Annotated in this window: 110 protein-coding genes and 1 pseudogene (2 of these 111 running past the window's edge); 66 read left to right on the forward strand and 45 right to left on the reverse strand. The window is 68.8% G+C overall.

From position 1 onward, the window contains the following. Both RHCRD62_RS23195 and RHCRD62_RS23200 read right to left on the reverse strand, forming a co-directional pair. A protein-coding gene (locus tag RHCRD62_RS23195) for an NADase-type glycan-binding domain-containing protein (RefSeq protein ID WP_050067116.1) crosses the window boundary here: on the reverse strand, positions 1-346 show its 5' portion. Its footprint begins 431 nt before the window's first position; only the first 346 of its 777 coding nucleotides appear in the window; the start codon lies at positions 344-346; its stop codon lies off the left edge, out of view. Next, positions 343-867: a DUF5336 domain-containing protein gene (locus RHCRD62_RS23200; RefSeq protein WP_050067117.1), complete on the reverse strand. Its 525-nt coding sequence runs from the start codon at positions 865-867 to the stop codon at positions 343-345. Before RHCRD62_RS23200 ends, RHCRD62_RS23195 begins: the two co-directional genes overlap by 4 nt. 443 nt (positions 868-1,310) lie before the next feature. Between RHCRD62_RS23200 and rpsP the strand changes: the two genes are divergently transcribed. From rpsP to trmD, 4 genes are read left to right on the forward strand one after another with little or no spacing between them, the layout of a single operon-like run. Then, a complete protein-coding gene (gene rpsP / locus RHCRD62_RS23205) occupies positions 1,311-1,778 on the forward strand; it encodes a 30S ribosomal protein S16 (RefSeq protein WP_050067118.1) in 468 nt (155 codons plus the stop codon). Next, on the forward strand, positions 1,775-2,017 hold the full coding sequence (locus RHCRD62_RS23210; RefSeq protein WP_050067119.1) for an RNA-binding protein: 243 nt from the start codon (positions 1,775-1,777) through the stop codon (positions 2,015-2,017). Before rpsP ends, RHCRD62_RS23210 begins: the two co-directional genes overlap by 4 nt. 4 nt (positions 2,018-2,021) lie before the next feature. Further along, on the forward strand, positions 2,022-2,549 hold the full coding sequence (gene rimM / locus RHCRD62_RS23215) for a ribosome maturation factor RimM (protein WP_050067120.1): 528 nt from the start codon (positions 2,022-2,024) through the stop codon (positions 2,547-2,549). Between the two features lie 2 nt (positions 2,550-2,551). Further along, a complete protein-coding gene (gene trmD, locus RHCRD62_RS23220; RefSeq protein ID WP_050067121.1) occupies positions 2,552-3,241 on the forward strand; it encodes a tRNA (guanosine(37)-N1)-methyltransferase TrmD in 690 nt (229 codons plus the stop codon). A 7-nt stretch (positions 3,242-3,248) separates the two neighbouring features. Here trmD and RHCRD62_RS23225 read toward each other — a convergent pair whose 3' ends face one another. Continuing rightward, positions 3,249-4,334, reverse strand: coding sequence for a serine hydrolase (locus RHCRD62_RS23225; protein ID WP_050067122.1), 1,086 nt, complete (start codon positions 4,332-4,334; stop codon positions 3,249-3,251). Between the two features lie 35 nt (positions 4,335-4,369). On the opposite strand from RHCRD62_RS23225, the gene RHCRD62_RS23230 reads away from it, so the two are divergent. The 7 genes from RHCRD62_RS23230 to RHCRD62_RS23260 all read left to right on the forward strand — a co-directional run bounded on the left by RHCRD62_RS23230 (position 4,370) and on the right by RHCRD62_RS23260 (position 11,117). Then, on the forward strand, positions 4,370-6,757 hold the full coding sequence (locus RHCRD62_RS23230) for a Tex family protein (RefSeq protein ID WP_050067123.1): 2,388 nt from the start codon (positions 4,370-4,372) through the stop codon (positions 6,755-6,757). Between the two features lie 86 nt (positions 6,758-6,843). After that, the gene (locus RHCRD62_RS23235; RefSeq protein WP_050067244.1) at positions 6,844-7,767 is read left to right on the forward strand and encodes a formylglycine-generating enzyme family protein; all 924 of its coding nucleotides are present in this window, start codon (positions 6,844-6,846) and stop codon (positions 7,765-7,767) included. Beyond that, positions 7,767-8,600, forward strand: coding sequence for a hypothetical protein (locus RHCRD62_RS23240; protein WP_050067124.1), 834 nt, complete (start codon positions 7,767-7,769; stop codon positions 8,598-8,600). Before RHCRD62_RS23235 ends, RHCRD62_RS23240 begins: the two co-directional genes overlap by 1 nt. A 153-nt stretch (positions 8,601-8,753) precedes the next feature. Next, the gene (rplS, locus tag RHCRD62_RS23245; protein WP_050067125.1) at positions 8,754-9,095 is read left to right on the forward strand and encodes a 50S ribosomal protein L19; all 342 of its coding nucleotides are present in this window, start codon (positions 8,754-8,756) and stop codon (positions 9,093-9,095) included. 107 nt (positions 9,096-9,202) lie between these two features. Next, on the forward strand, positions 9,203-9,988 hold the full coding sequence (lepB, locus tag RHCRD62_RS23250) for a signal peptidase I (protein ID WP_050067126.1): 786 nt from the start codon (positions 9,203-9,205) through the stop codon (positions 9,986-9,988). Between the two features lie 48 nt (positions 9,989-10,036). Then, positions 10,037-10,729: a ribonuclease HII gene (locus tag RHCRD62_RS23255; protein ID WP_050067127.1), complete on the forward strand. Its 693-nt coding sequence runs from the start codon at positions 10,037-10,039 to the stop codon at positions 10,727-10,729. A gap of 64 nt (positions 10,730-10,793) precedes the next feature. After that, positions 10,794-11,117: a DUF2469 domain-containing protein gene (locus RHCRD62_RS23260; RefSeq protein ID WP_007536792.1), complete on the forward strand. Its 324-nt coding sequence runs from the start codon at positions 10,794-10,796 to the stop codon at positions 11,115-11,117. A 9-nt stretch (positions 11,118-11,126) separates the two neighbouring features. Here the strand turns inward: RHCRD62_RS23260 and RHCRD62_RS23265 are convergent, their stop codons facing one another. The 4 genes from RHCRD62_RS23265 to RHCRD62_RS23280 are packed head-to-tail and all read right to left on the reverse strand — an operon-like array spanning position 11,127 to position 14,310. Then, on the reverse strand, positions 11,127-11,639 hold the full coding sequence (locus tag RHCRD62_RS23265) for a TIGR04338 family metallohydrolase (protein WP_050067128.1): 513 nt from the start codon (positions 11,637-11,639) through the stop codon (positions 11,127-11,129). Then, entirely contained in the window at positions 11,636-12,385 is a 750-nt protein-coding gene (locus RHCRD62_RS23270) for a DUF2786 domain-containing protein (RefSeq protein WP_050067129.1), read from the reverse strand. Before RHCRD62_RS23270 ends, RHCRD62_RS23265 begins: the two co-directional genes overlap by 4 nt. Positions 12,386-12,433: 48 nt before the next feature. Beyond that, positions 12,434-13,072: a LuxR C-terminal-related transcriptional regulator gene (locus RHCRD62_RS23275; RefSeq protein ID WP_050067130.1), complete on the reverse strand. Its 639-nt coding sequence runs from the start codon at positions 13,070-13,072 to the stop codon at positions 12,434-12,436. Beyond that, positions 13,063-14,310 carry a sensor histidine kinase gene (locus RHCRD62_RS23280; protein WP_050067245.1) on the reverse strand — a complete coding sequence of 416 codons (1,248 nt, stop codon included), beginning with the start codon at positions 14,308-14,310 and terminating at the stop codon, positions 13,063-13,065. Before RHCRD62_RS23280 ends, RHCRD62_RS23275 begins: the two co-directional genes overlap by 10 nt. Positions 14,311-14,421: 111 nt before the next feature. On the opposite strand from RHCRD62_RS23280, the gene RHCRD62_RS23285 reads away from it, so the two are divergent. The 6 genes from RHCRD62_RS23285 to RHCRD62_RS23310 all read left to right on the forward strand — a co-directional run bounded on the left by RHCRD62_RS23285 (position 14,422) and on the right by RHCRD62_RS23310 (position 21,323). Beyond that, the gene (locus RHCRD62_RS23285) at positions 14,422-15,186 is read left to right on the forward strand and encodes an ABC transporter ATP-binding protein (RefSeq protein WP_050067131.1); all 765 of its coding nucleotides are present in this window, start codon (positions 14,422-14,424) and stop codon (positions 15,184-15,186) included. A gap of 2 nt (positions 15,187-15,188) precedes the next feature. Next, a complete protein-coding gene (locus tag RHCRD62_RS23290) occupies positions 15,189-17,657 on the forward strand; it encodes an ABC transporter permease (protein WP_050067132.1) in 2,469 nt (822 codons plus the stop codon). Between the two features lie 115 nt (positions 17,658-17,772). Next, entirely contained in the window at positions 17,773-18,129 is a 357-nt protein-coding gene (locus tag RHCRD62_RS23295) for a YraN family protein (RefSeq protein WP_050067133.1), read from the forward strand. Further along, positions 18,129-19,637: a YifB family Mg chelatase-like AAA ATPase gene (locus RHCRD62_RS23300; RefSeq protein ID WP_050067134.1), complete on the forward strand. Its 1,509-nt coding sequence runs from the start codon at positions 18,129-18,131 to the stop codon at positions 19,635-19,637. The genes RHCRD62_RS23295 and RHCRD62_RS23300 overlap by 1 nt, the downstream gene beginning before the upstream one ends. Then, positions 19,634-20,752: a DNA-processing protein DprA gene (dprA, locus tag RHCRD62_RS23305; RefSeq protein ID WP_050067246.1), complete on the forward strand. Its 1,119-nt coding sequence runs from the start codon at positions 19,634-19,636 to the stop codon at positions 20,750-20,752. Before RHCRD62_RS23300 ends, dprA begins: the two co-directional genes overlap by 4 nt. 43 nt (positions 20,753-20,795) lie before the next feature. After that, positions 20,796-21,323 carry an EVE domain-containing protein gene (locus RHCRD62_RS23310; RefSeq protein WP_050067135.1) on the forward strand — a complete coding sequence of 176 codons (528 nt, stop codon included), beginning with the start codon at positions 20,796-20,798 and terminating at the stop codon, positions 21,321-21,323. Here the strand turns inward: RHCRD62_RS23310 and RHCRD62_RS23315 are convergent. Then, positions 21,320-21,898, reverse strand: a complete 579-nt coding sequence (locus RHCRD62_RS23315; RefSeq protein ID WP_050067136.1) for a hypothetical protein — start codon at positions 21,896-21,898, stop codon at positions 21,320-21,322. The two genes, RHCRD62_RS23310 and RHCRD62_RS23315, sit on opposite strands and share 4 nt — an antisense overlap. 181 nt (positions 21,899-22,079) lie before the next feature. Between RHCRD62_RS23315 and RHCRD62_RS23320 the strand changes: the two genes are divergently transcribed. After that, positions 22,080-22,856, forward strand: a complete 777-nt coding sequence (locus RHCRD62_RS23320) for a siderophore-interacting protein (RefSeq protein ID WP_050067137.1) — start codon at positions 22,080-22,082, stop codon at positions 22,854-22,856. 5 nt (positions 22,857-22,861) lie between these two features. On the opposite strand, the gene RHCRD62_RS23325 is transcribed toward RHCRD62_RS23320, so the two are convergent. Then, positions 22,862-24,085 carry a multidrug effflux MFS transporter gene (locus tag RHCRD62_RS23325; protein ID WP_050067138.1) on the reverse strand — a complete coding sequence of 408 codons (1,224 nt, stop codon included), beginning with the start codon at positions 24,083-24,085 and terminating at the stop codon, positions 22,862-22,864. 85 nt (positions 24,086-24,170) lie between these two features. Here RHCRD62_RS23325 and RHCRD62_RS23330 point away from each other — a divergent pair, with 85 nt between their 5' ends. After that, positions 24,171-25,130, forward strand: coding sequence for a tyrosine recombinase XerC (locus tag RHCRD62_RS23330; RefSeq protein WP_050067139.1), 960 nt, complete (start codon positions 24,171-24,173; stop codon positions 25,128-25,130). A 10-nt stretch (positions 25,131-25,140) separates the two neighbouring features. Here the strand turns inward: RHCRD62_RS23330 and RHCRD62_RS23335 are convergent, their stop codons facing one another. Further along, positions 25,141-25,623, reverse strand: a complete 483-nt coding sequence (locus tag RHCRD62_RS23335; protein WP_050067140.1) for a M23 family metallopeptidase — start codon at positions 25,621-25,623, stop codon at positions 25,141-25,143. Positions 25,624-25,909: 286 nt separating this feature from the next. Here RHCRD62_RS23335 and rpsB point away from each other — a divergent pair, with 286 nt between their 5' ends. Together rpsB and tsf are read left to right on the forward strand one after the other, a co-directional pair. Then, on the forward strand, positions 25,910-26,749 hold the full coding sequence (rpsB, locus tag RHCRD62_RS23340; protein ID WP_050067141.1) for a 30S ribosomal protein S2: 840 nt from the start codon (positions 25,910-25,912) through the stop codon (positions 26,747-26,749). A 92-nt stretch (positions 26,750-26,841) separates the two neighbouring features. After that, complete coding sequence (gene tsf / locus RHCRD62_RS23345; RefSeq protein ID WP_050067142.1) at positions 26,842-27,666, forward strand: translation elongation factor Ts; 825 nt, start codon at positions 26,842-26,844, stop codon at positions 27,664-27,666. 71 nt (positions 27,667-27,737) lie between these two features. On the opposite strand, the gene RHCRD62_RS23350 is transcribed toward tsf, so the two are convergent. After that, positions 27,738-28,529, reverse strand: coding sequence for an SDR family oxidoreductase (locus RHCRD62_RS23350; protein ID WP_050067143.1), 792 nt, complete (start codon positions 28,527-28,529; stop codon positions 27,738-27,740). A 173-nt stretch (positions 28,530-28,702) separates the two neighbouring features. On the opposite strand from RHCRD62_RS23350, the gene pyrH reads away from it, so the two are divergent. From pyrH to RHCRD62_RS23370, 4 genes are all read left to right on the forward strand, one after another. After that, on the forward strand, positions 28,703-29,461 hold the full coding sequence (gene pyrH, locus RHCRD62_RS23355) for a UMP kinase (protein ID WP_050067144.1): 759 nt from the start codon (positions 28,703-28,705) through the stop codon (positions 29,459-29,461). A gap of 63 nt (positions 29,462-29,524) precedes the next feature. Beyond that, positions 29,525-30,082: a ribosome recycling factor gene (gene frr / locus RHCRD62_RS23360; RefSeq protein WP_050067145.1), complete on the forward strand. Its 558-nt coding sequence runs from the start codon at positions 29,525-29,527 to the stop codon at positions 30,080-30,082. Between the two features lie 3 nt (positions 30,083-30,085). After that, complete coding sequence (locus RHCRD62_RS23365; protein WP_050067146.1) at positions 30,086-30,991, forward strand: phosphatidate cytidylyltransferase; 906 nt, start codon at positions 30,086-30,088, stop codon at positions 30,989-30,991. Then, a complete protein-coding gene (locus RHCRD62_RS23370; RefSeq protein ID WP_050067147.1) occupies positions 30,988-31,713 on the forward strand; it encodes a class I SAM-dependent methyltransferase in 726 nt (241 codons plus the stop codon). The genes RHCRD62_RS23365 and RHCRD62_RS23370 overlap by 4 nt, the downstream gene beginning before the upstream one ends. A gap of 15 nt (positions 31,714-31,728) precedes the next feature. Here the strand turns inward: RHCRD62_RS23370 and RHCRD62_RS23375 are convergent, their stop codons facing one another. Beyond that, positions 31,729-32,127, reverse strand: coding sequence for a lipopolysaccharide assembly protein LapA domain-containing protein (locus RHCRD62_RS23375; RefSeq protein ID WP_050067148.1), 399 nt, complete (start codon positions 32,125-32,127; stop codon positions 31,729-31,731). A 121-nt stretch (positions 32,128-32,248) separates the two neighbouring features. Here RHCRD62_RS23375 and rlmN point away from each other — a divergent pair, with 121 nt between their 5' ends. Next, positions 32,249-33,358 (forward strand): dual-specificity RNA methyltransferase RlmN, encoded by a 1,110-nt coding sequence (rlmN, locus tag RHCRD62_RS23380; RefSeq protein WP_050067149.1) that lies wholly within the window; start codon positions 32,249-32,251, stop codon positions 33,356-33,358. Positions 33,359-33,444: 86 nt separating this feature from the next. Here rlmN and RHCRD62_RS23385 read toward each other — a convergent pair whose 3' ends face one another. After that, complete coding sequence (locus RHCRD62_RS23385) at positions 33,445-33,735, reverse strand: DUF2631 domain-containing protein (protein ID WP_050067150.1); 291 nt, start codon at positions 33,733-33,735, stop codon at positions 33,445-33,447. 60 nt (positions 33,736-33,795) lie between these two features. Between RHCRD62_RS23385 and RHCRD62_RS23390 the strand changes: the two genes are divergently transcribed. The 7 genes from RHCRD62_RS23390 (at position 33,796) to RHCRD62_RS23420 (ending at position 41,448) form a co-directional block, all read left to right on the forward strand. Then, positions 33,796-34,311, forward strand: coding sequence for an SRPBCC family protein (locus tag RHCRD62_RS23390; protein ID WP_050067151.1), 516 nt, complete (start codon positions 33,796-33,798; stop codon positions 34,309-34,311). 95 nt (positions 34,312-34,406) lie between these two features. After that, positions 34,407-35,540 carry a 1-deoxy-D-xylulose-5-phosphate reductoisomerase gene (gene dxr, locus RHCRD62_RS23395; RefSeq protein WP_050067152.1) on the forward strand — a complete coding sequence of 378 codons (1,134 nt, stop codon included), beginning with the start codon at positions 34,407-34,409 and terminating at the stop codon, positions 35,538-35,540. Positions 35,541-35,546: 6 nt separating this feature from the next. Then, positions 35,547-36,752 (forward strand): M50 family metallopeptidase, encoded by a 1,206-nt coding sequence (locus RHCRD62_RS23400; RefSeq protein ID WP_050067153.1) that lies wholly within the window; start codon positions 35,547-35,549, stop codon positions 36,750-36,752. 50 nt (positions 36,753-36,802) lie between these two features. Beyond that, positions 36,803-37,957 (forward strand): flavodoxin-dependent (E)-4-hydroxy-3-methylbut-2-enyl-diphosphate synthase, encoded by a 1,155-nt coding sequence (gene ispG, locus RHCRD62_RS23405; protein ID WP_050067154.1) that lies wholly within the window; start codon positions 36,803-36,805, stop codon positions 37,955-37,957. 103 nt (positions 37,958-38,060) lie between these two features. Continuing rightward, complete coding sequence (locus RHCRD62_RS23410) at positions 38,061-38,897, forward strand: GNAT family N-acetyltransferase (protein ID WP_050067155.1); 837 nt, start codon at positions 38,061-38,063, stop codon at positions 38,895-38,897. 55 nt (positions 38,898-38,952) lie between these two features. Beyond that, a complete protein-coding gene (locus RHCRD62_RS23415) occupies positions 38,953-40,761 on the forward strand; it encodes a penicillin-binding transpeptidase domain-containing protein (protein ID WP_050067156.1) in 1,809 nt (602 codons plus the stop codon). 39 nt (positions 40,762-40,800) lie between these two features. Further along, a complete protein-coding gene (locus RHCRD62_RS23420) occupies positions 40,801-41,448 on the forward strand; it encodes a dihydrofolate reductase family protein (protein WP_050067157.1) in 648 nt (215 codons plus the stop codon). A gap of 4 nt (positions 41,449-41,452) precedes the next feature. On the opposite strand, the gene RHCRD62_RS23425 is transcribed toward RHCRD62_RS23420, so the two are convergent. Genes RHCRD62_RS23425 through RHCRD62_RS23435 form a run of 3 tightly spaced genes read right to left on the reverse strand, consistent with a single transcriptional unit; the run spans position 41,453 to position 44,613 of the window. Then, positions 41,453-42,232: a nuclear transport factor 2 family protein gene (locus RHCRD62_RS23425; RefSeq protein ID WP_050067158.1), complete on the reverse strand. Its 780-nt coding sequence runs from the start codon at positions 42,230-42,232 to the stop codon at positions 41,453-41,455. 41 nt (positions 42,233-42,273) lie between these two features. After that, positions 42,274-43,713, reverse strand: coding sequence for an APC family permease (locus RHCRD62_RS23430; RefSeq protein ID WP_157051041.1), 1,440 nt, complete (start codon positions 43,711-43,713; stop codon positions 42,274-42,276). 30 nt (positions 43,714-43,743) lie between these two features. Further along, entirely contained in the window at positions 43,744-44,613 is an 870-nt protein-coding gene (locus RHCRD62_RS23435; RefSeq protein ID WP_050067160.1) for a LuxR C-terminal-related transcriptional regulator, read from the reverse strand. A gap of 107 nt (positions 44,614-44,720) precedes the next feature. Between RHCRD62_RS23435 and RHCRD62_RS23440 the strand changes: the two genes are divergently transcribed. Further along, positions 44,721-46,349, forward strand: coding sequence for an AMP-binding protein (locus tag RHCRD62_RS23440; RefSeq protein ID WP_050067161.1), 1,629 nt, complete (start codon positions 44,721-44,723; stop codon positions 46,347-46,349). 49 nt (positions 46,350-46,398) lie between these two features. Here RHCRD62_RS23440 and RHCRD62_RS23445 read toward each other — a convergent pair whose 3' ends face one another. Together RHCRD62_RS23445 and RHCRD62_RS23450 are read right to left on the reverse strand one after the other, a co-directional pair. Further along, positions 46,399-47,223: a dienelactone hydrolase family protein gene (locus tag RHCRD62_RS23445; RefSeq protein WP_050067162.1), complete on the reverse strand. Its 825-nt coding sequence runs from the start codon at positions 47,221-47,223 to the stop codon at positions 46,399-46,401. A 127-nt stretch (positions 47,224-47,350) separates the two neighbouring features. Beyond that, complete coding sequence (locus RHCRD62_RS23450; RefSeq protein ID WP_050067247.1) at positions 47,351-48,325, reverse strand: GlxA family transcriptional regulator; 975 nt, start codon at positions 48,323-48,325, stop codon at positions 47,351-47,353. A 166-nt stretch (positions 48,326-48,491) separates the two neighbouring features. Here RHCRD62_RS23450 and RHCRD62_RS23455 point away from each other — a divergent pair, with 166 nt between their 5' ends. Beyond that, on the forward strand, positions 48,492-48,680 hold the full coding sequence (locus RHCRD62_RS23455) for a ChaB family protein (protein ID WP_050067163.1): 189 nt from the start codon (positions 48,492-48,494) through the stop codon (positions 48,678-48,680). Between the two features lie 23 nt (positions 48,681-48,703). Here RHCRD62_RS23455 and RHCRD62_RS23460 read toward each other — a convergent pair whose 3' ends face one another. Beyond that, entirely contained in the window at positions 48,704-49,048 is a 345-nt protein-coding gene (locus RHCRD62_RS23460; RefSeq protein WP_050067164.1) for a rhodanese-like domain-containing protein, read from the reverse strand. A gap of 62 nt (positions 49,049-49,110) precedes the next feature. On the opposite strand from RHCRD62_RS23460, the gene RHCRD62_RS23465 reads away from it, so the two are divergent. Continuing rightward, positions 49,111-49,560 (forward strand): MarR family winged helix-turn-helix transcriptional regulator, encoded by a 450-nt coding sequence (locus tag RHCRD62_RS23465; RefSeq protein WP_050067165.1) that lies wholly within the window; start codon positions 49,111-49,113, stop codon positions 49,558-49,560. 9 nt (positions 49,561-49,569) lie between these two features. Here RHCRD62_RS23465 and RHCRD62_RS23470 read toward each other — a convergent pair whose 3' ends face one another. Continuing rightward, a complete protein-coding gene (locus RHCRD62_RS23470; protein WP_050067166.1) occupies positions 49,570-49,989 on the reverse strand; it encodes a hypothetical protein in 420 nt (139 codons plus the stop codon). Positions 49,990-50,042: 53 nt separating this feature from the next. After that, positions 50,043-50,504, reverse strand: a complete 462-nt coding sequence (locus RHCRD62_RS23475) for a MarR family winged helix-turn-helix transcriptional regulator (RefSeq protein ID WP_367379657.1) — start codon at positions 50,502-50,504, stop codon at positions 50,043-50,045. 187 nt (positions 50,505-50,691) lie between these two features. Between RHCRD62_RS23475 and RHCRD62_RS23480 the strand changes: the two genes are divergently transcribed. From RHCRD62_RS23480 to RHCRD62_RS23490, 3 genes are read left to right on the forward strand one after another with little or no spacing between them, the layout of a single operon-like run. After that, positions 50,692-52,137, forward strand: a complete 1,446-nt coding sequence (locus RHCRD62_RS23480) for an MFS transporter (RefSeq protein WP_050067167.1) — start codon at positions 50,692-50,694, stop codon at positions 52,135-52,137. 46 nt (positions 52,138-52,183) lie between these two features. After that, positions 52,184-53,041 (forward strand): type I methionyl aminopeptidase, encoded by an 858-nt coding sequence (gene map / locus RHCRD62_RS23485; RefSeq protein WP_050067249.1) that lies wholly within the window; start codon positions 52,184-52,186, stop codon positions 53,039-53,041. Further along, the gene (locus RHCRD62_RS23490) at positions 53,038-54,573 is read left to right on the forward strand and encodes a cobyric acid synthase (protein ID WP_050067168.1); all 1,536 of its coding nucleotides are present in this window, start codon (positions 53,038-53,040) and stop codon (positions 54,571-54,573) included. Before map ends, RHCRD62_RS23490 begins: the two co-directional genes overlap by 4 nt. 13 nt (positions 54,574-54,586) lie before the next feature. Here RHCRD62_RS23490 and RHCRD62_RS23495 read toward each other — a convergent pair whose 3' ends face one another. From RHCRD62_RS23495 to RHCRD62_RS23505, 3 genes are read right to left on the reverse strand one after another with little or no spacing between them, the layout of a single operon-like run. Next, positions 54,587-55,324, reverse strand: coding sequence for a hypothetical protein (locus RHCRD62_RS23495; protein ID WP_050067169.1), 738 nt, complete (start codon positions 55,322-55,324; stop codon positions 54,587-54,589). Beyond that, positions 55,321-56,289 (reverse strand): ABC transporter ATP-binding protein, encoded by a 969-nt coding sequence (locus RHCRD62_RS23500; RefSeq protein ID WP_050067170.1) that lies wholly within the window; start codon positions 56,287-56,289, stop codon positions 55,321-55,323. Before RHCRD62_RS23500 ends, RHCRD62_RS23495 begins: the two co-directional genes overlap by 4 nt. Continuing rightward, entirely contained in the window at positions 56,286-56,663 is a 378-nt protein-coding gene (locus RHCRD62_RS23505) for a GntR family transcriptional regulator (protein ID WP_050067171.1), read from the reverse strand. The genes RHCRD62_RS23500 and RHCRD62_RS23505 overlap by 4 nt, the downstream gene beginning before the upstream one ends. A 126-nt stretch (positions 56,664-56,789) precedes the next feature. Here RHCRD62_RS23505 and RHCRD62_RS23510 point away from each other — a divergent pair, with 126 nt between their 5' ends. From RHCRD62_RS23510 to RHCRD62_RS23520, 3 genes are all read left to right on the forward strand, one after another. Beyond that, positions 56,790-57,335, forward strand: coding sequence for a hypothetical protein (locus RHCRD62_RS23510; protein WP_050067172.1), 546 nt, complete (start codon positions 56,790-56,792; stop codon positions 57,333-57,335). 128 nt (positions 57,336-57,463) lie between these two features. Then, on the forward strand, positions 57,464-58,945 hold the full coding sequence (locus RHCRD62_RS23515) for a SulP family inorganic anion transporter (protein ID WP_050067173.1): 1,482 nt from the start codon (positions 57,464-57,466) through the stop codon (positions 58,943-58,945). A 54-nt stretch (positions 58,946-58,999) separates the two neighbouring features. Further along, entirely contained in the window at positions 59,000-60,028 is a 1,029-nt protein-coding gene (locus RHCRD62_RS23520; protein ID WP_050067174.1) for an isopenicillin N synthase family dioxygenase, read from the forward strand. A gap of 13 nt (positions 60,029-60,041) precedes the next feature. Here RHCRD62_RS23520 and RHCRD62_RS23525 read toward each other — a convergent pair whose 3' ends face one another. Beyond that, positions 60,042-60,737 carry an SDR family oxidoreductase gene (locus tag RHCRD62_RS23525; protein WP_050067175.1) on the reverse strand — a complete coding sequence of 232 codons (696 nt, stop codon included), beginning with the start codon at positions 60,735-60,737 and terminating at the stop codon, positions 60,042-60,044. A gap of 44 nt (positions 60,738-60,781) precedes the next feature. After that, entirely contained in the window at positions 60,782-61,966 is a 1,185-nt protein-coding gene (locus tag RHCRD62_RS23530) for a thiolase family protein (protein WP_050067176.1), read from the reverse strand. A gap of 131 nt (positions 61,967-62,097) precedes the next feature. Here RHCRD62_RS23530 and RHCRD62_RS23535 point away from each other — a divergent pair, with 131 nt between their 5' ends. After that, on the forward strand, positions 62,098-62,568 hold the full coding sequence (locus RHCRD62_RS23535) for a winged helix-turn-helix transcriptional regulator (protein WP_050067250.1): 471 nt from the start codon (positions 62,098-62,100) through the stop codon (positions 62,566-62,568). A gap of 173 nt (positions 62,569-62,741) precedes the next feature. Here the strand turns inward: RHCRD62_RS23535 and mtr are convergent, their stop codons facing one another. Next, positions 62,742-64,130, reverse strand: a complete 1,389-nt coding sequence (gene mtr, locus RHCRD62_RS23540; RefSeq protein ID WP_050067177.1) for a mycothione reductase — start codon at positions 64,128-64,130, stop codon at positions 62,742-62,744. Next, positions 64,127-65,134 carry an alpha/beta hydrolase gene (locus RHCRD62_RS23545; RefSeq protein ID WP_050067178.1) on the reverse strand — a complete coding sequence of 336 codons (1,008 nt, stop codon included), beginning with the start codon at positions 65,132-65,134 and terminating at the stop codon, positions 64,127-64,129. The genes mtr and RHCRD62_RS23545 overlap by 4 nt, the downstream gene beginning before the upstream one ends. 121 nt (positions 65,135-65,255) lie before the next feature. On the opposite strand from RHCRD62_RS23545, the gene mqo reads away from it, so the two are divergent. From mqo to RHCRD62_RS23580, 7 genes are all read left to right on the forward strand, one after another. Further along, positions 65,256-66,794 carry a malate dehydrogenase (quinone) gene (gene mqo, locus RHCRD62_RS23550; protein ID WP_050067179.1) on the forward strand — a complete coding sequence of 513 codons (1,539 nt, stop codon included), beginning with the start codon at positions 65,256-65,258 and terminating at the stop codon, positions 66,792-66,794. A 238-nt stretch (positions 66,795-67,032) separates the two neighbouring features. Next, the gene (locus RHCRD62_RS23555) at positions 67,033-68,952 is read left to right on the forward strand and encodes a magnesium chelatase subunit D family protein (RefSeq protein ID WP_050067180.1); all 1,920 of its coding nucleotides are present in this window, start codon (positions 67,033-67,035) and stop codon (positions 68,950-68,952) included. A gap of 45 nt (positions 68,953-68,997) precedes the next feature. Then, positions 68,998-69,612: a cob(I)yrinic acid a,c-diamide adenosyltransferase gene (gene cobO, locus RHCRD62_RS23560; RefSeq protein WP_050067181.1), complete on the forward strand. Its 615-nt coding sequence runs from the start codon at positions 68,998-69,000 to the stop codon at positions 69,610-69,612. Then, positions 69,606-71,003 (forward strand): cobyrinic acid a,c-diamide synthase CobB, encoded by a 1,398-nt coding sequence (locus RHCRD62_RS23565; RefSeq protein WP_253277452.1) that lies wholly within the window; start codon positions 69,606-69,608, stop codon positions 71,001-71,003. The genes cobO and RHCRD62_RS23565 overlap by 7 nt, the downstream gene beginning before the upstream one ends. Continuing rightward, positions 70,996-71,358 (forward strand): cobalamin biosynthesis protein, encoded by a 363-nt coding sequence (locus tag RHCRD62_RS23570; RefSeq protein WP_050067182.1) that lies wholly within the window; start codon positions 70,996-70,998, stop codon positions 71,356-71,358. The genes RHCRD62_RS23565 and RHCRD62_RS23570 overlap by 8 nt, the downstream gene beginning before the upstream one ends. 28 nt (positions 71,359-71,386) lie before the next feature. After that, complete coding sequence (gene cobA, locus RHCRD62_RS23575) at positions 71,387-72,601, forward strand: uroporphyrinogen-III C-methyltransferase (RefSeq protein WP_050067183.1); 1,215 nt, start codon at positions 71,387-71,389, stop codon at positions 72,599-72,601. An 86-nt stretch (positions 72,602-72,687) separates the two neighbouring features. Further along, positions 72,688-74,094: an MFS transporter gene (locus RHCRD62_RS23580; RefSeq protein WP_253277462.1), complete on the forward strand. Its 1,407-nt coding sequence runs from the start codon at positions 72,688-72,690 to the stop codon at positions 74,092-74,094. Here RHCRD62_RS23580 and RHCRD62_RS23585 read toward each other — a convergent pair. Continuing rightward, entirely contained in the window at positions 74,091-74,918 is an 828-nt protein-coding gene (locus tag RHCRD62_RS23585; RefSeq protein WP_050067185.1) for an alpha/beta fold hydrolase, read from the reverse strand. The genes RHCRD62_RS23580 and RHCRD62_RS23585 overlap by 4 nt on opposite strands. Positions 74,919-75,047: 129 nt before the next feature. Here RHCRD62_RS23585 and RHCRD62_RS23590 point away from each other — a divergent pair, with 129 nt between their 5' ends. The 5 genes and pseudogenes from RHCRD62_RS23590 (at position 75,048) to RHCRD62_RS26540 (ending at position 81,143) form a co-directional block, all read left to right on the forward strand. Beyond that, positions 75,048-76,442, forward strand: coding sequence for a 3' terminal RNA ribose 2'-O-methyltransferase Hen1 (locus tag RHCRD62_RS23590; RefSeq protein WP_050067186.1), 1,395 nt, complete (start codon positions 75,048-75,050; stop codon positions 76,440-76,442). Next, the gene (locus tag RHCRD62_RS23595) at positions 76,443-78,980 is read left to right on the forward strand and encodes a polynucleotide kinase-phosphatase (RefSeq protein ID WP_050067187.1); all 2,538 of its coding nucleotides are present in this window, start codon (positions 76,443-76,445) and stop codon (positions 78,978-78,980) included. 161 nt (positions 78,981-79,141) lie between these two features. Further along, positions 79,142-79,489 (forward strand): hypothetical protein, encoded by a 348-nt coding sequence (locus RHCRD62_RS23600; protein WP_050067188.1) that lies wholly within the window; start codon positions 79,142-79,144, stop codon positions 79,487-79,489. 319 nt (positions 79,490-79,808) lie between these two features. Next, a pseudogene (locus RHCRD62_RS26660) lies at positions 79,809-80,081 on the forward strand (Dabb family protein); the annotation flags it as partial. A 111-nt stretch (positions 80,082-80,192) separates the two neighbouring features. After that, positions 80,193-81,143: an alpha/beta hydrolase gene (locus RHCRD62_RS26540; RefSeq protein ID WP_050067252.1), complete on the forward strand. Its 951-nt coding sequence runs from the start codon at positions 80,193-80,195 to the stop codon at positions 81,141-81,143. An 85-nt stretch (positions 81,144-81,228) separates the two neighbouring features. On the opposite strand, the gene RHCRD62_RS23610 is transcribed toward RHCRD62_RS26540, so the two are convergent. After that, positions 81,229-81,819 (reverse strand): helix-turn-helix domain-containing protein, encoded by a 591-nt coding sequence (locus RHCRD62_RS23610; protein WP_050067189.1) that lies wholly within the window; start codon positions 81,817-81,819, stop codon positions 81,229-81,231. Positions 81,820-81,947: 128 nt separating this feature from the next. On the opposite strand from RHCRD62_RS23610, the gene RHCRD62_RS23615 reads away from it, so the two are divergent. Continuing rightward, positions 81,948-82,754: a class I SAM-dependent methyltransferase gene (locus tag RHCRD62_RS23615; RefSeq protein WP_253277453.1), complete on the forward strand. Its 807-nt coding sequence runs from the start codon at positions 81,948-81,950 to the stop codon at positions 82,752-82,754. Positions 82,755-82,778: 24 nt separating this feature from the next. On the opposite strand, the gene RHCRD62_RS23620 is transcribed toward RHCRD62_RS23615, so the two are convergent. The 3 genes from RHCRD62_RS23620 to RHCRD62_RS23630 all read right to left on the reverse strand — a co-directional run bounded on the left by RHCRD62_RS23620 (position 82,779) and on the right by RHCRD62_RS23630 (position 86,908). Beyond that, a complete protein-coding gene (locus tag RHCRD62_RS23620; RefSeq protein ID WP_050067191.1) occupies positions 82,779-84,629 on the reverse strand; it encodes a neocarzinostatin apoprotein domain-containing protein in 1,851 nt (616 codons plus the stop codon). A gap of 96 nt (positions 84,630-84,725) precedes the next feature. Next, on the reverse strand, positions 84,726-85,466 hold the full coding sequence (gene yaaA / locus RHCRD62_RS23625; RefSeq protein ID WP_050067192.1) for a peroxide stress protein YaaA: 741 nt from the start codon (positions 85,464-85,466) through the stop codon (positions 84,726-84,728). 113 nt (positions 85,467-85,579) lie between these two features. Beyond that, entirely contained in the window at positions 85,580-86,908 is a 1,329-nt protein-coding gene (locus RHCRD62_RS23630; RefSeq protein ID WP_172671125.1) for a lipase family protein, read from the reverse strand. A 190-nt stretch (positions 86,909-87,098) separates the two neighbouring features. Between RHCRD62_RS23630 and RHCRD62_RS23635 the strand changes: the two genes are divergently transcribed. After that, positions 87,099-88,844 (forward strand): proline--tRNA ligase, encoded by a 1,746-nt coding sequence (locus tag RHCRD62_RS23635; RefSeq protein ID WP_050067193.1) that lies wholly within the window; start codon positions 87,099-87,101, stop codon positions 88,842-88,844. Between the two features lie 126 nt (positions 88,845-88,970). Here the strand turns inward: RHCRD62_RS23635 and RHCRD62_RS23640 are convergent, their stop codons facing one another. The 6 genes from RHCRD62_RS23640 to RHCRD62_RS23665 form a co-directional block, all read right to left on the reverse strand. Continuing rightward, entirely contained in the window at positions 88,971-89,807 is an 837-nt protein-coding gene (locus RHCRD62_RS23640; protein WP_050067194.1) for an SDR family oxidoreductase, read from the reverse strand. Next, entirely contained in the window at positions 89,804-91,423 is a 1,620-nt protein-coding gene (locus tag RHCRD62_RS23645) for an AMP-binding protein (protein ID WP_050067195.1), read from the reverse strand. Before RHCRD62_RS23645 ends, RHCRD62_RS23640 begins: the two co-directional genes overlap by 4 nt. Before the next feature lie 8 nt (positions 91,424-91,431). Further along, positions 91,432-93,036, reverse strand: coding sequence for a succinic semialdehyde dehydrogenase (locus RHCRD62_RS23650; RefSeq protein WP_050067196.1), 1,605 nt, complete (start codon positions 93,034-93,036; stop codon positions 91,432-91,434). Positions 93,037-93,184: 148 nt separating this feature from the next. Further along, a complete protein-coding gene (locus RHCRD62_RS23655; protein ID WP_253277454.1) occupies positions 93,185-93,781 on the reverse strand; it encodes a TetR/AcrR family transcriptional regulator in 597 nt (198 codons plus the stop codon). Positions 93,782-93,824: 43 nt separating this feature from the next. Continuing rightward, positions 93,825-95,195, reverse strand: coding sequence for a cytochrome P450 (locus tag RHCRD62_RS23660; RefSeq protein WP_050067198.1), 1,371 nt, complete (start codon positions 95,193-95,195; stop codon positions 93,825-93,827). Positions 95,196-95,246: 51 nt separating this feature from the next. Further along, entirely contained in the window at positions 95,247-96,203 is a 957-nt protein-coding gene (locus RHCRD62_RS23665) for an oxygenase MpaB family protein (RefSeq protein WP_050067199.1), read from the reverse strand. 214 nt (positions 96,204-96,417) lie between these two features. Between RHCRD62_RS23665 and RHCRD62_RS23670 the strand changes: the two genes are divergently transcribed. Continuing rightward, entirely contained in the window at positions 96,418-98,193 is a 1,776-nt protein-coding gene (locus tag RHCRD62_RS23670; RefSeq protein ID WP_050067200.1) for an acyl-CoA dehydrogenase family protein, read from the forward strand. Positions 98,194-98,321: 128 nt separating this feature from the next. On the opposite strand, the gene RHCRD62_RS23675 is transcribed toward RHCRD62_RS23670, so the two are convergent. Beyond that, positions 98,322-99,569 carry an amidohydrolase gene (locus RHCRD62_RS23675; RefSeq protein WP_050067201.1) on the reverse strand — a complete coding sequence of 416 codons (1,248 nt, stop codon included), beginning with the start codon at positions 99,567-99,569 and terminating at the stop codon, positions 98,322-98,324. A gap of 298 nt (positions 99,570-99,867) precedes the next feature. Between RHCRD62_RS23675 and RHCRD62_RS23680 the strand changes: the two genes are divergently transcribed. Together RHCRD62_RS23680 and RHCRD62_RS23685 are read left to right on the forward strand one after the other, a co-directional pair. Next, on the forward strand, positions 99,868-100,728 hold the full coding sequence (locus RHCRD62_RS23680; RefSeq protein ID WP_050067202.1) for an LLM class F420-dependent oxidoreductase: 861 nt from the start codon (positions 99,868-99,870) through the stop codon (positions 100,726-100,728). Between the two features lie 4 nt (positions 100,729-100,732). After that, a complete protein-coding gene (locus tag RHCRD62_RS23685; RefSeq protein WP_253277455.1) occupies positions 100,733-101,755 on the forward strand; it encodes an LLM class flavin-dependent oxidoreductase in 1,023 nt (340 codons plus the stop codon). 58 nt (positions 101,756-101,813) lie between these two features. Here RHCRD62_RS23685 and RHCRD62_RS23690 read toward each other — a convergent pair whose 3' ends face one another. From RHCRD62_RS23690 to RHCRD62_RS23710, 5 genes are all read right to left on the reverse strand, one after another. Then, positions 101,814-103,283 carry an FAD-dependent oxidoreductase gene (locus tag RHCRD62_RS23690; RefSeq protein WP_050067203.1) on the reverse strand — a complete coding sequence of 490 codons (1,470 nt, stop codon included), beginning with the start codon at positions 103,281-103,283 and terminating at the stop codon, positions 101,814-101,816. Between the two features lie 150 nt (positions 103,284-103,433). Next, on the reverse strand, positions 103,434-103,868 hold the full coding sequence (locus RHCRD62_RS23695; RefSeq protein ID WP_050067204.1) for a carboxymuconolactone decarboxylase family protein: 435 nt from the start codon (positions 103,866-103,868) through the stop codon (positions 103,434-103,436). Beyond that, positions 103,865-104,785, reverse strand: coding sequence for an NAD(P)-dependent oxidoreductase (locus RHCRD62_RS23700; RefSeq protein ID WP_084734450.1), 921 nt, complete (start codon positions 104,783-104,785; stop codon positions 103,865-103,867). Before RHCRD62_RS23700 ends, RHCRD62_RS23695 begins: the two co-directional genes overlap by 4 nt. Continuing rightward, complete coding sequence (locus RHCRD62_RS23705; RefSeq protein WP_050067205.1) at positions 104,782-105,531, reverse strand: SDR family oxidoreductase; 750 nt, start codon at positions 105,529-105,531, stop codon at positions 104,782-104,784. Before RHCRD62_RS23705 ends, RHCRD62_RS23700 begins: the two co-directional genes overlap by 4 nt. A gap of 76 nt (positions 105,532-105,607) precedes the next feature. Continuing rightward, positions 105,608-107,128 (reverse strand): aldehyde dehydrogenase, encoded by a 1,521-nt coding sequence (locus RHCRD62_RS23710; protein ID WP_050067206.1) that lies wholly within the window; start codon positions 107,126-107,128, stop codon positions 105,608-105,610. Between the two features lie 367 nt (positions 107,129-107,495). Here RHCRD62_RS23710 and RHCRD62_RS23715 point away from each other — a divergent pair, with 367 nt between their 5' ends. The 6 genes in view from RHCRD62_RS23715 to RHCRD62_RS23740 are tightly spaced (at most 52 nt apart) and all read left to right on the forward strand, a layout consistent with a single transcriptional unit that may run on beyond the window. After that, positions 107,496-108,089 carry a TetR/AcrR family transcriptional regulator gene (locus RHCRD62_RS23715; protein WP_050067207.1) on the forward strand — a complete coding sequence of 198 codons (594 nt, stop codon included), beginning with the start codon at positions 107,496-107,498 and terminating at the stop codon, positions 108,087-108,089. Positions 108,090-108,093: 4 nt separating this feature from the next. After that, the gene (locus tag RHCRD62_RS23720; RefSeq protein ID WP_050067208.1) at positions 108,094-109,335 is read left to right on the forward strand and encodes a cytochrome P450; all 1,242 of its coding nucleotides are present in this window, start codon (positions 108,094-108,096) and stop codon (positions 109,333-109,335) included. Then, the gene (locus RHCRD62_RS23725; protein WP_050067209.1) at positions 109,335-110,141 is read left to right on the forward strand and encodes an SDR family oxidoreductase; all 807 of its coding nucleotides are present in this window, start codon (positions 109,335-109,337) and stop codon (positions 110,139-110,141) included. Before RHCRD62_RS23720 ends, RHCRD62_RS23725 begins: the two co-directional genes overlap by 1 nt. A gap of 6 nt (positions 110,142-110,147) precedes the next feature. Next, complete coding sequence (locus RHCRD62_RS23730) at positions 110,148-111,566, forward strand: cytochrome P450 (protein ID WP_050067210.1); 1,419 nt, start codon at positions 110,148-110,150, stop codon at positions 111,564-111,566. Continuing rightward, entirely contained in the window at positions 111,563-111,763 is a 201-nt protein-coding gene (locus RHCRD62_RS23735) for a ferredoxin (protein WP_171018572.1), read from the forward strand. Before RHCRD62_RS23730 ends, RHCRD62_RS23735 begins: the two co-directional genes overlap by 4 nt. A 52-nt stretch (positions 111,764-111,815) precedes the next feature. Further along, a protein-coding gene (locus RHCRD62_RS23740; RefSeq protein WP_050067211.1) for a Cif family virulence factor crosses the window boundary here: on the forward strand, positions 111,816-112,305 show its 5' portion. Its footprint extends 62 nt past the window's final position; 490 of the gene's 552 nt are visible here — the first part of the coding sequence; it begins with the start codon at positions 111,816-111,818; its stop codon lies off the right edge, out of view.

Here is a 112,305-nt window from a genome sequence, read left to right on the forward strand (position 1 = left end):
GGCTGCGTCCGGTGGAGTCGATCGCGGGCGGGACCGGTGTGCAGGTCGGCAGCACGGCGGTGGGGGTGACGGCGACGGTTTCGCCGGTCGCGCCCATGTCACCTCCGAGGTCGCCGCTTCCGGCGCCACCCCCGAACTCCCCGCCGTCTTCCTCGGTCGCGGGTGCCGCGCTCCCCGCGACCGAGGAGTCATCGCTGAGCGCCCGGTTGAGCAGGTAGCCGCCGCCCGCGAGCACGACGAGGACGGCCGCGATCGAGGTGAGCACGACGAGCCAGCCGCGTCCCGACAGGGGAGCCTGAGGAGGCTCGGCCGGATCGGTGGGCGAGGGCGGGGTGTTGACGGTCATGCGGTCTCCGCCTTCGTCGGCTGGTCGGTCGGCGCCGGTTCCGGCGGGAGAAACGGCTCGTGAACCGGTTCCGGGGTGCGGCGCGCCTGCACGAGTCCGATGTCGTAGGCGAGGGCCGCGAACGCGACGACGGCCTGCGCCGTGGCCAGCGCCAGGAGCGTGATGCCCGCCCACCCGAGGCCGACGACCACGGATTCGGCCTCGTCCGCTGCACTGCCGATCAGGTCCGCAGGCGTGTCGACGCTGCTGACGACGATCAGCAGGAAGACGGCGAGCAGTACTCCCATGGTGGCGGCGGCGGTCGCGATCGTGTGCAGGACGGGCGTGGCTCCGCGGAGACGGGAGAGGCGGGGGAGGGTCGACAGCCCGGCTACCAGCCCGGCGAACAGCAGCGCCGCGACGACGGTCATCCCTTGCGGCAGGGCGTAGCCGCTGACGCTGACGACTCCTGCGGACGTGTGTGCCGTCAGGTAGGGGCCGAGCCCGACGAACAGCGCGGCCAGCCCTAGCAGCAGGACCACGACGGCCAGCGCGATTCCTCGGCCCCGCTCGGGTGCGGGGGGGACCGTCGGCGAAGCTGGGGAACGGCACGGGTGTTGTCGCCGGTGGCGGGGGCGGTGTCGATGTCGGTACTGGTTGCGATGGCGGTGTCGAGGACGACAACGTCGAACCCCCTTTGAGTCGTCGAGCTTGTGTCGTCGAGCCTGAGTCGTCGAGCCGCGGTCGACCGGATTCTAGGCAGTCCGAGGACGTGCCGGTGCGCTATCGGGGTGCGGGCGAGTCGTGCGGCGGGCCGGCCGGGGCGATTGGCTCCCGAAGGTCCCCGTCTGGCAGAATGGACCGCTGTTCGCCCGTCTCCGGTTCCGTACCGCGCGGCGGTCACGACATCCCCTTCAACGCAAAACCGGGTGCGCACGCCTTGCGCATCGCTGAATTGCGCCGTGACCATACGAAAGGCTCCACCATGGCTGTCAAGATCAAGCTCACCCGCCTCGGCAAGATCCGCAACCCCCAGTACCGCATCATCGTCGCGGACTCTCGCACCCGTCGTGACGGCCGTGCGATCGAGACCATCGGCAAGTACCACCCGAAGGAAGAGCCGTCGCTGATCGAGATCGACTCGGAGCGCGCGCAGTACTGGCTGGGTGTCGGCGCCAAGCCCACCGAGCCGGTCGAGGCTCTGCTGAAGATCACCGGTGACTGGCAGAAGTTCAAGGGCCTGCCGGGCGCCGAGGGCACCCTCAAGACCAAGGAAGCGAAGCCGTCGAAGCTGGAGCTGTTCCAGGCTGCGCTCGCCGCCGCTGAGAACGAGCCGGTCGCCGAGGCCATCACCCCGAAGAAGAAGGCCGCCAAGAAGGACGCCGACGAGGCTTCCGAGGCGCCTGCCGCCGAGGCCGAGGCCGCTGCGGATTCCGAGGCTGCTGACAAGTGAGTGCCGTTGTCGCCGACGCCGTCGAACACCTCGTTCGCGGCATCGTCGCCAATCCCGACGACGTCCGGGTCGAACTGATCACCGGCCGTCGCGGGCGCACCGTCGAGGTGCACGTCAATCCTGACGACCTCGGCAAGGTGATCGGCCGTGGTGGCCGCACCGCAACTGCTCTGCGGACCCTCGTCGCCGGCATCGGCGGCAAGGGCATCCGCGTCGACGTGATCGACACCGATCAGTAATTCGGTGGAACTCGTTGTCGGCCGTGTGGCCAAGTCGCACGGCATCAGGGGCGAACTCGCCGTCGAGATCCGCACCGACACCCCGGAGCTCCGCTTCGCCGTCGGTGCGGTTCTGCGCGGCCGTAAGCCTCGTGATCGGAAACTGACCGATTACACGGTGGAAGCCGCCCGGGAGCACTCCGGGCGGCTTCTGCTGCGTCTGAAAGGCGTCGACGACCGCACCGCGGCCGACGCGATGCGCGGCATGCTCTTCGTGGTCGACAGCGCGGACCTGCCGCCGTCCGATGATCCGGACGCCTACTACGACCACGAACTCGAGGGCCTGCAGGTGCGGCTCGCGGACGGCACCGTCGTCGGCACCGTGAACGAGGTGCTGCACTCCGCGGCCGGGGAACTGCTCTCGGTGCGCCCCGAAGGCGCGGAGAAGGGCGAGATCCTCATTCCGTTCGTGACGGCGATCGTCCCGGTCGTCGCGGTTGCCGACGGATATGTCGAGATCGATCCGCCCGAAGGATTGCTGGACCCGGAGTAGCCGTGCGCCTCGACGTCATCACCATCTTCCCCGAGTATCTCGAACCGTTGCGAACTGCGTTGCTGGGCAAGGCAATCGACAAGGGTCTCGTGTTCGTCGGCGTGCACAACCTGCGGGACTGGACGCACGACGTGCACAAGGCCGTCGACGACTCCCCGTACGGCGGTGGTCCCGGCATGGTCATGAAGCCGACGATCTGGGGTGACGCACTCGATGCGGTCTGCCCCGACGACGCGCTCCTCGTCGTTCCCACCCCCGCCGGAGTTCCCTTCACGCAGGCGACAGCTCAGCGGTGGTCACGGGAGAAGCACCTGGTCTTCGCGTGCGGCCGCTACGAGGGCATCGACCAGCGGGTGTTCGACGACGCCGCCCGCCGCGTGCGGGTCGAGGAGGTGAGCATCGGCGACTACGTCCTCATCGGGGGCGAGGCAGCGGTGCTCGTCATGGCGGAGGCCGTGGTGCGCCTGATGCCGGGAGTTCTCGGCAATCAGCAGTCTCACGAGGAGGATTCGTTCTCGGACGGGCTACTCGAAGGCCCGAGTTACACACGGCCCGTCTCCTGGCGCGGACTCGACGTTCCCGAGGTTCTGCTGTCGGGTAACCACGCGAGAATCGAGCAGTGGCGGCGTGAGCAGTCGCTGGAGCGGACCGCGCAGCGTCGACCCGATCTGCTGCCCGACGACCAGTCCTGACCGTGCGTCAGCCGATTCGTCCCTCCGGGAACAGGATTCGCACGACGTCGGTGATCGTCTCCCGCGCGTGCGCGGCGCTGGCGTCCTCGACGGCCGCGTCGAGCGAGGTGTCGGGAAGTGCAGAGACCACCTGATTCAGGCCGTCGCTGCCGGTGCCGTAGTCGACGTCCTCGTGGGACACCACGACCAGGACGTACCGTGACTGCGGACCGATCACGGCGGTGGACAGGTGTACCCACCGGCCCGCGGTGCAGCACATCCAACCCTGTTTGACCGCCACGTCCCCCGACTCGTAGACGAGCGCATCGGGGATGCCGAAGCGCTGGTCGTAGCCGTCGGCGGCGGTGGGGGTGGCGGCGCGCAGATGCGAGAGGACCGTCTCGGACGCCTCGTTGCTCAGGCCGCCGGTGCCGTCCAGGAGTCCCGCGTAGTACTCGACCAGGTCGTCGGGGGTGGTCATGGTGTTCCACCAGTTTCCGTCCCACGGCGCGGTGGTGGCATGCAGTCCGTAGCGCGCGACGACGGCGTCGACGATCGCATCCCCGCCGTAGGCGAACCACAGCGCGTTCGCGGCGGCGTCGTCGGAACGTTCGAGCATCCGGGCGATCAGTTCGAGGTCGTCGGCGGACGGTGTCGGATTCTCGTGGAGGACCGCATCTGCGATGAAGAGCTTTGCCACGGATGCCGTTTCGACGGCGGTGCTGCCGTCGGCGACGACGTGGTCGCCGGTGGAGCGGTCGAGTAGTGACACGGCGACGTCGGCTCCGCGCCCCGCCGCAGCTGCGCGTGCGGCGGCGACCCGGTCGGTCATGTCGGAGGGCAGCGGGCCCGATGGCGCGACTGCACGTGTCCAGCCTCCGGGTATCGGCGGCAGCTGTCCGGCGGACGGGACCACGGATACCGGGATCGGCGGTACCGCATGCCTGGTCGGCAGATCGGACCATTGCTCGGACCGGTAGCTGTCGGTGTCGTCGACGGAGACGTCGTCGGCCGAAACCGCATCGCCGGATCGCGTCGGGAGAGCACAGCCGAGCGCTGCGATCGTCGTCCCGATCGCGACGGCCAACGCCGCAACGCACCGACGCCTGTTCACCCTGCCGCCCTCGTGTCCGTTCTCTTCTACCCGAAATGCTAGCTGTAGGGTCGATCGCCGTGACCTCTGCCCTGAAATCCGTGAACCAGCGCATCGCCGAGGAACTCGACGTCCGGGAGGAGCAGGTCCGCGCCGCGGTCGACCTCCTCGACGGCGGTGCGACGGTCCCGTTCATCGCCCGGTACCGCAAGGAGGTGACCGGCGGCCTCGACGACGTGCAGCTGCGGCAGCTGGACGAACGCCTGCGCTACCTGCGTGAACTCGACGAGCGGCGTGCCGCGATCATCGAGTCGATCCGCTCGCAGGACAAGCTGACCGACGAGCTCGAGGACCAGTTGATCCTCGCCGAGACCAAGGCCCGCCTCGAGGACATCTACCTGCCCTTCAAGCCGAAGCGACGCACCAAGGCCCAGATCGCGCGCGAGGACGGCCATCAGCCCGTCGCCGACACCCTCCTCACCGATCCGTCCGTCGATCCCGCGCAGTACACCGCCGAACAGCTCGACGGTGCCCGCGCGATCCTGGTCGAGCAGTTCGCCGAGGACGCCGACCTCGTCGGGGAACTGCGCGACACCATGTGGCGGCGTGGACAGGTCAGCTCCTCGGTCCGCAAGGGCAAGGAGACCGAGGGCGCGAAGTTCGCCGACTACTTCGAGTTCTCCGAGCCGTTCGAGAAGCTGCCGTCACACCGGATCCTCGCGCTGATGCGCGGTGAGAAGGAGGAGGTGCTCTCGCTGAGCCTCGACGCGGACACCGAGCCGCAGGAGCCGGGGGTGCCCACCGTGTACGAGGGGCGCATCGCCGCCCGCTTCGGTGTCGCCGACCGCGGCCGCCCCGCGGACCGCTGGCTGCTCGACACGGTCCGCTGGGCGTGGAAGACGAAGCTGTCCATCAGCCTCGGGATCGACACCCGGATGCGGTTGCGTCAGTCCGCGGAACGGGACGCCGTCGACGTGTTCGCCATGAACCTCAAGGACCTCCTCCTCGCGGCGCCCGCCGGTACCCGCACCACGATGGGCCTAGACCCCGGGTTCCGCACCGGCACCAAGGTCGCCGTCGTCGACGCGACCGGCAAGGTCCTCGACCACGCCACCATCTACCCGCATCAGCCGGCGAACAAGTGGGACCAGTCCCTCGCCACCCTCGCCGGGCTCGCCGCGAAGCATCGCGTCGACCTGATCGCCATCGGCAACGGCACCGCGTCCCGCGAAACCGACGCGCTCGCCGCCGACCTGATCGCGAAGTTCCCGGACGCGAAGCTGACGAAGGTCATGGTGTCCGAGGCCGGCGCATCGGTGTACTCGGCATCGGCCTACGCGTCGCAGGAGCTGCCCGACCTCGACGTCTCGATCCGCGGCGCCGTCTCCATCGCTCGCCGACTGCAGGATCCGCTCGCCGAGCTGGTGAAGATCGACCCGAAGTCCATCGGCGTCGGCCAGTACCAGCACGATGTCTCCGAGTCCCTGCTCGCGCGGTCCCTCGACGCGGTCGTCGAGGATGCGGTGAACGCCGTCGGTGTCGACGTCAACACCGCGTCGGTGCCGCTGCTGTCGCGGGTGTCGGGCATCGCGGGCTCGCTGGCCGAGTCGATCGTCGCGCACCGCGACGCCAACGGCCCGTTCCGCACCCGCGCCGCACTCAAGGACGTGGCCCGGCTCGGTCCGAAGGCGTTCGAGCAGTGCGCCGGCTTCCTCAAGATCACCGACGGCGACGACCCGCTCGACTCGTCGGCGGTGCACCCCGAGGCGTACCCGGTGGTGCGGCGGATCGTCGACGCGCAGGGTTCGACAGTGAAGGAGATCATCGGCAACACCACGATGCTGCGGTCTCTGCGCCCCCAGCAGTTCGCCGACGACCGGTTCGGTGTCCCGACCGTCACCGACATCATCGCCGAGCTCGAGAAGCCGGGCCGCGACCCGCGTCCGGAGTTCAAGACCGCCACATTCGCGGCGGGCGTGGAGAAGGTCGCCGACCTCCAACCGGGCATGGTTCTCGAGGGCGTCGTCACCAACGTCGCGGCATTCGGTGCCTTCGTCGACGTCGGCGTGCACCAGGACGGTCTCGTCCACGTCTCCGCGATGTCGCACAGCTTCGTCCGTGATCCCCGCGAGGTCGTCAAGTCCGGCGACGTCGTGAAGGTCAAGGTCATGGAGGTCGACACCGCGAGGCAGCGCGTCGGACTGAGCCTGCGACTCGACGACGAGCCCGGTGCTCCGAAGCAGTCGGGGCCGCGCGGCGCTGAGCGCCAGGGCGGTGACCGTCAGGGCGGCGGCAACCGTGGCGGCGGCAACCGTGGCGGCGGAGGTAACCGTGGCGGCGGCGGTGAGCGTCAGTCCGGCGGTAGGCAGCAGGGCGGCCGCGCCGAGCGGCCCGCGTCGGGTTCGATGGCCGACGCACTCCGCAAGGCGGGCTTCGGCAGCTGACCAACACGCGCAGGGCGCCGCCGTGAGAAACGCGGCGCCCTGCGTGGGATGCTGGGCCGGTGGCAAACGCGGTCGATCCGAAGAACATGTCGTGGATCCCCGGTGGCACCTTCTGGATGGGCTCGGACGACTTCTACCCCGAGGAACGTCCGGTGCACCAGGTGCACGTCGACGGCTTCTGGATGGACACCCATCCGGTGACGGTGGCGGAGTTCCGACGGTTCGTGAAGGACACCGGACACGTCACCGTCGCGGAGACCGCACCCGATCCGGCCGACTATCCCGACGCCCATCCCGCCGACCTGGTCCCGGGTTCGCTGGTGTTCACGCCGCCTCCGGGACCGGTTCCGCTGGACGACTTCCGGCGCTGGTGGTCGTGGGTACCGGGTGCGAACTGGCGGCACCCGGAGGGGCCGAGCAGCAATGTCGGTGGGCGCGAACGGCATCCGGTCACGCACGTCGCGTATGGGGACGCCCTCGCATATGCGCAGTGGGCGGGCAAGGAGTTGCCCACCGAGGCCGAGTGGGAGTTCGCGGCCCGTGGGGGTCTCGACCGCGTTACGTACGTGTGGGGTGACGAGTTCGCGCCGGGCGGTCGGCACCAGGCCAACACCTGGCAGGGCGAGTTCCCGTGGCAGAACCTCACCGAGGACGGGTTTCCCGGGACGTCGCCGGTCGGGTCGTTCCGGCCGAACGGCTACGGACTGCTCGACATGGCGGGCAACGTGTGGCAGTGGACCACGGACTTCCACAGCGCCGACCACAGTGCGTCGGGGCGGAACGTGGCCCCCGCGAGTCCGTGCTGCATTCCCCGTAACCCCAGGGTCGAGGCGGCGGTCCGGCGCGACGGGGAGACGTACCCGCGGCGGGTGATCAAGGGCGGCTCGCACCTGTGCGCACCGAACTACTGCCTGCGGTACCGGCCGTCGGCGCGGCAGGGTGACACCGAGGAGACCGCGACCTGCCACATCGGGTTCCGCTGCATTACCAGGGCGTCGGGACCACGCTGATGCGGCACTGGTTCGAGCACCAGATCGTGGAGACCGGGCGGCTGCCGCTGCTGTTCTTCCTGCTCGGATTCATCGGCGGATTCGTCTTCATCCGGCTGAGCGTGCGGATGATCCGTGCGCAGGTGAAATGGTGGCCCGGCAACATCACGCCCGGCGGACAGCACGTGCACCACGTGGTCTTCGGCGTCGTCGCGATGCTCGTGTCCGGCGTCGCGCTGATCGCAATCTACGAGGACGGCACCCAGGTGTCGGGAGCCGTGTTGGCCGCGCTGTTCGGGATAGGTGCCGCGCTCGTGCTCGACGAGTTCGCCCTGATCTTCTACCTCAAGGACGTGTACTGGTCCGAGCAAGGCCGCGCGTCCGTCGATGCGGTGTTCGCCGCGGTCGCCGTCACCGGGTTGCTGCTGCTCGGCGCGCGGCCGGATTCGATCGTCAATCCCTCCGACTTCCGGGACAACCCGAACCCGTGGGTGCGGCTGGCACTGGTCGTGTCGGCGCTGATCAGCCTCGCGATCGCCGGCGTGGTGATCGCGAAGGGGAAGATCTGGACTGCACTGTTCGGCCTGTTCATCTCGCCGATGCTCCTCGTCGGGGCCATCCGGTTGAGCAGGCCCGGGGCGCCCTGGGCGCGCTGGCGTTACCAGGACAAGCCGAAGAGGATGGCCCGTGCGGTGGAGCGGGAGAAGCGCTATCGAAGGCCGCTGATCAGGGCGAAGATCTACGTCCAGGACCTCGTCGCGGGCAAGCCCAGCGTCGAGCACGCGGTGACGGCGACCGAGGCCGAACTGGAACGCACCGTGCGGCCCGCGCCCGCGCCGACCCACCACGGGTGACCCGCCCGATTTCCCGTCGTACCTGCTGTCTGGCACAATTGTGGGGTTGCCTGCACAGGCGCACCCCTTAATCGGAGTACGAACCAGCCGAGTGCCGTGAGAACGGTGCCGCTCGGGTCCTCTGCTCATGCGAAGAAACGCAAGGATGAATCAATGAACACACTGGACTTCCTGGACGCCCAGTCTCTCCGTAACGACATCCCGGACTTCCGCCCCGGCGACACCGTCAACGTGCACGTCAAGGTCATCGAGGGCTCCAAGGAGCGCGTGCAGGTCTTCAAGGGCGTCGTGATCCGGCGCCAGGGCGGCGGCATCCGCGAGACCTTCACGGTCCGCAAGGTGTCCTTCGGCGTCGGCGTCGAGCGCACCTTCCCGGTGCACAGCCCCAACATCGCCCAGCTCGAGGTGCTGACCCGCGGTGACGTGCGTCGCGCCAAGCTGTACTACCTGCGCGACCTCCGTGGCAAGGCCGCGAAGATCAAGGAAAAGCGCTGAGCTTTCGGCTCACCTGTGCGCTGAGCTTTCAGCCCGTGTCGCACTGAGCTTTCGCGTAAGTCGGATTAGCCCGGCCCAGAATTTCTGGGCCGGGCTAACCTGTTTCGGTGGCAGATACCCCGCAGGAATCGACGGCGCCCAACTTTGGCGCGAACGGCCCCGACAGTGCGTCGGAGAGGCCGAAGAAGAAGTCCCGCTCCTTCTGGCGGGAGCTCCCCATTCTGATCGGTGTGGCGCTGCTGTTGAGCTTCGTGCTGCAGACGTTCATCGCTCGGGTGTATCTGATCCCGTCGGAGTCGATGGAGCCGACACTGCACGGATGCGCCGGTTGCACGGGCGACCGGATCCTGGTGGAGAAGATCGGCTACCACTTCGGTGATCCGGAACCGGGTGACGTGGTGGTGTTCAAGGGCCCGGATTCGTGGAACGCCCAGTGGACCTCGACCCGGTCGTCGAATGTCGTGGTTCGCGGGATCCAGGAGGTCGGTTCTCTGGTCGGCCTGGTGCCGCCGGACGAGAACGATCTCGTCAAGCGGGTCATCGCGACGGGCGGCCAGACCGTCGAGTGCTGTGACGACCAGGGGCGGGTTCTGGTGGACGGCAAGCCTCTCGACGAGCCGTACGTGGTGACCGACTTCCCGTTCGTCCCCGGGCGCCAGACGTGCGATACCCCCGTCCGGTCGGGCCGCTGCTTCGGCCCGTACACCGTTCCCGAAGGCAATCTGTGGGTGATGGGTGACAATCGGAGCAATTCGGCCGATTCCCGGTACCACGTCGCCGACGAGTTGGGTGGAACGGTGCCGATCGACAATGTGATCGGCAAGGCCGTCGCCATCGTGTTGCCGCCGTCGCGGTGGGGGATGATCGACTCGCCCAATCCGCAGTCCAACTGACCGGCCGCAATACTGGAGAAGTGACGCAAGCGAAGTGAATCGACCGACGTGACCAGGTGGCCGCCCCGCACCGTGATCCGCAGAGCCTCCGGTCTGCGGACGATGGAATCCGCCCTCATCCGCACGGGACTCGGTCCCGTCGCCGGAGTCGACGAGGCGGGTCGCGGTGCGTGCGCGGGCCCACTGGTCGTCGCCGCGTGCGTGCTCGGGCCGAAGCCGCATCGAGCGCTCGAAGGTCTGGACGACTCGAAGAAGCTGACCGAGCGGACGCGTGAGGAACTGTTCCCGGTGATCCAGCGGCTCGCGGCAGCCTGGTGCATCATCGAGATCCCCGCAGCCGAGGTCGACTCGCTCGGCGTGCACGTCGCGAACATCGAGGGCATGCGACGGGCGGTGGCGGGGCTGCACCTGTCGCCGGGTTACGTTCTGACGGACGGGTTCCGGGTGCCGGGTCTCGCCGCGCCGTCGCTGCCGGTGATCGGCGGAGACGCGTCCGCGGCGTGTATCGCCGCGGCGAGTGTGCTGGCAAAGGTCTCCCGCGACCGGACGATGGTCGCGATGGACGATGCCATCCCCGGATACGGGTTCGCCGGCCACAAGGGCTACAGCACCGCAGCGCACACCGAGGCCCTCGGGCTGCTCGGTCCGAGCCACGAACACCGCATGTCGTACGCGAACGTACGGTCCGCGATGGGTGGTGCGGCGGGTGCGATGTACACCGCGGCGGTCGGTGCGGGATGATGGGACGTCGACACCCGACACCGGGTTTCCCGGGCAGGCGATACGCAGGAGGACGACCCAACCGATGAGTGCCGAAGATCTCGAGAAGTACGAAACGGAGATGGAGCTCTCGCTCTACCGTGAGTACAAGGACATCGTCGGCCAGTTCGCGTACGTCGTGGAAACCGAGCGCCGCTTCTACCTCGCGAACTCCGTCGAACTGGTCCCACACAACGCGGACGGAGAGATCTACTTCGAGGTGCGCATGGCCGACGCGTGGGTGTGGGACATGTACCGGCCCGCGCGGTTCGTCAAGCACGTCCGGGTGATCACGTTCAAGGACGTGAACATCGAGGAACTCGAGAAGTCCGATCTGCGTCTGCCCGAGAACGGCCCGTTCGGGGGCTGATCCAGGGCCCTAGGCCAGCCGGACGCCGCCGTCGACGAAGGTCGTGCGCAGTAGGAACGCCGCCTCGTCGCCGACGACTCCCTCGACCAGTGCGAGGTAGCGGTCCACGAACTCCGGTCCGTGTGGGGCCACGTCGGATCCGTCCGGTTCGAGGTGGTGCGCGAGTTCGTGCAGGATCACCAGTTCGCGCAGCGCCCAGCGGGTACCTGCGCCCGACGTCGGGACGGCGAGGGTGGCGGTGTCGGGTTCGTAGTGCGCCGCGGTGGTCCCGGCGCGGTAGCGGACGGTGATCGGTGTCGCGGAGCGAGCCCAGCTGGCTCGCACCCAGTTCAGGGCGAGGACGCGGTCGCAGTAGTTCTGCACCGAGTCGACCGACGCGAATCGGCGTTCGACCGGCAGCGTGAGCCGGGAGCCGAACAGTTCGACCTGGCGGCCGGTGCCGGCGTCGGCGCGGTCGAAGACGCGTCGCACCAGCGCCTCCGCGTCGTACACCAGGGACCGCTGGGTGTCGCGGACCGTCACGCGAGCCGCTTCCTGGCCCCGGGAAGTTCGGTCGATCTGCCGATCCGGGCGTCGCGTCCCGCTCGGTCGCCTGCCCGCCGCGCCTTGTCGGACCGTGCGACACCGGACTGCGGGCCCCGCCACGTACCCCGCGCCTGCGACGTCTGCGAGTAGAAGTCGCGGAGCTCGATCTGCTTGTCACGCAACACGAGTGCCGTTCCGGTTGCCTCGTCCGGGTCGGCGCCGACCGCGGTCGCCTCGACGTCGCGTTTCGTCTCCGCGAGCCGCTGCCCGATCCGCGCAGCGAACGCCAGCTGGAAGTTGAGCCGAGCGGTGACCCCAGCGACGGGACGATGCGCGCCGGAGCGTAGATAGGCGTCCGAGGCCCGCACCATCTGCATCAGCAGCGACGAGTACAGCGCCTCGCAGGTGTCGAGGTCGGAGTCGAACCCGTACGCGAACACGCGGGTCGAATTGCTCGCGACGTCGCATTTCACGTCGTTGGCAGCGGCAATCGCGACGAACAACTGCACAAACGTGCGCAGCCCCTTGCGACCGGGTTCGCCGATCGCGATGGCCCGCTGCACCGGCGTCTGACGACGTTCCCGCGTCGCGGTGTGGGCGCGAGCCACCGCCAGATCGATCGCGGTGACGGTGGCGAGGCGCTGCGCGGCCTCCATGAACGCCTCGGCCTCGTGCGGGTTGTCCGTCGACTCGGCCTGACGGAGCAGCCCACCGATCCGGACCAGCATCTTCTCCGAACTCACCCGGCCCAGGGTAGCGGCTCCCACCGACCGCCCACGGCTCGCTTGTCGTCAGGCGCGAAGGTAGGCGAGCACCGCGAGCACCCGCCGGTGACCCGCATCCGACGCAGACAGCCCCAGCTTGGCGAAAATGTTGCCGATGTGCTTGCTCACCGCGGTGTCACTGACCACCAGCCGCGCGGCGATCGACGCGTTGTCCAGGCCTTCTGCCATCAGACCCAGGACCTCGGACTCGCGTGGAGTGAGGGACCGGATCGGGTCGTCGGCGCGGCGCCGGCTCATCAGCTGCGAGATCACCTCGGGGTCCATCACCGTCCCGCCTTCGGCGACGCGGCGCAGCGCGTCGGTGAACTCGGCCACCCGGCCGACGCGTTCCTTGAGGAGATACCCGAGACCGCTCGCGCCGTCGGCGAGCAGTCCGCTGGCGTAGCGGTCCTCGACGTACGCCGAGAGCACCAGAACCGGGAATCCCGGACGGCGCCGCCGCGCCTCGGCCGCCGCCTGCAGTCCCTCGTTGGTGAACGTCGGTGGCATCCGGACGTCGAGCACCGCCGCGTCCACCGAGTCGAGAACATCGAGGAACGAGTCGGGATTGTCCACCGCGGCAACGACGTCGAACCCTTCGCTGCGCAGCAACAGGGCCAGGCCCTCCCGCAGCAGTGCATCGTCCTCCGCGATCGCTATCCGCACGGCAACTCCACTCTCAACGTCGTCGGTCCACCGACCGGGCTGTTCAGGTTCACAGTTCCTTCGAAGGCCCGGGCCCGTCGCCGGATGCCGACAAGTCCGCCGCCGTCCCGTTCCCGCGCGCCGCCGTCGCCGTCGTCGACGACCTCGATCGTGAGGACCTGCCCGGCGCCCGCCACCGCGGTGCGTGCGGTGACCGCGACTCGCGCCGCGCCACTGTGCTTGACCACGTTGGTCAGCGCCTCCGCGACCACGAAGTATGCCGCGGACTCCACTGCTGCCGGCACGCGCGCGAGCCCGTCGGCGTCGAGTACGCATGGCACCGCGCACCGTCCGGCCAGCGCCGACAGCGCGCCGTCGAGGCCCAGTTCGTCGAGGATCGGCGGATAGATGTCGTGCACCACGGTCCGCAGGCTGGCGAGGGCATCGGCGGCGGCCTCCTGCGCCCGCGCCAACTGCGGCAACGCCTGATCGGGGTTCGTGGTGAGGGAACGTTCGGCGAGCCCGAGCATCATCACCACGCCGACGAGCCGGTTCTGGGCGCCGTCGTGCAGATCCCGTTCGATGCGCCGCAGTTCTGCGGCGTGGGCGTCGAGCGCGGCGGCGCGGCTCTCGGTCAGCGCGCTCACCCGCGCCGCCAACTCCGCTTCCCGGGCGGGTGCCAGGAGCCTGCGGGCGAGCCCGGCCACGCCGCGAGCCATCGCCGGGACCAGCCACAGTGCCAGCGTCGCATAGAGCGCGGCGACCACCGGCATCGCCGCGGCGGTCCACCAGGAGGTCACCGGGAACGGGTTGCTCACCGGTTCGCCGGGCGGCATTGCGGACCAATAGGCCGGGACGAGCAGCGAATTCACCACCGCGAGTGGCAGACCCACCGCCAGGACGCCCGCGATGGGTGCGAGGAGCGCGTGCAGCAGCACCCACCAGGCGTCCCGCCGGGTCGACGATGCAGTCAGCAGCCGCCGCGCGTCGGTGAACGTCGGGTCCGCCGGGATCATCGGATAGCTCTGGGACACCGACTCACCGAGGAACCGGCCGGTGCGGGTCCTCGCCAGCCCCGCCCACCATCGCAGCATCCGCACCGCAAGGGGTGCGACCAGCCATCCCGGACCGATCACGATGAACACGACCAGCAGCACGCCGACGGGCAGCAGCGCCAGGGAGACGAATCCGGCCACCCCTTCGACGACCAGGAAAAGGGTCGCCCGCCACCACCTGCGCAGGATCCCGATCGTCGACATGGATCCCAGCATGCCGTATCGGACCGGGTCGGTCGGTACAGCCAGCTACACCATCGATCGGGTACCTCGGTGGATCGGAATCGCGTATCGGCGTCAATAGCGTTGGCAGCCATGCAGACATCAGCAGTGACCGAAGTCCGGGTCCCGCCCGGTACCGCACTCCGGCTCGACTCGGTGACCAAGACGTACGGCTCCGGCGCGGCGGCCGTCACCGCCCTGCGCGGTGTGAACCTGCACCTGACGCGGGGCTCCTTCACCGCGGTGATGGGGCCGTCCGGCTCCGGGAAGAGCACCTTCCTGCACTGCGCGGCAGGCCTCGACCGCCCCACGAGCGGGTCGGTGTGGCTCGGAGGCACCGACATCTCCCGGCTGAAGCCGAAGGCGCTCACGCGGTTCCGCCGCGACCACGTCGGCTTCGTCTTCCAGGCTTACAACCTGCTCCCCGCACTGACCGTCGAGCAGAACGTCACCCTGCCGCTGCTGCTCGCCGGCCGGTCCGCCGACCCCGCCTGGTTGGCCTTCGTGGTGGATGCCGTCGGCCTGACCGACCTCCGCGGGCGCAGGCCCGCGGAGATGTCCGGCGGCCAGCAGCAGCGGGTCGCGATCGCCCGCGCCCTCGTCACCCGGCCCGACGCGGTCTTCGCGGACGAACCGACCGGAGCCCTCGACTCGAGGACCGGCCGCCAGGTGCTCGACCTGCTGCGAAGGACCGCAACGGACCTCGACCAGACCGTGGTCATGGTCACCCACGATCCGGTCGCCGCCGCGCACGCCGACCGGGTGGTGTTCCTTGCGGACGGTGCCTTCGTCGGTCACCTGGACCGGCCGACGCCGCAGCAGGTCGCCGACCACATGACGCACCTCGGGGAGTGGTGACGATGAGGGCACTCGCCCGGGCCGGTGTTCGCGAGCACCGCGGTGGCTTCGTCGGCATGTTCGTCGCGGTCCTCTGCGCCGCGATGCTCGTCACCGGACTGGGGGTGCTGATCGAGTCCGGCATCCGCGGCGGCGTGCCGCCGCAGCGCTACACCGGCGCCGATGTGGTCGTCGGCGCACCACAGAGCCTCGACATCCGGGAGGACATCGATCCTGCGTTGCCCGAACGGGTGACTCTGCCCGCCGGTGTCGTCGACGAACTCGCCGCGCTGCCCGGTGTCGGGCGGACGGTGCCCGACACGACCGTCCCGCTCTCGTGGGCGGGACGTCCGGTGCAGGCGCACGGCTGGTCCGCCGCGGCGATCACCCCGTACGACATCCGTCAGGGCCGGCCGCCCGAGAGCCCCGACGAGGTGGTCGTCGACGACCACCAGCCCGCCGGCGTCGGGGACCGGATCCCACTGGCGCACGGCGGCATCGGCGGCGACTACACCGTCGTCGGCGTCGCCTCCGCGCACAGCGGCGACACCCCGGATCGCGCGGCGCACGTCTTCGTCACCGACGCGCGCGCCGCGGAGCTGTCCGCGCACCCGGGCACCGTCGACGCGGTCGCCGTCACCGCCGCGGAAGGCACCTCGGTCGGCGATCTGGTCGACGAGATCCACCGGGCCGCGCCCGAACTCGACGTCCGCACCGGCGCCGCCCGCGGTGACGTGGAGTTCCTCGACTCCGGGGCCGCGCGCAGCGAACTCGTCATGATCGGAACCTCCTTCGCGGGCACCGCCGTGATGATCGCGATGTTCGTCGTGGCCACCACCCTTTCGCTGATGATCGCCGGGCGCCGACGCGAATTCGCACTGCTGCGCGGAATCGGCGCGACCTCCCGGCAGATCCACCGGCTCGTCGGCCACGAGGTACTGCTGGTCGGCGCTGTCGCGGCCGCCCTGGGCACGGTGCCCGGGTACCTGCTCGCCGGGCTGCTGCGGTCCCGGTTCGCCGCCGTCGGGATGCTGCCCACCGACTTCGGCCTGGCGTACAGCCCGCTTCCTGCGGTCGCCGCGATCGTCCTGAGCGTGCTGACCGCCCGCGTCGCGGCCGCCGTCGCCGCGCGCCGTCCCGCCCGGCTCGATCCGGTGGACTCGCTGCGGGAGGCGGCGGCCACCCCCGCCACGCTCGGTCGCGGTCGGGTGATCACCGGGCTCGTCCTCGGCGCTCTCGGCCTCGGCACGTCGATGCTGCCGGCGGTCGTACCCGGCCCGGCGGCCGTCGCGGGCGCCGCGAGTTCGGCTGTGCTGCTGATGGTCGCCGTCGGACTGCTGGGGCCGCGACTGGTCGCGGTCGCGGTGACCGTGATCGGCAGACCGTTGCGCTGGTCGGGTCGGCCCGCGCTGTTCCTCGCGGCCGCGAACACCGACAGCAACGCCCGCAGGCTGGCATCGGCGATCACCCCGCTGGCACTCGCGATCGGACTGGGGTGCGTTCAGGTGTTCGCGCAGACCACGGTCGCGGCCGAGGCGACACACCAGTCGCGGGAGGGCGTCACCGCCGACTTCCTCGTCACCGCACCCGGATCGGGCCTCTCACCCGATGTCGGTGCCGCGGTCGCGGGGTTGCCCGGCGTGGCCGCCGCGACCCCGATCACCCGCAGCCAGGTGTTGATCCCCCACGGGACCGGTGACGGCGCGACCACCGAGCGATACGCGCTGCAAGGCGTCGACCCCGCCACGACCGCGGAGACCATGGACCTGACCGTGATCGACGGCAGCCTCGATGGGCTCGCCGCCCCGGACACCGTGGCACTGAGCACCGATGCCGCCCAGACGATCGGGGCCCGCGTCAGCGAGACCGTCGACCTGCACCTCGGAGACGGCACTCCGGTCGCCGCGACGGTGGTCGCGACCTACGGTCGCGGGCTCGGATTCGGCGACGTCACGATGGCCAATGCCGTCGTCCGGGCTCACACCACGTCCGGGCTAGACGACTCGATCCTCGTTCGCACGGAACCCGGCAGGCAGTCCGAGGTCCGGCAGGAGCTGACCGCGGCCGGCCTCGACGCCGCTGATCGCGCCGCACTCGGCGCCGCCGGTGAGGAGCAGCGGGACGCGCAATCATGGACCAGCCTGATCGCGCTCGCCGTTCTCCTCGGCTACCTCGCGGTCGCCGTCGTGAACACCCTCGTGATGTCGACCGTCGAGCGGGGACGCGAATTCACCCTGCTGCGACTGGTCGGATCGAGCGGGCGGCAGGTGCGGGCGATGATGCGCGCCGAATCGGTGATCGTCGTCCTGATCGCGTCGGTGGTCGGCACCCTCATCGCGCTGCCACCGCTGGTCGGGGTGAGCATGGGGATCTCCGGGCAACCCGTGCCGGCGATCTCCCCGAGCGTGTACGGCGCGTTCATCGCGGCGACGGCCGTCCTCGGTGTCCTCGCCATCACCATTCCTACCCGAGTCGCGGTGAGACGGGCTTGACTGTGACCCGTGGAGTCAAGGCACTTGTCCACAGCCCGGAATTCATCCACAGGACCCGGTGAAAACCCTGGTACGCCAGACGGTTCCGATGTCATCGGGGTGCAGAGTCGGGGGTATGGCGCGAAATCTGGAGTTGGGGGCGCTCGGCGAGGACTTGGCCGTCGAGCATCTGGTGGCACGGGGTCTGGTGGTGCTGGCGCGCAACTGGCGGTGCCGGTACGGGGAGGTGGACGTGATCGCCCAGGTGGGCGATGCGGTCGTGTTCGTGGAGGTCAAGACCCGCAGCGGTCGCGGCTACGGCACCCCGGCCGAGGCGGTGACGCACGCCAAGCAGGTCCGGATCCGGCGGTTGGCGGCGTTGTGGCTGCGGGAGCAGGAGCGTCGGTGGCCGCGGGTGCGGTTCGACGTGGTGTCGGTGGTGCTGGCACCGGGGTGCCAGCCGGAGTTGACGCATCTCGAGGCGGTGTTCTGATGGCGCTGGGGCGGGCGTACTCGGTCGCGGTGCGGGGTGTCGAGGGGGAGCTCGTCGAGATCGAGGCCGATCTGGGTCGCGGGTTGCCGGGGGTGCATCTGGTCGGGTTGCCGGACAGTGCGCTCAAGGAGTCCCGGGATCGGGTGCGGGCGGCGGTGACGAACACCGGCGAGAAGTGGCCGGATTCGCGGATCACGCTGGCGTTGTCACCTGCGACGCTGCCGAAGGGTGGCAGTGCCTACGACTTGGCGTTGTCGTGTGCGGTGTTGGCGGCGGCCGGTGTCGTTCCGGTCGGCGATCTGGACAAGAGCGTGCTGCTGGGTGAGTTGGCGCTCGACGGCCGGTTGCGGACCGTGCGGGGCATCCTGCCTGCCGTGCTCGCCGCGAAGCACGCGGGGTGGACGACGGTGGTGGTGCCGCACGTCGCTCTCGCGGAGGCGGGACTCGTCGAGGGCATGGACGTGCTCGGTGCGCGGGATTTGCGTGAGGTGGTCGAGTGGCTGCGCGGGGAGTTGGTGCTGTCCCGTCCGGTCGTGGTGGATCGGGACGGTGCGCGTGCGGTGCCGGACCTGAGTGAGGTCGCCGGCCAGGACGAGGCGCGGCTCGCGTTGGAGGTCGCGGCGGCCGGGGCCCATCACCTGATGTTGACGGGGCCGCCGGGGATCGGGAAGACGATGCTGGCGCAACGGCTTCCGGGGATCCTGCCCGCGCTGGGCGAAGAGGAGTCCCTGGAGGTGACGGCGATCCATTCGGTCGCCGGGTTGCTGACCGCCGATCAGCCGCTGATCACGGAGCCGCCGTTCGTCGCGCCACACCACACCTGCTCGATCAGCGCGCTCGTCGGAGGTGGGTCGGGAATGGCGCGTCCCGGGGCGGTGAGCCGGGCCCACCGTGGTGTCCTGTTCCTGGACGAGTGCGCCGAGTTGGGCGTCAAGTCGTTGGAGGCGTTGCGAACCCCGCTCGAGGACGGTGAGGTACGGATTGCGCGGCGTGACGGCATCGCGCGGTATCCGGCGCGATTCCAGCTGATCCTCGCCGCCAATCCGTGCCCGTGCGCGCCGCCGCGGTCCGAGGACTGTGTCTGTGCGCCCGCCGCGCGCCGCCGTTACCTCGGCAAGCTGTCAGGTCCGTTGATGGACCGCGTCGACCTCCGCGTGCAGATGTTCGCGGTGTCCGCGGGCGCCCTCAACGGGGACGCGGCGGAGAGCACCGCCGCGGTGCGGGCACGCGTCGAAGCTGCCAGAGCCGTCGCCGTCGACCGCTGGTCCGAATTCGGGTGGCGAACCAACGCCGAGGTGCCGGGCCCGGCTCTGCGGCAACGATTCCGACTCGGACGCGGTGCCCTCGCCGGGATGGAACGGGCCTTGCGGGCCGGGGAGATCACCGCACGCGGGGCGGATCGTGCACTCCGCGTCGCGTGGACGCTCGCCGATCTCGCCGGGCTTCCCGCGCCAGGGGAGGATCAGGTCGGCCTCGCTCTCGGCTTCCGGGACCGGTGGGGCGCATGAGCGCGCGGATGCTGGCCTGGGCGTACCTGTCGGAGGTGGCGCTCGGGCCGTGCGCGCCGCTGATCGAGCTCGTCGCGGCGGTCGGACCGGAGGAGGCTGCCCGCGCGGTCCGGGAGGCAGAGTTGCCAGAGGTACTGCGCACTCGTACCGAAGCGCGACGGAATCTCGACACCGCGGAACGGGACCTGGAGCGGCTCGAGCGGCTCGGCGGGCGGCTCCTCACTCCCGACGACGACGCGTGGCCGGCGTGGAAACTGTTGGCGTTCGAGGGCATCGACGCGCGCCGCGACCGGGAGGCGGCGGTCCCGCTGGCACTGTGGACGCTCGGCAGCGCGTCGGCGGCCGAGCTGACCGACCGCGCCGTCGCCGTCGTCGGCACCCGCGCCGCGAGCGGTTACGGCGAGCACGTGACGTCGCGGTTCGTCGACGACCTGTGCGGGGCCGGATGGACGGTCGTCTCGGGTGCGGCATACGGCATCGACGGGGTTGCACATCGGGCGGCGTTGGCCGCGGGCATGCCCACCGTCGCGGTGCTCGCCTGCGGTGTGGATCGTGCATATCCGGCGGGGCATGCCAGGATGCTCCGCGAGATCGCCGAGAACGGCCTGGTGGTGAGCGAGTATCCCCTCGGGGTGACTCCCGCGCGACACCGGTTCCTGGCCCGGAATCGGCTGGTCGCGGGACTGTCCGACGCGGTTCTGGTCGTGGAGGCGGGGGCGCGCAGTGGAGCGAGGAACACGGCCGCGTGGGGGGCGCGGCTGGGTAGGCCGGTGCTCGCGGTGCCGGGGCCGGTCACGTCCGCGGCGTCGGTCGGGTGTCATCGCATGATCCGGGACGGTGACGCGCAATTGGTGGCGCGGGCCGCGGACGTGATCGCAGCGGCGGGTCCGATCACGTTGGGGGAGAACGAGTCCGGCCCGAAACGGCGGCTCGACGCGCTGTCCGTCACGGAGTCACGGGTCTACGAGGCGCTACCCGCGATCGGGGCGATCGGTGTTCGGGAGTTGTCGGAGCAGTCCGGGCAGACGATGGCCGCTGTGCGCGGCGCCCTGCCGATCCTCGAATTGGACGGGCTCGTCGGTCAGGACGAGACGGGGTGGTTTCGGTGTGGCTGAGGCCGCTCGACAGAAGTGTCCGCACGTAGATCAGGAGGGGACAATGGGACTTTCACGCAGCGATGTCGGGTGCTGGATCGTCAAGTGCAATCCGTCGGTGTGGGACTACTTCGGCGCTCGCGCGGAAACCGGATCGGATCCCCAGGTGCGCGAGAGCACCTGGAGCATGAGCCGAAGCTCGGCGCGTCCGGCTCTGGTCCGGAAGGGCGACCGAATAGCGCTGTGGGTGACCGGACCGAAGAGCCCGGGCATCTACGAAGTCGGGACGGTCACCAGCGACGGGGTGCTCGATTGGCCTGACGGGTTCGACACCGAGCACGCGGTGGATCGGGAGAAGATGTCGGCGCCCTGCCTCGGCGTCGAGTTCACGGCGGTGCGGTTGACCCCGACGACGTATGTTCCGCGGGCGGAGGTCACGGCAGCACCCGAACTGCTGCGGTGCGAGCAGATTCGGGCGCCGCGGATGCCGAATCCCGGCTATCTCACCCACGACGAGACGGCGGCGCTGACCGAGTTGGTCGCGGCGCGGGTCGGCGCCGCCGAACTCGCGCGGGTGGGGTGGGATGGCTAGGCGAACTGCGGGCAGACGTTCTCGAGGGCGGCGGAGTACAGCTGCTTCGCGTCGGCGGAGTCGTCGCCGCGGGTCATCATCTCCACGTAGCCCGGCCAGTCCGACCACGCACCGGTCGACTCGGCCGACGGCCGCAGCTGCTCGAACGTGTAGCAGAACGTCTGCCCGGCCGAGGCGATCGCTGCCCGCTGCCCACGGACGCTCGGGACGTCGACACCGTCCGGGGTCGTGGCGGCGTCCCACCGCGCCTGGCCGCAGACCGCTGCCGCGAATGCGGCATCGCCGCCTTCGGGGGTGGCGGTGAATACGCTGCTCGACTTCACTCGCTCGATCTCGGCGGACCGGTTCTGGTCGAACTGGGCAACCAGCTGGCGGTAGGTCTCGTCCTCCTCGCCCGCAGGCTGGGGCCGCAGCACGTCGACGATCTCCTCGGCCGTCGCGTTGGGCAGGGTGGCGTCCACGCATTCGGTGCTCGCGGCGGCGTCCGCGGATTCGGACGAACATCCGGTCAGAGCCGCGGCGAGCGCGGCTGCGGCGAGCACGACGGCGGGAACGGTACGGCGGGCGAGCTTCATGATCCTCCGAGGTTCGGTGGTGCGGGTTTCGGTTGCGGGGAAGTTCGGTGGCGAGCGGGAACACGGGTACGACCGAAGGAGTATGTCAGTCGTCACCTCACGCCCGAGACCGGTTCTCGGCACCGCGCACGATCACCTGCTCGCGTACAGTTTAGGTAACCCTAATTAACGGAGGTTCAGTATGGCGCGACCGACCGTCGCACTGACGGTGCAGCGCACCGAGCAGCTCTCGCCGCATCTGGTTCGCGTGCACCTCGGTGGACCCGGATTCGACGACTTCACGCCGAACGTCTTCACCGACGCGTACGTCAAGCTCGACTTCGGCACCGACGACGAGCCGTTGCTTCGGACGTACACGGTTCGAAGGGTGGATCCGGAGAATCGGGAGATCGCAGTCGATTTCGTGGTCCACGGCGACGAAGGTGTTGCCGGGCGCTGGGCGGCGTCAGCGACACCGGGCGACGAGCTGCGACTTCGCGGTCCGGGCGGCGCGTACAGCCCGAGAGCGGACGCGGACTGGCACCTCCTTGCAGGTGACGAGTCGGCAATCCCCGCCATCGCGGCGGCCCTCGAAGCGTTGCCCGTCGGTGCCCGAGCACAGGTGTTCGTCGAGGTCGCCGGGCCCGACGACGAGGTTGACCTGCGCACCGAGGCGGACGCGACGATCACGTGGATCCACCGGGGCGGCGGTGCCGGCGAGGTCGGTGACGACCGTGCCGGCGACAACGCGCCGTTGGTCTCCGCGGTCAGGGAGGCGCAGTGGTGGTCCGGGCAGCCGCACGTCTTCATCCACGGCGAGGCGCAGGCCGTCATGCACGGCTTACGCCCCTACATCCGTAGGGAACGCGGCGTGGCCGCAGCCTTCGCATCGATCTCGGGGTACTGGCGGAGGGGTCGGACCGAGGAGGGCTTCCGGGAGTGGAAGTCCGACTTCGCAGCCGCCGACGCGGCCCGCTGAATCGACTACGCCGAGGACTGTTCCGACGCCACCCGTTCTGACGCCACACCTGCCGCCTCCGGATCGCCGGTGGCGGCAGGGTCGCGAGAGGGGCGGGCCAGTGCGAACAGCGCGAGAACGGCGACCGATCCGCATATGAGGATGCTGATCGCCATTCCGGCTGCAGAGCCGCCGGCAAGAGGGGAGACCAGGGCGCCCAGGCCGAACTGGCCCGCGCCCATCACCGCGGAACCGGTGCCGGCCGCCTTCCGGACCTCGGACTGGGCGAGGGCCGTCGCATTGCCCATCGTGAAGCCGATCGCGACGGGAATCAGGAAGAGCAGTGGCAGAACGACCGCGCGATCGGCGGATCCCACCGTGGACTCGGCGGTCAACGCCGCTCCGGCCGCGAGCAGCAACAGGACCCCGAACCGCAGCATCTGCCGGGCGTGGAAGCGTCCGAGCAGACGGGTGTTGACGATGCTGGCCGCCATCAGTCCGAGCGAGTTCACCCCGAACACGATCGAGAACTGGCCCGCTGTCAGCCCGAGAACGTCCTGGACGACGAAGGGCGACGCCGCGATGTACGAGAACAGCGCGCCGAAACCGAAGACGAACGTCAACGCGTACCCGACGTACCGGCGATTGCCGAGCACGTAGCGCATGTTGTGGGCATGTGCGGCCAGGCCTCCGCCGTGTCTGCGCGCGGGCTCGAGGGTTTCGGGAATCACCGTGAGTACGGCGACGACCATCAGGATCCCGGTGCCGGTGAGGACCCAGAAGATGCCGCGCCAGCCGATGGGGTCGAGGAGGGCGCCGCCGAGGACCGGTGCGAGGACGGGCGCCACGCTTCCGATGATCATCAGGATCGAGAACAGCTTCGCGGCTTGGTCGCCGGAAGCGCGGTCGGCGATCACGGCGCGGGCCAGCACGATCGCGGCGCCTCCGCTGAGTCCCTGCAGCAGGCGCGCGGCGATCAGCAGTTCCACCGTGGGTGCGAGCGCGCACAGGAGGCCACTCACCGCGAACACCGCGGTGCCCGAGAGGAGAAGCCTGCGCCGACCCCACCCGTCGGAGAGCGGACCGACGATCAACTGCCCGATGCCGAGTCCCGCCATGAACGTGGTCAACGTCAGCTGGATCGCGGACGTCGAGGTCCCTAGGTCGTCGGCGAGGGCGGGGAGTCCGGGGAGGTACATGTCGGTGGCCAGTGGCGCGATCGCGGACAGCAGTGCGAGTGCCAACAACATGGGAATCGAAATCGCGCGGGTCACATCGGAGAGCCAGCGGCGCGGATGCTTGATTTATTCCGCAGCCCCGGCGAATGTTCGACACATGCCCTCTGCAGAGCAGCCTCGGTCCGGTGACGTAGCCGACCCGCTGCCGCCCCGACTGGTCGAGTTACTCGACGCGTATGCCGATCACCTACGTCTCGAACGGGGCAGGTCCGAGCACACGGTCCGGGCGTATCTCGGTGACGTGCGGTCGCTTCTCACGCACATCGCTGCCGTCGATCCCGATGTCCGGCTCGAAGATGTCGATCTCGCGACCCTGCGTGCGTGGCTCTCCGCTCAGGCCGCCGGGGGAGTCGCGCGGACGACCCTCGCGCGGCGCACGGCGGCGGCCCGGACCTTCACCGCGTGGCTGACCCGCACCCGCCGGATCCCCCGGGACCCAGGGGTGCGGCTCGCGTCCCCGAAGACGCACCGGACCCTGCCTGCGGTTCTGCGGCAGGGGCAGGCCGAGGAGGCGATGCGCGCCGCGGAATCCGGTGCGGCACAACTCGATCCGGTGGCCGTCCGGGACCGGCTCGTGGTCGAGCTGCTCTATGCGAGCGGGATTCGTGTCGGGGAACTGTGCGGCCTCGACCTCGACGACGTCGACCACGAGCGCCGCGTCGTCCGCGTCGTCGGCAAGGGCGACAAGCAGCGATCGGTCCCGTTCGGCGCACCTGCGGCGGAGGCTCTGGATGCGTGGCTCGAGGTGGGCAGGCCGGCGCTCGCCTCGCCGAAGTCCGGCCGGGCGCTGCTGCTCGGCAAGCGTGGGGGCCGCCTCGACCAGCGGCAGGCGCGCACCGTTGTCCACGAGGTTCTCGACGCGGTACCCGGTGCGCCGAGTCTCGGTCCGCACGGACTGCGTCATTCGGCGGCGACACACCTGCTCGAGGGCGGTGCGGACCTGAGGGTCGTGCAGGAGCTGCTCGGCCACAACAGCCTCGCGACGACGCAGCTCTACACCCACGTCTCCGTCGCGCGTCTGCGCGCCGTGCACGATCAGGCTCACCCGCGCGCCTGACCTCCGCACGTCAGCCGTGCAGCGGCTTGAGTCGGACCGGCGTCGCCCGGACAAGCGCCAGCGGGTCCAGGTATTCATCGCGGCCGCGCCGCACACCCCAGTGCAGACACGCGCCGGAACAGCCGGGGTGGCCCGCGACCAGCGTCCCGACTTCGAAGCCCGCCGAGACGCGTTGGCCGATGCGCACGCGGGCCGTCACCGGTTCGTACGTGGTGCGCAGGCCACCTGGGTGGTCGATCGACACCACCGGCTTGTCCGCGACGACGCCCGCGAACGCAACGACCCCGTCTCCTGCTGCGAGGACGGGTTGGCCGGGTGTGCCCGCGAGGTCGACCCCGCGATGCCCGGACAGCCAGTCGCGTGCGGGTGGATCGAACGAGCTCAGTACGTGAGGCCGGGGGCGCAGCGGCCAGACGAATCCGGGCGCCGAGGATGCGGGCGGGCCGGCGACGAGGAGCAGTGCGCACAGCACGACAGCCGAGATCGTTCGCATGGGATCAACCGTCGGTGACGGCCTGTCCTTCCGGAACCCCCACTGCCCCGGTTGTGGATCATCGACTCGGCTCGTGCACAGGGCGGACGAGGCGATTGGGTTCGCGGCCCCTGCGGGCAGTACACTCGTTGGGCGGTCTGTGTTCGCGCAGTCCGACTTCGCGCGCCCGCGCATGAAAACAGCTCTCGGCTGGTCCCGCATCCGTGCAGGTCCGAGTGCTGTCGGGCGCCAGGGCAGGAGTCACCGACTCCTGCGACAACCGGCAATTGAAAGAGGTACAACAGCCATGGCTGTCGTAACCATGAAGCAGATGCTCGACAGTGGTACCCACTTCGGGCACCAGACCCGTCGCTGGAACCCGAAGATGAAGCGATTCATCCTCACGGACCGCAACGGCATCTACATCATCGACCTGCAGCAGACCCTGACGTACATCGACAAGGCGTACGAGTTCGTCAAGGAGACTGTCGCGCACGGTGGCACCATCCTGTTCGTCGGCACCAAGAAGCAGGCGCAGGAGTCCATCGCCGAGGAGTCCACTCGCGTCGGCATGCCCTACGTCAACCAGCGTTGGCTCGGCGGCATGCTCACCAACTTCACGACCGTCCACAAGCGTCTGCTGCGCCTCAAGGAACTCGAGTCCATGGAGCAGACCGGTGGCTTCGAGGGTCGCACCAAGAAGGAAATCCTCATGCTCACGCGTGAGATGACCAAGCTGGATCGCACCCTCGGCGGCATCCGGGACATGGCCAAGGTTCCGTCGGCCATCTGGGTCGTCGACACCAACAAGGAGCACCTGGCGGTCTCCGAGGCGCGCAAGCTGAACATCCCGGTCATCGCGATCCTGGACACCAACTGCGACCCCGACCTCGTCGACTACCCGATCCCGGGCAACGACGACGCCATCCGGTCCGCTGCACTGCTGACGAAGGTCGTCGCCTCCGCCGTCGCCGAGGGCCTGCAGGCCCGCGCCGGCCGCGGCTCCGCCGACGACAGCAAGCCCGAGGCCGGCGCCGAGCCGCTCGCCGAGTGGGAGCAGGAACTGCTCTCGCAGGCTGCACCGGCTGCCGAGGCTCCCGCCGCCGAGGCTGCACCCGCGACCGAGGCCGACGCACCGCAGGCCTAGTCTCACCGGCTCCGACCCGACAGCAGTACGCGACGGGTCGGAGCCGTTCGACTTTTCCACCACCCGAACTTTTTCGAGGAGGCTCGTCCCCGATGGCGAACTACACCGCCGCTGACGTGAAGCGGCTCCGCGAGCTCACCGGCTCCGGAATGATGGACTGCAAGAACGCGCTGACCGAGACCGACGGCGACTTCGACAAGGCCGTCGAGCTGCTGCGCATCAAGGGCGCCAAGGACGTCGGCAAGCGCGCCGAGCGTTCCACCGCCGAGGGCCTGGTCATCGCCAAGGACGGCGTCATGATCGAGCTCAACGCCGAGACCGACTTCGTCGCGAAGAACGCCGAGTTCCAGGCGCTCGCCGACACGATCATCGCCGCTGCCGCCGTCGCGAAGCCGGCCGACCTGGACGCGCTCAAGGCCGTCGACGTCGACGGCAAGACCGTTGACGCCCTGGTTCAGGAGCTGTCCGCCAAGATCGGCGAGAAGCTCGAGCTGCGTCGCGTCGTCTCGTTCGACGGCCCGGTCGCGACCTACCTGCACAAGCGTGCCTCGGATCTGCCGCCGGCCGTCGGCGTCCTGATCGAGTACACCGGTGAGGGTGACGCGGCTGCCGAGGCCGCTCGCGCTGCCGCCATGCAGGTCGCCGCTCTCAAGGCGAAGTACCTGACTCGCGACGAGGTCCCCGCGGACATCGTCGAGAACGAGCGTCGCATCGCCGAGCAGACCGCGAAGGAGGAGGGCAAGCCCGAGGCTGCTCTCCCGAAGATCGTCGAGGGTCGCGTCAACGGCTTCTTCAAGGACGTCGTCCTGACCGAGCAGTCCTCGGTCACCGACAGCAAGAAGACCGTCAAGGCGCTGCTGGACGAGGCCGGGGTCACCCTGGTTCGTTTCGCTCGCTTCGAGGTCGGCGCCAACTAAGTCGCCTCACGCTTCACGGAACGGCCCCGTCACCGAGTTGGTGACGGGGCCGTTCCGTTTGCGCAAGTACGTCACAGGTCGGGCAGGCCGAAGTCCAGGTTCGGGGTCTGCAGGCCGCCGTCGACCTCGAGGACCTTGCCGGTGAGGTACGACCCGGCAGGCGAGCACAGGTAGAGCACCGCTGCCGATGCGTCCTCGGGCTCACCGATGCGGTGCAGCGGGGTCGCGGACTCCATCGCGGTCTTGATCGACTCGTTCTGCGCGACGACGTCGAGAGCCGAGGTGAGCACCGAGCCGAGTGACACGCAGTTGACGCGGATCCGGGGCGACAGGTCGGCGGCTGCGAGTCGCGTGTAGTGCGCGACCGCCGCCTTCGCGGTGCCGTACGCGGCGTACCCGCGACCCCCCACGCGTCCGACGACGGACGACACGTTCACGATCGCACCGCCGCCCGCGGTCTCCAGGATGTGCGGCACCGATGCTCGGACGAGTGCGTGCGCCGTCGAGACGTTGAAGTGGAAGGCGTCCTCGAGTTGACGCGTCGAGGTCTGCTGGAGCGGCGTCGGCATGGCGCCGCCCACGTTGTTGACGACGATGTCGAGCCGCCCGAAGGCCGAGACCGCCGCGTCGGCGAGGCTCGCCACCTGGTCGAGGTCGGAGAGATCGGCCGCGACGATGTGCGCTCGCCTGCCCGCGGCACGGACCTGGTCGGCCACCTTCTCCAATTGGTCCGTGGTGCGTGCGGCGAGCACGACGTCCGCGCCCGCCTCGGCGAGGGCGACCGCGGACGCGGCACCGACACCGCGTCCGGCGCCGGTGACCACGGCGACCTGATCGGTCACCAGGAAACGATCGAGAATCATGACACTCCTTCGTCATCGGCGCGCTGACACGCGCGTCGCGCGAGCCTACGGCCCCGAAGGTGGTGTGCGGGCCGGTATAAGGCAGGATGAAGGGGTCATCTGTGGCTGCACCGCCGACGATGGTCGATTCATGCTGGTCGCGTCACCCCGCGATCTGACGACGAAGGAGAGTCATGACCGAATCCGCCCCAACCGACTCCTCACAGTCCGACACCGGGTCTCGCCGCGACGGCTTTGCCCGCGTCCTGCTCAAGCTCGGCGGAGAAATGTTCGGTGGTGGCGAGGTCGGACTCGATCCCGACGTCGTGCAGACGGTGGCCCGGCAGATCCGCGGAGTCGTCGAGAGCGGCGTGCAGGTCGCCGTCGTGATCGGTGGCGGCAACTTCTTCCGCGGCGCGGAGCTGCAGCAGCGCGGCATGGACCGCGCCCGCTCCGACTACATGGGCATGCTCGGCACCGTCATGAACTGCCTTGCGTTGCAGGACTTCCTGGAGAAGGAAGGCATCGACACCCGCGTGCAGACGGCCATCACCATGGGGCAGGTCGCGGAGCCGTACCTGCCGTTGCGCGCCCGCCGACACCTGGAGAAGGGCCGCGTCGTCATCTTCGGCGCAGGCATGGGCATGCCGTACTTCTCCACCGACACGACCGCCGCGCAGCGTGCGCTCGAGATCGGCGCCGACGTCGTTCTCATGGCGAAGGCCGTGGACGGCGTCTACACCGCCGATCCGCGCATCGACCCGACCGCCACGATGTACACCGAGATCAGTCACCGTGAGGTCATCGAGCAGGGTCTGAAGGTCGCGGACGCCACCGCGTTCAGCCTTTGCATGGACAACCAGATGCCGATCATGGTGTTCAACCTGCTCACCGAGGGGAATATCGCGCGCGCGGTGTCCGGTGAGAAGATCGGAACACTGGTGAGGTCGTGACCGGCATCACCGCCTGCTTCACCCGCACCACCCGCAGCCATCCCGCGAGCCTGGAGGACCACCGTGATCGATGAAGCTCTCTTCGATGCAGAGGAGAAGATGGAGAAGACCGTCGCCTCGGCGAAGGACGATCTGGGCGGCATCCGAACCGGTCGCGCGAATCCGGGCATGTTCAACCGGATCGCCATCGAGTACTACGGCGCGATGACCCCGATCTCGCAGCTCGCGTCGATCACCGTGCCGGAGGCCCGGATGGTCGTCATCAAGCCGTACGAGGCCGCGCAGCTCGGGCCCATCCAGAACGCGATCCGCAACTCGGACCTCGGCGTGAACCCGACGGACGACGGCACCCTGATCCGTGTCTCGGTCCCGCAGCTCACCGAGGAGCGTCGCCGTGACCTGGTCAAGCAGTCGAAGGCCAAGGGTGAGGACGCGAAGGTTGCGATCCGCAACGTGCGCCGCAAGACGATGGACGAGCTGAACCGCATCCAGAAGGACGGCGAGGCGGGCGAGGACGAGGTCGGCCGGGCGGAGAAGGAGCTCGACAAGACCACGGCCAAGTACGTCGCGCACATCGACGAGCTGGTCAAGCACAAGGAAGCCGAATTGATGGAGGTCTAGGCGGTGTCCACCGACAGTCCCACCGGCGCCGAGCGCCACGATGGGACGGATGGTCCCCACCCGGACCGTGCAGCCGCCGCGGCTGCCACCCCCTCGAAGGCGGGCCGGAACCTGCCCGCCGCGATCGGGGTGGGGGTGGCGCTCGGCGCGCTCGTCATCGTCTCGCTGTTCCTGGTTCCGAAGGTGTGGTTCGGGATCGTCGGCGCTGCGATCGCGATCGCGACCTGGGAGGTCGCGAAGCGGCTGCGGGAGAGCGACATCCTGGTACCGCGGATCCCCCTGATCCTCGGTGGCCAGGCGATCATCTGGCTGGGGTGGCCGTACGGCACCGCGGGTGTGCTCGGCGGGTTCGCGGCCACCGTGCTCGCGTGCATGGTCTGGCGCCTCCTCGACCAGGGCCTGCACACGGCGCCGCGGAACTACCTGCGTGACGTTGCGATCACCGTGTTCGTGGCGGCATGGTTGCCGCTGCTGGCGTCGTTCGCGACCCTCATGGTCACGCACGACGGCGGCAACAAGTGGGTGTTCGTGTTCATGATCGGTGTCGTCTGCTCAGATGTCGGCGGATACACGGCGGGTGTTCTGTTCGGAAAGCACCCGATGGTGCCTGCGATCAGCCCGAAGAAGTCCTGGGAGGGATTCGCCGGGTCGCTGGTTTTCGCGATCGTCGGCTCGCTGCTGACGGTGATGCTGATCCTGGACGCGAATCCGGTGGTCGGGGCGCTGCTCGGTGTGGTGCTGGTGCTGACCGGGACCCTGGGTGACCTGATCGAGTCGCAGGTCAAGCGCGATCTCGGGATCAAGGACATGGGCACGCTGCTGCCCGGGCACGGCGGCATCATGGACCGTCTCGACTCGATGCTGCCGTCGGCGTTCGTGACGTGGCTGGTGCTCACGGCCCTGCTGTGACGCGCCGACCCCCGCCGGGGCAGCCGATACCCAGCCCGAACATCTGGCACTGGCCTCAGATCTACGAGGTGGAGAACCGTGCGCAGGACGTCGACGGTGCCGTGTTCGCCGTCCTGCGCGAGGTCGCCGCATGGGCGGATCGCGACGTGGTCGACGTCGGCTGCGGCAGCGGTTACCACCTGCCGGAGTTCGCGCGTGAGGCGCGGTCGGTGATCGGGGTGGAACCACATCCTCCGCTCGTGGCGCAGGCCCGGGAGCGGACGGCCGGGTCGCTGGCGGTCCGTGTGCTGGAAGGTACCGCCGAGCATCTTCCCCTGCCCGACCGCAGTGCCGACGTCGTGCATGCTCGGACCGCGTACTTCTTCGGACCCGGCTGCGGTCCGGGGATCACCGAGGCGATGCGGGTGCTCAGGCCCGGGGGCACTCTCGTCGTGGTGGACCTCGATGCCACGGTCGGCGGCTACGGGCAGTGGATGCGAGCGGACCTGCCGCACTACGACCCCGCGGTCGTGGAGTCGTTCTTCGCGGCGCAGGGATTCGACATCACCCGGGTGGTCACCCGGTGGGAGTTCGAGGACCGGCAGTCGCTGCGCGCCGTCCTCGGCATCGAGTTCTCCGAGAGAGTTGCGGAGCGCGCGTTCGGGCAGGTTCCCGGACTGTCCTTCGACGTCGGCTACCGAGTCCACACGCGACGCGCACCAACCGGGCTCGTCGTCGGCTGACAGGTCGCGGACGGCTCAGCCCTGGGGCTTCGTCGCCCGCTTCGCGAGCCTGCGGATCTGCACGATGCGCACGCCGCCCGCCAGCGCCATGACCAGTGCACCTGCGATCGCGGCCAACAGCAGCCCGATGCCGAGCGGAACCGAGAACTCCCACCAGAACAGGTTCAGCGTCACGCTGTCGAGGTTCTGGAGGATGAAGACCAGCAGCACTATCAGGACCAGGACGCCGATGACGAGGCCGCTCCAGGTGGCCGCCGCTTTCGTGTGGCCCATGCTCGTGTGCCTGCGCACCGCTTCGGTTTCCGGGCTGGACACCGGATTCGGTGGGACCGGAGGTTCGGCTGCGGCGGGTGGTTCGTCCAGCCGATCCACCGGGGCCAGGTCGTCGCGGTTGGGTCCGTCGGTGGTGGACATGGAAATGATCATCGTCCACCCGACGGGGGATTGCACGCACCGCCGTGATATCGCGCGGGTTGTGTGAACCCGGTCGCGAATTCGTCCGTCGAGGTCATCGGATGGGACACTGGACGACACTATGGCCGTTCCCGTACCCCTCGTGTTCAACGCTCCGCGTCGTGGCATGCCCCCGACGCACCTCGCCGACCTCGATTCGGAGGGCCGCAAGGCCGCGGTGAAGGAACTCGGCCTGCCCGGCTTCCGGGCCGACCAGCTGGCTCGCCAGTACTACGGTCGCCTCGAGGCCGACGTGGACAAGATGACCGACCTGCCCGCGTCGATGCGCGAGAAGGTCGGCGAGGCGCTGTTCCCGACGCTGCTCACGCCGGTCAAGCACGTCGCGTGTGACGACGGCACCACGCGCAAGACCCTCTGGAAGGCGAACGACGGGACGCTCCTCGAGTCGGTGCTGATGCGGTACCCGGATCGGGCGACGCTGTGCATCTCCAGCCAGGCCGGCTGCGGGATGGCGTGCCCGTTCTGCGCGACAGGTCAGGCCGGGCTCACCCGGAACCTGTCGACCGCGGAGATCGTCGACCAGGTCCGCTCGGCTGCTGCCGCCATGCGTGACGGCGATGTCGCGGGCGGTGAGGGCCGCCTGTCGAATGTCGTGTTCATGGGGATGGGTGAGCCGCTCGCGAACTACAAGAGGGTCGTCGCCGCGGTCCGCCGCATCACCTCACCGGCTCCCGAGGGCCTCGGCCTGTCGCAGCGTTCCGTGACCGTGTCGACGGTCGGGTTGGCCCCCGCGATCCGCAAGCTGGCCGACGAGGGGCTGTCCGTGACTCTGGCGGTGTCGCTGCACACGCCCGACGACGAACTGCGCGACACCCTGGTTCCCGTGAACAACAGGTGGTCGGTCAAGGAGGTGCTCGACGCGGCCCGCTACTACGCGGACAAGACCGGTCGACGCGTCTCGATCGAGTACGCGCTCATCAAGGACGTCAACGACCAGCCGTGGCGGGCCGACATGCTCGGCAAGAAGCTGCACAAGGCGCTCGGCTCCCTGGTGCACGTCAACCTGATTCCGCTGAACCCGACCCCGGGCAGTGAGTGGGATGCGGCGCCGAAGGACGTGGAGCGGGAGTTCGTGCGACGCGTCATCGCGCAGGGCGTCTCGTGCACGGTCCGTGACACCCGCGGGCAGGAGATAGCCGCGGCCTGCGGGCAGCTGGCTGCGGAGAACTGAGCCGGAAGAGACGACAGCCGGAAGAAACGACAACGGCCGCGCGGTTCCCGAAGGGGAGCGGCGCGGCCGTTGTCGTGAGTGCGTGGTTACCGCGGCTTGCGGCGACGAATGATGTCGCGAACCAGCATGAAGATCATGAAGAAGGAGATGCCGACGAGCCACAGGTCCTCGACCTTGCCCTCGTGGTTGCCGATCGTGTAGACGAGCAGGAACAGCGCGAAGAACCAGCCCAGGAAGCGGAACAGTCGGGGCGCCTCACCGCTCCAGCCCCATTCCGCAGAGGGCACCTCGGCGGTGTCGACTTTGCTGGTGACGATGGGCTCGCTGGCGGCCACGGCCGATCCTCCTGCTCGTGCGGGTGTGCATATTGCTCGCATATCGTGGCATACGACCCGACGTCGTAGCGAGCGGGGTGGACATGTGGGAGGGCGTTTCTCATGACCGTCACACCGACCGGACGGGTCGTGCGCACTGCGAGCGGCGCGGACCTCGTCATCGACCGCCTGTTTTCCGTGTCGGCCGAGCAGATGTGGGCCGCCGTCACCGAATCCGACCGCACCGCAGCCTGGTTCGGTCCGTGGACGGGAACGGGGGCCGCCGGCAACGCGATTCGCGTGCAGATGGTCTTCGAGGAGGGGGAGCCGTGGATGGACATGACCATCGAGGTGTGCGAGGCACCGAGCCGGTACGTGGTGTCCTCGACGGACGATTTCGGGTCGTGGCTGATGGAGGTTCAGGTGGCGTCCGACGGTGACGGGTCTCGGGTGCGCCTCATCCAGCACCTCGACGCGGCGGCCGCGGCGCTCGCCGTCGACACCGGCCCGGGCTGGGAGTACTACCTCGATCTGCTGGTGACCGCGCAGTCGGGTGAGCCGCGTCCACGATTCGACGACTACCTGGCGCTGAAGGGGCATTACGAGTCCGAGGTGGCGCGGCTCGCCGGAGACAGCTGAGTGCCGTTTCGCACGAACGAGTGCGCGGGGGTCGGCCTGTCAGGTTGCTCTCAGGTCGGATCGGGAACAATGGACGGGTGACAGAACCTACGCGCGTGCTGCTGCTGGGCAGCACCGGCTCGATCGGCACCCAGGCTCTCGATGTCGTCGCGGCGAATCCGGACAAGTTCACCGTCGTCGGGTTGGCCGCCGGTGGCGGCAACATCGACCTGCTGGCCGAGCAGATCCGGGCGACGGGAGTGTCCCGGGTCGCGGTCGCCGACCCTGCGGCCGCGGCGCGGCTCGACCTGCCCGGGGTCCTGTCCGGACCCGGTGCCGTCACCGAACTCGTGCGCACCACCGAGGCCGACGTCGTCCTCAACGCGCTGGTCGGCTCGCTCGGCCTCGAACCCACGCTCGCGGCGCTCGAATCGGGCGCCCGTCTGGCACTGGCGAACAAGGAGTCCCTCGTCGCGGGCGGCCCGCTCGTCACCGCCGCCGCGGCGCCCGGCCAGATCGTGCCCGTCGATTCCGAGCACTCGGCGCTCGCGCAGTGCCTGCGCGGCGGACGCGCCGACGAGGTCGACCGGCTTGTGCTCACCGCGTCGGGCGGGCCGTTCCGCGGCTGGACGTCGGCCGCACTCGAGGCCGTGACACCGGAGCAGGCGGGTGCGCATCCGACCTGGTCGATGGGCCCGATGAACACCCTGAATTCGGCGTCGCTGGTGAACAAGGGGCTGGAACTGATCGAGACGCATCTGCTGTTCGGCGTCGACTACGACCGCATCGACGTGACGGTGCATCCGCAGTCGATCGTGCATTCGATGGTCACTTTCACCGACGGCTCCACCCTCGCGCAGGCCAGCCCGCCGGACATGAGGCTGCCGATCGCCCTCGCCCTGGGCTGGCCGGACCGGGTACCCGGAGCCGCCGCGGCGTGCGACTTCGCCACGGCGTCGACCTGGACGTTCGAGCCCCTAGACAACGCGGTGTTCCCGGCCGTCGACCTGGCTCGCGAGGCCGGCAAGGCGGGCGGTTGCATGACCGCCGTGTACAACGCCGCGAACGAGGTAGCTGCCCAGTACTTCCTCGACGGGGTCGCGTCGTTCCCGTCGATCGTGCGGACGGTCGAGAAGGTTCTCGCAGGTGGCGGGCAGTGGTCCGCGGCACCGGCTACCGTGGACGATGTGCTCGCCGCGGACGGCTGGGCGCGGGCGCGAGCACACGAGCTCGTCGAGCGAAGGGGCTAGAACCGCATGTTGATCCTCGGAATCGTGCTGTTCGCCCTCGGCATCACCATCTCTATCGCGCTGCACGAGGCCGGCCACATGTGGACGGCACGCGCGCTCGGCATGAAGGTCCGCCGCTACTACATCGGCTTCGGCCCGAAGATCTTCTCGTTCCAGCGCGGTGAGACCGAGTACGGACTCAAGGCGATCCCCGCGGGTGGCTTCTGCGATATCGCGGGCATGACGATGCACGACGAGCTCGCGCCCGACGAGGTCGATCGCGCGATGTACAAGCAGAAGACGTGGAAGCGGCTCGTCGTCATGTCCGGCGGCATCGCGATGAACTTCGTCCTCGGCCTGGTGTTGGTCGTCGTACTCGCCGTCGGGTGGGGGCTGCCCAACCTGAACCAGCCGCCGGAAACCCAGCTGGGCCCGATGAGTTGCGTGTCCGACCAGCAGTCGGACGGAACGCTCGCGGAATGCGACGGGGTCGGGCCGGCCGAAGCCGGTGGCCTGCGCGAAGGTGATCTGGTTACCGCGGTCGGCGGTGTCCCGGTCGAGACCTGGACCGAGTTCCAGACGCAGACCCGCACCCACGACGGCCCCGTCGACTACACACTCGAACGCGGCGGGGAGACGTTGACCGTGACGGTCGTCCCGCAGGAAGTGCAGCGCCTGATCAAGAACGCCGACGGCACCGTGACGACCGCGACGGTCGGCGCGATCGGCGTCGTCCCCGACTACTACGCCCCGACGCAGTACAACGTGCTGTCGGCGGTCCCCGCGTCGGTGGCGTTCACCGGCGACCTGATGGTCGAGTCCGTCAAGGGTCTCGCGCAGCTGCCGAGCAAGGTGGGCGACCTGTGGACCGCGGTCACGGGTGGTGAGCGTGCCCAGGACACCCCGATCAGTGTCGTGGGCGCGTCGGTGATCGGCGGTCAGGCCGCCGAGCAGGGACTGTGGGAGATGTTCATTCTCCTGCTCATCAGCCTGAACTTCTTCCTCGGCATCTTCAATCTGCTGCCGTTGCTGCCCCTGGACGGCGGCCACATGGCCGTCACCATCTACGAGAAGATCCGCAACTCCCTGCGCATCCGGCGGGGCCAGCCTGCGGGCGGTCCGGTCGACTACATGAAGCTGATGCCGCTGACCTATGTGGTGATCGTGATCGGCGGCGCCTTCATGCTGCTCACCCTCACCGCCGACATCATCAATCCGATCAAGATCTTCTAGACCAGAGGTCCTAGACTTTCCTGGTACCGAATAACGAAAGAAGGCAGACCGTGACCAGCCCCGTCGGTTTGGGCATGCCCGATGTTCCCGCCGTCCTCGCGCCGCGTCGCAAGACCCGTCAGTTGATGGTCGGGGGAGTCGGAGTCGGCAGCGATCATCCGGTGTCGGTGCAGTCGATGTGCACCACCAAGACGCACGACGTCAACGCCACCTTGCAGCAGATCGCCGAGCTCACGGCGTCGGGTTGCGACATCGTCCGCGTCGCCTGCCCTCGGCAGGAGGACGCCGACGCGCTCGCGACGATCGCGAGGAAGAGCCAGATCCCGGTGATCGCGGACATCCACTTCCAGCCGCGCTACATCTTCGCCGCGATCGACGCCGGTTGCGCGGCGGTGCGCGTCAACCCCGGCAACATCAAGGAGTTCGACGGTCGCGTCAAGGAGGTCGCGAAGGCGGCCGGTGACGCCGGTATCCCGATCCGGATCGGCGTCAACGCCGGTTCCCTCGATCCGCGTCTGATGCAGAAGTACGGCAAGGCCACCCCGGAGGCACTGGTCGAGTCGGCGCTGTGGGAGGCGGGCCTGTTCGAGGAACACGGCTTCGGCGACATCAAGATTTCCGTCAAGCACAACGATCCGGTCGTCATGGTCGAGGCCTACCGGCAGCTCGCGGCGCAGTGCGACTACCCACTGCACCTCGGCGTGACGGAGGCGGGACCTGCGTTCCAGGGGACGATCAAGTCGGCGGTCGCGTTCGGTGCGCTGCTCTCGGAGGGCATCGGCGACACCATCCGTGTGTCCCTGTCCGCGCCTCCTGCCGAGGAGATCAAGGTCGGCACGCAGATCCTGCAGTCGCTGAACCTGCGTCCCCGCAAGCTGGAGATCGTGTCGTGCCCGTCGTGCGGACGCGCCCAGGTGGACGTCTACACCCTCGCCAACGAGGTCAGCGCGGGGCTCGAGGGCATGGAGGTGCCGCTGCGCGTCGCGGTGATGGGATGCGTCGTCAACGGCCCCGGTGAGGCACGGGAAGCGGACCTCGGTGTCGCATCGGGCAACGGCAAGGGCCAGATCTTCGTGAAGGGACAGGTCATCAAGACCGTCCCCGAGGCGCAGATCGTCGAGACGCTGATCGAGGAGGCGATGCGTATCGCCGAGGAGATGGGCAACGATTCCGACTCGGGATCACCTGTCGTGACCGTGAGCTGATCGCGACCCGTATCCTGTCGGCAAGCCCACCGCTGTGATCGGTCACACATCGCGCGCGGTGGATTCTCTGTCCGTTGGTTCGACGAGACCCGGGGGTGACTGGGTGCTCAAATTGCTCGGTGCCAGGCAACTCGGCGCGCGGGACCGTGCCGATGTGCTGCGGGTACTCGACGCCGACCCGATTGCCACGTGCATGGTCGCCGCACGCGTCCAGGATCTGGGTGTCGAGCCGCGGTCGATCAACGGGGAGCTCTGGAGTCGTGGCGGACCCGCGGAGTCACTGTGCTTCTCGGGTGCGAACCTGGTTCCCCTGCGGGGCGGCCTGGGGGATCTGCGGGCGTTCGCGGATCGAGCGACCCGATTTCCGCGGATGTGTTCATCGCTCGTCGGGCGCGCGGAGTTGACGCTGCCGCTGTGGGAGATGCTGGAGTCGGACTGGGGTCCGGCTCGCGAGGTCCGCGACGACCAGCCCCTTCTCGCACTGTCGGCGCGGCCGCTGGTCGAACCGGATCCTCTGGTCCGGCTCGTCCGGATGGACGAACTCGACAGGTACCTCGTCGCCGCCGTCGAGATGTTCATCGAGGAGGTCGGCATCGACCCGCGTTCCGGTGACGGTGGGCGCGGGTATCGGCGGCGCGTTGCCGGGCTGATCGCGTCGGGCCGCGCGTTCGCGCGGTTCGAGGACGGTGAGGTCGTCTTCAAGGCGGAGATCGGGTCGGCGTCGCGTCAGGTCGGGCAGATCCAGGGGGTCTGGGTGCACCCGGACCATCGTGGTGGCGGGCTCGGCGCTACCGGTACCGCCGCGGTCGCGGTGGCCGTCATGGACGCCGGACGCACGGCGAGCCTCTACGTCAACAGCTTCAACCACGCCGCGCGCCGCGCCTACGAGCGCGTCGGCTTCACCCAGGTCGCCACGTTCTCGACGATCCTGCTGGACTGAGTTCGGGCCCGTCGGTCGGTGGAATCCCGGCCGAGCGCCCCTACTATGGGCAGCGATGAAATCGCGTCTCGCCCATCGTGTCCGAACGTCGCTGACGCTCGTCGTGTCGAGCGCGCTCGCGGTGACGCTCGCCGCCTGCACGCCCAAGCCCGACGGACCGGAACCCGCGGCGGAGCACTTCGTGTCGCTGCTCGCGGACCAGGACACCGCCTCGGCGGCGGCGCTGACGGACCGGCCCGACGTCGCTCGGACCGCACTCGAGTCGGCGTGGGAGAACCTGCAGGCCGAGTCGATGACGGCAACCGTGGGGTCGGCGCGAGTCACGGGAGACACCGCCACCGTCCAGTACACCTACGAGTGGCACCTGCCGAAGGACCGCGTGTGGACCTACACCGGGGACCTGCAGATGGGGCGCCGCGACGGCGAGTGGGCGGTGCGCTGGAACTCGACGGACCTGCATCCGAAACTCGGTGACACCCAGACCATGTCGTTGCGTTCGGTGCCTGCGCCGCGGGCGAGGGTCAACGAGCGCTCCGGTACCGACGTGCTGGTGCCCGGCAGCATCGAGCGGATCGCACTCGACGCCCGAAACGCGGGGAACCTGGGTGCGGTGTCCGCGTCGCTCGCCCGGATTCTCGCGCCGTTCGCGCCGTCGCTCACGGCGCAGTCGATCGCGGAGTCGGCGTCGAGTGTCAACGGCGCGTACCAGGTGGCGAGCCTGCGGCAGGACGACTACGAGTCCGTTGCGGCGTCGCTCGCCGAACTGCCCGGTGTCACCGTCGAGGAGGAAGCCGACCTGGTGTCCACCGACCGCGACTTCGCGCCGGACCTGATCGGTCAGGTCAAGAAGCGCGTCATCGACGAGGTCGACGGAACCGCGGGCTGGAGCGTGGTCACCGTCAATCAGAACGGCGTCGACACCGACGTCCTGACGGAGGCGAAACCGCAACCTGCGCCGTCGTTCTCGGTGACACTCGACAGGAACATCCAGGTCGCGGCGCAGAACGCGGTGAACGCGCGCACGGATCAGGCGATGACGGTGGTGATCCAGCCGTCGACCGGCGCGATCCTCGCGGTCGCGCAGAACAAGGCCGCCGACCGAGACGGACCGGTCGCGTCGACGGGCCTGTACCCGCCCGGGTCGACGTTCAAGATCATCACGGCGGGCGCTGCCATCGACAGCGGCCTCGCGGACCCGGACACGATGGTCCCGTGCCCCGGCCGGATCGTCATCGGTGAGCGGTCCGTACCGAACTACAACGAATTCGCGTTGGGGACGGTGTCGATGACCACGGCGTTCGCCCGGTCCTGCAACACGTCGTTCGCGAAGCTCGCCAGCGAGATGGAACCCGACGCGCTGACCGTCGCGGCCGCGCAGTTCGGAATCGGCCCGGATTACGAGGTGCCCGGTCTGCCGACCGACTCGGGGTCCGTGCCGCCGGCCGAGGATCTGGTTCAGCGCACCGAGGACGGGTTCGGGCAGGGCAAGGTGGTGGTCAGCCCGTTCGGGATGGCGTTGGCGGCGGCGACGGTGGCGAACGGGTCGACGCCGACTCCGCACCTGATCGTCGGCGACGAGACCACCGTCACCGGAGACCGGACGGCGATCACGCCCGCCATGGTCGACGGCCTGCGCGGGATGATGCGCGAGGTGATCACGTCCGGCACCGCCCTGCGGATCGCCGGCCAGGGTGAGGTGTACGGCAAGACAGGAGAGGCCGAGGTCGACGGCGGCTCGCACGCCTGGTTCGTCGGCTACCGCGGCGACATCGCATTCGCGACGCTCGTCGTGCGTGGCGGCAGTTCCGACAACGCCGTGGCCGTGACCACCGACATGTTCGCGGCACTTCCCGAGGGGTACTGACACTCAGGCCTCCGACCCGAACGACGAAAGGGCTTCGCCATGACGCAGCTGGTACGCGTGCAGAACTTCTTCCTGTCCAGCGACGGGTTCGGAGCTGGGGAGGGTCAGACCGAGGAACGCCCGTTCGGGCACGCCGACCCGGCGGCGTTCGCGTCGTGGGCCGGGGCGACCGCACACTGGCCGAACCGCACCGAGCCGGGCGGGACGTACGGTCTCGACGACTACATCACCCGCGACTACGCGAACAACATCGGCGCCGAGATCATGGGGCGCAACAAGTTCGGTCCGCAGCGCGGACCGTGGGAGAACCTCGACTGGCAGGGCTGGTGGGGCGACGAGCCGCCGTTCCACACCCCCGTGTTCGTCCTGACGCACCACCCCCGTCCCTCGTTCACGCTGGGTGAGACGACGTTCCACTTCCTCGACGCGTCACCGGAGGAGGCGCTGGCGCAGGCGTTCGCCGCCGCCGACGGCAAGGACGTCCGGATCGGCGGCGGCGTGCAGACGGTGCGCGCGTTCCTCGACGCCGACCTCGTCGACCAGATGCACGTGGCCGTCGTCCCGTCCGTCGTACTCGGGCGCGGCGAGCGGCTGTGGACGAGCCCTGACGAGCTCACCGACCGGTTCCACCTCGAGCGGATTCCCAGTCCGAGCGGCGTCGTCCACCACTTCTTCTGGAGGCGTTGACCTTTCAGGCCGCGCCGACGGGTGCGTACACCACGGCCCTGGCCACTTCGTAGGTCTTGCGATCGAGGTAGCAGCACAGCAGCGCGGGCGCGCCGTCGGCGGTGCACGACGCGGTGACGGCGTCGCCCGCGGCGATCACCTTGGTCAGGTCGGTGACGTCGCGGCCGCCGAGCAGTCGCCGTGCGGCGGGGTCACCCGCCGCCGCTGCCGCGACGAGTTGCGCGACGGCCTGCTTGCCGCGCTCGCCCACGCTGCGGACGGCCGCGCCGAACGCGATCGACCCGCCGAGGCCCTGGTTGCGCAGCATCCGTGCCGCCATCGACATGCCGACCTTGAGCTTCGCCGGGTCGAGGCCCGCGACCTGCGCGAACATCGGCGCGACCTCCCAGTGCGCTGCGATCCGGCGGATACGGGGTTCGCCGTCGTCGAGGGTGGTCTCGTACAGCAGGTGCATGGGCGCGCGGGCGACGACCCCGCCCCCGAGTCGGGTCTCGATGGTGACGTCGCGGACGACGGTGAGCCCGTCGACGATGTCATCTCGTTCGATGTGGAAGCGAATGTCGTTGGGCGCGATGAAGGTGTCGTAGAACCGGCCGAGCGAGTTGCCGCCGCGCCGATGGCTGCGTGTGTCGTAGAGGCCACCGACGACGGGGCGCCCGCCGACGGGATCCTCGACGACGTGGTGTCTGGCGAACAGCCCGAGCCAGGCGTCCCGGTCGTGTGCGGCGACCGCGGCGGGGGAGGCGTGTGCGAGCGCGAGCAGGTCGGCGGGGTCGGCAAGCATGCCGCGGAGTATGCCAGATCAGGTGGAACGCGTTCTAGAAATTAGTTGGAGGGGCCGTGGTGGGTCGACGGATCGTCATCCGTCAGGAACTCCGGATGGATCTCGCCCTTCACTCCGAGCTTGGTGTTGACCAGGTGGTTGACACCCCACAGCACAACGCCGATGGCCAGCAGTACGCCTGCGATCGCGTACTGGTCCGGGTTGCGGTCGGTGAACGGCGTCGCGAGAAATCCGCACGCGACAGCGCCGACCACCGGGAGCGCGGTCGGTGCCCGGAAGTGCTTGTGCTCGACCGGATCTTTGCGCAGGACGAGCACGGCGACGTTGACGATCGTGAACACGCACAGCAACAGCAGGGCGGTGGTGCCGCCGAGCTGCGGGACCTCGCCGACGAACGTGATGAGGCCGAGGGCGAGGAATGTGGTGAACCCGATCGCGATGTACGGGGTCCGACGGGACCGGTGCACGCGACCCAGTTGCGGCGGCAGGACGTGCTGGCGGCTCATGCCGTACAGCAGACGGCTCGCCATCAGCATGTTGATCAGTGCGGTGTTCGCGACCGCGAACATCGTGATGAACGCGAAGATCCCGATCGGGAAGCCTGGGGCGCCCGCCTGCACGACCTTGAGCAGTGGGGTGTCGCCTTCGCCGAGCTCGTCGGCGGGCACCAGCGCGATCGCCGTCACCGACACCAGGACGTAGATCAGGCCGGTGAACAGGAGTCCGGTGAGCAACACCTTCGGGAAGATGCGGCTCGGGTCCTTGGCCTCCTCGGCCATGTTCACGGAGTCCTCGAACCCGACCATCGCGTAGAACGCGAGGGTCGTCGCGGCGATGACCCCGCCGAGGGCGCTGCGGTCGCCGGTGTCGAAGGTCGTCGCGCGGGAGAAGTCACCCTCGCCGATGCCGAGCGCCCACATGCCGATGAAGATGATGATCAGCAGGCCGGACAGTTCGATGCAGGTCAGGACGACGTTGATCTTCACGGACTCGCCGACGCCGCGGAAGTTGACGGCCGCAACGATCAGCATGAACGCGATCCCGAGCAGTGTGATGCCGATCCCGGCCTGCAGGTCGATCTCGAATGCTTCGGCGAAGTTCGCGGCGAAGGCACGGGACGCGGTCGCCGCCGAGGTGATGCCCGAGCACATCACCGCGAACGTGACCATGAACGTGAGGAACTGGATCCCGAACGCCTTGTGCGTGTACAGCGCGGCACCCGCCGCCTGCGGATACTTCGTGACGAGTTCGAGGTAGCTGAACGCCGTGATGAGCGCGACCGTGAACGCCACCAGGAACGGCAGCCACACGACGCCGCCGACGTCGTTCGCGACCTGACCGGTAAGGGCGTAGATGCCGGTGCCGAGGATGTCGCCGATGATGAACAGCAGCAGGAGCCATGGTCCCATCACGCGTTTGAGCGTCGGTTCCTCGGGAGGATTGGATCTGTGCGCCCCGCCGGTACCAGGCGATGTGCTCATGATCCCTCCTCGTGGCAGAACCCGATGGATCTATGGAAGCAAACCGAGCCGCCGTGCGCTCACAACCGCCTCGTGGCGAGAATGCGCGTCGAGCTTTCCCATTGCACTGCGCAGGTAGCTCTTCACCGTTTCCGGACCGAGCGAGAGACGATGTGCCACTTCGTTGTTCGTGCACCCCAGCGCAATGTGGGCGAGGACGTCGAGTTCCCGCGGTGACAGCGCGACGGCCGTCGATTCGGGCTCCTCGGACAGTAGCCCGGCCAGCTTCTCCGCCACCGCCCGCAGCCTGCCGCGCAGTGCGTTGTCGGGTACCTCCTGCGCGAGCCTCCGAAGTTCGGCGTGTGCGTCACGGATACCTTCCGACACGGCGGCGTCGCCCGTTCCGGCAGCGGTGTCGCGGGTGTCGAGCATCCGTAGTCGCCGGTCCACCTCGTCGCGGATGGCGATCTCCGCGGCGAGTCGACGACCGGAAAGCGTCAGGAGCTCCGCGGTTCGATCGCCGATCGGGGTTGCTTCGCGGATGGCCGCGTAGAGGACCGCGCGGGAGATGCCGTCGACCACAACCGGAACGGCGATCACCGAACGCAGTCCCTCGCCGATCACCGGCGCGTCGAAGTGGTGGGTGATGTTCAACGCGGTGCGGTAGTCGGGTACCGAGGCGGGCCTGCGCTGGTGCGATACCCGCCCGCCCAGCCCCGACGCGGCAGGCACCGTGAGGCCCTTGAGGCCGTTCGTTCGCGTTCCCAGGAACTCGCTGAGCAGCAGGTTGCCGCCGTGTACCTCGCCGCCGAACAGCACCGGTACGTCGGTGAGGCTCGCGGTGTGGCGGAGCTCGGCTCTGAGTGCGTCGCCGTCGCGGGGGCGGAGCAACGCCGCTCGGGGACTCGTCGGAATCGGCATCGGTGCGGCTACCCCTTTCCGGGGGTGGTGGGCAGGTCTTGTGAGTTAGATCATAAGTCCAGTGAAGTGTCCGGTGTCATGCCGGTGTGATGTGGGAAGGAACCTCCATGGTCGACGACAGTGCCCAGCGAGTTCGAGAACTGCTCGGTCGGTACGACACCGCCGACGCGTGTGCGGCCGAGTTGCTGTGCGACCGGCACCCTGCCGATGCCGTCGCGTTCACCGTCGTCGAGGCCGATCTGACCTCCCACGACCTCACCTACGGTGAGCTCCGTGCCGAGTCGACGAAGTTCGCGGCCGCGCTCGCCGATCTGGGTGTCGAGCCGGGTGACTGTGTCGCCACCCTCATGGGCAAGTCGTCGGAACTGGTCGTGGCTCTGCTGGGCATCTGGCGTCGCGGAGCCGTGCACGTGCCGCTGTTCACGGCGTTCGCGCCGCCCGCGATCGCGTTCCGGCTGACGTCGTCGGGCGCGAAGGTCGTGGTCGCCGACCGCAACCAGCTCGACAAGCTCGCTCCGGGGGAGGACATCCCCGCCGACGCGCCGTGGACGGTGATCGTCGCGGCCGGCGAGCCGGCGTCCGACACGCAGTTGCGGTTGTCGGACCTCCTCGCCTCCCATGCTGCCGACGACCCTAAGGGCGCCGCGGTCGCGGTCGGCGCGAACGGCCCGCTGGTGCAGCTGTTCACGTCCGGCACGACGGGTACCCCGAAGGGCGTCCCCGTACCGGTGCGGGCACTCGCCTCGTTCCACGGCTACGTGGAGTTCGGTCTCGACGTCCGCTCCGACGACGTGTTCTGGAACGCGGCCGACCCGGGCTGGGCGTACGGGCTGTACTACGCGCTCCTCGGACCGCTCGCCGCGGGGATCCGCAGCCTGCTCCTGCACGCCGGGTTCTCCGCCGAGCTGACGTGGAAGGTGATCGAGACGTTCGGCGTCACCAACTTCGCGGCCGCACCGACCGTGTACCGGAGCCTGCGCGCCGACACCGGTCCCGTGCCCGCCGGGCTGTCCCTGCGCCGCGCGTCGTCGGCCGGTGAGCCGCTGACGCCCGACGTCGTGGCGTGGTCACAGACCACACTGGGGTGCGAGGTCCGGGACCACTACGGGCAGACCGAACACGGCATGTTCATCGTCAACGCGTGGGCCGACGGGCTTCGTGAGGATGTGCCCGCCGGGTCGATGGGTCGTGCACTTCCGGGCTGGTCGTGCGCCGTCCTGCTCGACGACTCCGACGAGGTCGCACCGCCGCGCACCGCGGGCCGGGTCGCGATCGACACGCACAACTCTCCGCTGATGTGGTTTGCCGGCTACGTCGACGCCCCGGAGAAGACGAAGCAACGGTTCACCGAGGACGGCCGGTGGTACGTCACCGGCGACGCGGGCAGCACCGACGAGGACGGGCACTTCTTCTTCAGCTCCCGCGACGACGACGTCATCATCATGGCCGGTTACCGGATCGGCCCGTTCGATGTCGAATCGGTGCTGGTGATGCACGAGGACGTCATCGAGGCAGCCGTCGTCGGCATGCCCGACCAGCTGCGCGGCGAGGTGCTCGAGGCATTCGTCGTGCTCCGCGACGGAGTCGACGGCACCGACGAACTCGAGGTCGAACTGCAGACGCTGGTGAAGAAGAAGTTCGCGGCGCACGCTTACCCGCGGACCGTGCACTTCGTGCCGTCGCTGCCGAAGACCCCCAGCGGCAAGGTGCAGCGCTACATCCTTCGCAAGGGCTGACGCAACCGATCGCGAGTCCGGTGGCCGGCTGTCCGGCCACCGGACTTCGTCATCGCGTGCGGACGAGTCGCTCGGTGAGGAACGCGAGGATCTCGTCGCGGGCCGCGAGTGTCGGCTCGCCTGCCGCATCGATCAGGTGCGCGGTGACGACGCTGTGCGGGCTCGCAACGACGTCCGCGAAGAATGGTGGTGGTGTCGAGTCGGCGGCGCTGTCCGGAAGCACGGTGCTCACGAACCGATCGCCCAGCGCCGCAGAATAGGCGGCGAAACGTTCGGCCCGGCACCACTTGTCGCCGGCGAACCGGTATGCCCGCACGGTCAGGTCGTCCCGGTCGAGCCGGTCGCGGACCGCGCGGAGATCGTCCGGGGCGATCTCCAGTCCTGCCGGGTCGTCGAGCGGCAGCGACGGCTGGCAGAGGACGGGTGCGAGCACGGAGTCCTCCAGAGTCATCGTCAGCGCGAAGTTGCCCGTGAAGCACATTCCGACGGCGCCGATGCCCGGGCCCCCGCACTCCTCGTGGGCGGCGGCGGCCAGTGCCCGCAGCCACCGGGTCACGGGGCTGGTGCGGTTCGCGCCGAATGCCCGGAACTCGGCGCTCACGCATGCCCGTTGCATGACGGCGCTGCCGTCCTCGGTTGTGGGCACCGCGCCGTCACGGCCGAACAACGACGGCAGGTACACCGTGAAGCCGGCGTCGCGGACCCACCGCGCGAACCGGGCGACGTGCGGGCTGATTCCGGGCATCTCCGGCATGACGACGACAGCCGGGCCGTCCCCCGAGACGAGTACGACCTTCGTGGCCGACCCGAACGTGAAGTCACGGGTGTCGAAGTCGTCGAGCGGATCGTCCACGCTCGTGTCGTGAAGGGTCATCGGTGCGTTCCTGTTCGTCGTCGCGTCACTGAACAGGTCGAGTCTCGCGGCCGGTGGGCCGGGCGAGGAGGGGCGTGATCGCCACCTTCCGGGTAGATCCCGCCAGAGGACGGCCCAGCCGGCGCGGTCAGCGACTGCGAAACCGTCGGCGATAGTCAGCGGGGCCGATTCCGACCCGCTCCACGAACATTCGCCGGAGGGTGCCGGTGTCCTGGTATCCGACGCGACGCGGAATGTCGCCGATCGGAACGTCCGTGTCGGCGAGAAGCCTTTTGGCGGTGGCGATCCGCGCCTCCTGCAGGAAGGCCAAGGGAGGCCGACCGTCCTCCTCTCCGTACCGGCGCAGCAGGGTCCGGGTACTGACGTGCAGCGCGTCGGCCAGTCGGGGCAGGCTGTAGGGCTCCGCGAGGTGATCGACCAGCCACCGCTGGACTGCGGTCGCGAACGGACCGGACGTCGTCTGCACCATCGACTCGACGACGTAGGGTGCCTGACTCCTCCGGTTCTCGGACACGAGCGTGACGCGGGCGGTCGCCCGGGCGACCCCGGCACCGAGATGGTCGCGGACGATCGCGGTGGTGAGATCGAGCGACGCGCTGAACGCCGCGCTCGTGGTGACGAGCCCGTCGCTGACGATCAGCGACTCCGCGCAGACGGTGGATCGCGGGTACCGCCGGGTGAGTTGCGATGCGAACAGCCACGATGTCGTGGAACGTCGTCCGTCCAGCAGTCCGGCCTCGCCCAGCAGGAACGCTCCGACGCACACCGACGCGATGCGGATTCGGCGGCTCGCCGCCTCTCGGAGGAAGGCGACCTCACGGCTCCGGTCGGCGAGTCGGGCGCTCAGGTCGTCGGTGGGGGACACGTCGAATCCCGGCACGACGATCAGATCGAACCTGTGATGCCAGCGGTGGGCCCCGATCGTGAATCCACCGGCGGCGACGACCGGCGTGGGCGATGCCGCGATCACCGACACCTGGAACCGGGTGGCGGAGTCGATTCCGTTCTCGTGCGCGACCCGGTTGGCGATGCGGAGAAGGTCGGTGACCGCGAACACCTCGGTCGCGAAGCATCCCTCGTAGGCGAGGATCCCGATCCGCATGACACCCACCTTCGAGACGACCATCGGCGGGGTGGCCGCCAGCCTGCCAGGCTACCGAGGTGTCGCGCCTGCTCGCCGCCACGCCGGGAATCCTGGGGGGTGTTGTCTCGGAGCCGGCCGACGGACAATGGTGCCAACTGTTGAGCACCGACGAAGGGTGAGCGGAATGGATCGGTTCGAGCTCCCGCATACGTTGCGTCGATCGTCGAAGGAGGTGCAAGAGGTCTACGCCACGGCCCACGAGTCCGCCGTCAAGCGGCTGGGCGAAGGTGAGGAGGCCGAGCGGGCCGCCTACGGGGCCGTCAAGGAAAGCTACGAACTCGCGGTCGACCACTGGGTACCCAAGCAGGATTGACTTCCTGCGCGGCGTCGACGCGATCAGGTGGTGGGCGCGGTGCCCTGCAGGGCACCGCCGGCGGCCCGCCAGTCGATGAGACCCTTCGACATGTTCTTGGCCTCGAAGCCGAACTCGATGAGCATGTTCGCTGCGCCGTAGGAACGAAGGCCGCCGGTGCAGAACGTGATCAGCAGGCGGTCGTCCGGGAGTTCCTCGCAGCGTCTCGGTAGGTCCTCGAGTGGGATGTGTATCGAGCCGGGGATGTGGTTCCGAGTCCACTCGAACTGCCTGCGCACGTCGACGATGAGCGCGCCGTCGGCGGCCAGGCGGATCGCCTCCGCGGCCGTGACCGACGGTGCGCCGTGCAGATAGTGTCGAATCTTCATGGCAACGGGCCTCTTTCGCGCAGTTTCAGTTAGTCTGAAACTGACGAACGGGAGTTGTCAAGATGACGAATGCGGGCCCACCGCCGAGCGCGGCGTTCCTCGTGATGGCCGTGGGTCGCCGCATGCGCGAACGCGTCGAGCGGACCCTGAAGAGTGAGGGGATCACGATGCGGCATCTGTCCGCACTGGGTCACCTGTCCCGGGACGCGGGAATGGGAATCTCCTACAGCGAGTTGGCGCGTCGCGCATCGGTCACACCGCAGAGCATGCAGGCGACGCTGGCGAAGCTCGAAGAGTGCGGGGCCGTGTCGAGGACCACCGATTCCGGTCGGGGGCGTACCGCGCGACTCGTCGTCACCGACGAGGGAATGCGCCTGCTCGGGTTGGGCCGGGACGCGATCGGCGAACTCGACGAGGTGCTCGGCCGCCACCTGGACGCGGACACGCTCGAGAAGTTGATGCCCGGACTCCTGCGGACGATGCACGCGCTCGGCGGCGACGAGCGGGGGTGACTGCGCGAGTCAGGTCGCGAGCACCCCGGCGCCGAGCGCCGCACAGATCAGCATGAGCGTGAACAGTGCCCATCCTGCGCCGTGCCACGCCGGCCAGGTGCCGCCGCGCTTCCACACCGCGTAGGTCTCGGCGAACGCGCCGACTCCGCCGAGCATGAGTATCGCCGCGGGCACGATCGCGAGCAGATAGCGGTCGGCGGTCCCGCATACCGGGGTCGGGGAGTCGACGCAGTTGCTCCGACCCAGGTACGCCCACAGCCCCAGGAGGGCAGTAGACGCCAGGGTCAGGGCAACCACTACGACCGTGTACCTGGTGGCGCGCCGGATCTCCGGTGGGTCGTCCCAACTCTTCTCGATGTCTCGGCGGGCGGAGTCGCGCCGGGCGGCGTCACGCCAGTCGGCGTCGCGTCTGGTGGAATCGTCTGCCATCGTGCGCCTCCCCTCGGCCGCGGGCACGTCAGGCTGGAGCGCTGCCTTCCACGCTACGCGCGGGGCGCGGAGGCGTCGGCCGGGCGCGGCCAGGGATGGCCCGTGCGTCGCTCGATGTCGTTGTTGAACCGTTCGAGGTAGGTCGCGAAGGCGGCACGGTCAGCCGGGTCCCAGTCCTCGATGACGACGTCGAGGCCGCGCACGTTGCCTGCTCGTTGTTGTTCGAGACGTTTCCGGCCCTCGTCGGTGACGAGGAACTTGCGTGCCATGCCGCCGTCGGGGTCGGGAATGCGCTTGACCAGGTCGGCATTGAGCATCGCGGTGGTTTGCCGACTGATGGTCGAGGTGTCGAGGTCGAACGCCTCGCTGAGCTCGCCGACGGACATCGGCCCCTGGATGCTGATGCGGCTGAGCAGGAGGTAGGCGCTGGACTCGAGGTTGCCTTCGCCGCGCCGGGGGCGAGCAATGTGTCGTGCGAGAAGCATCGTCTCGAACTCGATTCGGTTCGCGTCCACCCTTGTCCCTTCCGTGAATCCTGCGTCGAGGGTACGTCGAGATTGTCCGGATCCAGGCAACTCCTGTGTTATGCATCATACATATCAATTGCATGCAGCAACTTGCTTGCATGATACAAATAGTTGCATCGCACAATCTGTGCTCGGGCTCCGGGGGGTCCGGTGGTGAAATATGTGAGGAGCTTCCGTGAGAAGTAGTGGTTCGGCTGTGAACCCGAACGCGTTGGTCGGCGTGCTGGCGTTCACCGGCATCGTGGCGGCCCTGATGCAAACCTTGGTCGTCCCGCTCATCGGTGACCTGCCCGTGATCCTGAACACGACCGCATCGAACGCGACGTGGGTCATCACGGCGACACTCGTCGCGGGAGCCGTGTGCACTCCCATCACCGGACGCCTCGGCGACCTGTACGGCAAGCGCCGCATGCTGCTGATCTGCACGGTGCCCCTCATCGCGGGCTCCGTCACCTGCGCGCTCGCGACCTCCGTCGTCCCGATGGTCACAGGCCGCGCACTGCAGGGCATGGGCATGGGCCTGATCCCGATCGGGATCAGCGCCATGCGCGATCTCGTTCCCGCGGAGCGCCTCAACTCGTCGATCGCCATGATGAGCGCGTCGATGGGCATCGGCGGAGCCCTCGGGCTTCCGCTCGCCGCGGCCGTCGTGCAGAACGCGAACTGGCGTGTGCTGTTCTGGGGCGCCGCCGCGCTCAGTGTTGTCATCGCTGCGCTGATCTGGAAGTTCGTCCCCGCGACACCGGTCGACCCCGCCGCCGGAAAGTTCGACCCCATCGGCGCGGTCGGCATCGCCATCGGTCTCGTGTGCCTGCTGCTCGGCGTCTCGAAGGGTGCCGCCTGGGGCTGGACCAGCGGCGCCATCATCGGTCTGTTCGTCGCTGCCGTCGTGGTCCTGATCGTCTGGGGCTGGTGGGAACTGCGCACGACCGATCCGCTCGTCGACCTGCGGACGACCATTCGCCCGCAGGTGCTGTTCACCAACATTGCCGGCCTGGTCATCGGATTCGCGATGTACGCCCAGTCGCTGATCCTGCCGCAGTTGCTGCAGCTGCCCGAGTCCACCGGCTACGGACTGGGGCAGTCCATGATCATGATGGGCATCTGGATGATCCCCGGCGGCCTGGTGATGATGGCGCTCGCACCCGTCGGAGCGGCACTGTCCTCCGCTCGCGGGCCCAAGGTGACGCTGATCCTGGGCGCCCTGATCATTGCCGCCGGGTACGGCTCGGCGATGGTGTTGATGGGCTCGGCCTGGGGCCTCATGATCGTCGCGGCCATCTGCGGCGCGGGCACCGGATTCGCCTACGGCGCGATGCCCGCCCTCATCATGGGTGCGGTCCCGCTGTCGGAGACCGGCGCCGCCAACGCGTTCAACACGCTCATGCGGTCCCTCGGGACCTCCATCGCGGCCGCCGTCGTCGGTGCCGTGCTCGCACAGATGAGCGTCCAGGTCGGCGAGTACACGCTGCCCACCGAGAGTGGCTTCCGCACCGGCCTCCTGATCGGTTGCGGAGTCGCACTCGCCGCCGCCGTTGTCGCCTCGTTCATCCCATCGCGCCGGCCGTCGGCCGGGGTGCCCGACGTGCACGCAACGGAATTGGTGCCGGCGCGGAGCTGACCGGGCTCGTCCGTGGAGCGAGGGGGTGGCGCGTAACCTGGACCGCATGTCTGTGCGCGCACCCCTCGTCCCCGGAACCGTCTCTCCGACCCTCGCTGTGCCGGCGAAGATCGAGCGCCCCGAGTACGCGTGGAAGCCCACCGTCAACGAGGGCAACGAGCCGTGGGTGCAGACCCCCGAGACCATCGAGAAGATGCGCCTCGCGGGCCGCATCGCCGCGCAGGCACTCGAAGCCGCGGGCAAGGCCGTCGCACCCGGTGTCACGACCGACGAACTCGACCGGATCGCGCACGAGTACATGATCGACAACGGCGCCTACCCGTCCACCCTGGGCTACAAGGACTTTCCGAAGTCCTGCTGCACCTCGCTCAACGAGGTGATCTGCCACGGCATCCCGGACTCGACCGTGATCCAGGACGGCGACATCGTCAACATCGACGTCACCGCCTACATCGACGGCGTGCACGGCGACACGAACGCCACTTTCCTCGCCGGTGACGTCTCCGACGAGAACCGACTGCTCGTCGAGCGCACCCGCGAGGCCACGATGCGCGCCATCAAGGCCGTGAAACCGGGCCGCGAGCTCAACGTCATCGGCCGGGTCATCGAGGCCTACGCGAACCGCTTCGGGTACGGCGTCGTTCGGGACTTCACCGGCCACGGCATCGGCGAGACCTTCCACAACGGGCTCGTGATCCTGCACTACGACCAGCCGAACGTCGACACGATCATCGAGCCCGGCATGGTCTTCACGATCGAGCCGATGATCAACCTCGGCACCGTCGACTACGAGATCTGGGACGACAACTGGACCGTCGTCACGCAGGACCGCAAGTGGACCGCCCAGTTCGAACACACCATCGTGGTCACCGAGTCGGGGGCGGAAATCCTCACGCTGCCGTGACGCAGCGGGACGCGGTTCGGGGGGCGTTGCTCGTCGCAGGAACCACCTCCGATGCGGGCAAGAGCGTCATGGTGGCCGGACTGTGCCGGCTGCTCGCCCGCCGCGGAGTCTCGGTCGCGCCGTTCAAGGCGCAGAACATGTCGAACAACTCCGTCGTCACCCTCGACGGCGGCGAGATCGGCCGCGCGCAGGCGTTGCAGGCACGGGCATGCGGGCTCGAACCGAGCGTGCGGTTCAACCCGGTGCTGCTCAAGCCGGGCAGTGACCGCACCTCACAGCTGGTGGTCCGCGGCAAGGCCGTCACCTCCGTCGGTGCCCGCGACTACATGACGCACCGGCAGTGGTTGCGCGGTGTGGTCGCCGATGAACTGGCCTCGCTGCGTTCCGAGTTCGATGTCGTGATCTGCGAGGGCGCCGGGTCGCCCGCCGAGATCAATCTCCGCGCCACCGACCTCGCGAACATGGGACTTGCTCGTGCCGCGAACCTTCCGGTCCTGGTCGTCGGTGACATCGACCGCGGGGGAGTGCTCGCGCACCTGTTCGGCACCGTCGCTGTCCTCGAACCCGAGGACCAGGCGCTGATCGCGGGGTTCGTGATCAACAAGTTCCGCGGCGACGTCGGGCTGCTCGAACCGGGCCTGGTTCAGCTCCGGGAGCTGACGGGCCGGCCGACGTTCGGCGTCGTCCCGTTCGCGGACGGTCTGTGGATCGACGCCGAGGACTCGCTGTCGACGGTCGTCGACGCCCCGGTCGGCAGGCCCGCGGCGCCGCGGGGCCGGGACTGGTTGCGGGTCGCCGCGATTCGGTTGCCCCGGGTGTCCAACGCGACGGACGTCGAGGCGTTGGCCTGTGAGCCGGGCGTGTCGGTGCACTGGGTGAGCGACCCGTCCCGCCTGGCGGACGTCGACCTGGTCGTGATTCCGGGTAGCAAGTCGACGGTGTCCGACCTCGCGTGGTTGCGGACGTCGGGACTCGCGGAGGCGCTGTCTGCGCGCGCGAAAGCGGGACGTCCCATCCTGGGGATCTGCGGCGGGTACCAGATGTTGGGTCGCCGCATCGTGGACGACGTCGAGTCCGGCTCCGGTGTCGTCGACGGACTCGGCCTGCTGGACATGGACATCGAGTTCGGCGCCGGCAAGGTCCTCGCTCGGTCCGAGGGGACGGCCGAGGGGATTGCGGTGTCCGGCTACGAGATCCATCACGGACGCGTGACCCGCACCGGCGACCTTCCGCTCCTGCACCACACCGACGGCACACCCGAAGGCAGCGTTCGGGGTGCTGTCTTCGGCACGCACTGGCACGGACTTCTCGAGTCGGATGCCTACCGGCGCGTGCTTCTCGGCCGGGTCGCCGCGGCCACGGGTCGGCAGTTCACCATCTCTCCCGACACCTCGGTTGCTGCTGAGCGGGATGCCCAACTCGACCTGCTGGCCGACCTCGTCGAGCAGCACGTGGCCGTCGACGAGGTCATGGCGTTGATCGAACGGGGTGCACCGCAGGGACTCCCGGTCGTGACGAGCGCCATCAGCTGACGCTCGTCTCGGATCACGGTGTGGCGCGCCGCAACCCACCCCACGTTCCCGCGAGCGCGGCAGCCGCGAGCACGAGCGGCAACACGACCATGGTCACCATCCTCGGGGTGTCGACGAACCACGACCCGATCTCCGGCCACCAGTGCGCCCACGTGACGAGGATGGCGGAGACACCCAGTCCTCCGAACGCGGTGACACCCGCGGCGAGCAGTCCCGTGGTGCGCCACCGCTGGTAGATCGCACCTGCGAGCATCGCGATGCCGGTCGTCAGCAGCAGGATCGCGAAGAGTGACAGGAGTTCGACGGCGAGGCTGTCCGTGAAGTAGCGGGCCAGGCCGAACATTCGCATGTGCACGCCCCAGCCGCCGGTCGCGGATTCGACGACGGCCAGGATCTGCAGCGCGACGGCGAAGACGGCGGACTGGGCGAGTGCCATGACGAGTGTGGCCCGGTAGAACTCGCGGCGGGTGACGCTGAGTCCGAGCGCGAACGGGAAGCTCTGGTTCATCGCCTGGAGATAGAAGGCGACGACGAATCCGAGGAGGGCCGACACCGCGCCGGTGAAGCCTTCGCCCTCCTCGTTCTGGACGAGGAAGTAGATGGTCCAGCAGATCGCGAACGAGACGGCGAGGATGCCGACGGGCCACGCGACCAGCAGGGGCCATGCGACGGTGTGCAGGCGCAGTACCGCGCCCACACGGGACGGGGGAGCGCTGCGGACGGGTGCGATGGGAGCGGTGGCGGTGGTCATGACGTCGGCTCCGTGTGGGTCGATACCGAGTGTGTCGGTGCGGCGGTGGTCGTGCGGATGACGAACTCCTGCAGCGAAGCCGGTTCGATGGTGCCACCGGCGTCGATGAGGCGGCCCCGGTCGAGGTCGTCGGCGCCGGCGGTGTGGACCGTCGCGCGGGTGTGGGAGCCCAGTGATTCCCGGTGCAGAACAATGCCTTTCGCAGCGAACGCGTCGACGGCTGCCGTCGGCCCCGTGACGATCACCGCGCGCTGGCGCAGTGCGTCGGCGTCGGCGTCGACGACGATTCGTCCGCGATCGACGACCAGGACGTGCTCGAGCAGGTTCGCCACCTCGTCGATGAGGTGTGTGGACAGCACGACGGTCCGGGGGTGTTCCGCGTAGTCGGCGAGGAGACGGTCGTAGAAGAGGTGGCGCGCGACTGCGTCCAGTCCCAGGTAGGGCTCGTCGAACAGTGTCAGAGGCGCCCGTGACGCCAGCCCGATCGTCACGCCGAGCGCCGAACGCATGCCGCGGGAGAGCTTCTTGACCTTGCGGCGACGCGGCAGTTGGAAGTCGTCGAGGAGTTGGTCGGCGAAGTCCTGGTCCCAGCGTTCCATCAGGTGTCCGGCGGCGGTGACGACATGCCCCACGCACAGGTCGTCCGGGTAGGTCTGGCTCTCCTTCACGAAGCAGACGGACCGCAGGACGCCCGCGTTCTCGAAGGGAGCGGATCCGAACACGGTTGCCTCACCGGTGGTCTGGATCGCCTGCCCGGTGAGGATGGACATGATCGTGGTCTTGCCTGCGCCGTTGCGGCCGAGCAGGCCGTAGATCTTGTCGCGGCAGACGTCGAAGGAGACGTCGGTGAGTGCGTCGAGGTCTGCGTATCGTTTGCCGATCCCGCGCATCGACGCGACCACATCGGTGTCGTCATGCGCGTCGCGCGTCGGCAGGGACGAGATCCGTGCAAGGCCACTGGTCATCGGGCCACCTCGCTGTTCTCGACTCGCGAGGTGTCGAGCATGGACCTGAGCTCGTCGTGGGGAATGCCGAGACGGGCGGCTTCCGCGACGAGTGGTTCGACGTACTGGCGGGCGAACGCCTCGCGGCGCCGGGATCGGAGCGCTTCGCGCGCCCCGGCGGTGACGAACATTCCAATTCCCCGTTTCTTGTAGAGGATTCCCTCTGTGACGAGCTGATTCAGGCCCTTGGCTGCGGTCGCAGGGTTGATCCGGTGGAACGCGGCGAGTTCGTTCGTGGACGGGACCTGCGCCTCCTCGGGCAGCGAGCAGTCGATGATCGCGCCCTCGATCTGCTCGGCGATCTGCTGGAACAGCGGCCTGCCGTCGTCGATCATCGCGACCGACCGCCGAGGCTCACTGGTTCATTACTCATGTAACTAACCGTAGAACCTGTTGGTGAGCTTGGCAACCCTTGCGTTTCTCGTTCCCGGACCCGACGGCGCCCCGTGTACCGTCCGGGCATGGAGTTGACGGAAGTGTCGGTCGGCCAGGTGTCCTACAACGTCCGGGTCGACGGACCCGAGAGCGCACACATCGTGGTGCTGCTGCCCGGATCGGGTGAGGACGCGACCGTCTTCGACGCCGTTTGTGAGCGCCTCCACGGCTCCGACCTACGCACCGTCGTCCCCGACACCGTCGACGGACTCGACGTCGCCGGGCTGCTCGCCCTCCTCGACGGTCTCGGCCTCGCGTACGTGAACCTCGCGGGCAACCGGGAGGGCGCCGAGCTCGCCTGGCAGGCCGCCGCCCGTACGTTCGGCCGGTTCAAGAGCCTCGTCGTCGCCGACACCCCGCACCCCGCCGTCGTCGGAGGCGACTGCCCGGCGCTGGAGATACCCGCCACCATCGTGGTCGGCGGCGCGCTCGCCCGTGCGGACGCCGAGGCCAGCGGGCGGCGCTGCTATTCCGACTTCCGTGTCGTCGAGGTCGACGGCGTCGAGTCGGTACCCCGCGACGCGCCCGCGGCCCTCGCGACCGAGATCTCTCTGCGCACCAGCATGTGGTGACGTGGGAACACGAGTTCACGTGGTGCGGTAGCAGACTCTCGTGGCGGATCGCGAAGGGTCTTCCCTTCGCGATCGCTCACCGAATGCTCGACATCAAGATGTCGGGCGACACGCCCTAGACTCCTTCGGTGCTCGACACCAGCCCCAGTTCCCCCGACGTCACCTCGGTGCGCGCGGCAGTCCGATCCCCGCGACGCCTGACGACCGAAGTACTCGCCGGCCTCGTCACCTCGCTCGCGCTGATTCCCGAGGTGATCTCGTTCGCGGTCATCGCGGGCGTCGACCCGAAGGTCGCGCTGTACACGTCGTGCATCATGGCGATGACGATCGCCTTCGTCGGCGGCAGGCCCGCGATGGTGTCCGCGGCAGCAGGTGCGACGGCTCTGGTCGTCGCACCGCTCGTCGCCTCGCATGGCATCGACTACCTGATCGCCGCGGTGTGGCTCGCGGGTGCACTGCAGATCGCTTTTGCCGCAGGGGGACTCGCGCGCCTCGTCCGCTACATCCCGCGGTCGGTGATGATCGGATTCGTCAACGCGCTCGCGATCCTCATCTTCAGTGCGCAGGTGCGACACCTGATCGACGTGCCGTGGCTGGTGTACCCGCTCGTCGCGGGCGGGATCCTGATGGTGATCGCGATCCCGAGGCTCACGACGGTGGTGCCCGCGCCGCTGATCGCGATCGTCGTCCTCACCAGCGTCGTGACCCTCTTGCACCTGGACGTCCCCGACGTGGCCGACCAGGGGGAGCTGCCGTCCGGGCTGCCGACGTGGATGATCCCCGACGTTCCCATGACCTGGGAGACGCTGACGATCATCGCGCCCTTCGCGCTCGGCCTCGCCCTCGTCGGCCTGCTCGAGTCGTTGCTCACCGCGAAGCTCGTCGACGACATCACCGACACGCCCTCCGACAAGACCCGCGAGGCGTGGGGGCAGGGTGTCGCGAACATGGCAGGCGCACTGTTCGGCGGTATGGGCGGCTGCGCGATGATCGGCCAGACGATGATCAACGTCAAGGAAGGTCGGGCCCGCACCCGCATCTCGACGTTCCTCGCGGGACTGTTCCTGCTGGTCTCGTGCGTGACGATCGGTGATGTCGTCGGGGCGATCCCGATGGCGGCGCTGGTGGCCGTCATGGTGGTGATCGCCGCGACCACCTTCGACTGGCACAGCATCGCCCCGCGCACCCTGCGACTGATGCCGCGCAGCGAAACCCTCGTCATGCTCGTGACCGTGGTCGGCACCCTCGCCACCGAGAACCTCGCGGTCGGCGTCATCGCGGGAGTGCTGACGGCGATGGTCGCGTTCGCCAGACGCGTCGCGCACATGGCCGAGGTGACCGTGAGTGGTGACGACGAACGGGTGTACCGGGTCACCGGCCAGTTGTTCTGGGCGTCGAGCAACGACCTCGTGCACCGTTTCGATTACGTCGGCGACCCGAACGAGGTCGTCATCGACCTCACCGATGCCGAGGTGTGGGACGCCTCGACCGTCGCGACTCTCGACACGGTGCAACACAAGTACGCGGAGCGCGGGAAGTCCGTGCGCATCGTCGGTCTCGACGGGGCAAGTCTGGATCGTCTCCAACGGTTGTCCGGCCGACTGGGTTGATCGGGCCCGCGGCGTAACCTGAGGTCGAGTAACACGCGAAAGGAACCTGGGCCGATGGCTGCTCATTCTCGTCCCACCTCGTCGCTCCCGATCATCGATCTGGAAGACGTCGACATCGATGCGCTGCGAACGGTGACGCACGAGATCGGGTTCTTCCATCTCACCGGTCACGGGATCGATCAGCGACTCACCGACGAACTGATCGCGACCGCGCGCACCTTCTTCGCCCTACCCGAGGCGGAGAAGCTCGCGATCGAGAACTCCCACTCGCCGCAGTTTCGCGGATACACGCGCGTCGGTGGCGAGCGCACGCAGGGTTACGTCGACTGGCGCGAGCAACTCGACATCGGTCCCGAACGCGTCGCCGTCGACCAGGTCGATCCCGACCGCCCATGGGAGGTCCTCCACGGTCCGAACCTGTGGCCCGAGGGCGTCCCCCAACTACGCGCCCTGGCGCTGGAGTGGATGGCACAAGCCCAGGACGCCGGTCTGCGGCTGATCCGCGGCTGGGCTTCCTCGCTCGGGGCCCCGGCGGACTTCTTCGACGCCGCGTTCGCCGACCCGGACCCCTTGTTGAAGATCGCCCGCTACCCCGGCCACGACGGCTCGGTCACCGGGCAGGGCGTCGGCAGTCACAAGGATGTCGGCGCGCTCACCCTGCTCTACCCGGAGGCGACGAGCACCGGGTTCCAGGTCGACATCGGCACCCCGGACGGCGGACCGGCGTGGCTCGGCGTCGACCCGATCCCCGGACATTTCCTCGTCAACATCGGCGAACTGCTCGAGGTGGCGACGGGTGGCTACCTCCGTGCCACCGTGCACCGGGTCCTGCCGCCCGCCGCGGGCACCGACCGCGTTTCGCTGCCCTTCTTCCTCAACCCCGGCTACGACGCGGAGCTGCCGACGGTGCCGCTGCCGCCCGAGCTGGCGGCAGCGGCAGCGGGTGTCGGTTCGGACCAGCACGGCGGCACCCTCCACGCGCGCTACGGGCTCAACGCCCTCAAGTCCCGCCTGCGCGCGCACCCGAATGTCACGGAGCGCTACCACCGCGACCTTCTGGACCTGCCGGTCCTGAGAGGCTGACCGCCGTCCTCCGTCAGGTTCGGCTCGGTATCCGTCCGGTGGTCGCCTGTCCGAGAACCGATCTGAATCCCGCCGTCGTCTCGTCGGCGATCGCTTCGTCCTCCCCGGCCTCCAGTGCGTCGAGGATGCGGCCGACGATGACGGCGGGATCCGACTTGGGTACGTCGAGGTTCGCGGTCATCGGGGTGTCGGTGTACGCGAGGTGTGCCCCGAGGACCTGTGTGCCCTGCCCGGCCAGTTCGATCCGCAGAGCGTTCGTCACGCCCCAGAACGCCGCCTTCGAGGGGCTGTAGGCGCCGGGTGCCGCGAGCCAGCTGAGCACCGAGTGCACGTCGACGACGGCACCGCCGCCACGGTGCGCGAGGATCGGGGCGAACGCGCGAACCAATTCGAGCGGGGCGAACACGTTCGTCTCGAACGTGTACCGGATCTCGTCCATCGGAGATTCGAGAAGTGAGGCCGCGCCGGTGATTCCGGCGTTGTTCACGAGTACGTCCACGTCGCGGGCCGCCGCTGCGGCGGACGCCACCGACTCCGTGTCGGTGACGTCCAGACGCAGCGGGATGACCCGATCGTCGTGCCAGTCGTGGTCCCGTCGCGCGGCGGCGTAGACCGTGCTCGCGCCCCGGGTGAGGGACTGGCTGACGAACTCGCGGCCGAGTCCGCCGGTGGATCCGGTGACGAGAACGGTGCGTCCTTGCAGGTTCATCGGTGTTCCTCCTGTTGATGGGTGAGGCCGGCGGGTGTTCGCGGTCAGAGCCGCTCGATGATGGTGGCGTTCGCCAATCCACCTGCCTCGCACATGGTCTGGAGCCCGAACCGGCCGCCGCGCTCGTGCAGGGCGTGCGTCAGCGTGGTCATCAGGCGGGCGCCGCTCGCGCCCAGCGGATGGCCGAGTGCGATCGCGCCGCCGTGGACGTTCACCTTGTCCAGGTCGGCACCGACCTCCTTCGCCCAGGCGAGCACCACCGACGCGAAGGCCTCGTTGACTTCGAACAGGTCGATGTCGTCGAGCGTCAGACCTGCGCGTTCGAGTACCTTGCGGGTCGCGGGGATGACGGCGGTCAGCATGTAGAGCGGGTCGTCGCCCGCGACCGCGACACTGTGGATCCGTGCCAGTGGTCGCAGTCCCAACTGCTCGGCGCGTTCGCTGGTGGTCATCAGCAGTGCGGAACTGCCGTCGGTGACCTGACTCGCGTTGCCCGCCGTGACGTTCCATCCGATCTGCGGGAAGCGCTGCGCCATCGCCTCGTCGTAGTAGGCCGAACGCAGTCCGTCCATCGTCTCCAGTGTGCTGCCGACGCGGATTCCCTCGTCCGTACGGAGCTCCCCGACCGTCCTGAGTTCGGCGTCGAACAGCCCGTTCTTCGTCGCGTGTGCGGCCTTGGCGTGGCTGGCGAGCGCGAACTCGTCCATCTGCGTGCGGGTGATACCCCAGCGCGCGGCGATCAATTCGGCGCTGATGCCCTGGGGGACGAGGCCGTCGGGATAGCGTTCCGCGAACGCGACGCCGCTCGGGTCGGTCGTCCCGAGCATGCTCGAGCCCATCGGCACGCGGCTCATGGACTCGACGCCGCCCGCGACCACGATGTCGTAGGCGCCCGAGATGAGGCCCTGCGCCGCGAAGTGCACGGCCTGCTGGCTGCTGCCGCACTGCCGGTCCACGGTCGTCGCGGGCACGGATTCCGGGTAGCCGGCGGCGAGCGTTGCCCGCCGGGTCATGTTGGAGCCCTGCTCGCCGACCGCGCTGACCACGCCACCGATGACGTCGTCGATCAGGGTCGCGTCGATGCCGCTGCGGTTCACGACCTCGCGGAGGCTGTGGGCGAACAGGTCCACCGGATGTACGTCGTGCAGGGCGCCGGTGGCCTTTCCTCGGCCCAGGGGAGTGCGGACCGCTTCGACGATTACTGCGTCCCTCGTGCTGCTGATGCTCATCGTGTGTCCCTCTCCGTTTGGAGGACCCGGTGGTCCTCTGGCAGTTCAAACGTTCTAGCTATGCAAAACCATACCCAGCTGCCGCGCAGCTGGCTACATATATTCGAAGTCAGTACCCTGGGCTCGTGGCGATGAAGTTGCAGGGACCCCTCGCGGACCGTTCGGCCTGGGATGCCGACGAGCGGTGCTCGATCAGCCGCGCCATGGGTGTCGTCGGCACCCGGTCCGCGATGCTGCTGCTCCGTGAGGCCTACTACGGCACCACGCGCTTCGACGACTTCGCGCACCGCGTCGGAATCACCGACGCCGTCGCCTCGGCGCGACTCAAGGAACTCGTCGAGGCGGGCCTGCTCGTCAAGAGTCCCTACCGCGAACCTGGGCAGCGCACCCGCTACGAATACGTCCTCACCGACATGGGCCGCGACCTGCTGCCTGCCGTGGTTGCGCTCATGCAGTGGGGCGACAAATACCTCCAACGCGACGGCGCGCCTCTGCAGGTCGTCGACGACGCCACCGGCGCACCCGTCAGCGTGCGCGTGCGCACCGACGAAGGCGACGACGTCGAGCTCGACGGCCTGCGGCTACGGGTGAATCGCGAGTAGGGGTACACGCACGCTCACGCGCGTCGGGATCGTCACCACCTCGGTGAACTGATCGCCGAGGTACTCGGCCACGCCCGCCGCCGCGAAGCCGAACTGCGTCGCAACAGAAGCCAAGAGCGCGGCGGGCGGGGTGGTGGGGGAGACGACGGCCTCCCCTGACGGAAGGGCCCGTCCTATTCGTCGCGGCAGACGTCGAGGCCGAGCAGTGCGTTCTCCACGACCTCGGTGAGGGCAGGGTGAATCCAGTACTGGCCCAACGCCATCTCGCGTGCGGGCAGACCGAAGCTCATCGCCTGGATGAGGGGTTGGAGCACCGTCGACGCCTGCGCACCGATCACGTGCGCGCCGACGAGTTGCCCGGTGGCGCGGTCGGCGATGACCTTGCACAGGCCCTCGTCGTCCTCCATCGCCCATCCGTACGCGACATCGGCGTACCGCTGGACCTTCACCGAGATGTCCAGGCCCTGTTCGCGGGCTTGCGCCTCGGTGAGTCCGACCGACGCGATCTGAGGATCGGTGAACACCGCAGCCGGAACGAACCGGTGATCGGTGCGAACCAGGTCGGCGCCTGCACTCCACGCATCTCGCAGCAGGTTGGCCTGCACGACCCGCGCCTCGTGGTTCGCGACGTGCTTGAGCTGATGCGGCGATGACACGTCGCCGAGCGCGAACACGCCCTCGGCGGTGGTGCGCTGGAACTTGTCGACGACGACACGTCCGCGGTCGTCGACATCGACGCCCGCGGCCTGCGCGTTGAGCCGGTCCCCGTTGGGTGTGCGTCCGGTGGCGACGAGCAGGGTGTCGCCCGCGACCACGGTGCCGTCGGCGAGGACCACCTCCACCCTCAACGCGTCGCCGCGAACCTCGGCAACCGGATTGCCGAGGTGCACATCCCACTTGGAGCGTGCGAGGTCGGTGAACTGCTGCGAGATGTCGTCGTCGAGGTCGCGGAGCAGTCGTGGCCCGCGGCCGATGACGGACACCTTGCTGCCGAGCGCCGAGAACACGTGCGCGAACTCGGAGGCGATGAAGCCGCTGCCGATGATCACGAGGTGCTCGGGTTGCGTTGGCAGTCGCATGATGTCGTCGTTGGTGTGGAACGGAACACCGGATCGGGTGACCTCGTCGGGGATCACGGGCCGCGACCCGGCGGCGATCACCACCTGGTCTGCTGTGATCTCTTCGCCGCTTCCGGTGCGGATCCGCTTCGGTCCGGTGAAGGTGGCGTACCCGGAGAACAGCGTGGTGCCCGGGTTTCCGTCACGTCGGTAGCGCTCGCCGCCTGCCGAGATCGGATCGATACGGTCGAAGACCCGGTCCACGATGTCGGACCAGCGGACATTCTCGATCCGGGCGTCGACGCCGTAGCGGGCGGACTCCCGGATCGTCCGCGCCACCTCGGCAGCGAAGACAAACATCTTCGTCGGGATACAGCCCACGTTCAGGCACGTGCCACCGAAGGTGCCGCCCTCGCAGATCGCGACCTTCATGTCAGCGAAGCGGTCGTCGAGAATGGTGTTGCCGGAACCGGATCCGATGATAGCCAGATCGAAGTGCGTCATGCTCGCCCCTCCGAAAGTCCGTGTCCCGCGAGCCATTCCAGCCACAGGTCCACCTCGTCCAGTGCTTGTTTGCGGGGCACCTCCCGAGACAGGAACACATCGTGCCGGGCTCCCTCGATCGGCACGATCGTCGTGCGGTCGCCGAGGCATCCAGCCCAGCGGGCGATCTGCCGCACGTCGAGTACCAGGTCGGCTGCCTCCGACTTGTCGGTGTAGCGCATGGAGTAGTGCGTCGCCTTCGACCGCAGGACCAGCGACGGAACACCGATGTCGAGCCCGCGGTGCAGGACAGCCTGCCCACGACGGACGGCGCGCAGCCATCCGAAGGTGACGCCGAACCCGCGCAGCGGCTTCCATTCGAGGTCGTAGTCCCATTCGCCGCCGTGGTCGCGGTGCAGGGTGCGCCCGTAGACGTCGATGGGCGGCTGCTTGAGTTCGAGCTTGTCCTTGACACGTCCGATCGTGCGGATCGCGACGGTGCCGACGCTGCGAACGTACGAGGGGCCCTGCAGGTCGAACCAGGGGCTGTTCAGGATCAGCCCGACGACGCCCGCGCCCGCGGTGCCACCCGGTCGACGGTTCACTCGATCCAGCCACAGCGGCACGATCAGTCCGCCCGTGGAGTGCGCGGTCAGCAGGACCGAACCGCCCTGCATCTGCTCACGCACCGTCTCGAGGGCCCAGTCGAGTTCGCGATCGTAGAGTGCGAGATCCGTCACGAAATGGGGAGTCTGATCGGGACGCCGGGAACGTCCGCACTTGCGCAGATCGAGTGCGAAGAAGTCGTAACCCTGATCGTGGAAGTGCTCGGCGACGTGCTTCTGGAAGAAGTAGTCGGTGAAACCATGAACGTAGAGCACGGCTTTGCGCCGCGGAGCCGAGCCCGACGGCTGGTAGCGGACGAGGGTCGCGACGATCTGGCCCTCGCCGTCGGGGTCCTCACCGAGCGCGAGCGTGGTCTGTTCATAGCCGTCGCCGAGGAGGTCGGGAGCCCAGGTAGTCACAGATCACAATCCTACGTGTGCAATCCTGACGCATCGGAGGAGCACAATTGATGCGAGGTGAACTGCGCGGGTACGCGCGGGTAACCTATCCGCTTGCAGTCGGCGCGACTGCCCACTGCCAATGGACAAGGAAGTCGATTTTCCAGTGTCAGACAACACCGCGGTACAGAAGGCCGATGTAGTTCTCGTGGGAGCGGGCATCATGAGTGCCACGCTCGGGTCGATCCTTCGGCAGTTGCAGCCGGACTGGTCGATCAGTGTGTTCGAGCGGCTCGACGCCGCAGCAGCCGAGAGCAGCGACCCGTGGAACAACGCGGGTACTGGCCACTCGGCGCTCTGTGAGCTCAACTACACCCCACAGAACAAGGACGGCTCCGTCGACGTCGCCAAGGCGGTCAACGTCAACGAGCAGTTCCAGGTCTCGCGGCAGTTCTGGGCCCATGCGATCGAGAACGGCATCCTCGCCGAGCCCAAGGAGTTCATCAACCCGGTTCCGCACGTCAGCTTCGTGCACGGGGCCGACAACGTGAAGTACCTGCGGGCCCGCTACGACGCGCTCGCCGGCCACCCGCTGTTCGCCGGGATGGAGTACACGGAGCGCCCCGAGGAGTTCACGAAGCGTCTGCCGCTGATGGCCGCGGGTCGTGACTTCTCCGATCCCGTCGCCCTGAACTGGACCGATGGCGGCACCGACGTCGACTTCGGCGCCCTCACCAAGCAGCTCCTCGGTCACATCGGCGCCTCCGGTGGCAGCGTCTACTTCGGCCACGACGTCCGCAACCTCACCCAGCAGTCCGACGGCAGCTGGCTCGTCAAGGTCGAGAACCTGCGGACCGGTGCGAAGAAGACCGTCAACGCGAAGTTCGTCTTCGTCGGCGCGGGCGGCGGGGCGCTGCACCTGCTGCAGAAGTCCGGCATCAAGGAGGCGAAGGGCTTCGGCGGCTTCCCGGTCAGCGGCCAGTTCCTGCGCTGCACCAACCCCGAGCTGATCGACCAGCACAGCGCGAAGGTCTACGGCAAGGCCGCGGTCGGCGCGCCTCCGATGTCGGTTCCGCACCTCGACACCCGCGTCATCAACGGCAAGAAGGGCCTGCTGTTCGGCCCGTACGCCGGTTGGTCGCCCAAGTTCCTCAAGCAGGGCAAGGTCACCGACCTGCCCGGTTCCGTCAAGCCCAACAACCTCATGTCGATGCTCGGTGTCGGCGTCACCGAGTTGGGTCTGACCAAGTACCTCATCGGTGAGCTGCTGCAGGGCGCCGACGATCGCATCGAGACGCTGCGCGAGTTCGTTCCCCGCGCGACCGGTGGCGACTGGGAGCTCATCACCGCAGGTCAGCGCGTTCAGGTCATTCGTAAGAAGGGCAACGGCGGCGTTCTCGAGTTCGGTACCGCCGTCATCAACGCGGCCGACGGCACCATCGCGGGTCTGCTCGGTGCGTCGCCCGGTGCGTCGACCGCCGTCCCCGCGATGCTCGACGTGCTGCAGCGCTGCTTCGGTGACCGCTGGGCGTCGTGGGAGCCGCAGCTCAAGCAGATGGTGCCCTCGCTCGGCGTCAAGCTGTCCGACAACGAGTCCCTCTTCCGTGAGGTGTGGGACTGGAGCAACAAGGCGCTCGAGCTCGAGGCGGACGCCCCCGTCGCGGCAGGCGCGAACGCTTAATCTCCAGGCAGGCGTACACGGCCGTCACCGGACCCGCACGGGTCGTGGTGGCGGCCGTGGCCTATTGTTCGGGACGAACTCGACGTTCCTCGCCGCGGGAAAGCCTGTGCAATTCAGGCACGGTCCCGCCACTGTGACGGTCGACGGGCATTCGCCGTCGCCGGAAGTCAGATCGCCGCGGCAAGGAATCAACGACCGACCCCCGGCGCGGAAACCGGGGAGTGAGGGGACTGGGGCCGTGGCACACCAGGATTCGGATCCGGGCTTCCCGTTCGGTGCGATCGTCGGACAGGACCAGCTGCGGCTGGCGTTGACCCTCTGCGCGGTGCACCCCGGTATCGGTGGGGTGCTGGTGCGCGGCGAGAAGGGGACCGCGAAGTCGACGGTGGTTCGGGCCCTCGCCGCGCTGCTGCCCCCGACGTCGGACGGTACGGCCGCGCGCCTGGTCGAACTTCCGGTCGGTGCCACCGAGGACCGCGTGATCGGCTCGCTGGACCTCGAGAAGGTGCTGCGGGACGGGGAGCGTGCCTTCCAGCCCGGCCTGCTCGCTGCCGCTCACGACGGCGTCCTCTACGTCGACGAAGTGAACCTGCTGCACGACCACCTGGTGGACGTACTGCTCGACGCCGCCGCGATGGGCCGCGTTCACGTCGAGCGGGACGGCGTCTCGCACTCCCACCCGGCGAAGTTCGTGCTCGTCGGCACGATGAACCCGGAGGAGGGTGAGCTGCGACCGCAGCTCCTCGACCGGTTCGGGCTCGCCGTGGACGTCGCCGCGTCCCGGGACGTCGACGTCCGCATGCAGGTGGTCCGGCGTCGGCTCGACTTCGAGGCCGATCCCGTCGCATTCGCCGCCCGATACGAGGCCGTCGACGCCGACACCGCCGCACGGATCGCCGAAGCCCGCGTCGCGCTGGCCGGTGTCGCGCTGCCGGATCGTGAGCTGCGCCGGATCGCGGCTCTGTGCGCGTCGTTCGACGTGGACGGGATGCGCGCCGACCTGGTCCTCGCGCGCACCGCCACCGCGCACGCCGCGTGGCGCGGCGCGAGCGAGGTCGTCGAGGAGGACGTGCGGGTCGCGGCCGAACTGACGTTGCCGCACCGGCGTCGCCGCGATCCGTTCGACGAACCGGGACTCGATCCGCAGCAACTCGACGATGCAATGCGTGACGCCGCCGAGCAGGCCGCCCAGGAACCGGACCCCGACACCGATCCCGACCCGGACACGGATCCCGACGGCCCGGGCGGCGGGGCACCGCAGCCGCAGGACGGCGGCGCTCCGGCGCCGTCCGCCGACGGGGACGAGGCGGCCGACGACAGTCCCGCAGCGCCGGGACCGGGGCAGGAACGCCCCGTCGGCGCTCCGGCCGCACAGTTCCGCACGCGCCTGCTCACCATCCCCGGCGTCGGCGAGGGTGCGCCCGGTCGCCGGTCGCGTTCCCGTTCGCCGCGGGGGCGTACGGTCCGCGCCACGACGGAACCGGGTCGCGGCCTGCATCTGGTCGGGACCCTGTTCGCCGCTGCCGAGCACCAGGTGTCCCGCGGCCGGACCGACGGTCGAATGTTGTTGGCGCCGAGCGATGTTCGCGGTGCGATCAAGGAGGGACGCGAGGGCAACCTGATCGTCTTCGTGGTCGACGTGTCGGGGTCGATGGCCGCCCGCGACCGACTGTCCGCCGTGACGGGCGCGGTGGTGTCCCTGCTGCGCGACGCCTACCAGCGCCGAGACAAAGTCGCCGTCATCACCGTCCGGGGCTCGTCTGCCGACGTCGTCCTGCCACCGACGTCGTCGGTGGACGTCGCGGTGCGGCGACTGAAGTCGCTGCGCACCGGCGGTAAGAGTCCGCTGGCGCAAGGGTTCTTGAAGGCACGCGAGGTGGTCCTGCGGGAGCGGGTCCGTGACCCGCAGCGTCGCGCGATGGTGGTGGCGCTCACCGACGGCCGGGCCACCGGCGGCACCGATCCGGTGCACCGGGCGAAGGTCGCGGCGGGCCTGCTCGCCGACACCGCTGTCGCCGGTGTCGTCGTCGACTGCGAATCGGGGATGGTGCGCCTCGGCTTGGCGCCGGAGCTCGCGATCGCGATGCGGGGTGCGTGTGTCCGACTGACCGAACTGTCCGCGGAGCAGGTGGCAGGCGTCGTCCGCGCCGCCGCCTGACGTACCGCCTCCGGTAGATCACCCGCCTGAAAGAGGAGCTCGACCATGCCCCAGGGAGTCCCTGTCAGCGTCCCCGACGACGGTCTGACCACCCGGCAGCGCCGCAACGCACCCGTGCTCGCCGTCCACACCGGCCCCGGCAAGGGCAAGTCGACCGCCGCGTTCGGGATGGCGCTGCGCGCCTGGAACCAGGGCTTCGACATCGGCGTCTTCCAGTTCGTGAAGTCCGCCAAGTGGAAGGTCGGCGAGGAGGCCGCGTTCCGCGCGCTGGGCGAGTTGCACGAGAACACCGGGGTCGGCGGGCCCGTGCAGTGGAACAAGATGGGCGACGGCTGGTCGTGGACCCGGAAGAAGGGTGACGACGAGGACCACGCCCGCGTCGCGCTCGACGGCTGGCGTGAGGTGGCTCGGCGAATCGCGAACGAGGAGCACCGTTTCTACGTTCTCGACGAGTTCACCTATCCGCTCAAGTGGGGGTGGGTCGACGTCGACGAGGTCGTCGACGTCCTGGTGAACCGGCCCGGAACCCAGCACGTGGTGATCACCGGCCGGGACGCGCCGCAGGCGTTGCTCGACGCCGCGGACCTGGTCACCGAGATGACGAAGGTGAAGCACCCGATGGACGCCGGACGCAAGGGGCAGCGGGGCATCGAGTGGTGACTCCCGGTACCGTGACGCCCGCGGTGGTCATCGCGGCGCCGGCATCGGGTAGCGGAAAGACCACCATTGCAACGGGTTTGATCGGCGCGCTGCGGGCCGCCGGTGACCGGGTCGCTCCGTTCAAGGTCGGCCCCGACTACATCGACCCCGGATACCACGCACTGGCGGCAGGCCGGGTCGGCCGCAACCTCGATCCGGTCCTGGTCGGCGCGGACCGCATCGGGCCGCTCTACCGGCACGGCAGCACCGGCTGCGACATCGCCGTCGTCGAGGGTGTGATGGGTCTGTTCGACGGCAAGATCTCCGAGCCGGCCCCGGAGGGCGCGGCGGAGGGATCGACGGCGCAGGTCGCGGGTCTGCTCGGCGCTCCGGTCGTCCTCGTCGTCGATGCCCGCGGCCACAGCCAGTCGCTGGCGGCGGTGCTGCACGGTTTCGCCACGTTCGATCGCGGCGTGCGGATCGGCGGCGTGATTCTCAATCGCGTCGGCAGCGCCCGGCACGAGCAGGTGCTGCGGCAGGCCTGCGAGAAGGTCGGCGTCCCCGTGCTCGGTGTGGTGCCGCGGCTTGCCGAACTCGCGGTACCGTCGCGGCATCTCGGTCTCGTGACCGCCGTCGAGCACGGCGGCGCGGCGGCGGCTGCGGTCGACGCGATGACGGAGTTGATCACGCGGCACGTCGACCTGGACGCCGTGCGCGCACTCGCGGCGGCCTCCGTCGCGGCGCCTGCGTGGGATTCTCACGCCGAGGTGGGTGGGCAGGTCGCCGGCTCACCGCTGGTCGCCGTCGCGGGCGGTGCGGCGTTCACCTTCGGCTATGCCGAACACCGCGAACTGCTGGAGGCGGCGGGGGCGCGTGTGGTCGTGTTCGATCCCGCGGCGGACGTGTTGCCCGACGGGGTCGCGGGACTGGTGTTGCCGGGCGGGTTCCCGGAGGAACACGCGACCGCGCTCGCTGCGAACACCGCGCTGCTGACATCGGTGCGGGAGTTGGCGCGCCGCGGACTTCCGATCCATGCGGAGTGCGCGGGCCTGCTGTACCTGACGCGCGCCCTCGACGGGCATCCGATGGCGCGGGTGATCGACGTCGACTCGACGTTCGGGTCGGCGCTGACCCTCGGCTACCGCGAGGCGGTCGCACTGGAGCCGTCCGTGCTGTTCGAATCGGGGGAGCGCGTCGTCGGGCACGAGTTCCATCGCACGGTGCTGGCCGAGCAGTCCGCGGCGGGCTGGGCGCCCGCGTGGGGCTGGCACGTGAGCGGGTCCGCGGCGAAGGAAGGATTTGTGGGCGGCAACGTGCACGCGTCGTACCTGCACACCCACCCGGCGGGAAACCCGGCGTCCATTCACCGATTCGTTTCTGCCGCAGCGACATTCGCGGAGAGGCATGGCTGACCTGGTGGTCGGTGTCGGACTCCGCGACGGTGTCGGCGCGGACGCGGTGCTCGGCGCGGTCGCGCAGATCGTCGACGATCCGACCGAACTCGTCGCGTTGGCCACGCTCGACCGAAAGGTCACCGAGTCGTCGGTGGCGACCGCGGCTGCCGAACTCGGGGTCCCCGTTCTCGGTTTCTCCGCCGAGGAGCTGTCCGCCGTACACGTCCCGAACCCGTCGGGCCGCGTCGCCGCGGAGACCGGGACGCCCAGCGTTGCCGAGGCAGCGGCGGTCCTGGGATCGGACGGCGGCGACCTCGTCGTGCACAAGCGTGCCCGCAATGGCGTCACCGTCGCGCTCGCCCGTACTGTTTGAACATCCCGCCCCATGAAGGAGAAGTGAAGTGGCTGCAGACGAGACGAATTACCTCGTCGGCCTGAATCTGACCGGCCGACGCGTGGTCGTCGTCGGCGGCGGCACCGTCGCCCAGCGTCGTCTCGGCCTGCTCGTTGCGTCGGGCGCCCAGGTCCATGTCATCGCCCGCACAGTCACCCCCGCAGTCGAGGGCATGGTTACTGGCGGTCAGATCACCGCGGAGCTGCGCGACTACACCGACGGCGACCTCGAGGGCGCCTGGTATGCGATCGCGTGCACCGACGAGCCCGGCACCAACGCCGCGATCGTCGCGGAAGCGGAGCGTCGCAGGATCTTCTGCGTCCGTGCCGACAGTGCCAAGCAGGGCACCGCCGTCACCCCGGCCAGTGCCTCGTTCGACGGCCTCGAGATCGGTGTCCTCGCAGGGGGAGCGCATCGTCGGTCCGCTGCGGTCCGCACCGCCATCGTCGAAGCGCTCCAGGCCGGTTCGCTCACCGACGACGAGCCACACGCGGCGGGCGTCGCGCTGGTCGGCGGCGGTCCCGGCGACCCCGACCTGATCACCGTCCGCGGACGCAGGTTGCTCGCCCGCGCCGATGTCGTCGTCGCCGACCGGTTGGCGCCGCCGGAGCTGCTCGCCGAGCTCGGCCCGCAGGTCGAGGTGATCGACGCAGCCAAGATTCCGTACGGCCGGGCGATGGCGCAGGAGGCCATCAACGCCGCGCTCATCGACAATGCCAAGGCGGGCAAGTTCGTCGTCCGGCTCAAGGGCGGCGACCCGTACGTGTTCGGGCGCGGCTTCGAGGAATTGGAGGCGTGTGTCGAAGCGGGCGTTCCGGTCACGGTCGTGCCCGGCATCACCAGTGCGATCGCGGTCCCGTCCGCCGCGGGTATCCCGGTCACGCACCGCGGGGTCACCCACGAATTCGTTGTCGTGAGCGGTCACGTCGCCCCCGACCACCCCGACTCGCTGACCGACTGGTCGGCACTGGCGAAGCTGCGCGGGACCCTCGTGATCCTGATGGGTGTCGAGCGGATCGAGAAGTTCGCCACAGCGCTCGTCGAGGGCGGTCGCAGCGCGGACACGCCCGTCACTGTGGTCCAGGAGGGCACCACTCGCGGGCAGCGTGAGCTGCGGGCCGATCTCGGCACCGTCGCCGCGCGGGTCCGCGAGGAGGGCATCCGTCCGCCCGCGATCATCGTCGTCGGTCCGGTGGCGGGGTTCTCGGTAAACGGTCGGTAACGTGGACTCTCGTGTCTGACTCCACCGCCGTGAAGTACCCCGTGACGACGCGGGCGTTCGGTCTCGCGATCGTCGTCCTCAGCGGAATGCAGCTGATGATGGTCCTCGACGGGACGGTGGCGTCGCTGGCACTGTCCCGGATCCAGGAGGACCTCGGCCTCAGCGACGCCGGCCGCAACTGGGTCATCACGTCGTACGCACTGACGTTCGGTGGACTGATGTTGCTGGGCGGCCGCCTCGGCGACGCCTTCGGTCGTAAACGGGTGTTCATCGCAGGTGTCGCGATCTTCACCGTCACCTCGCTGCTGTGCGGACTCGCGTTCAACGAGGCGACACTCGTCGCGGCGCGGGCACTACAGGGCGTCGGCGCCGCGATCGCGTCACCGACCGCGTTGGCGCTCGTCGCGACCACGTTCGCTCCCGGCCCGGTCCGCAACCAGGCCATCGCGATCTTCGCGGCCATGACCGGTGTCGGATCGGTCACCGGACTGATCGCGGGCGGCGCGCTCACCGAGGTGTCGTGGCGGTGGATCTTCCTGATCAACGTGCCCATCGGCCTCGTCATCCTCGCGTTCGCGTTCAGTTCGCTGACGGAGACCAACGCCGAACGGCTCAAGCTCGACGTGCCCGGAGCGATTCTCGCGACACTGGGCTGTACCGCCGTCGTGTTCGGATTCACCGAGGGACCCGAGATGGGCTGGGGGAGTCCGCTCGTGCTCGCCGGGCTGATCGGTGGTCTCGTGCTGCTCGGTGTGTTCCTGATGGTGGAACGGCGCGCAGAGAACCCCTTGTTGCCGTTCTCCCTGTTCCGCAGCAGAGACCGTGTCGCGACGTTCATCGCCATCGCCCTCGTCGGCATGGTGATGTTCTCGCTGGCACCGTTCGTCGCGCTGTTCGTGCAGGACGTGCTCGGATACACCCCGCTGCGGGCGGGCCTGGCGTTCGTGCCGTTCGCGTTCGGGCTCGGTGCTGCCGCGTTCGTCGCGTCGAAACTGGCGGTCCGCGTCGCGCCGCGATGGCTGGTCGCGACCGGCACCCTGCTCACCTTCGCCGGCCTCCTGTACGGCTCCACCCTCGACACGTCCACGACCTACATCGCGCACCTGCTCGGGCTGGTGATCGGCGTCGGATTCGGCGTCGGTTTGGCGGTCGTGCCGCTCCCGTTGTGCGCGATCTCCGGAGTCGGGCCGCACGAGATCGGGCCGCTCGCCGCGATCGCGCAGGTCGCCAATGTGCTGTTCGGTCCCATCGGTCTCGCGATCGTCGGCGCCATGGCGACGTCGAAGACCCTCTCGCTCGGTGGTGTCTCGGGTGTGCCCGCCGCGGAGATGGACGCGGCCCAGCTCGACGCTCTCAGCCAGGGCTACACGTTCGCGTTGCTCGGGTGTGCGATCCTGGCCGCCTTGGCGACGGTGGCCGCACTGTTCATCCGGTTCACGCCGGAGCAAGTGGCGCAGGCGCAGGCTGCGGAGAAGGCAGCCCAGGAGGCCTAGGCGGATCCGGCCCAGAATTCGACGAGCACCTTCGTGAGTTCTGCGGGCTTCTCCTCGTTCGGTGTGTGGGCGGCGCCGGCGATGATCTCGAATCGCACGCCGAGCCGGGACGCGGCGTCGGCCTGGACGTCCACCGGAATGACGTCGTGTTCACCCGCGACGACGAGGATCGGCACGCCGGCCGCGGCGAGTTCCTCGACACGGTCGGGCTCGGCACTCATGGACACGGCGATGCCAGCGATGTTCGCGGTGCGGGTAACCATGATGCGGTGGTGCAGGAACTCCTTCACCGGCGCCGGGAAGATCTCCTCGAACGCGCCGAACATCGCCTGCCACAGCGCCTCGTTGCCGCCCGCCCACAGCAGGTCCGGGATCCGGGCCGGGTCCACGGGCATGCCCAGGCTCTGGCCGCTCGGCGGCGAGTCGAGGATCGTGTAGTCCAGGAAGCGCGCCGGATCGGCGAGGATGGCGGCCCGGGTGACGAGTCCGCCGAAGCTGTGGCCGACGAGGTGCACCTTCTCCGCGGGCGCCACCTTGTCCAGCACCTCCGCGAGGTCGAGGGCGAACTTGGCCACCGTGTACTCGCCGACCGCATCGCGGCCGTCCGGTCCGTCCGAGTCGTACTGGCCGAGCTGCGAGTACGAGATCAGTCGGTACCCGGCGGCGGTCACGTACGGGGCCATCGGCAGGAAGTCCTCGCGGGAGCCGGTGAAGCCGGGGACCATGACGACGGTTCCCAGCACGTCCGTACCCGCGTCGGGAACCGCCTCGAAGAAGGACAGTTCGCCGCGTGAGATCGCGAGTCGGGACAGGGTGACGGTCATGTGCTCTCCTGGTGCCGGGTGATCGACAGGCTACGTCGCCATTCGGCGAGCCACCGGCCGCCACGCCCGGTAGCCGCCACGCATGTAAATGCCTCGCCGAACAACCTCGTCACAAGTACCGTCCGATCGGTGCACCTCTCACTGACCGCAACGGCGTCCGCCGACTTCCCGGACGCCTCGGACCTCGGCCACCTCCTGCACAAGCACCCCGACCGGGTGCAGACCTTCGATCTGTCGGTGGGCACCGCGACCGTCGTGTACCCCGAGGTGTCGACGTCCCGGTGCACGGTGACGTTGCTGCTCGACGTCGATCCGGTGGAGATGGCGCGCGGCTCGTTCCGTGGTGGCGCCGACGGGTTCGCGCTGGGCCAGTACGTCAACGACCGCCCGTACGCGGCGTCGTCGATGCTTGCGGTCGCGATCTCGCGGGTGTTCAAGTCGGCTCTCGCCGGGACGCTGACGTCCCGGCCGGAGCTTCCCGGAACCCCGGTCTCCCTGACCGTCGAGGTGCCGGTGACGCCCGCCCGCGGCGGAGCCGACCTGCCCGCCCGGCTGTTCGGTCCACTCGGGTGGACGGTGACATCGATGCCCGTGCCGCTGGACGAGACGGTCCCACGGTGGGGCGACTCGGACTACGTGCGCCTGACCCTGGACGGAACGCTCACCGTGTCGGAGGCGCTGCGCCACCTCTACGTGCTGCTTCCGGTGCTCGACGACGTCAAGCACTACTGGGTAGGCGACGCCGAGGCGGACAAGCTGGTGCGGATGGCGGGCGAGTGGCTCGCCGACCACCCCGAGCACGAGCTGATCGCCGCCCGCTACCTGGCGCACCGGCGTGAATTGGTGGCGTCGGTGGCCGATCGGCTCGCCGACGGCGCCGCGGCTCCGGCCGGCGAACCGCGGGTCGCGAGCGCGGGTCTTGCTCGACTGCGCCAGGAGGCGGTCCTGGCGACGCTGGAGGACCTCGGCGTTGCCCGCGTGGTCGACGTGGGCTGCGGTGAGGGCAAGCTGCTGCGGGAGCTGCTCGCCCGGCCGGCCTTCACCGAGATCGTCGGCGTCGACGTCGGAGACATGGCGCTGCGCAGGGCCGAACGCCGGCTCGGACTCGCCGAACTGCCCGACCGCCAACGGGCACGGATCTCGGTGCTGCAGTCGTCGGTGACCTACCGGGACGCGCGCCTGCGCGGCTTCGACGCGGCCGTGCTGATGGAGGTCGTCGAGCATGTCGACGAGGACCGCCTACCCGCGCTGGTTCGCTCGGTGTTCGCCGACATGCGGCCGCGGTTCGCACTGGTGACCACTCCCAACGCCGAATACAACGTGCTGTACCCGAATCTCGAAACCGGCATGTTCCGCCATCCGGATCACCGGTTCGAGTTCACCCGAACACAATTCGAGGCCTGGGCCACCGACGTCGGTGAGGCGCACGGCTACGACGTCCGGTGCACCGGGATCGGCGATCTCGATGCGATCCACGGTGCGCCGACCCAGATGGCCGTTTTCACACGAAGGGAGGAGGCGTAGATGAGCGACACGGAAGTGCTCGAGATCCCGGCAGCGTCGCTGGTCGTCCTCGTCGGCATCAGCGGATCCGGCAAGTCGACATTCGCCGCCCGGCACTTCGGGCCCTACGAGGTGATCTCGAGTGATCACTGCCGAGGCCTGGTCAGCGACGACCCCAACTCGCAGGCGGCGACGGCCGACGCGTTCGAGGTGCTCGAGTTCATCGCGTCCACCCGGCTACGTGCGGGCAGGCTGACCGTCGTCGACGCGACGAGCGTGCAGCCCGCGGCGCGGCGCACACTGGTCGATCTGGCCCGCTCGCAGGACATGCTCGCGGTGGCGGTCGTGCTGAACGTCCCCGAGTCGGTGTGCGCGGAGCGCAACGCCGCGCGCGGGGAGCGGGCGTTCGACCGGGCCGTCCTGCGGCGTCAGCACCAGCAGCTCACCCGGTCCATGCGCGGGCTTACCCGCGAGGGCTTCCAGGTCGTGCACGTCCTGGACGGCGTCGACGCGGTGGAGCAGGCGCGGATCCTGCGGCGACCGCTGCGGAGCGACCGCCGCGACCTGCGGGGCCCGTTCGACGTCGTCGGCGACATCCACGGCTGCCTCGGTGAACTCGAAACCCTGCTGACGACACTCGGTTACGACATCGTCCGGGACGAGTCGGGTCGCTCGGTGGATGCGCGTCCGCCGGAGGGGCGGACGGCACTGTTCCTCGGCGACTACGTGGACCGGGGTCCCGACGCTCCGGGCGTGCTGCGTCTGGTGATGGGCATGGTCGCCGCGGGTCACGCACTGGCCCTTCCGGGCAACCACGAGAACAAGCTGGTCAAGGCGCTGCGCGGGCGGAAGGTCGCCGCCACACACGGCCTCGATCGGACCCTCGAACAACTCGGGAACGAGACCGAGGAGTTCCGCCGCGAGGTGGCGCAGTTCTGCGACGGGCTCGTCGCGCACCTCGTGCTCGACGAGGGACGGCTCGTGGTGGCACACGCGGGCCTCAAGCAGGAGTACCACAACCGGGCGTCGGGCCGGGTGCGCAGTTTCGCCCTGTACGGCGAAACCACCGGTGAGACGGACGAGTTCGGGCTTCCCGTTCGCTATCCGTGGGCCGAGGAGTACCGCGGTGACGCGATGGTGCTCTACGGGCACACACCGGTGCCCGAGGTGCGGTGGGTCAACAACACCGCCTGCCTGGACACCGGGTGCGTCTTCGGCGGCGCGCTCACCGCGCTGCGCTATCCGGAACGGGAGGTCGTTTCGGTTCCCGCGCAGCGGGAGTGGTACCCGCCGATCCGGCCGCTGCACGTCTCCGACACCGATCCGCAGGCGCTCGACATCGCGGACATCATGGAAGTCGGGGGAGTGGAGACGTCGCTGCGCGGGCGGGTCACGGTGCGCCCGGAGAACGCGGCGGGGGCGCTCGAGGTGATGAGCCGCTGGGCGGTGACGCCGCAGTGGCTGACGTACCTGCCCCCGACCATGTCGCCGTGCCCGACCTCCTCGCTGCCGGGCCTGCTCGAGCACCCGACCGAGGCCTTCGCTGCGTACCGGAAAGCGAAGGTGGACAGTGTGATCTGCGAGGAGAAGCACATGGGGTCGCGGGCCGTCGCGCTCGTGTGCCGCGACGCCGCCGTCGCCGCCGAGCGGTTCGGAGTCCGGGACGGTCTCTCCGGAATGGTGCACACCCGCACCGGCAGGCGCATGTTCGACGCGGAGCAGACCGAGCGCCTGGTCTCGATGATCGCCGGCGCGGTTACGGCGGCCGGGCTGTGGGACGAACTCGGCACCGACTGGCTGCTGCTGGACGCGGAGCTGCTGCCCTGGTCGGCGAAGTCGGAGGGGCTGCTGCGGTCGCAGTACGCAGCGGTGGGGGCGGCGGCCCGCGCCGACCTGTCGGCCAGGGAACGAGTTCTGGAAGCCGCGGCCGCTCGCGGCCTCGATGTCGCCGCGCTGCGGGAGAGTGCCCGGTCCCGAGCGGACGACGTGGCGCGCTACGTCGGCGCATACCGGCGCTACGTCTGGCCGACCGAGGGACTGAGCGGGGTGCAGATCGCCCCGTTCCAGCTGCTCGCCACCGAGGGAACCGGATACGCCGACCGCGATCACGGCTGGCATCTCGCGGTCGCGGACCGGCTGGTCGAGGTGGCGCCGGACCTGTTCCGGACAACCCGGCGGATCGGCGTCGACACGTCCTCCCCGGAGTCCGAGGCGGCCGGCGTCGCATGGTGGGAGGAACTCACCGCGGCAGGCGGCGAGGGGATGGTGGTCAAGCCGTTCGACAACCTGCGGCCCGGATCACGCGTGCAGCCCGGCATCAAGGTGCGGGGCCGGGAGTACCTGCGGCTGATCTACGGTCCGCACTACACCGAGCCGGAGAACCTCGAACGACTCCGGAACCGGAGCCTCGGTCACAAGCAGTCGATGGCGCTGCGCGAGTACGCACTCGGCCTCGAGGCTCTCGACCGGCTGGTGAAGAAGGATCCGCTGTGGCGGATCCACCAGGCGGTGTTCGCGGTCCTCGCGTTGGAGTCCGAGCCGGTCGACCCCCGTCTGTAGGGGCGCCGGGTTCCGCTTTCGGCGCCCGGACGGGCGGCCTCCCGGCGAGCGGGAGGCCGGGGGCTTCGCAGGCTGCCCGGTGGGGCGGGCCTCTCGACTTGATCTCCCGCACAACGGGAGACGGTGATCCGTGGTCACCTTCGCAAACCTAGCGTGAGTGAATGGCCGACCAGAGGATCCACATAGTCGATCGGGTGACGACCGAACCGGGGCGCGGGCGCGCCTTCGCCGACGCGTACCTGTCGGACTATGTGCCGCAGGCCGTCCGGACCGGGATGACACTCGACCGGGTGTTGGTGAGTCCGCCGGTGTGGTTGGAGGACGACGGAAACACGGTGACCGCGATCTGGACGGTCTCCGGACACGAGCAGTGGTGGCAGACCGCGATCGCCCGCCGGTTCGACGCCGGCTTCGCCGACTTCTGGGATCGCGTCGAACCGATGGTGGCGCAGCGTTCGCGCTCGATGGCGGCCACGGCGGAGAGTGTGGAGGACCTGTGCCGTGTTTAGCGTGACCCGTCTCGTTCACCTGACCGACCCGAGCGATGCGGCCGCGGTGGAGGCCGTCGTCCACCGGATCCGCGCCGGCGTGGATGCGACACCCCACCGGTATGCCGTGGTGCAGCCGACGCTCGACGGCGCCCGCAACGGCGGCGACGTCCTCGTCCACCTCCGCTTCACGACGCAGTGGGAGTGGGAGAGCTGTCGGTCGGCCGTCGAGTCCGCAACCGCAGGACCGGACGTGCGGCACGTCGATGGCGCCGACTATCTCCCCGGCAGCGGGCGGGAGTCGTGGAGCGGGTCACGCACCGGCGGTGCGGCTCCCACGGTGTACCGCACACTGCTCCTGCGCGTCGACGCCGCCGCGGCGCGGGACGTCGTGGAGCGGTTCGAGCGGGAGATGCTCAGCATGCCGCAGCACGTGACGTCCATGCTGTCGTGGCAGCTGAGCCATGTGACCGCCGCGACCGGTGCCAGCGACTGGACCCACGTCTGGGAGCAGTCCTTCACCGATGTCGACGGCCTGCTCGGTCAGTACATGGCCCACCCCGTGCACTGGGGCTACGTCGACAAGTGGTTCGACCCGGAGAGTGTCGAGTACATCGTCAAGGACCGTGTCTGCCACAGCTTTTGCGCTCTACCCAGTCAGAATCCGCCCAACCCGAAGGAGAACGGCGTGCGCCGATCCGACCTGCATCCCGACGTCGAGGCGATGCTCGCCGCACTGGAGTCCGGGTTCCCGGACGTGACGGCGTACCCCGCCGCCGAACTGCGGGAGATCATCGCCTCGCGGCGTGCGCCGTTGGCCCGGACGCCCGACATGCGGATGGCGCGGGACGTGGTGATCGACGGACCGGGTGGCGACCTGACGTTGCGGGTGTACGTCCCGCACGGCGACCCCGTGTCCCGCCCGGTGATCGTGTTCGCCCACGGCGGCGGTTTCGTGTTCTGTGACCTCGACAGCCACGACGAGTTCTGCCGGTCGATGGCAGAGGCCATCGACGCCGTCGTCGTCGCGGTGGACTACCGGCTGGCGCCGGAGCATCCGGCACCGGCGGCGATGGAGGACGTGTACGCGGCGGTGTGCTGGACCGTGGCCAACGCCGCGACCTACGGGGGAGACCCGACACGGGTTGCGATCGCGGGTGACAGCGCAGGAGGCAACCTTTCGGCGACGGTCTCGGTGGCGGCGCGGGAACGTGGTGGCCCGACGATCGCGGCGCAGATCCTGCTTTACCCGGTGATCGAGGATGACTTCGAGACGGAGTCGTATCAGCGGTACGGCGTCGGTTACTACAACACCACGAAGGCGATGCGCTGGTACTGGGAGCAGTACGCGCCACACGGCCGGGACAGTGAACTCGTCATCCCGACCCGCGCGACGACACTCGCGGGACTGCCGCCGGCGGTGGTGGTCACCGCGGAACTGGACCCGCCGTGCTCTGAGGGCGAGGCGTACGCGCGGCGGCTCGCCGCGGATGGAGTTCCGATGATCGAGCGCCGCTTCGACGGCCTGTTCCACGGATTCCTCACCTTCCCGCAGCTGTCGCTGACCGGGCCGGCCAGGCAGGAGGTGTGGCAGCTGATCCGCCGGGTCCTCGACCCCGGCTTCGGCGAGTCCGACACCGGGCACGTGCCCGCGCACGCGACGATCGAGCCATGACGACCCGCCCTACCGCCACCCGCATGCGGGTGGCGGTAGGGCGGCAGCGGGCGCGGTCACCGGGGCCTGCATGAGGGGTGACGAATCAGTTCCGGGTCTGGTTGTCAGCGGGCTGGAGGTGGGCTCGCTGGCCATCGCGGTCGAGGATCGACAGGATCTCCGTCGGACCGCCGTACGCGGTGAACGCGTGCGGCGTCATCGTGGAGAACTGGGCTGCCTGGCCCGCCTCAACGCGGATCGTGCGGTCGCCGAGCTGAAGCCTCACGGTCCCGGACAACACCGTGAACCACTCGTGGCCGGGATGGACGCCGAGCCGGTCGGCGGCTATCGGCGTCTCGTCGGTGATGCGCATCTTGGCGACGGTGACGCCCGGCAGGCTCCCCTCCCGGGACAGCAGCCACGTCGTGATGCCGTGATGGCGCTGGGGCTCGGGCCGGATCACGACGTCCTCGTCGCTGGGGGACTCGACGAGTTGGTCGAGGGTGGTGTCGAGTGCGCGCGCGATCGGCACGAGCTGATCGAGTGCGATCCGGCGGTGGCCCGTCTCGATGCGGCTGAGGGTGGACGGGCTGAGGTGGCAGCGAGCGGCGAGCGCGTCGAGGGACCAGCCGCGGGCCAGGCGGAGGCTGCGGATGCGCTGGCGGATGACGTTCTCGAGGCCAGGTTCTTGCGTCATGAGCAAGAGTGTATGCGCGCTTGGCACACCCGCGCTAGCGTGGAGTCATGGCAGAGCACCACGATCATTCGCATTCGCACTCCCATGGGCACGGACATGGCCACGGGCATAGGCATGGTCCGCAGGACGTGGCGACCCTGGAGCGCCTGGCCGATCTCCTCGACCGAGACGCGGAGGTGCTGGGGTCGCGCCTCGACGACATCACGGCGTGGGCAGCGGAGTACGCGCCGGGCAGTGTCCGACGCGTCATCGACATCGGGGCAGGCACGGGCACCGGGACGCTCGCGCTGGCCCGCCGATTCGATGCCGCCGACCTCGTCGCGATCGACCGGTGGCCGACGATGGTCGAGCGGGTCCGCGCCGCGGGTGCGGCGCACGGCTTCGACGGGCGGCTGCGGGTCGTGGAAGCCGACCTCGACGCCGGATGGCCCGCCGAACTCGGCGGCGACGGAACGGGTTCCGTCGACGTCGCGTGGGCGTCGGCGTCGCTGCACGAGGTCGCCGATCCGGACCGGCTGCTCCGCGACGTACGCGCGGCCCTGGCGCCGGGTGGCGTGCTGGTCGTCGTCGAGATGGACTCGCTGCCGCGGTTCCTGCCCGACTCCGTCGGGAACGGTCTCGAGGACCGATGCCACGCGACGCTCGCCGGGGACGGCTGGAACTCGTTCCCCGACTGGCGTGAGCATCTCGATCGCGCCGGATTCGACGTCGCCGACCAGCGGTCGTTCGAGGTCGTGCGACCCGCGACCGAGTCGAATCGCCGCTATGCCCGGCTGAACGTCGAGCGGATGCGCAGTGCCCTCGCCGACCGGTTGAGTGAGGAGGATCGACGCATTCTCGACGATCTGCTCACGGACGATCATCCGGACTCTGTGCTGCTCCGCGACGACCTCACCGTGCGAATCGGTCGGATCGGGTGGGTGGCGCGGGCCTGACCCGCCACCCACCCGCTGCTCCGGTCAGTCCTTGCGTCGCAGCACGAATGCGCCCGCGGCGACTGCGGCGATGGCCACCAGGATCACGCTGATCACGGCCGTCTCGGTCGACGTGCCGGAATCCTCGGCCACACTCTCCGTGTCGGCGAGGGTGCGAACCTCGGGGTCCGCATCCGCGGTCGGGGCCGCGGACGCCGTCGCCGGCGAGGAAGTCGATGCGGCGCCGAAGGTGACGGCCGTGCGGGTGTCCTGGCTGCGGTCGGCCGTGCCGTGTGCGGCGACCGTGTAGATCGAGCAGGTGTTGCGGGTGCAGTCCGAGTCACCCTTCACCGCAGCCAGTTCCATCTCGGTGGACCAGGCGCCGTCGACGATCTTGTCGGGGGTGAGGTACGCCGTCGTCATCCAGGCGGACGCGTCGGTGGCCGAGAACTTGTCGTCCTGGATCAGTCCGACGTAGATGCCCGCGCCGGCGCCCGAGAATCCGGTGCCGCTGACGGTCACCGTCTCACCGGCCGGATCAAGTCCGTCGGTCTTCGAAGCCGACACCGCGGCGGTACCGGCCGAGGCTGCCGTGGTCGTGGTCGTGGTCGTGGTGGTGGGGGTGGCCGTCCCGACGAAGCTGATCGGAATCATGGTGTCCTGGCTGCGGTCGGCCGAGCCGTGTGCGGCGAAGGTGTACACGGCGCAGGCGTTGCGTGTGCAGTCGCTGTCACCGAAGGCGCCAGCGACGTTCAGCGTCGTCGACCACGAGCCACCTGCCATGTCCGAGGCGCGGATGTACTTGGTGTCCTGGAAGGCGGAGGCGTTCGTCGACGAGAACCGATCGGACTGTGCGACACCGACGTAGATGCCGGGGCCGGTGGTGGCGAAGCCGGTTCCGGACACGGTGATCGTGTCACCCGCTGCGTCCAGGCCCGACGTCTTCGATGCCGACACCGACGGCGTTCCGGCGGCGGCTGCGGCCGGAGTCGCGCCGGGGGCTTCCCGGGCTTCTGCGGGGTCGAAGGTGACGGGGACGACGGTGTCCTGGCTGCGGTCCGGCGAGCCGTGTGCGGCGAGGGTGTAGATGGCGCAGCTGCGTGCGAGGCAGTCGGTTTCGCCGGTCCGGGCCTGAACGGGCAGGTCGACGGTCCACGCGCCGCCGTTGATGTCGGTGCTGCGCACGTACACGGTGGACGCGAAGGAGTCGGCGTTGGCCGGGTTGTAGCGTCCGGTCTCGGCGAGTCCGACGTAGATGCCCGCGCCCGCGGCGGAGAAGCCGGTGCCCGACACTCGCAGCGTCTCACCCGACGCGCCGATGCCTGACGTCGTGGACACGGTGGTGACCGGACCGCCGGTGCCCGGTGCAGCGCCGGAACCCTGCTGTCCGACGGCGGCGTCGGATGCGAACGAGATCGGCATCCACACGTCCTGGCTGCGGTCGGTGAAGATCGACGGGAACGCCGCGAAAGTCGCAATGTAGCAGTCGGTCTGGAGGCAGTCGATGTTCTTGACGTTGCGGCTGACCTCGATGTCGGCGGTGAAGGAACCGTCGGCTTCGGTGGTGACCTTCGCTTCCTGGCCGTACATGGTCGGGAAACCGACAGCGGGCTTGGCGACGGTCTGCGCGAGGTACAGGGGCGTGTTCGCCTTGAATCCGGTTCCGGTCACCGTGACTGCGTCTCCGGTTCCCAGGTCGGTGGTCCGGGACAGGGTGATGGCTCCGGTGCCTGCGCCGAAATCGACGTCGACGGGACCGATCGAGATGCCGCCGTCGGCGGACCCCGACGGGGCCTGCTGAGCCTGTGCGACCTGCGACTGTGCGAGACCGAACGGTATCGCTGCCGACATCGCGACGACCGCTACCGCGATCGCTGCCCGACTGAACACGCGCATTCCCCAACTCCCTGGTCCGGGCCGCTGTGGCGGCACCACGCTCGAACGAGAGGTGAGGCTAACCTATTTGCTGGACGCCTGTTCAGGCGGAGCCGCCTACGTCAGGATGACGAGCTCGGTGGGGGAGGCGATCTCGACGGTCAGGCCCGCCTTCGACGCGACGCGGGCGACGCCCTTCACATCCGACGGCTCGGCCCGGGAAACGACGAGCGCACGCGCGAGCAGTCCCTTGTGGTGCTTGTTGAAGTGGCTCACCACCGACCGGCTGCCGTCGGGCTTCTCGGTCAGCACCGTCGCGGTCACCGCTCCGGGCACCGGGCCCAGTTGCTGATAGGTCCCCGATCGCAGGTCCACGATCAGCCCCTCGTCCTCCGCTTCGAGCGCGGGGGTGAGTTCCGGTTTCCACAGCGACTGCAGGGTGCCCATGCCGGGCAGCTTCGATCCGCCCGACAGGCGGTACGCCGGGATGAAGTCTCCGGACCGCACGACGCCGAACAGTGCCGACCCGATCGCCAGCCGCGTGAACGCCTTCGACTTCTGCACGCGGGTGAGGGATTTCGCGTCGAGCGCGTCGAACAGGACACCGGTGTACCGCTCGAGTGCCGGTCTCGTCGACGAGGTCCACAGCGCGGCGTTGCGGGCCACCTCGTCGGACTGCCCGGCGCTGAGCCCGAGCGCGACGCTCGACGCCTCGACGTCCGCGGACAGAGTGACGAGGGCGTCGACCAGCATCTCGCGTGTTGCGGTCAGCTTCGGCAGGGACAGCTCCCCGAGATCGAGCGGGGCGCCCTTGCCGCCGTCGGACTTGGTCTCGGAGGGAGGAAGCAGAACCAGCACGGCCGGTAACGCTACCCGGGCGGTGCGTCGCCCCGACACGGCGCTGCCCCTCGGGTCGGCGCGGTGACGCCGGTCCGGTCATCCGGGCCGAGGGGGCAGCAGTGTCGAGCGGATCAGGAGATGGTGCAGCCGGAGATCGGCTTGTCGGCGAGTCGGTCGAGCAGGTACGTCACGACCTTGTCGCTCATGTACCCGTCGGCGATCTGCGGACCGAAGTGGTTCGGAATGGTCGCGCCGGACGCGATCGGCGGCAGGTCGTTCGTGTCGAATCGGACCGTGGCCCCCTTCGCGCACCAGTCCTCGCCCAGTTGCCGCGCCTGACCGTAGGGAACGGTGTCGTCGTTGCGGCCGCTGGTGATCAGGACGGGGCTGGTCGGGGTGAGCCGGCCGATGCGCTGAGCGTCGAGGGTGCGCATGGCATCGGGCATCTCACGGAAGTGGTCGAGGAGCGGCCGGCCGTCGACAGTGAGGGTGCTCGACTTCAGGAACGGATGCTTGAGGATCACGTCGCCGATGCACGCGTCCCGCATCTCGTCGAGAAACGCCAGTCCACGCGGATTGAGAACCTGCTCGGCCTGGGCTCGCAGTTCCGGCTGGCGGTCGAGGAATCCGTTGAGGGCGAATCCGACGACGCCGCCGATGAGGCTTCCGTCGACCTTGCCGAGGATCTCGATCAGGTTCGCGGTCGGGCCTCCCGCCCAGGTCCCCTTGAGGTTCACCTCCGGGGCGTAGGTCGGCTGCATCTCGGAGGCGGCAGCCGTCGCGCCACCGCCCTGGGAGTAGCCCCAGAGGACGATCGGTGTCCCCGGCCCACCCGAGAGGGTGTTCGCGGCACGGGCGGCGTCGAGTACGGCGTGCCCGCCCTCCTTGTTGTTGACGTAGGTGTGGACGCCCGGCGTTCCGAGGCCGATGTGATCGGTGACGAACACCCGCGCACCCATCGCGCTCCACGCGGCGGCCGACAGGATCTCCTGGTTGGCCGAGAAGGAGGCCTTGGAGATGTCGACGTACATCCCGTTCTGGAAGGCTGCCGAGACCGCGCACTGGTCGCCCTGCCCCGAGGTTCCGGGTGCGATGACGACCGTCGGGCGAGCGCCGGATCCGGTCCAGGGGCGGTTGGTGTCGACGAACGTGCCGCTGACGGCGACGGGCGTCCCGTCCTGGGTCGTCGAGGTGTACAGGACCTGTCGGCCGGCTGCGGGCCAGGTCCCGTCGCCGCCCGGCACGGTGGCGAGGATCGGCAGGGGCTCGTTCCTGATCACGGCACCTGGTGTCGCGTCGAACTGCGCGGGAGGCACGTAGAAGCCGCTCACGGGTGTCGCGCCGGCAGGGCTCGCGCAGAGTGAGGCGGCGATTCCGAGCGCCAGGCCGGCGGTGAGGGCCGTCGTGCCCGTGCGATGCTGCGGACGCCGCCTGTCGCGTGTCCAACCGTGTCCGAGCACGTGAGTTCCCCCTGTGGATTCGTGTGTGTTCGTGAGGTGACCGAGCGCGATCCCGAGGCGGAATGTGGCGCCGGACACCCGTAACTTACCCGACAGTAACCAGAAAAATGTCTAGTTGTGGCGTCGGTCACAGCTGGTTGTGCACCGGCGGTTCAGGCTGAGGGCGGACCGCCGACTATCCTGATATCCCGTGATCACCCGCCTGTCTCAGCTGTTCCTGCGCACCCTCCGCGACGACCCGGCCGACGCCGAGGTCCCCAGCCACAAGCTGCTCGTCCGCGCCGGGTACGTCCGCCGCATCGCTCCGGGCGTCTATTCCTGGCTACCGCTCGGCCTCAAGGTCATGCGTGAGGTCGAGCGAGTGGTCCGCGAGGAGATGGACGCCATTGGCGCCCAGGAGATCCTGCTGCCCGCGCTGCTGCCCCGTGATCCGTACGAGACCAGCAACCGGTGGACCGAATACGGTGCCGGGCTGTTCCGGTTGAAGGACCGGAAGGGCAACGACTACCTGCTCGGGCCCACGCACGAGGAACTGTTCGCGCTCACCGTCAAGGGTGAGTACAACTCCTACAAGGACTTCCCGGTCACCCTCTACCAGGTGCAGACCAAGTACCGCGACGAGGAGCGGCCCCGCGCAGGCATCCTGCGTGGCCGCGAGTTCGTGATGAAGGACTCGTATTCCTTCGATCTGACCGACGAGGGCCTGGCCGCCTCGTACCAGGCGCATCGTGACGCATACGAGCGGATCCTGCAGCGCCTCGGCGTCAAGTACGTCATCGTTTCGGCGACCTCCGGTGCCATGGGCGGCAGTGCCTCCGAGGAGTTCCTGGCCGAGTCCGAGGTCGGTGAGGACACCTACGTCCGCTGCCTCGAATCCGGATACGCCGCGAACGTCGAAGCCGTCAAGACGCTGGCGCCCGCGCCGATCCCGTTCGACGGGCTGCCGGAGGCGAAGGTGTACGACACGCCGGACACCCCGACGATCGACTCGCTCGTCGACTGGGCCAACGGAGCCGGCCTGGGCAAGGCCGTGACCGCGGCCGACACCCTCAAGAACATCATGGTCAAGACGCGCGTTCCCGGTGGGGAGTGGGAGCTGCTCGCGATCGGCATCCCGGGTGACCGTGAGGTCGACGCGAAGCGCCTCGAGGCGTCGCTGGAGCCCGCCGAGTACGTGCTCATCACCGAAACCGACTTCAAGAACAACCCGTTCCTCGTCAAGGGCTACATCGGCCCGAAGGCGCTGCAGGAGAACGGTGTCCGCTACCTCGTCGACCCGCGCGTGGTCGACGGCACGAGCTGGATCACCGGCGCCGACGAAGAGGGCAAGCACGTCGTCGGTCTCGTCGCCGGCCGTGACTTCACCCCGGACGGCACCATCGAAGCCGCCGAGGTCCGCGACGGCGATCCGTCGCCCGACGGTGCCGGAGCCCTCGTCGCGGCCCGCGGCATCGAGGTTGGCCACGTCTTCCAGCTCGGCCGCAAGTACACCGACGCGTTCGAGGTGAACGTCCTCGGCGAGAACGGCAAGCCGGTGCGCCCGACGATGGGCTCCTACGGAATCGGCGTCTCCCGCCTCGTCGCGGTCATCGCGGAGCAGCAGCACGACGACAAGGGTCTGCGCTGGCCCGCGGAGGTGTCCCCGGCGAACGTGCACCTGGTCATCGCGAACAAGGACGACGCCGCACGTGAGGGCGGCGAGGCGCTGGCAGCGAAGCTGGACGCGGCGGGCCTGTCCGTGATCCTCGACGACCGCAAGGCGTCGCCGGGCGTGAAGTTCAAGGATTCCGAACTGCTCGGTGTGCCGTTGGTCGTCGTCGTGGGCCGCGGATACGCCGAAGGCAATGTCGAGTTGCGCGACCGGTTCACCGGAGAGTCCCGCGAGGTGCCGGTGGACTCGGCTCTCGACGAGGTGCTGGCAGTCGTTCGGGCCTGACCCGAACCCGTTCGATCCGCTCGGCGTCCCGGCCTGTGAGCGCAGGCCGGGACGCCGGAGTCGGAAACGGTCACGGCCGTCCCACGGCGGCGTCGCCGCTGGTTCAACTCTGCGACGGCGTTGCCGCTAGTTCTTCTCGGCGCTCTCGCCTGCGATCCGCCTGTCGTAGGCGGCGCGATCTGCTCCCACGTCGAGGAACACCCGGTCGAGTCCGAACCAGCGGCGCATCACTTTGGCTGCGGGGCGCGGGAAGAGCTGCCACAGAGCGCTTCCCCCGGACAGCCGGCCGGGGACCACGGCGTGCCTGCTGCCGCGGCGCAACACCCGCACGACGGTATCGGCGACCTTCTCGGGCGGAATCGGTTGCGTCAGCGGGCCGGGTTTCGTGCCTGCGATCAGTTCGGTGTTCGTGAACGACGGCAGCACGGTCGACACCCGCACTCCCCGGTCGGCGAGTTCCGCGTCGAGAGCCTCGCCGAACCCGACGACCGCGAACTTGGTGCCGGTGTAGACGGTCATGCCGGGTGCGGGCATGCGGCCCGCGATGGACGCGACGTTGACGATGCGTCCGCCCGATCGGGCGACCATGCGGCGTGCGGCGCCGCGTGCGCCGTTCATGACGCCGAGGACGTTGATGTCGACGGCGCGCCGCACCACCGCGTCGTCCTGGTCGAGGACGGCACCGATCGGCATGATGCCCGCGTTGTTGACCCAGACGTCCACCGGTCCGAGCATCGACTCGATCTCGTCGAGGAAGGTCTCGACGGACGCTGGGTCGGTGACGTCGAGACGCACGCCGACGATGCCGAGCTCGTCTGCGGTAAGCGCGGTCTGCGTGACGTCGACGTCACCGATCGCGACCTTCGCGCCCGCGTTCTGCAGGGCGCGGGCGGTGGCCCGGCCGATTCCGCGGGCACCGCCGGTCACGACTGCGACCTTGCCCGTCATGTCGATTCCCTTCACGAGTGGGTCTCCTTCAGCTCGTCGATGGTGTGGCGCAGGACCTTTCCGGACGATCCGCGCGGGAGTTCTTCCACGAACACGATGTCGCGTGGCATCCGGGACCGGGGCAGTTCGGCGGCGACGTGGGCGCGGATCGAGGTCTCGTCGAGGTCGGTGGCCTCGACGCGGACGACGTAGGCCCGCAGACGCTGTCCGAACTCGGGGTCCTCGACGGGGGTCACGGCCGCGTCGGCGATCGCCGGGTGCGCATGGAGGACGATTTCGAGTTCCTCGGGGAAGACGTTCTCGCCGCCCGAGACGACCATCGAATCGGAGCGGCCCGCGACGAACAGTCGGCCCGCCGGGTCGAGGTGACCACGGTCGCCGGTGTCGAGGAATCCGTCGGCGCCGCTTCGGCTCGTGCCGTCGGTGTACGCCTCGATCTGACCGGGGGTGCGGACGAGGATCCGGCCCTCGGTCCCGGCGGGAACCGAATTGCCGTGCACGTCGGCGATGCGCACGGTGTTGCCGACCGGCGGACGCCCCGCGCAGTCGGGAGCGATCGCGAGGTCGTCCGGGGTGGCGATGCTGATGTACGCGGCCTCGGTGGAGCCGTACAGGTTGTGCAGCACCGGCCCGAAGACGTCCTGGACCTGCGCGACGAGGGCCGGGTCGAGGCGGGCGCCGCCGCTCGCCACGATCTGCAGTGCCGCCAGGTTCGCCGACGTCACCTCGTCGCCGAGGGCGAGAAGGCGGCGGATCATGGTGGGGACCGCGATGAACGTCGAGCATTCGAGGCGCGCGAGGTCGTCGAGTGCGCGCCTCGCGTCGAAACGGCGGTGCATGACGAGGGTCGAGCCGAGCATGAGAACGAGGACCGCGACGAGCAGGCCCCACCCGTGGAACACCGGCGCCGACAGCAGGACCCGCTCGTTGCCGCGCAACGGGATTCGTTGCAGCAGACCGGCGGTCAGCATCAACGTCGTCGGCTCTCCGCGGGGCGCGCCCTTGGGGATGCCGCTTGTTCCGCTGGTGAGGATGACCAGCGCCGCGGCCTGCTTCGGCCGCGGCGGCACGGCGTCCGTGCTTCCGGCGATCAGGCGCTCGAGCGCGTCGGAGGGCCGATCGCCGTCGTGCCAGGCGCACCACTTGGGGCCGACGAAAGCAGCGGCGGCCTCGGCGAACTCCTCGTCGTACACGATCGCGTCGAGCTTCTCCCGCTCGGCGACGGCTGCGACCTGGCGGGGTCCGAAGTCGGAGCCGAGCAGCACGACGCGCGCGCCTGTCGCGGCGGCGCCGCACAGGGTGACCAGTGCGTCGGCGTGGTTTCGGCACAGGATCCCGATGCTGGGTCTGCCTGCCCTGCCGCGGAGTTCGGTGAGCAGCGCGTTCGCGAGGCGGTTCGTCCGTCGGGCGAAGTTCTCGAAGGTCAATTCGCCTCGGTCGTCGACGATCGCGACGCCGGAGTGAACGGCCGCGCAGTAGGCGGGCAGTCCGCCGAACGGGCCGAGTTGGCCGACGCCGCGGGCGCCTGCGGCCAGACGACGCGGGTTGTGACGGAACATGCCCGACTTGCGGAGGATCCCGGCGGCGGTGATTTCGTTCTGCGCCCTGGTCAGGGCGGTTTCGAGGTTCATCGTTGTCCTCACGATCGGTGGGGCAGCGCGAGGCGGACTCGCGTGCTGACGTTCATCGCGCCCAGCAGGAGGGAGCGGAAGCGGTCGGGGTAGCCGGTGGGCACCCGCTGGGTCGTGACGGTCTGCGGTTCGGTGTAGCGGACAATGCCGTCACGTCCGTGCCTGCGGCCGACGCCGCTGGTCCGCATGCCTCCCATGGGAGCGTCCAGTGCGGCGATCGCGGACAGGTAGCCGTCGTTGATGTTCACCGCACCCGCGACGATGCGCGAGGCGATCTCGCTGCCGCGCCCCAGGTCTCGTGTCCACACGCTGGCGCTGAGGCCGTACTCGCCCTCGTTGGCCAGGGTGAGCGACTCCTCGTCGGAGGAGACTCGGTACACCGACACCACCGGGCCGAACGTCTCGTCCGCGTACACCGCCATCTCGGGAGTGACGTCGGCGAGGATGGTCGGCTCGTGGAACAGGTGGCCCAGATCGGGGCGCGGGCGTCCGCCGGTGAGGACGGTGGCACCCTTCGCGGCCGCATCCTCGACATGCGCGACCGTCGCCTCGAGTTGGCGTGGTGACGTCAGCGATCCCATGTCGACGTCGTAGTCGTATCCGGGGCCCAGGCGCATGCGGCGGGTGCGCTCGACGAATGCCGCGACGAACTGCGGGTACACCGCGTCGTGCACGATGATGCGTTCGATGCCGATGCACATCTGGCCCGCGTTGGAGAAGCAGGCCTGTATGGCGCCGGTCGCGGCGGCGTCGACGTCCGCGTCGGCGCGGACGATCATCGCGTTCTTGCCGCCGAGTTCGAGCGATGCGCCGATGAGGCGGTCCGCGCATCGCCGGGCGATGTCGCGGCCGGTGGCGGTGGACCCGGTGAAGCACAGGTAGTCGACGGCTTCGATCACGGCGGGGCCGATCAGGCGTCCCGGGCCCGCGACGACCTGCCACACGTCGGCGGGAATTCCTGCGTCCACGGCCAGTTTTCGGGCCAGCAGCAGGGTCCAGGGCGCCTGGGAGTCGGCCTTGCTGAGCACTGCGTTGCCGGCGACGAGTGCGGGAATGACGTCGCCGACCGCGAGGAAGAGCGGGTAGTTCCACGGTGCGATGACGCCGACGAGGCCCTTGGGGCGGTAGCCGACTCGCGCGGCCACCACTCCGGGTAGTGCGGTCGTCGCCCGGCGCACCCGTAGGTGCCTGGCGCCGGACCGGCCGTAGTAGACGGCCACCGAGATGACGCCCTGAACCTCGATCGCGGCATGGACGCGGGCCTTGCCGGTTTCCCACTGCATCAAGTCGCACAGCAGGTCGTTGTTGTCGACGAGTGCGCGTGCGAACCGGCGCACGGCCGCTGCGCGAGCTGCAACGGGAGTCCGAGCCCAGCCTTCCTGCGCCGCTCGGGCGGCCACCGCGGTTGCGGCCACCGCGGCGGGATCGGACTGCGGGACACCGGGAAGCGGCATGCCGGTGAAGGGGGCGACTGCGCGGTGCACGTTGTCGGACTTCGGCAGCTGCGCGCGGAGGGCGTCGATCAGTCGGGGATCGACTGATCCCGGGTGGTCGGCGGCAGGGGGATCGGCAGCAGCGGGGCCGTCGGCCGGAGGGGTGATGAGGGAGGTCACGGGAGGGCTCCTCGGCGAGAGGTGAGGGCGGGGAGACGTGTGCCGTCGGTGTGAGCGGACGGCGCGAACCCACACGCGGTGTGGTCGCGTGTGGTGGATATCCGTGTGGTGACGTCGATTCCGGTGGTGCCGGGATCGGGGAAGTGAACTACCAGACGAGTCGGGCGAGGTAGCGATCGGCGTACTGCCGCACCGCGTCCTGGTCCGAGATGTCCAGCTGTCCCTGCGGATTGAGCATCAGCGAGACGGCGATCCGCACGAGCAGCTCCGACACCGCTGCCAGATCGGCATCGGACATCGTGGCGCCGCTGCGGCGCAGTGTGCTCGCGACCTGCTTCGCCGCCTGGATGATGGGCGCGCCGTCCGTACGGGTGGTGAGTCCGAGCACCAACTCGGGCTCGCTCTCCAGGATCCGCGCGACGAGCGGCATCTCCTGCGTGAGGCGGACGCCCCGGGTGAAGCACTCCACCACCGCGCCGCGCGGATCGCGATCTGCCGCCACCCGGTCCAGTGCACCGAAGAAGGCGGCGGTGTCGTGGAGTACCAGCATCTCCACCAGCGCGTCCTTGTTCGGGAACCGCCGGTAGAGGGTGCTGCGGGAGATTCCGGCCCGCCGCGCGATGTCGTCCATGTTGGTGCGCCGAATCCCGTACCGCTCGAACTCCTCGCGGGCGGCGTCGAGCATCACCGTCTCGGGAGAGCTGGGCGCGGCGGCCGTCACGGGGCGTTCGGTGGGAGTGGACATCGAAGGCAGCATATCGACAGCCCGCCTGCACGTCGGGCACCACCTACAGTGCGCGGACGCGCACCGGGAGGCGGTCCTTCGGGACCGGGAGGGTGGAGTTGTCGAGCTTCCACACGTAGTCGTCAGGCACTGACCACTCGTAGTGCAGCAGCATGTTGTGCATGATCGTCTTGATTTCCATCTGCGCGAAGTAGAGGCCGATGCACTTGTGCACGCCACCACCGAACGGCATCCACGCGTAGCGGTGCACCTTGTCCTCGGCGCGTTCCTTGGTGAAGCGGTCGGGATCGAACCGCTCCGGGTCGTTCCACAGTTCCGGATTGTGGTGACTGACCAGGCTGATCGCGGAGACGTACGTGCCCTCGGGGATGAAGTGGCCGCAGATCTCGGTGTCTTCCTTCGCCTGCCGCGGGAGGCCGGGGACGGGGGAGTTCAGCCGGAGGGATTCCTTCATGATCCGGTCCAGAACGGTGAACTCGTCGAGGGTGTCGTACGAGATCTCCGGCGGCAGGGTGCGCGACTGTTCGCGCGCCTTCTCCTGCCATTCGGGATGCTTGGCCATGTAGTACGCCATCGTCGTGAGGGTGATCGTCGACGTGTCGTGCGCCGCCATCAGCACGAAGATCATGTGGTTGACGACGTCCTCGTCGGTGAACGTGTGCCCGTCCTCGGACTCGGCGTGACACAGCACCGAGAACAGGTCGGGGGTCTGTGTTGCCCGCTTCTGGGGTAGGTGCTCGTAGAAGAAGTCCTCGAGCACCTTGCGGCCCTTGAGGCCTTTCGACCACCGAAGGCCCGGGATGGGCTTGCGGATGATCGACAGGCCGGCGTTGACGCAGTCGATGAACGCCTTGTTGATCCGGTCCGCTTCGGCGCGCGGAAGGTCGAGTCCGAGGAAGATCTCGAGCGCTAGGTCGAGGGTGATCTGCTTGAACTCGTCGAGGAGACGGACGGGCTCGGCGGTGCCGTTGGATGCGACTCCGTCGCTGACCGGCAGGTGCGCGACCCGGTCCCGAACCATCGGCTGCATGTCCTGCAAATAGCCCTTGAGGTGAGTGTTCGTGAACGCCTGCTGCATGATCCGGCGGTGGTACCGGTGCTCCTCGAAGTCCATCAGCATGATGCCGCGGCGGAAGAACGGCCCGATCAGAAATCCCCACGCCGGTTCGTTGGCGAACGCCTTGTTGCGGTTCATCGCGATCGCCTCGGAGCCGTCGGCATTCAGCGGAATGACGAACTTGAGTCCGAACGAGTTGATGTAGGTGATGTCGCCGAACTCTGCGCGGCGCTTGGTGACCATGCCGATCGGGTCCTTGAAGAAGCGCAGCACCTCGATGACGCCGGGATCTCCGGTGCCGTAGATCGGCTTGAGGTCGCTACCCGTAGGAATGGCGGCCAACTGCTTGCGACGCATGGTGACTCCTGAAAGTCGGTGTGGCTGAAAGGTTGTGTGAAGCAGCGATGCTCAGGCAGGCCGATTGTGCAGCGGACGTGGATCGATGCCGACGCGGCGCCAGGCGTCCCGTGCCCACGGCATGTACAGCACGCCGAGGGGGAGGCGGTTGAACGCCGGGTTGAGGGCGCGCATGCCGCGAGCGAAACGCTGGAAGCGCTTCTCCTTCTTGGTGTCCCATTCGAGTCCGCACACCGCGCGCATCTGCGGAGGCAGGGTCCCGACGACGATGTTGCGGGTGAACGCGTTCAGCGGCGCCGAGAGCACTCGCCACACAGGGGCAGGAATCTGGCGCGGGCCGGGAATGCCCTTGCGGATGTAGCCGGTGGCGTAGGTGATCGTCTTCGTCGGGACGAACCGGTCGAGCATGCCGTCCCAGTACTTGAGGAACTCGTCGTAGGTCTGCGGCTGATTGCGGTCACTCACCCCGTAGAGCTGGTACCAGAGCTTGCCCTCTTCGAAGATCTGCACCTTCTCGTCGTAAGAGAGTCGACGGATGAACGTGTCGGTGATGTAGAGGACCTGGTCGACGAAGGTTGCGTGCGCCCAGTAGAAGAGTTCCGGGTTGAGTGCGTGATAGCGCGATCCGTCGGAGATGGTGCCCTTGATCGGCTTGTGGAAGTCGCGGACCGTCCGTCCCCAGTGGTGCGGGTCCTCGCTGTAGACCGTCTTCATGATCGGCGGGCCGCTCCGGCGGGCCCGGCCGAGGGTGTCGGAGAAGATCACCGAGTGGTCCTCGACCGCCTTGCCGAGCTGTTCGATGCAGTTCTCGGTGCCCGCGAGTCGTTGGAAGCCGAGGACTCCGCGGATGTCGCCGTAGAACTTCCACACCAGCGAGTCGGGCCCGAGTTTCAGGTCCGGGTCGAGGTCGTCGACGGGCATGGGCACCGCTTCGCGGATGCCTTCGTCGAACGGCAGCGAGACGGACCTCTCGACTGCCTCGCCGGTGGATTCGTGGGTTGACGTCATGCGAACTCCTGCCGCGTAGGACGTTGAAACAAAATCGTTTCTCTGTGTCAAAGTATCTGTGACAGACCGTAGCAACGTGGCCGCCCTCACACAAGATGCGACATGAAACGAGTGTCGGGTGTGAAAAGAGTGACGGCCGACCTCGTCAGGCGGGTGCCTGACGGGGTCGGCCGGACGTCGGTGATCACAGTTCGGTGGCGGCGGTGGCCCGCGAATGTTACTGGCTGGTAATTTGGGCGGTAATCCGACGAAAGGCCGATCCGTGACCGTGCAGCTGTTCAACCCGAACACCTACGACCCGCAGGAATTCGACCCGGAGACCCGCAGGCTGCTGCGCGCCACCATCGACTGGTTCGAGGCCCGGGGCAAGCAGCAGGTCCTCGAGGACGACCTCGAAGCGGTGTGGCCCGCGGACTTCCTCGACTTCGTCCGCCAGGAGAAGTTGTTCGCCACCTTCCTCACTCCGGCGGAGTTCGCCGACGGCGACCCCAACCGCCGTTGGGACGCCGCTCGCAACGCCGCGCTGAGCGAGATTCTCGGCTTCTACGGCCTGGCCTACTGGTACGCGTGGCAGGTCACCGTTCTCGGTCTCGGCCCGATCTGGATGAGCGACAACGTCGACGCCAAGCGCCGCGCCGCTCAGCAACTCGTGGACGGCGAGGTGATGGCCTTCGGGCTGTCGGAGCGCGATCACGGTGCCGACGTCTACTCGACCGACATGCTGCTCACCGCCGCCTCGGACGACGACGGCGTCGCCTTCCGGGCCACCGGCGACAAGTACTACATCGGCAACGGCAACGTGGCGGGCATGGTGTCCGTCTTCGGTCGCCGCACCGACATCGACGGACCCGAGGGCTATGTCTTCTTCGTCGTCGACAGCAGGCACCCGAACTACAACCTGCTCGGCAACGTGCTGCGCGCTCAGATGTACGTCAGCACCTTCCGGCTCGAGGACTACCCGGTGCGGGAAGAGGACATCCTGCACACCGGTGTCGCCGCGTTCGAGGCAGCACTCAACACCGTGAACGTCGGCAAGTTCAACCTGTGCACCGGTTCCACCGGCATCACCGAGCACGCGTTCTTCGAGTCGATCACCCACGCACACAACCGAATTCTGTACGGCAACCCCGTCACCGACTTCGCGCACGTCCGGGCGAATTTCGTCGACGCGTACTCGCGCACCCTCGCGATGAAGCTGTTCAGCGCGCGCGCCGTCGACTACTTCCGCAGCGCATCCCTCGATGACAGGCGCTACCTGCTGTTCAATCCGATGACCAAGTCCAAGGTGACGATGGAGGGTGAGAAGGTCGTCGCGCTCCTGCACGACGTCATCGCGGCGAAGGGCTACGAGAAGAACACCTACTTCCAGGAAGCGGCGCGCTACATCGGCACGCTGCCCAAGCTGGAGGGGACGGTGCACGTCAACGTCGGACTCGTGCTCAAGTTCCTGCCGAACTACCTGTTCGCCCCCACCGAGCGTCCCGAGGTCGGAACCCGCACCGACGCCGCGGACGACGTCTTCTTCTGGAACCAGGGTCCGACGCGCGGCGCCGCCAAGGTCCAGTTCGCCGACTGGACGCAGGTCTACACCCGCTTCGCCGACATCCCGAACGTCGCTCGGTTCTTCGAGCAGGCGCAGGGACTGAAGGTGCTGCTGACCGCCGCGGCACCGGACGAGACCCAGCGCGCCGACCTCGACTTCATGCTCGTGGTCGGGCACCTGTTCTCACAGATCGTGTACGGCCAGCTGATCCTCGAGCAGGCCGAACTCACGGGCGTGGACCGCGACACCGTCGACCAGATCTTCGACTTCCAGGTGCGGGACTTCTCCGCGCAGGCGGTCGCGCTGCACGGCAAGGCCTCCTCGACGCCTGCGCAGCAGGAGTGGGCACTCGGTGCGATCCGCAAGTCCGAGTTCGACGCCGATCGGTTCGCCCGGATGTGGGAGCGGGTCGTCGCCCAGGACGGCGCCTACGAGATGCGGCCCTGACCAGGTGGGGTGGCAGCGCTCGCGCTGCCACCCCACTCGTTCGGTGTCCGATCCCGATCGTCGTCGGGGCGTCCACGCCAGGCACCCCGCATTGCAGGGCGCAGATCTGCGAAATCGAGACGACCGAGTCACCGTGCCGGAGGCAGCCACGTCCGGGCTGCGGTCGCCAATGCGGCTACTCCGATCGGCAGTGTCGGTTCGATGACGGGCGCGTAGCGAGGGGAGTGGTTGGAGGGCACCTTCAGGAGCGCCGGATCGGTCATGTCTCCTGTGGTGAAGAGGGACGGGTCCGCCCCGCCCAACAGCCAGTAGGACAGCGGTGCACCCGAGCTGGTCGCGAGGATGCCGACGTCCTCGCTACCCGCTCCGGCTCCCGGATCGAGAATGCTGTCGGGGCCCAGCCAGGTTGTCATGGCGTCGAGGCTCTTGCTCAGCGCTTCGGGATCGTTGATGACGACGGGAAAGCGCTCGATCTTGGTGATCGTCGGGTCCTCCGGCGCTCCGGCGGTTTCGGCCTCGCCGCGGACGATGCGCTCGACGGCGTCGAGAATGCGTCGGCGCACGCCGGTGTCGTAGCTGCGGATGTTCAACTGGATCTCGGCCACACCGGGAATGACGTTGGCAGCGTCGCCGGAATGGATGGATCCGACGGTGAGCACCGCGGTCGCGGTGCTCGGGATCTCGCGGGAGATCACGGTCTGCAGACGCAGGATTGTCCCTGCGGCCATCACGATGGGGTCGACCGATGCCTCCGGCATCGATCCGTGAGCTCCTCTGCCGACCAGTCGTACCCGCAGGGAATCCGACGCCGCGTACGACGGGCCGGGGTGTCCGGCGACCCTGCCCGCCGGCAGGGGTGACACGTGCTGGCCGAGCACTATGTCCGGCTTCGGGAATCTGTCGAACAAGTTGTCGTCCACCATCGCCTGTGCACCCGCGCCCAGTTCCTCGGCGGGTTGGAACACGAGCATCGCGGTGCCGGTCCAGCTGGATCTGTTGTCGGCGAGAACCTTCGCCGCGCCGAGCAGGCAGGTGGTGTGCAGGTCGTGGCCGCATGCGTGCGCGACCGGCACGGTGGCACCGTTGCCGTCGGTGGCCGTTGCGGTACTGGCGTAGTCGAGGCCCGTGTCCTCCCGAATGGGTAGTGCGTCCATGTCCGCGCGTAGCAGCGCGGTCGGGCCCGAGCCGTTAGTCAGGATGCCGACCACTCCGGTTTCACCCACTCCGGTGGTGACCTCGAACCCTGATGCCGTCAGCCGTTCGGCGACGATCCCGGCGGTGCGGTGTTCCTGGAATCCGAGTTCGGGGTGCTGGTGAAGGTCCTTGTACAGGGCGATCAGCGTCGGGTCGGCCGTGAGGTCGCTCGGTGCGTGCACTTTGTGGTCCTTCGACGTGGTCAGCTGTCGGCGGCCCGGCGACCGGCTTCCCTGGGACTGCGAACCGTGGGACGGCGCACGGACATACGTACAAGTCTCGGTTCTCGCCCCGCCGGGGTCAACGTCGGCGTGTGTCGGAAACCTCCGGGGCAACGTCGGTCAGGATCGCGGGGTGACGGCGTGTCGCGACGAGAATGCGCAGCTCACGAATTTTCTGGACACCTTGATAAACACGTGTCCAGGCCTCTAGTGTCGAGACGATCGGACCGGCTGGTCGGCAGGTGCAAGGAGGCATTCGGTGGAGTTTGGCATCACGCTGTTCACGAGCGATCGTGGGATCACTCCCGCGGCGGCGGCGCGGGCGGTGGAGCGATTCGGGTTCGACTCGTTCTACGTTCCCGAGCACACGCACATCCCGGTTCGTCGCGATGCGGCTCACCCGCAGACCGGGGACGAGTCACTTCCCGACGACCGCTACATGCGCACTCTCGACCCGTGGGTCGCGCTCGGTACCTGCGCATCGGTGACCGAGCGGATTCGTCTCGGCACCGCGGTGGCGCTGCCCGTCGAGCACGACCCGATCACTCTCGCGAAGACGATCGCGACCCTCGACCACCTCTCGGGCGGTCGCGTGACCCTGGGTGTCGGGTATGGCTGGAACCTCGACGAACTCACCGATCACGGCGTCCCGATCGCCAAGCGTCGGACGATGCTCCGCGAGTACCTCGAAGGCATGCAGGCGCTGTGGTCGCAGCAGGAGGCGTCCTACGAGGGTGAGTTCCTCAGCTTCGGTCCCAGCTGGGCGTGGCCGAAAACCATTCAACAGCCCCGTGTTCCGGTCATTGTCGGCGCTGCGGGCAACGAGAAGAACTTCAAGTGGATCGCCCGCGCTGCCGACGGCTGGATGACCACCCCGATCGAGCAGGACATCGACGACAACGTCCTGCTGCTCCGCAAGATCTGGGCGGATGCCGGCCGCGAGGGCTCTCCGCGGATCGTCGTCCTCGACCGCAAGCCCGTGCCCGAGACCCTCGCGCGCTGGGAGGATCTCGGCGTCGACGAGGTCGTCTACGGAATGCCCGACGCCGACGAGCCGACCGTCGTCGCGTACCTCGAGAAGCTGGCGGGCAAGCTCGACCGCAGTCCCGCCGCGCACTGAATCGGTGACCGCAGTGCCCGGACCGCGACGTTCCACGGTCCGGGCGCAGCTGTACGGCAGGAGAGCTCAGTTGACGTTCTTCGTGACCCGCTACGACTTCCGCGCGCCGGGCTTCACTCCCGCAGCGCGCGGTCGACTGTTCGCGCTGGCACTGGAGCAGGCCGCGTACGTGGACGCGCAGGGGCAGGCGGCGCTGACGCTCTCCGAGCACCACGGCTCGCGGGACGGGTACCTGCCGAGTCCACTGCTCGTGGCGTCGGCGTTCGCGGCCCGCACCACCCGCATCCCGATCTCCGTTGCTGCGCTGGTGGTGAACCTGTACGACCCGCTCCGGCTCGCCGAGGACATCGCGGTCCTCGACCATGTCAGCGGTGGGCGCGTCACCTACACCATCGGATTGGGTTACCGCCCAGAGGAATACGCGCTGTTCGGTCGCACGTGGGCCACGCGAGCACGCGACCTGGAGGTTGCGGTCGAGCGCATCTTCGAAGCGTGGGCGAGCGGCACCGTCACACCGGCTCCGCTGACAGATCCCCATCCCGTGATGTTCTACGGCGGCGGCGTACCCGCGTCGGCGAGACGGGCCGCGAAGTTGGGGCTGCACTTCCAGCCAGAGGTCGCGAATCGGGAGCTCAAGCGGCTCTACCTCGACGAGTGCCGCGCCCTCGGTCGCGAGCCGGGGCTGGTGATGATGGCTCCGCCCGGCCCCGCGACGGTCTTCTGTTCATCCGACCCGGATGCCTTCTGGGCGAAGTACGGGCATCACCTGCTCGCTGATGCGCTGGTCTACCGCGAGTGGATCGGCGAGCGCGACTCGCACGTGAAGGACTCGTCGACGACGGTGCAGGAGTTGCGCGCCGCGGGCGTCTATCAGGTGCACGCCCCGGACGCGTTGATCGATGCCTGCCGCGCGGGGGAGATCAAGGTGGTCACGAGTCATCCGCTGTGCGGCGGCATGCCCGAGGAGCCGTCATGGGAGAGCCTGCGGCTGATCGGTGACGTGGTGATGCCCGCGCTCGGCGGCTGACGCATGTTCGGGAGGGGTCGGCCCAAGGTTCCGGGCCGACCCCTCCCGAACGGATTTGCTAGGCCTTGGCCGCTGCGATCCCGGCGCGACGGCCGTAGAAGCTGCCGTCACCGAGGGAGGTGCCGGACGCGTAGCCGCCCGCGCACACACCCGCGGTGCAGCGACCGGCCGCGAAGAGCCCCGGGATCGGCTCGCCGGAGACGTGCAGGACCTCGGAGTTGATCGAGGTGCGCAGCCCGCCGAGGGTGAAGCCCGCGGTGCAGTTGCGGAGATCCAGCGCGGCGATGGGGGAGCCGATCGGCTTGACCCACTCCGGCTTCTTCCCGAGCACCGGGTCCTCGCCGTTCGCCGCGTGCCGGTTGTACACCTCGACGGTGGACTGCAGCGTGCCGGTGGGCAGACCCATGTCGGACTCGAGTTCCTCGACGGTCTCGGCGACCCACTTCGGCTGGAAGCGGAAGAACGGCGTCGAACTGGTTGCCGCGCAACCCTCCTCGTATGCCTCTTCGTCCAGGATGAGGAAGGCCTGGTTCTCGTTGCGCAGCAAGGTTTCCTGGCCGATGCGCCCGGGGTAGGTGTCCTCGTTGACGTACCGCTGGCCGCGACCGTTGACGAGAATGCCGCGCACCATCAGCTGAGGGTCGCCGAAGAACGCGACCTCGGTGGCGTCCATGTGGGCGAGGTCGGCGCCGAGCGCCTGCGCCATCAGGATGGACTTGCCGTCGTGCTCCTCGATCGAGGCCCCGGGACGCCCGATCAGTCGCGGTGCGTACTGCTGCACCATCTCCTTGTTGTAGGCGAAGCTGCCCGTCGCCAGTACGACGCCGCGGCGGGCGCGGATAGCGAGTTCCTTGCCGTACTGCTTGGCGACGATGCCGACGACGCGACCGGAGTCGTCAACGATGAGCCGCTGGACGCGCATGTCGTACTCGGGGGTGACGCCGAGCGCTTCCGCGGTCTCGACGAGCGGCTTCATCAGCATGTAGCCGCCGCCCTTCTCGCCGGTCCGCTTGCCGGTCATCTGGGGGACGTGGCCACGCGGTGCGGGGCTCGCGATCTCCTTGAACGGGGACGCGTTCTCGCCGCCGGAGTACATGAGGCCGTCGTCGAACGGGGTCTCCCAGCCCGGCTGGCCGTAGAAGCTCTCCTTGAACGGCACGCCGTTGTCGACGAGCCAGTTGTAATGGTCGACGCTGCCCTCGCAGTAGTCGGTGATCTTCTCCTCGTCGGCGCCCGGCCCGAGCGCGGCCATCATGAACGCCTTCATGTTCTCGGGGGTGTCGTCGAACCCGAGGGCCTTCTGCAGCGGGGTGCCGCCGCCGAGGTAGATGAACCCGCCTGCCAGGGCGGCCGCGCCGCCCCATCCGCTGGTGCGTTCCAGGACGAGGACCTCGGCGCCCGCGCGGGCGGCCTCGATCGCGGCGGAGACGCCGGCGATGCCGTAGCCGGCGATCACCACGTCGGCCTCGCGGTGCCAGGTCTCGACGCTCGCGGCGGACAGGGGGCGGATGGGTGTGGCCTCGGCCATCGGTGATCAGGTCCTTCGTGTCGGGTGCCGTGTTCGCGTCCGCGCCTGTGCGTGATGTCGACCCCGGCCGGAGTCGACATCACGCACAGGCGGCGAAGCCGAATGTACTTGCAGTATTCCGTCTCGGGCCGTGCCTGGGGCGGAATTGCGTTAGGGAGTGGAACCGTTCTCGGCGGGCGTGGATTCGGCCGCCTTCGCCGCCGCCCGCGCCGCCTTGGCGCGGTCCGCGACGACCGCGATGCGGGAGGCGTTGATTCCACTGGCGAGCGGGTAGCCGACGTACTGGGACAGCAGGATGACGATCTCCTCCAGCTGCTCCTCGGTCAGTTCCTCGTTCTGCAGCGCCGCGTTGATCTGGACCTTCGCCAGATCGAACTGGCCCTGCGCGGCGAGGGCGCCGAGCACGAGGAGCCTGCGGTCGCGGATCGTCAGTCCCGGCCGGTTCCAGATGTCGCCGAAGAGGTGCTCGACGGTCTGGGTGTAGAAGTCGCCGAGGTCGCCCGAGGGCATGTCCCAGCCGTACACCGTCTTCATCGTCTTCAGGCCACGGGCGCGGACCTCGCTGATCCCGTTCTGGTCGGTCATGCGTGCTCCTTCTGGAAAGCGGTCGAGATGTCGCCGGGACCGACACCGAGGCCCGCGCCGAGCCCGGCCAGGGCCCGCACGGCGAGAGGCAGGTCGACGTCGAGTCGGTCGCCGAGGCCGAGCGCCAGGGACAGGTCCTTCTCCCCGAGGTTGCGGGCGTGGGACAGGATCGGGAACCAGGGATCGGTCTCGGCGAGTTGTGCAGTGGTCTCGCGCAGCATGATCGCCCCGGCGCCGCCGGTGATGGCGTCGGTGTGCCGGACCACCTTGCCTAGCTCGCGGATGTCGATGCCCGCCGCCTCGGCGAGACGCTGGGCCTCGGTCGCGGCGGTGAACGAGATGAAGTGAAGCAGGTTGCGTGCCAGCTTCATCCGGGTTCCGGCGCCGACCTCGCCCGCGTGCACGACCAGTTCGGCGAAGCGAGCGAACGGTTCGCTGACCGCGGCGAACGCCTCGTCGGTGCCGCCGACCATGATGGCGAGGCGTCCCTGCTGGGCGCCCATCGCGCCGCCGCTGATCGGTGCGTCGATCAGATGCACCCCGGCGCTCTCGCACGTGGCGGCCAGTTCGACGGCCGTGGTGTCCGAGATCGTCGAGTGCACCGCGACGACCGTGCCCGGCCGGGCGGTCGACAGGATGCCGTCCGGGCCCGCGACGACGTCGCGCACCTGCGCGTCGTCGAGCACGGTCACGGAGATGACGGACGCCGCCGCCGCGACCTCCGCGGGGGTGCTCGCGGCGCGGGCACCCTTCGCGGTGAAGGGTTCGACGGCCTCGGCTCGCGCGTCGCACACGACCAGCCCGCCCGGCCAGTCGAGGAGCCGCTTGGCCATCGGGGCACCCATGTTGCCGAGGCCGATGTACCCCACCGTCACGGCTTCGCCTGCCGCGGTGTCGAAGGCTTCGGTGCCGCTCACGACCGGTACACCTGCCCGCCGTCGACGTTGTAGATCTGTCCGCTGATCCAGCTCGCCTCGTCGGAGAGCAGGAACAGGCACAGGCCGGCCAGGTCCTCCGGGGTTCCCATGCGCTGCAACGGGATCCGGCTCACGATCTGGTCGACGATGACCTTCGGGGTGGAGGTGCGGGTGGCCTCGGTGTCGATCGGGCCCGGGGCGATCGCGTTGATCCGGATCTTCGACCAGCCGAGTTCGGTGGCCAGCTGCTGGGTCAGGCTGTTGATTCCGGCCTTGGCCAGGCCGTAGTAGTTCGAGTAGGTCCAGGCCGCGGTCGAGGACTGGTTGACGATGGAGCCGCCCTTGGCGCGCATGTGGGGGACCACGGCGCGGCACACCTGCAGGGCGCCGTCCATGTTGACGCTCATGAACCTGCGGTAGTAGTCCCAGTCCACGGTCAGCAGCGAATCGATCTTCATGCCGCCGTAGATCGCGGCGTTGTTGACGAGGTGGTCGATGCCGCCGAACTTCTCGATCGTCGCGTCGGCCAGCGCCTGTGCCGATGCGCCGTCCGAGACGTCGACCTGCTGGAAGAACGCGGAGCCGCCGTCGGCGACGATCTGCTTCGCGACCTGTTCGCCGAGTTCGGCGTTCAGGTCGGCGACCACCACGTTCGCGCCGTCGGCCGCGAGGCGCTGGGCGTAGACCTCACCGATGCCCTGTGCGGCACCGGTGACGATGGCGGTGCGTCCGTCGAAACGTCCCATCTTTGGGTCCTGCTTTCTGTCGTGAGTGCTGGGTCTGATCGTGGGGTTGCGGATCGGGAGGCGAGCCGCTCAGGCGTCAGGAGGTCGCAAGGTCGGCGACGAGCTTGGTCTCGAGGTACTCCTCGAAACCGGCGACGCCCATCTCGCGGCCGATGCCGGACTGCTTGTATCCGCCGAAGGGAGCGTCGGCCGAGTACCAGATGCCGCCGTTGACGCCGAGGGTGCCGGTTCGTACTCCGCGGACCACGTGGTCGATACGGGCGGGGTCCGTGCCGAAGACCGTCCCCGACAGTCCGTACGGGGAGTCGTTGGCGATGCGGATCGCGTCGTCGTCGCCGTCGTACGGGAGGATGACGAGGACGGGGCCGAAGATCTCCTCCTGCGCAACGCGCGAGGAGTTGTCCAGCCCGGCAACGAGAGTCGGCTGGACGAAGTAGCCGCGATCCTGCCCCTCGGGGCGGCCGCCGCCGGTGACGATCGTGCCGCCCTCCTCGACGGCGAGCGTGAGGTAGCCCTCGACGCGCTCGCGTTGCTTCGCGGAGATCAGTGGGCCGCAGATGGTTCCGGGTTTGGTCGGATCGCCGACCCCGACGCCTGCCATTCCCTTCGCCGCCGCGGCGACCGCCTCGTCGTACTTCTCCCGGGGGACGAGGAGGCGGGTGCTCAGGGCGCACCCCTGGCCGGCGTGCACCGAGACGGAGAACGCGGCCATCGAGCAGGCGGCCTTGATGTTGGCGTCGTCGAGGACGATGAACGCGGACTTGCCGCCCAGTTCGAGGAAGACCTTCTTGAGGGTCTGTGATGCCGCGGCCATCACGGCGCGGCCGGTTGCGGTGGATCCGGTGAAGGAGATCAGGTCGACGCGCGGGTCGGTGGACAACTGCGCACCGAGAGCGTGGTCGGTGGAGGTCACGATGTTCACGACGCCCGCCGGGATGTCCGTCTCCTCGGCGATCACCTTGCCGACGAGGGCTGCACACCACGGTGTGTCCGGCGCGGGCTTGAGGACGACGGTGTTGCCTGCGGCCAGTGCGGGGCCCAGCTTGGCGAAGTTGATCTGGTGCGGGAAGTTCCACGGGGTGATCGCGCCGACGACGCCGATCGCCTCCTTGAGCAGGCGCCTGTGGGTCGGGATGCCCATCGGGCTGGCCTTGCCGAGGTCCTGGTCCCAGGCGTAGGTCTCGACGAGATCGGCCCAGTAGCGCAGGTCCTCGATCGGCCCTTCGAGCTGGGGGCCGTTGGTGAGCATGGCGGGCGCGCCGACCTCGGCGATCGTGATCTGACGCAGTTCTTCGATGTGCGATTGCAGGGCGTCACACAGTTGCCGCAGGCAGCGTGCGCGGAACGCGTGATCGCGGGACCAGTCGGTGGTGTCGAACGCGCGGCGGGCGGCGTCGATCGCCGCGTCCATGTCGGACGCGGTGCCCTCGGCCGCGTGCCCGATCACCTCTTCGGTCGCCGGGTTGACGACCTCGAAGGTGCCGCCGGATCCGGGAACGAGCTTTCCGTCGACGAGGAGCGTCGAAGTGTCACCGACGAGGAGCGTCGACGTGGTCTCGACGAGCGGTGTCGAGTTGTCGGCAGGTCGAAGCGTCATGCGAAAAGCCTTCCTTTCTGGACAGGTGTCTGGACTATAGTTCGAACAAATGTCACACGCAATGGGTTTCGGGCAGAGGCGATTTCGGAACACCTCTCGACAAAGCGGGAACGGCATGTCTACTGTGAGCACCGCCTCGACGCCCCGGAGTGAACAGCCGGGCTGTGGGTCGAGTCGCTCGCATCGTTTCCCTGTCCGACCGATCGAAGGGAGTCAGCCATGAATCGAGATGCCGACGAACATCCGCCGTCGCGAGCGACGAGGAGTGCGCAGTAGGCCCGCGCGGTCCTGCTGAGCAGCGACGATGGCACGCGACGCGATCCGGGGACCGGCCCGGAAGGATGGCTACGGGCGGCAACCTGTAGTAATGTCTGGACACGTGTCTAGTAGAGTGACGAGCACCAACTTCGAGTCCACCCGTCGGCGCCTGACCCCCAAGCAGGCCGAGACCGTCGACCGTCTCTGTGCGGCGGCTGTCGAGGTACTGCGGGAAGAGGATTTCGCCGGCCTGACCGTCCGCACCGTTGCGGCGCGGGCAGGCGTCGGGCCTGCCACGGCCTACACGTACTTTTCCTCGAAGGAACACCTTGTCGCCGAGGTGTTCTGGCGCAGGCTCGCACAGTCGCCACGGCCCGAGTCGGACGGTCTCGACCGGACGGGTCGGGTGGTGACCGTGCTGCGCGACATCGCTCTGCTGCTCGCCGACGAACCCGGACTCTCGGCCGCCGTCACCAATGCCCTGCTCGGCAGCGACCCCGATGTCGAACACCTGCGGGTGCGGATCGGCATCGAGATCCGCGAACGACTGCTCGGTGCACTGGACGCCGAGGACAATCCGGACCTGCTCGAAACACTCGAACTTCTCTACGCCGGAGCGCTGCTCCGGGCCGGTATGGGCTACGGGTCCTACGAGAACCTGGCCGACCAGCTGGAGCGTTCCGCCACAATCATTTTGGAGTGATCACATGCCCGACCCGACGCCAGGGGCTCGCATCGAGACGACAGGTGCGGCTCTGATCGATCCACTCGTCTTCAACCCCTACGACTACGACTTCCACGACGATCCGTACCCGGTCTATCGGCGGCTCCGTGAGGAGGCTCCGCTCTACCACAACCCGGACATCGGGTTCTGGGCACTGTCGCGGCATTCGGACGTGCAGGACGCATTCAAGGACAACGCCCGGTTGTCCAGTGCGAACGGCGTCTCGCTCGATCCGGCCGCATACGGACCCCATGCGCACCTGGTGATGTCCTTCCTCGCGATGGACGATCCGCGGCACATGCGCCTGCGCCAGTTGGTGTCTCGGGGATTCACCCCGCGGCGCGTCACGGAGTTGAGAGGCCGGATCCACGAACTGACGATTCGGTACCTCGAGCCGGCGCTGGCGTCGGGGGAGTTCGACTGGATCGCGGAGGTGGCGGGCAAACTGCCGATGGACGTGATCTCCGAGTTGATGGGCGTCCCGCAGGCCGATCGCGGCGAACTGCGCAGGCTTGCCGATCTCGTCGTTCACCGCGAGGACGGCGTGCTCGACGTGCCGCAGGCGTCGGTCGAGGCGTCGCTCACGCTGATGACGTACTACAAGGAGATGATCGCCGAGCGTCGGCGCTCGCGGACCGAGGACATGACGTCCGCCCTGCTCGATGCGGAGATCGACGGCGACAAGCTGTCCGACCAGGAGATCCTCGGGTTCATGTTCCTGATGGTGGTGGCAGGAAACGAAACCACCACCAAGCTCCTCGGCAACGCCCTGTACTGGGGTGGGCACAACCCTGATCAGGTCGCGCAGGTTCTCGACGATCCGGAGCGGGTGTCGGAGTGGGTCGAGGAGACGCTGCGCTACGACACGTCCAGCCAGATCGTCGCCCGGACCACCGCCGTCGATCTCGAGTACCACGGGGTGACGGTGCCTGCCGGGGAGAAGATGCTGCTCCTGATGGGGTCGGCGAACCGCGACGACGACGTGTTCGACGACGCCCACGAGTTCAGGATCGGCCGGGACTCCACCAACAAGCTCGCGAGTTTCGGTGGCGGGGTGCACTTCTGCCTCGGTGCCCACCTCGCGCGGCTCGAGGCCAACATCGCGCTGCAGGAGTTCGCACGCCGCGTGCGGGAGTACGAGGTCGTCGAGCCCGGAATCGAACGTGTTCATTCGACCAACGTGCGGGGCTTCGCGGCCCTGCCAATGAAGGTGCAGGTGCGCTGATGCCCCGTTTCGACCCCCAGCCCGTTCGTCGCCCGGCAGTGATCAGCGGCGCGTCCTCCGGCATCGGTGAGGCAACCGCCTACGCGCTCGCCGAACTGGGCCATCCGGTCGCGCTCGGCGCGCGCCGCGTCGAGCAGATCGAGGCAACGGCGGAGAAGATTCGCAGCAACGGCGGCGAGGCGTTCGCCCACTTCCTCGATGTCACGGACGACGAGTCCGTCGACGCCTTCGTCACCGCAGCGGAGGCGGCGATCGGTCCGATCGAGATCGCGGTCTCCGGCGCGGGCGACCTCGAGTTCGGGATGGCCGACGAGATGGACCCCGTCCGGTTCGCGAAGCAGATCGACGTGCACCTGGTCGGGGCTCAGCGGCTCGCGCACCGGATCCTCCCCGGGATGCGGGAGCGCAGGCGCGGCGACTTCGTCCTGATCGGCTCCGACTGCGCTGACCGTCAGCGCCCCGGTATGGGCGCCTACGACGCCGCCAAGGCCGGCCTCGAGGCGATGGGCAGGCAGATGCGAATGGAGCTCGAAGGCACCGGCATTCGCGCATCTGTCGTCCGGCCCGGCCCGACCTTCACGGGCATGGGCATGAACTCGACACCCGAGATCCTCGCCCCGGTGGCCGAGTTGTGGTCCAAATGGGGGTTTGCGCGCCACGGCTACATGCTGCGCGCGTCCGACATGGCGAACGCGATCATCGCGGTCGTCTCGGCACCCCGCGGGGCGCACCTGGTTCTCGTCGAGGTGCAGCCCGAAGCGCCCCTGGCGCCCCTTCCGATGACCTTCGATCCGCAAGGACGGTGACCGACGATGACACTTCCCAACCCGCCCCGCGTGTCCGGTGGCGAACACGAGCACGGCCACCTCGAAGAGTTGCGTACGGATCCGATCGCGCTGATGAAGCGGGTCCGTGAGGAGTGCGGCGACGTCGGAGTCTTCCGGCTCGTCGACCGTGACGTGGTGATGCTCTCCGGTGCGGAGGCCAACGAGTTCTTCTTCCGTTCCGATGACGAGGACCTCGACCAGCAGGCGGCCTACCCGTTCATGAAGCCGGTGTTCGGCGAGGGTGTCGTGTTCGACGCGAGCCCCGAGCGCCGCAAGGAGATGCTGCACAATTCGGCCCTGCGCGGTGAGCAGATGAAGGGCCACGCCACGACCATCGGCATCGAGGTCGAGGACATGGTCGCCAAGTGGGGCGACGAGGGCGAGATCGACCTGTTGGAGTTCTTCGCCGAGCTGACCATCTACACCTCGTCCGCGTGCCTGATCGGCAAGAAGTTCCGCGACGAACTCGACGATCGCTTCGCCAAGCTGTATCACGACCTCGAGCAGGGAACCGACGCGCTCGCCTTCGTGGACCCGTACGCGCCGATCGAGAGCTTCCGGCGCCGCGACGAGGCCCGTCTCGCACTCGTGGATCTGGTGCAGGGCATCATGGACGGCCGCATCGCGAATCCCCCTCAGGGCAAGGAAGATCGGGACATGCTCGACGTCCTGGTGTCCATTCCCGGGGACGACGGGAACCTGCGGTTCAGCGCCGACGAGATCACGGGCATCTTCATCTCGATGATGTTCGCCGGGCACCACACCACCTCCGGAACGGCGGCCTGGTCGCTGATCGAACTGCTGCGCCACCCGGAGACGATGGAGCAGGTGACCACCGAGCTCGACGAGCTGTACTCCGACGGCGCCGACATCAGCTTTCACGCGCTGCGGCAGATTCCGGTGCTCGAAGCCGTCATCAAGGAGACGCTGCGTCTCCATCCGCCGCTGATCCTGCTGCTCCGAGTCGCCCGCGGCGACTTCGAGGTCGGCGGCTACGCGATCGCGGAGGGCGACCTCGTCGCGGCGACGCCCGCGATCTCGAACCGCATTCCCGAGGACTTCCCGAACCCCGATGCCTTCGACCCGGGCCGGTACATCGACCCGAATCAGGAGGACATCGTCAACCGGTGGACGTGGATTCCCTTCGGGGCGGGCAGGCACCGCTGTGTCGGCGCGGCGTTCGCGCAAATGCAGCTCAAGGCGATCTTCTCGATCCTGTTGCGTGACTTCGAATTCGAGATGGCTCAGCCCTCGGACACCTACCGCAACGATCACAGCAAGATGGTGGTGCAGCTGCAGCAGCCCTGCAAGGTGCGCTACCGCAGGCGGACGGCGCGGGCCGAGTCCGTCGGCGCCGCACCTGTTGTCGCGACCGGCTGCCCGGTCGCCCACAGCGAGGCATGACCGTGCGCGTCGAGGCGGACCTGGACCTGTGCCAGGGACACGCCGCGTGCGAGATGGAGGCGCCGGACGTGTTCTCGGTGCCGAAGCGGGGCAAGGTCGAGATCCTGGACGCGAACCCGCCCGAGTCGCTGCGGTCCGACGTGGAGGCCGCGGTGCGGTACTGCCCGACCCAGGCCCTGCGGATCGTCCCCGACTGATCCGGCAACCACATTCTGTCACTGCCCGACAACAACTTTCGAGGAGAACGTCATGACCGGATTCGACCGCGCCGAGCTCGACGAAATGGTGGAGCGCTGGGTGGAGGGCAACAAGAAGGCCGAGGCGGCCGGCGACTGGAAGCCGCTGGCGGAGTTCTACACCGAGGACGCGACCTACGGATGGAACTACGGCCCCAAGCAGGACTTCATGGCCGTCGGCCGCGAGGAGATCCGTGACGTGGCACTCGGCCTCGAGATGGACGGGCTCGAGGGCTGGGAGTACCCCTACCAGGACTTCGTCATCGACGAGCGCAGCGGCAACGTCATCGGACTGTGGAAGCAGGTCGCCGACGCGAAGCGCGAGGACGGCACCAACTACAGCGTCTACGGCATCGGTGGCAGCTGGTTCCGCTACGGCGGCAACTTCCAGTGGTCGTGGCAGCGGGACTTCTTCGACTTCGGCAACGTCTCCGCTCTGTTCGTCGAGATGATCCAGAACAATGCCCTGTCCGCGGGCATGCAGGCCCGGATCCAGCGTTCTG

The organism is Rhodococcus sp. RD6.2 (assembly GCF_001040705.1).
Classification (GTDB): domain Bacteria; phylum Actinomycetota; class Actinomycetes; order Mycobacteriales; family Mycobacteriaceae; genus Rhodococcus_G.

Bases quoted from the DNA above. Each gene is read 5' to 3' on its own strand.
- rpsP (WP_050067118.1), top strand. From the start codon at position 1,311: ATGGCTGTCAAGATCAAGCTCACCCGCCTCGGCAAGATCCGCAACCCC.
- RHCRD62_RS23230 (WP_050067123.1), top strand. From the start codon at position 4,370: ATGCTAGCTGTAGGGTCGATCGCCGTGACCTCTGCCCTGAAATCCGTG.
- RHCRD62_RS23235 (WP_050067244.1), top strand. From the start codon at position 6,844: ATGTCGTGGATCCCCGGTGGCACCTTCTGGATGGGCTCGGACGACTTC.
- RHCRD62_RS23240 (WP_050067124.1), top strand. From the start codon at position 7,767: ATGCGGCACTGGTTCGAGCACCAGATCGTGGAGACCGGGCGGCTGCCG.
- rplS (WP_050067125.1), top strand. From the start codon at position 8,754: ATGAACACACTGGACTTCCTGGACGCCCAGTCTCTCCGTAACGACATC.
- RHCRD62_RS23260 (WP_007536792.1), top strand. From the start codon at position 10,794: ATGAGTGCCGAAGATCTCGAGAAGTACGAAACGGAGATGGAGCTCTCG.
- RHCRD62_RS23280 (WP_050067245.1), bottom strand. From the start codon at position 14,310: ATGTCGACGATCGGGATCCTGCGCAGGTGGTGGCGGGCGACCCTTTTC.
- RHCRD62_RS23285 (WP_050067131.1), top strand. From the start codon at position 14,422: ATGCAGACATCAGCAGTGACCGAAGTCCGGGTCCCGCCCGGTACCGCA.
- RHCRD62_RS23290 (WP_050067132.1), top strand. From the start codon at position 15,189: ATGAGGGCACTCGCCCGGGCCGGTGTTCGCGAGCACCGCGGTGGCTTC.
- RHCRD62_RS23295 (WP_050067133.1), top strand. From the start codon at position 17,773: ATGGCGCGAAATCTGGAGTTGGGGGCGCTCGGCGAGGACTTGGCCGTC.
- RHCRD62_RS23300 (WP_050067134.1), top strand. From the start codon at position 18,129: ATGGCGCTGGGGCGGGCGTACTCGGTCGCGGTGCGGGGTGTCGAGGGG.
- dprA (WP_050067246.1), top strand. From the start codon at position 19,634: ATGAGCGCGCGGATGCTGGCCTGGGCGTACCTGTCGGAGGTGGCGCTC.
- RHCRD62_RS23310 (WP_050067135.1), top strand. From the start codon at position 20,796: ATGGGACTTTCACGCAGCGATGTCGGGTGCTGGATCGTCAAGTGCAAT.
- RHCRD62_RS23315 (WP_050067136.1), bottom strand. From the start codon at position 21,898: ATGAAGCTCGCCCGCCGTACCGTTCCCGCCGTCGTGCTCGCCGCAGCC.
- RHCRD62_RS23320 (WP_050067137.1), top strand. From the start codon at position 22,080: ATGGCGCGACCGACCGTCGCACTGACGGTGCAGCGCACCGAGCAGCTC.
- RHCRD62_RS23325 (WP_050067138.1), bottom strand. From the start codon at position 24,085: ATGTTGTTGGCACTCGCACTGCTGTCCGCGATCGCGCCACTGGCCACC.
- RHCRD62_RS23330 (WP_050067139.1), top strand. From the start codon at position 24,171: ATGCCCTCTGCAGAGCAGCCTCGGTCCGGTGACGTAGCCGACCCGCTG.
- RHCRD62_RS23335 (WP_050067140.1), bottom strand. From the start codon at position 25,623: ATGCGAACGATCTCGGCTGTCGTGCTGTGCGCACTGCTCCTCGTCGCC.
- rpsB (WP_050067141.1), top strand. From the start codon at position 25,910: ATGGCTGTCGTAACCATGAAGCAGATGCTCGACAGTGGTACCCACTTC.
- tsf (WP_050067142.1), top strand. From the start codon at position 26,842: ATGGCGAACTACACCGCCGCTGACGTGAAGCGGCTCCGCGAGCTCACC.
- RHCRD62_RS23350 (WP_050067143.1), bottom strand. From the start codon at position 28,529: ATGATTCTCGATCGTTTCCTGGTGACCGATCAGGTCGCCGTGGTCACC.
- pyrH (WP_050067144.1), top strand. From the start codon at position 28,703: ATGACCGAATCCGCCCCAACCGACTCCTCACAGTCCGACACCGGGTCT.
- RHCRD62_RS23375 (WP_050067148.1), bottom strand. From the start codon at position 32,127: ATGTCCACCACCGACGGACCCAACCGCGACGACCTGGCCCCGGTGGAT.
- rlmN (WP_050067149.1), top strand. From the start codon at position 32,249: ATGGCCGTTCCCGTACCCCTCGTGTTCAACGCTCCGCGTCGTGGCATG.
- RHCRD62_RS23385 (WP_050067150.1), bottom strand. From the start codon at position 33,735: ATGCGAGCAATATGCACACCCGCACGAGCAGGAGGATCGGCCGTGGCC.
- RHCRD62_RS23390 (WP_050067151.1), top strand. From the start codon at position 33,796: ATGACCGTCACACCGACCGGACGGGTCGTGCGCACTGCGAGCGGCGCG.
- RHCRD62_RS23400 (WP_050067153.1), top strand. From the start codon at position 35,547: ATGTTGATCCTCGGAATCGTGCTGTTCGCCCTCGGCATCACCATCTCT.
- RHCRD62_RS23415 (WP_050067156.1), top strand. From the start codon at position 38,953: ATGAAATCGCGTCTCGCCCATCGTGTCCGAACGTCGCTGACGCTCGTC.
- RHCRD62_RS23420 (WP_050067157.1), top strand. From the start codon at position 40,801: ATGACGCAGCTGGTACGCGTGCAGAACTTCTTCCTGTCCAGCGACGGG.
- RHCRD62_RS23425 (WP_050067158.1), bottom strand. From the start codon at position 42,232: ATGCTTGCCGACCCCGCCGACCTGCTCGCGCTCGCACACGCCTCCCCC.
- RHCRD62_RS23430 (WP_157051041.1), bottom strand. From the start codon at position 43,713: ATGAGCACATCGCCTGGTACCGGCGGGGCGCACAGATCCAATCCTCCC.
- RHCRD62_RS23435 (WP_050067160.1), bottom strand. From the start codon at position 44,613: ATGCCGATTCCGACGAGTCCCCGAGCGGCGTTGCTCCGCCCCCGCGAC.
- RHCRD62_RS23440 (WP_050067161.1), top strand. From the start codon at position 44,721: ATGGTCGACGACAGTGCCCAGCGAGTTCGAGAACTGCTCGGTCGGTAC.
- RHCRD62_RS23445 (WP_050067162.1), bottom strand. From the start codon at position 47,223: ATGACCCTTCACGACACGAGCGTGGACGATCCGCTCGACGACTTCGAC.
- RHCRD62_RS23450 (WP_050067247.1), bottom strand. From the start codon at position 48,325: ATGCGGATCGGGATCCTCGCCTACGAGGGATGCTTCGCGACCGAGGTG.
- RHCRD62_RS23455 (WP_050067163.1), top strand. From the start codon at position 48,492: ATGGATCGGTTCGAGCTCCCGCATACGTTGCGTCGATCGTCGAAGGAG.
- RHCRD62_RS23460 (WP_050067164.1), bottom strand. From the start codon at position 49,048: ATGAAGATTCGACACTATCTGCACGGCGCACCGTCGGTCACGGCCGCG.
- RHCRD62_RS23465 (WP_050067165.1), top strand. From the start codon at position 49,111: ATGACGAATGCGGGCCCACCGCCGAGCGCGGCGTTCCTCGTGATGGCC.
- RHCRD62_RS23470 (WP_050067166.1), bottom strand. From the start codon at position 49,989: ATGGCAGACGATTCCACCAGACGCGACGCCGACTGGCGTGACGCCGCC.
- map (WP_050067249.1), top strand. From the start codon at position 52,184: ATGTCTGTGCGCGCACCCCTCGTCCCCGGAACCGTCTCTCCGACCCTC.
- RHCRD62_RS23495 (WP_050067169.1), bottom strand. From the start codon at position 55,324: ATGACCACCGCCACCGCTCCCATCGCACCCGTCCGCAGCGCTCCCCCG.
- RHCRD62_RS23500 (WP_050067170.1), bottom strand. From the start codon at position 56,289: ATGACCAGTGGCCTTGCACGGATCTCGTCCCTGCCGACGCGCGACGCG.
- RHCRD62_RS23505 (WP_050067171.1), bottom strand. From the start codon at position 56,663: ATGATCGACGACGGCAGGCCGCTGTTCCAGCAGATCGCCGAGCAGATC.
- RHCRD62_RS23510 (WP_050067172.1), top strand. From the start codon at position 56,790: ATGGAGTTGACGGAAGTGTCGGTCGGCCAGGTGTCCTACAACGTCCGG.
- RHCRD62_RS23520 (WP_050067174.1), top strand. From the start codon at position 59,000: ATGGCTGCTCATTCTCGTCCCACCTCGTCGCTCCCGATCATCGATCTG.
- RHCRD62_RS23525 (WP_050067175.1), bottom strand. From the start codon at position 60,737: ATGAACCTGCAAGGACGCACCGTTCTCGTCACCGGATCCACCGGCGGA.
- RHCRD62_RS23530 (WP_050067176.1), bottom strand. From the start codon at position 61,966: ATGAGCATCAGCAGCACGAGGGACGCAGTAATCGTCGAAGCGGTCCGC.
- RHCRD62_RS23535 (WP_050067250.1), top strand. From the start codon at position 62,098: ATGAAGTTGCAGGGACCCCTCGCGGACCGTTCGGCCTGGGATGCCGAC.
- mtr (WP_050067177.1), bottom strand. From the start codon at position 64,130: ATGACGCACTTCGATCTGGCTATCATCGGATCCGGTTCCGGCAACACC.
- mqo (WP_050067179.1), top strand. From the start codon at position 65,256: ATGGACAAGGAAGTCGATTTTCCAGTGTCAGACAACACCGCGGTACAG.
- cobO (WP_050067181.1), top strand. From the start codon at position 68,998: ATGCCCCAGGGAGTCCCTGTCAGCGTCCCCGACGACGGTCTGACCACC.
- RHCRD62_RS23570 (WP_050067182.1), top strand. From the start codon at position 70,996: ATGGCTGACCTGGTGGTCGGTGTCGGACTCCGCGACGGTGTCGGCGCG.
- RHCRD62_RS23580 (WP_253277462.1), top strand. From the start codon at position 72,688: ATGCAGCTGATGATGGTCCTCGACGGGACGGTGGCGTCGCTGGCACTG.
- RHCRD62_RS23585 (WP_050067185.1), bottom strand. From the start codon at position 74,918: ATGACCGTCACCCTGTCCCGACTCGCGATCTCACGCGGCGAACTGTCC.
- RHCRD62_RS23595 (WP_050067187.1), top strand. From the start codon at position 76,443: ATGAGCGACACGGAAGTGCTCGAGATCCCGGCAGCGTCGCTGGTCGTC.
- RHCRD62_RS23600 (WP_050067188.1), top strand. From the start codon at position 79,142: ATGGCCGACCAGAGGATCCACATAGTCGATCGGGTGACGACCGAACCG.
- RHCRD62_RS26540 (WP_050067252.1), top strand. From the start codon at position 80,193: ATGCTCGCCGCACTGGAGTCCGGGTTCCCGGACGTGACGGCGTACCCC.
- RHCRD62_RS23610 (WP_050067189.1), bottom strand. From the start codon at position 81,819: ATGACGCAAGAACCTGGCCTCGAGAACGTCATCCGCCAGCGCATCCGC.
- RHCRD62_RS23620 (WP_050067191.1), bottom strand. From the start codon at position 84,629: ATGCGCGTGTTCAGTCGGGCAGCGATCGCGGTAGCGGTCGTCGCGATG.
- RHCRD62_RS23645 (WP_050067195.1), bottom strand. From the start codon at position 91,423: ATGAACCTCGAAACCGCCCTGACCAGGGCGCAGAACGAAATCACCGCC.
- RHCRD62_RS23655 (WP_253277454.1), bottom strand. From the start codon at position 93,781: ATGTCCACTCCCACCGAACGCCCCGTGACGGCCGCCGCGCCCAGCTCT.
- RHCRD62_RS23660 (WP_050067198.1), bottom strand. From the start codon at position 95,195: ATGCGTCGCAAGCAGTTGGCCGCCATTCCTACGGGTAGCGACCTCAAG.
- RHCRD62_RS23665 (WP_050067199.1), bottom strand. From the start codon at position 96,203: ATGACGTCAACCCACGAATCCACCGGCGAGGCAGTCGAGAGGTCCGTC.
- RHCRD62_RS23670 (WP_050067200.1), top strand. From the start codon at position 96,418: ATGTTACTGGCTGGTAATTTGGGCGGTAATCCGACGAAAGGCCGATCC.
- RHCRD62_RS23690 (WP_050067203.1), bottom strand. From the start codon at position 103,283: ATGGCCGAGGCCACACCCATCCGCCCCCTGTCCGCCGCGAGCGTCGAG.
- RHCRD62_RS23695 (WP_050067204.1), bottom strand. From the start codon at position 103,868: ATGACCGACCAGAACGGGATCAGCGAGGTCCGCGCCCGTGGCCTGAAG.
- RHCRD62_RS23705 (WP_050067205.1), bottom strand. From the start codon at position 105,531: ATGGGACGTTTCGACGGACGCACCGCCATCGTCACCGGTGCCGCACAG.
- RHCRD62_RS23710 (WP_050067206.1), bottom strand. From the start codon at position 107,128: ATGACGCTTCGACCTGCCGACAACTCGACACCGCTCGTCGAGACCACG.
- RHCRD62_RS23715 (WP_050067207.1), top strand. From the start codon at position 107,496: ATGTCTGGACACGTGTCTAGTAGAGTGACGAGCACCAACTTCGAGTCC.
- RHCRD62_RS23720 (WP_050067208.1), top strand. From the start codon at position 108,094: ATGCCCGACCCGACGCCAGGGGCTCGCATCGAGACGACAGGTGCGGCT.
- RHCRD62_RS23725 (WP_050067209.1), top strand. From the start codon at position 109,335: ATGCCCCGTTTCGACCCCCAGCCCGTTCGTCGCCCGGCAGTGATCAGC.
- RHCRD62_RS23730 (WP_050067210.1), top strand. From the start codon at position 110,148: ATGACACTTCCCAACCCGCCCCGCGTGTCCGGTGGCGAACACGAGCAC.
- RHCRD62_RS23735 (WP_171018572.1), top strand. From the start codon at position 111,563: ATGACCGTGCGCGTCGAGGCGGACCTGGACCTGTGCCAGGGACACGCC.